Genomic DNA, 115343 nt, shown 5'->3' with positions numbered 1-115343 from the left:
ACCGCGCAGCAGGCGGTCGCCCACCTTGACGGTGTCGCCGTCGCGCAGGGACCGCTCGATCATGGCGTCCGGGTTGGACTCCATCGGGCGGCGCACCTGAGCAAGACCCTGGCGCTTGGACAGCTTCTCGTAGACCACATCGTCGGAGCCGTCCTCCGGGTGGATGGTCAACGTCCAGAAGTTGCCTTCATCCTCCAGCGAGATCTCGCCGGCGACAGACGCGATCGGGGCGCGGTTCTTCGGCACACGGGCCTCGAACAGCTCCTGGACACGCGGCAGACCACCGGTAATGTCACCGCCGACACCACCCTGGTGGAAGGTACGCATGGTCAGCTGGGTACCCGGCTCACCAATGGACTGCGCCGCGACAATACCGACAGCCTCGCCGATGTCCACCAGCTTGCCGGTGGCCATGGACTTGCCGTAGCACTTCGCGCAGACACCGGTCGGGGTCTGGCAAGTCAGCACGGAACGGACCTTGACGGTCTCCACGCCGGCCTCGACGAGGGCGTCGATACGCTCCTCGGACAGGTCGCTGCCTGCCTCGAGGATGACCTCGCCGTCAGCATCGGTCGCATCCGCGGCCAGAACACGGCCGGAGACTGAGGTCTCCACCAAGTCGTGGCGGTTGAAGCGGCCGGTCCCGGCAGCCTCTGCCACCGGAACCTTGACACCCTGGTGGGTGCCGCAGTCGTCCTCGCGAACGATGACATCCTGGGCGACGTCGACAAGGCGGCGAGTGAGGTAACCGGAGTCCGCGGTACGCAGAGCGGTATCCGCCAGACCCTTGCGGGAACCGTGGGAGTTGTTGAAGTACTCCATCACGGACAGGCCCTCGCGGAAGGACGTCTTGATCGGACGGGTGATGTACTCACCGCGGGAGTTCACGACCATGCCCTTCATGCCGGCCAGCGTCCAGATCTGGCGCATGTTACCGGCAGCACCGGACTTCACGATCATCGGAATCGGGTTGTCGTCCGGGTAGAGGTCCTCCACGGCCTGACCCACCTTGTTGGTGGCGTCCTGCCACAGCTCGACCAGACGGTCGTAGCGGTTCTCCTCGGTGAGAGCACCCTTCTCCCAGAACTTGCGCTCGATGGCCTCCGCTTCCTTCTCGTACTCGTCCAAGATCTCGATCTTGTTCGGGAGCACGAGCACGTCGGACATGGTGATGGTGATGCCCGAGCGGGTCGCCCAGTAGAAACCGGCGTCCTTGAGCTTGTCCATCGTCTGGGCGACGGTGATCATCGGGTACTTCTCCACCATGGAGGCGATGATGTCGCCGAGCAGCACCTTGCCGGCGCCGCCACCCTTACGCACCATTGCGCCTTCCTGGTACGGGAAGTTGAACGGAAGCATCTCGTTGAACATGATGCGGCCGAGGGTGGTGTCAGCCGTCCAGGACTGCCCCTTCTCCCAGCCGTCCGGGAACTGCTCAGCCTCGATCTCGCGCGTCGGACGCAGGTGGCTGATGCGCACCTTGATCGGAGCCTGCAGGCCAAGCACACCGCGGTCGTAGGCCATGATGGCCTCGCGGTAGTCAGAGTAGAAGCCGCGTGCCGGACCGTTCTCATCGGCCGGAGCGTACGCGCCCTCGCCGCCGATCTCGCCCTCGCTCTTCAGCATGGTCAGGAAGTACAGGCCGGTCACCATGTCCAGGCGCGGCATTGCCAGCGGCTTACCGGATGCCGGGGACAGGATGTTGTTGGAGGACAGCATCAGGATGCGGGCCTCGGCCTGCGCCTCTGCGGACAACGGCAGGTGAACAGCCATCTGGTCACCGTCGAAGTCGGCGTTGAACGCCTCACATGCCAGCGGGTGCAGCTGGATGGCCTTACCCTCGACCAGGACCGGCTCGAAGGCCTGGATACCAAGGCGGTGCAGCGTCGGTGCGCGGTTGAGCAGCACAGGGTGCTCCGCAATGGCCTCTTCCAGGACATCCCACACCTCGGGGCGCTGGCGCTCCACCATGCGCTTCGCGGACTTGATGTTCTGCGCGTAGTCGTTGTCTACCAGGCGCTTCATCACGAACGGCTTGAACAGCTCGAGAGCCATCAGCTTCGGCAGACCACACTCGTGCATCTTCAGCTGCGGACCGACGATAATCACAGAACGGCCGGAGTAGTCCACGCGCTTACCCAGCAGGTTCTGGCGGAAGCGGCCCTGCTTGCCCTTGAGCAGGTCGGACAGAGACTTCAGCGGGCGGTTGCCCGGACCGGTGACAGGACGGCCGCGGCGGCCGTTGTCGAACAGCGCGTCAACGGACTCCTGCAGCATGCGCTTCTCGTTGTTGACGATGATCTCGGGTGCACCGAGGTCGATCATGCGCTTGAGGCGGTTGTTGCGGTTGATCACGCGGCGGTACAGATCGTTCAGGTCGGAGGTGGCGAAGCGGCCACCGTCCAGCTGAACCATCGGACGCAGCTCCGGCGGGATGACCGGGATCGCGTCCAGGATCATGCCGGCCGGGTCGTTGCCGGAACGCTGGAATGCGGCGACGACCTTCAGGCGCTTCAGCGCGCGGACCTTCTTCTGGCCCTTGCCCTCAGCGATGATCGTGCGCAGCTCCTCGGACTCGGCGTCCAAGTCGAAGTTGCGGATCAGGGTCTGGATAGCCTCCGCACCCATGCCGCCGGTGAAGTAATCCTCGTAGCGGTCAACCAGTTCCTCGTAGAGGTTCTCGTCGATGATCATCTGCTTCGGAGCGAGCTTGATGAAGGTGTTCCAGATCTCGTCGAGGTGCTCGATCTCGCGCTCGCCCGCCTCGCGCATGTGCTGAATTTCCTTGTCGGCAGCATTCTGCACCTTCTTGCGGGCAGCAGCGGTAGCGCCTTCGGACTCGAGCTCGGCGAGGTCCTCCTCGAGCTTCTGGGCGCGGTCGGCGATCTCCGCCTCGGTGTCCTGCTCGACTTCCTTCTTTTCCAGGATCATTTCCGCCTCGAGGGTGGACATGTCGTTGTGACGTGCCTCCTCGTCGACGGACGTGATGATGTTGGCGGCGAAGTAAATGATGCGCTCGAGGTCCTTCGGCGCCAGGTCCAGCAGGTAGCCCAGACGGGACGGAACGCCCTTGAAGTACCAGATGTGGGTGACGGGCGCGGCCAGCTCGATGTGGCCCATGCGCTCACGGCGAACCTTGGACTTGGTCACCTCGACGCCGCAGCGCTCGCAGATGATGCCCTTGTAACGGACGCGCTTGTACTTGCCGCAGGAGCACTCCCAGTCGCGGGTGGGACCGAAAATGCGCTCGCAGAAGAGGCCGTCCTTCTCCGGCTTGAGGGTGCGGTAGTTAATCGTCTCCGGCTTCTTCACCTCGCCGTGCGACCAGCGGCGGATGTCGTCGGCGGTGGCCAGGCCGATGCGGAGCTCGTCGAAGAGGTTTACGTCAAACACGTAAATGCCCTTTCACCTCCCAGTGACCGGGGAGGATTGAAGTTGAATTAATTCTTCGTCTTAAGTCGTATTTGCTTGCCGACGCACGGCAGAAGCGCTTTTCGCGCTTATGCCGTGTCGGCTGCGGAACCCTCGTCGCGGGACAGGTTGATGCCCAGCGAGGATCCAGCCTGGTCGTATTCGTCGTCGTCGCCGGAAAGCTCCATCGGCGTGCCGTCGGTGGAGAGCACCTCTACGTTCAGGCAGAGTGACTGCAGCTCTTTGAGCAACACCTTGAAGGACTCCGGGATACCCGGGTCCGGAATGTTGTCGCCCTTGACAATCGCCTCGTACACCTTCACGCGGCCCACCACGTCATCGGACTTGATGGTGAGCAACTCCTGCAGGGTGTAGGCGGCGCCGTACGCCTGCATCGCCCACACCTCCATCTCGCCGAAGCGCTGGCCACCGAACTGCGCCTTACCACCCAGCGGCTGCTGGGTAATCATGGAGTACGGGCCGGTGGAACGAGCGTGAATCTTCTCGTCCACGAGGTGGTGCAGCTTGAGCATGTACATGTAACCGACGGAAATCGGGTACTTGAACGGTTCGCCGGAGCGGCCGTCGAAAAGCACTGTCTTGCCGTCGCCGTCGACCATGACGTCGCCGTCGCGGTTCGGCTTCGTGTTCGCCAGTAGGCCTGCGATCTCGTCGTTGGTCGCACCATCGAACACTGGGGTGGCGGTCAGGGACTCAGGCGGAACGTCGTACAGGTGCTCCGGAAGGGTCTCCAGCAGCTTCGCGTTCGCCGGGTCGTCCGGGTTGACCGTCCAGCCGGCCTTGGCCAGCCAGCCGAGGTGAACCTCAAGGACCTGGCCGATGTTCATACGGCGCGGCACACCGTGGGTGTTCAGGATGATGTCCACCGGGGTGCCGTCAGCCATGAACGGCATGTCCTCCTCGGGGAGGATCTTGCCCACGACACCCTTGTTGCCGTGGCGGCCGGCCATCTTGTCGCCGTCCTGGATCTTGCGCTTCTGAGCCACGTAGACGCGAATCATTTCATTGACGCCCGGGGACAGATCGTCGTCGTCCTCGCGGGAGAAGCGACGGACTGCGATGACCTTGCCGGTCTCACCGTGCGGCACCTTCAGGGAGGTGTCGCGGACCTCGCGGGCCTTCTCGCCGAAGATGGCGCGCAGCAAGCGCTCCTCCGGGGTCAGCTCGGTCTCGCCCTTCGGCGTGACCTTGCCCACGAGGATGTCGCCGTCACGGACGTCCGCACCGATGCGGATGATGCCGCGCTCGTCGAGGTCCTTGAGCACATCCTCGGAGACGTTCGGGATCTCGCGGGTGATCTCCTCGGCGCCCAGTTTGGTGTCGCGGGCGTCGATCTCGTGCTCCTCAATGTGCACGGACGTCAGGATGTCCTGCTCGACCACGCGCTGGTTGAGGATGATCGCGTCCTCATAGTTGTGGCCCTCCCACGGCATGAATGCGACGAGCAGGTTGGTGCCCAGCGCCATCTCGCCGTTCTTGGTGCCCGGGCCGTCGGCGATGACCTGGCCGGCCTCGACGCGGTCGCCGGCAGACACGATCGGTGTCTGGTTGTAGCAGGTGCCCTGGTTGGTGCGCTCGAACGTGCGCAGCAGGTAGGACTCGCGCTGGCCCTCGTCGTCCATGATGGTGATCACGTCGCCGGAGACATCCTCGACGACACCGGCGTTCTTGGAAATGACGATGTCGCCCGCGTCGTAAGCAGCACGCAGCTCGGTACCGGTGGCCACATACGCGGCCTCCGAACGCAGCAACGGCACTGCCTGCTTCTGCATGTTCGCACCCATGAGGGCACGGTTAGCATCGTCGTGCTCCAGGAACGGAATCATCGCGGTAGCGACGGAGACCATCTGGCGCGGGGAGATATCGACGTAGTCGACATCCTTGGCGCTCACAACACCGATATCGCCGTCCTTGAGGCGGACCTCGATGCGGTCTGCGGTGATGTTCATGTCCTTGTCGTGCGCGGTGGCCGCCTCGGCGATGGCGAAGCGGTCCTCCTCGTCGGCGGTGAGGTAATCGATCTCGTCGGTGATCTTGCCGTCGACCACCTTCTGGTACGGCGTCTCAATGAAACCGAACGGGTTGACGCGGGCGTAGGACGCCAACGCACCGATTAGACCAATGTTCGGGCCCTCCGGAGTCTCAATCGGGCACATGCGGCCGTAGTGCGACGGGTGCACGTCGCGGACCTCGATGCCGGCGCGCTCGCGGGAGAGACCGCCCGGACCAAGCGCGGACAAACGGCGCTTGTGCGTCAGACCCGACAGGGAGTTGTTCTGGTCCATGAACTGCGACAGCTGGGAGGTGCCGAAGAACTCGCGGATTGCAGCAGAGACCGGTCGCACGTTGATCAGAGACGTCGGCGTGATGGACTCGGCGTCCTGGGTGGTCATGCGCTCGCGCACAACGCGCTCCATACGGGACAGGCCGACGCGGACCTGGTTTTGCACCAGCTCGCCCACAGTACGCAGACGACGGTTGCCGAAGTGGTCGATGTCGTCCGTGTTGATCGGGATGACAACGCCCTCCGGGGAAGTCATTTCGCGCTCACCGGCGTGCAGGCGCACGAGGTACTCGAGCGTGGTGGCGATGTCCTCTTCTGTCAGGGTCATCTCACCGTCGTGGTCGCCGCCGAGGCCCAGCTTACGGTTGACCTTGTAGCGGCCCACTCGTGCAAGGTCGTAGCGCTTAGCGCGGAAGAATGCATTCTCAAGCAAGGACTGCGCGAGGTCGCGCGTCGGCTGCTCGCCCGGACGCTGCTTGCGGTAAATCTCCAGCAGTGCCTCATCGGTGTTGGCCACGCCGTCGTTTTCGAGAGTGGACATCATGATCTCGGAGAAGCCGAAACGGTCCTTAATCTGCTGCTCGGTCCAGCCCAGAGCCTTCAGCAGGACGGTCACCGGCTGACGGCGCTTGCGGTCAATGCGGACACCGACAGTGTCGCGCTTGTCCACATCGAATTCGAGCCAAGCACCGCGGGACGGGATGACCTTCACGGAGTGCAGTGGACGCTCCGTGGATTTGTCGATCGTCTCGTCGAAGTAGACGCCCGGGGAACGCACGAGCTGCGAGACGATGACACGCTCAGTGCCGTTGACGATGAACGTGCCCTTGTCCGTCATCAGCGGGAAGTCGCCGATGAAGACAGTCTGGGACTTGATCTCCTGGGTGTCGTTGTTGATGAACTCGGCCGTCACGTACAGCGGCGCGGAGTAGTTGATGTCCTTGTCTTTGCACTCGTCGATGGTGTACTTGACATCTTCAAAGCGCGGCTCGGACAGAGACAGGCTCATGTTGCCCGAGTAGTCCTGGATCGGGGAGATTTCCTCCAGTATGTCCTCGAGACCGGACGTGATGCGGGCATCGGCACCGCGCTCTTCGGCCTGGCGCTCACGCCATTCCGGCGTGCCGACGAGCCAAGCGAAGGATTCTAACTGAACATCGAGAAGCCCGGGCAGGGAAATCGGCTCGGCGATCTTCGCAAACGAATACCGTTCCGGAGCTCCGGGAATTGTGGCCACTGACTTGGTCTGGCGGGAGACTGCCAAGATGGGTCCTTCCAGCACCTCACGCGGGGCCCGTGCACGGCGCATATACACTGGTCACCCGCTGGATAATTAGCGTTTATTGTTAGCTGCGACAGCTGTGGAAGCCCCCGGATATCCAGAATGCACAAAATCACCTTGTCAAATCAACGTTTTTGCGTTGATCCAAGGTTTCCTCATACACACTGGCGACGGCTTCCAGCGCAAGGAGACAGCTTATACCCCCGTTGTCTCTTTGTAAAGCGTCGGCGCAGTCAAAACCTGCCGTCGAATCCTGCGGTCCGGCTCTACCGCCGACTGCTGCGTCCGTCATCGGATTCGCCGGGAACTCTACCACCTTGCGGCTCCGCGTTTGCAATCGACGCAGGCAACGTGCGCGGCCGAGGCTGCCGCTTTATCCGTTTCGCCGATGCCGGGGCGCGGCAGGCCGCATCGCCGCCGCTAACCCGGCTATAGCAGTCAACGCGCCGAGACCGATGACGGCGAGGGTGACGCTTCGCGACATCTTCTGCGTGACCGCTGGAAGTTGCTCGGTGAGGGCGCGGGTTTGGGCCTCATCCATGCGCCCCTCATAGGACACGATTGTGCGCACTCTCTTCCCAGCCCGGTCCGCGTAATAGTCGTCCACCCTCTCATTCATGCCGACGACAAGCCCCGTGATCTGGTCGACAATGAACTCGCGCTTGGCGGTGTGGTGCCGAAAGACTTGCTGCTGGCCGCCGTCCGGACCGGGCACCGGAACCGTCATCGTATTCTGGGCGTCGGCGTACAGGGAGGCGACATTCGTGGCGGGTATTTCCTGCTCGAAGGTGTAAAGCGTGCGGCCGTACGCTTCTATTTCCCCGGTGAAACTGGCGGGAGCCGCAGTCCGCAGCGCAGGATCGAAGACCTGGTACTCCTGCTGCGCGACATTCGAGGGGAACTTCAGCCAGACACCCTCGACAGGCACATCAGTCTCCGGGAAAGCCATCACCGTGCTCAATTTTGCGGGAGCGACAAACCCACCTGTCTTGCGGTCCATCTGCAGCGACCATGTCGAGGCAGCAACGAGGTTGTCAAAGTCCGAATCCTTGTCGCCCCGCAACAGCGAATCCCCGATACGCAAAGCAGCTACTTCATCATTCGCGGGGTTCTGCACCGTCATGTGCAGTTGGCGGGTCAACGGGACAACTGAATTGACGAACTGCCCGTCTTCTTTCTCCTCCCCCACTTTCCCGTCTGGATCATGGATAGTCCACGTCGTGTTCTCCAGCCCCAACGGGAAACGGGCATCGCCGTTGAGGAATTTCGGCGCCACGAGTCCCGCGACAACAAGCGCCAAACCCAGCCCGACCAACAGGGCTGCCACGATGCGGGACTTAGGAAGCATGCGAGCGATTTTACAAGCACACCCGACTACGGAGGAAAAGGGAATGGCCAAGAACCGGTCGTGACGGAGGGAGGCGGGGGCGGATTCTAGGGGTCGTTGCAACATTTCCTAGCTTTCAGCTAAACCTAACAGCTCCGCCATCCGCTCCGCAGGAGTAGCAAAACCCAACGTCTTACGCGGCCGACAATTCAACCGATGAGCAACAAGCTCCAACTCCTCCCGCCCATAAACACTCAAATCCGCACCTTTCGGAAAATACTGACGCAACAACCCATTAGTGTTCTCATTCGTCCCCCGCTGCCACGGCGACCCCGGATCACAGAAATACACCGGACAATCCGTCGCAATGCTAAACGACCTATGACCAGCCATCTCTGAACCCTGATCCCAGGTCAACGACCCCCGAAGATGCTGCGGCAACGTCATAATCGCCTCCACCAGCGCATCACGCACCGCCACCGCACCATGCCCATCCGGCAAATGCAGCAACATCACATACCGCGTCGTCCGCTCCACCAACGTCCCAATCGCAGACCTTCCACCTGCACCGATAATCAGATCACCCTCCCAATGCCCCGGCACAGCCCGATCCTCAACAACAGCAGGACGATCGGCAATCATGATCATCGGATCAATAAACCGACTCCTCGCAACACGCTGACCACGCGGTTTACGCCGCGTCCGCCCCGTACGAAGGGCATGGGCCACCACCTTCTTCAACTCGCCTCTGGCCTGGCAATACAGCTCTTGATAGATCGTTTCATGACTCACATGCATAGTCTCATCGCCAGGGAATTCCCTGCGCAACCGGCCAGCCACCTGCTCAGGGGAAAACTCCATCCGCAACCACTGCCACACCTGCTGTTTCAACCGCGGATTCGCCGCAATCTTCGACACCTTCGGCCGAAACCTCCGAAGCGTTGACTTCCGGTGCGCCTCATACGGGCGATAAATGCCATCATCACCACTATTGCGACTAATCTCGCGCGAAATCGTCCCCGGATCACGCCCAAGCTCACGCGCAATCGCCCGAACCGATAAATTCCGATTCACCCGATCCGCGATGCGCTCCCGCTCCACCAACGACAAGTACCGCCGGTCAATCACCTTCTCCACCGCAGCCTGCGGCAACACCTCCACCGGAACACTGACCCGGCCATCAACATACGCAAGAACCTGCATAAGCCGTTTATAGCGATAAACTGCCTGGCCATCAGGCACAAACGGCACACGCCGACCACGTGTTTTAATCACCCCCTTATCAACATCAAGCGCACCACGTAACCCCATCCCACACGCAGCTGCAGCAGAACGACGATCCAACCCACAGGCCCGAAGCTCCAAATACTCCACTCGCCGCGCCGTAGCCACAGCCCGCCGACCCTCAGGAGCAGGACGGGGCCGCGCACCAATCGATATCCCCACCCGGTATACCGACGAAGGATTCACACCCAACCGCCGCACAATATCCATTGGCGCGACATTCTGGGCAAACAACGCAACAATCTCGTCAACCACCTGTGACGACAACGTCTTATTCCGCAGTGGTAACCCATCACGATGCGCAATCCGATACGCCGTAGCTAACGACCATCCCAGATCCAGCCCAGCCGCACGCACCGACAAACCATCACCCACCACCAACTGGTGGAACCGAGTGATCTCCTCAACCGGTGGATCCCACCGTGACACCGTCATCACCAACACCAACCCTTCAGATCAGTGTTGCAACGACCACTAGAACTTAAGGGGAGTTCAGGAACGGCGAAAGCCCCCGTCGATAGGCGACGGGGGCTTAATGCGCGTGAAGCTACAAGGAGCTTACTTGAGGGTGACGGTAGCGCCAGCCTCTTCCAGCTTGGCCTTGGCAGCCTCAGCGTCGTCCTTGTTAGCGCCCTCGAGGATGGCCTTCGGTGCGCCCTCAACCATCTCCTTAGCGTCCTTCAGGCCCAGGCCGGAGACGATCTCGCGGACAGCCTTAATGACACCGATCTTCTTGTCGCCAGCGGCCTCGAGAACGACGTCGAACTCGTCCTTCTCCTCCTCAGCCGGAGCGTCGCCAGCAGCGCCCGGAGCAGCTGCAACAGCAGCAACCGGAGCGGCAGCGGTCACGTCGAAGACCTCCTCGAATTCCTTCAGGAACTCGGAGAGCTCGATAAGGGTCATTTCCTTGAACTGCTCAATGAGCTCGTCCTTGGAGAGCTTAGCCATGGTGGCTTCCTTTCTGTTTGCGGCCTCAGGCCGACTTTTTGGTGGGTGTAATTTGTTGTGGACGGGCCGGTTCTAGGCGGCCTCGCCCTGCTTGTCCTGCAGCGCGGCAACGAGTCGTGCCGTCTTGGATGCCGGAGCCTGGAACAGGCCGGCAGCCTTCGCCATAGAGCCCTGGAAAGCGCCAGCGAGCTTGGCCAGAGTGGTCTCGCGGTTGTCCAGCTCAGCGACGGCAGCCACCTGGGATGCGTCGAGAGCGTTACCGTCCATGTAGCCGCCTTTGACAATGAACTGGTCATTGTCCTTGGCAAACTTCTTCATGGTCTTCGCGGCATCCACGGTCGCGTCACCCTTGATGAATGCGACAGCGGTCGGGCCGGTCAGGTAATCGTCGAGACCCTCAATGCCGTGCTCGTTAGCAGCGATCTTGACGAGGGTGTTCTTGGCGACGTGCAGTTCAACATCAAATCCGAGCTCACCACGCAGCTGCTGCAGCTGACCCACGGTCAGGCCGCGGTACTCGGTGAGGAACACGGCGGAAGAGCCTTCGAACTTCTCCTTCAGTTCAGCCAGCTCTGCGACGTTCTTCGGGTTTGCCATGACACACGCCTCCTTCCAATTACTTCATGTCTTGTCCGCCCGGGGCAAAGAAAAATGCCCCGTGCAGAAGCACGAGGCAATATGCGCAATGCGCGTTAAAAGCCACGTTTCTCCTGCGTGGGCCACTCCGTGGATGGAGTCTTCGATCCCCGTTTTACTGGGGATGGCCGACGGTCTTCGGTGAAACTTGAGCGCGGGATCTCTCCCGTTCAAACTTCGGTTGATCACTTTAACGCTGCGCCTCAGCTTTCTCCAAATCGGCTTTTCCACACCCCGCCTACACGACGCGTCTGTCCCCCCCGCCCGCACAACCGCTTGCAACGTTTTCACTCTGAATGCAACTCGAAAGTTCTCCGCCTGTGGAAAACGTAGCCTTTTCCACAGGCAAACACATTCATCCTCGCCTTCTTGGGCAATAGCCATCATTCTGATTCCATGACTCATATCGGGGGCATCAGAAACAAGATCATCAACCTACGCGCGCTAAGCAACACCGACGCCGAAGGCCGTGCTATTCGTGCTGGCCTTATTGACGGCGGCCTCACGCTGCTCAGCCGCGATAAGGCGATTGAAACGAAATTTCTCAAGTCACTACCGGAACACGACAGAACATTGGCCCGGACACTGGCAGTCGGGATGGGAGCGCACTGCGCAGTGCTGACAGGTTTGTCGGCTGCCCGAGTGAGGGGAATGTGGGTAGCGGGCCATAACCGTGAGCCTGTCGAGCTTGCGTCGAAAAGCATTCCGCCACGCAGCCAGTGGAACCCGGGAACTGTTTACCGGTACATCAATCTCCCGCCTAGCGAAATAATTGAAACCCATGGTGTGCGCACACCCCGAATCTTTCGAATTCTGGCTGAGATCGGGCGCCATTACGGCTTCTCCGACGCCCTTGTTGCAGCTGATTGGGTGCGAGCCAAAGGGATCTCTAAATCCGAGTTGCAACATCAAACTACTCTGCTTGGGAAGTTCAAAGGTATTCAAGCTGTGCGGAGGGCTGTAGAGCACTCCGTCGACTGCTCGGACTCACCTTTTGAGCCGTATGCCCGCGCACTGTTCATCGAGGCCAAGCTACCTGTCCGCGCTCAAGTGCCCGTATGCAACGGCCTCTACCGCGTCGACCTTCTCATCGGCGACCGCATAGTGGTCGAGATCGATGGAGAAGTCAAATACTCCGGAGCCTACGGGCCGGCGGCAGAGGTGATACGGGCGGAAAAGATACGTGAGAACCGCATTCGCAACACAGGCCGAAGTTTGCTTCGATACTCCCCGTCTGACCTCATGAACAGGTCAGACCAGGTAGTCGAGGAAGTGACAGCCGACTATCAGATGCATTTGAGACGGCGCAGCGCTTAATACGCAAGGGATTGCGCTCGGCCGTTGGAGTGTGCCTTGGCTTGGAAGGGTCTGGAGAGCGAGGCTGTCAGGCCTTCTGCCGATACTGCATGAACTGATCACCATGAACTGTTCCGCATGAACCGAGTAGATTTCACGCCCAATCAAGACCAAGGCTCTAGCGTCTCGGTTGATGCAGGACGATTCATGAAGATCAGTCCATGAAGATCAGTACATGAAGATCAGTCCATGCAAGAAAGTCCAACTCCCAAACCCAAACACACTCCAGAACACGAAAAACCCCGGGCGGACGCTCCCACTCAAGGGAACGCCTGCTCGGGGCTTCGTAGTGAACCGCTGCGATTTGCTGGAGCTAGTCACGGGGCAGGAGCTAAGCGCACACCGAAAATTTATGCCTCGGTGTAGTTCTTCTGCACCGACGGGTCGACCGGGATGCCCGGGCCCTGGGTCGCGGAGACCGTGACCTTCTTCAGGTAAATGCCCTTAGCGGATGCCGGCTTGAGGCGGATAACCTCGTCCAGGAGAGCACCGTAGTTCTCGGCGAGCTGCTCCGGGGTGAAGGATGCCTTGCCGATCACAGCGTGCAGGTTAGAAGCCTTGTCCACGCGGAAGGCGATCTTGCCGCCCTTGGACTCGCCGACAGCCTTAGCCACGTCCGGGGTGACGGTGCCGGTCTTCGGATTCGGCATGAGACCACGCGGGCCGAGGACGCGAGCGACGCGGCCGACCTTTGCCATCTGGTCCGGGGTGGCGATGGCGACATCGAAGTCGATGTTGCCGGCGTTGATCTGCTCGATCAGCTCGTCGGAGCCGACGATGTCTGCGCCAGCTTCCTGCGCCTTGGTGGCGTTCTCGCCCTCGGCGAAGACGGCCACGCGGACGGTCTTACCGGTGCCGTTCGGCAGGTTGACCGTGCCGCGGACCAGCTGGTCAGCCTTGCGCGGGTCGACGGACAGACGCATCGCAACATCGATAGTTGCGTCGTACTTCTCGGATGCGGTTTCCTTGGCGAGCTTGACAGCTTCGAGCGGGGTGTACACGCTCTCGCGGTCAACCTTAGCCAGCTGCTCCGCATAAGCCTTGGAGTGCTTCTTGGCCATGTTGATTTCCTTACTTGCTAGTAGATGGAAGTGTGGTTCGGGTCAGACCAGACCCTCCCACCGGCGCGCCCGTGGGGTTCGCGCCGCAGTAGCGAAGTTTTTACTTCTCCACCGTGATGCCCATGGAGCGGGCGGTGCCGGCGATGATGGCGGCGCCTGCCTCGATGTCACGGGCGTTGAGGTCCTTCTTCTTGGTCTCAGCGATCTCCTTGCACTGCTCCCAGGTCACGGAACCGACCTTGTCAGTGTGGGGAACACCGGAGCCCTTCTGCAGGCCAGCGGCCTTGAGCAGCAGCTTCGCAGCCGGCGGGGACTTCAGGATGAAGTCGAAGGAGCGGTCTTCGTAGACCGTGATCTCCACCGGGACGATGTTGCCGCGCATGGACTCGGTTGCAGCGTTGTATGCCTTGGTGAACTCGACGATGTTGACACCGTGAGCACCGAGCGCCGGACCGACCGGCGGTGCCGGGTTAGCCATACCAGCCTCGATCTGCAGTTTGATCAGGCCGGTGACCTTCTTCTTTGCCATCGGATTACCTCTTTCCTAGGTACAGGCCGCAGCCACGATGAATAACTGGGCCTTCCGGATGCCGCATCGAAGCATTGGCGCTTATCGACGCAGCCACCGGGGATGTCTACGTTTCTACGCACTTCGGAGCAGCTAGTCGGGCCAGCTCTGCCAAAGCACAAGGAGTCAGTGTATCCGCCTAGCGCCACCAGCCCAAATCACAAAGACCCAGCAGAAGTGCCGGGTCTTTGTGGAAGCGGGGACGAGCCTCACCCCCCCCCCTGTTCTGGCGGCGGGCCCCCCGGTGTGTTTACATGATGCGCTCGATCTGGTCAGCGGTGAGCTCAACCGGGGTCTCACGGCCGAAGATGGACACGAGAGCCTGGATCTTGCCGGTCTCCGGGTCGATCTCGTTGATGGTGGCGGAGACGCTGGCCAGTGCGCCGGAGAGAATGGTGACGGCCTCGCCGACCTGGAAGTCGTGGGCGACCTTCGGCTTGGACTCTTCCTCCGGCATAGCGATGACGGTCTCACCTTCGGCGTTCGCGTCAGTCTTGGACAGGTCAGCGTCGACCTTCGGCTCCTTCGGCATGAGGAATTTGGCAACGTCGCGGTGCTTCACCGGGGTGGCGTTACCCTCGTTGCCCACGAAGGACGTCACGCCCGGGGTCTCGCGCACCACGGACCATGCCGCGTCGTTGATGTCCATGCGGACGAGTACGTAGCCCGGCAGAAGTTTACGCTTGACGATCTTCTTCTTGCCGTCCTTGAGCTCCACCACCTGCTCGATGGGAACGACAACGTCATAGATCGAGTCCTCCACCTCGAGCGTCTGGATACGCATGTCCAGGTTGGTCTTCACCTTGTTCTCGTAGCCCGAGTAGGACTGGATGATGTACCAGGAGCCCGGCAGCTTCTTCAGCTCGCGCGTGTACTCGCGCAGGCGGCGCTTGTATTCCGCGTCAGCGTTCTCCTCGGGCTCAGCGCCCAGCGCAGCTTCGGGGTCAGTCACACCTTCTGCGTCGGCCTCCTGGACCGGCTGCTCCGGGACATCGCCCTCTGCAACCATTTCCTCGCTCTGCAGGTCGGTGGTGTCCGCGGATTCATATTCGGTGCCAGCCTCGGACTCGGCAGAAGCACCGTCGGTGTCCGAGTCGGACTCACCTTCCGAGCTGTCGCCGTCCGTCGGTTCCGGATCGGTGGACTCTTGCACTGCGCCGCCCTCGCCGACCATTTCGGCTTCGTTGGCTTCCTTGCTGTACTGGTTATCGTCGGCCATGTCCGCTCCTTGCACTTCCTTGAACTTGGGCTTGAAAGGGTCTCGGGTCCGCGCCGCAGATGCCGGCGCGGTGAATCGTGGCGGTTTTCGGTTCTCGAGTGCCGCCCAGTTTACCCGTCGGGCGAAAAACTGATCCCGCCTTACCCAGTGGCTGGGAGGCGGGATGTTTTCTCTACTGCGGAGTATAGCTTAAGGGACCAGAACCTTTTCAACTACCCAAGCCGCACCTTGGTCAATGCCCCACACAAGAGCGGTGAGAACGATCAAGAAGCCGAAGACGATCAGGGTGTAGTTGACCATCTGCTGGCCCGTGGGCCAGACGACCTTGCGCATTTCATCGACGACTTCGCCCGGGAACGCTGCAACACCGTTGCCGGTCGTGCCGTGATCCTCTATAGCGGCCTTGTCAACGCGTTTTTCTTGGTCAGACTCGGAGGTGACGGTACTCGCACCACTGCGCTGGCGCTTGCCGGTCGGCTTTGCGGTGTTCCGTCCAGGCTGGTTATCAGTCACAGCTCTCCTCGACTTGGTCTATGTGGCAGGGGCGACAGGACTCGAACCTGCAACCTACGGTTTTGGAGACCGTTGCGCTACCAATTGCGCCACGCCCCTAGGTGCACTGTCATTTCCACAGATCCCTGATCGCTCAGGTAACCCGGGTAACAGTACGCCAACCCTACCACGGTTCCAGTTGGATCCCGGACAGGGTGAGCACATCTCTTCGGCCGAAACCGAAGTGATGAGTAGCGATGGAGAGAATTGAACTCTCGACACAGCGATTATGAGTCGCTTGCTCTACCACTGAGCTACACCGCCATGTGTTTGCCGTTGCCAGCAAACAACAGAGCCCCCTAACAGAATCGAACTGTTGACCTTCTCCTTACCATGGAGACGCTCTGCCGACTGAGCTAAGGGGGCTTAAGCCTCTTAAGCGTTTACCCGCTCGTTTGAAGCCTTTGAAAGATTAACCCGGCATATACCGCTGTTCCAAATCACCTGGCCAGAGCGTATTTCTGCGGGGCTTTAAGCGCTTCAATAGCACTTGTGCATAGCGTCCGCGGCGATGCCCCGGAGGCGGCCGCAGAAGGGCCGAGACATAGCGCCATCCGGCTAATCAGAGCATGAAAACGCGCCCCACGAACTTCATCGTGGGGCGCGTTCACGTTGTGCCAGGTAGAAGATTCGAACTTCTGAAGGCAATGCCGGCGGATTTACAGTCCGCTCCCTTTGGCCGCTCGGGCAACCTGGCGTGCTTGGACTACTTTACAGTAGCCGGCCTCAGAACTAGCAAACCTGCAGCTGAGAGAGGCTAAATCGGGCCTATTTAGCCGACCCGGTCAACTGTGTACCGTGCAATCTGGCGCATGGCAGCATTCGCCGAAATATCGGGCAGTTCGTCGAGACGGGAATCGACGATGGAGAGGTACCGGTAGACGTCGTCAAGCGCGCGCTTCCTGCCGTCCGTTTGCGCGATGAGCGTCAACGCGCGCCCCACGTCAGCGTCGTCGGTGAGCGGGCCCGTGAGAAGTCCGCGGAGCTCCTCCCCCGCTTCCCCTTCGTCCTGGAGGGCGTAGAGGACTGGAAGGGTGAACACGCCCTCGCGCAGGTCTGTTCCCGGAGTCTTCCCGGACTGGTTGGAGTCGGAGAAGATGTCGATGATGTCGTCGACGATCTGAAACACCATGCCGATCGCTTCGCCAAGCTCCTCGATGGTGCGCACGGTGGCCTCGTCCGCGCCCGCGTGGGTGGCGCCGAGGTACGCAGCCGAGGCGATGAGCACACCGGTCTTCTCGCGGATGACCTCGAGGTAGTGCTCCACTGCGTCGCCGCCGCGAGCGCCGACCGTCTCGCGCATCTGCCCCGTGACCAAATCGCTGAACGTCTCCGCGAAGTGGCGGACGGTCGCGGTGTCGATCTCGCTCATGAGACGCGATGCTTCCGCGAGGAGGAAATCCCCCGAGAGGATGGCCACGGTATTCGTCCACCGCGTGTTCGCGGATTCCACTCCGCGGCGCTTCACCGCCTCATCCATCACATCGTCGTGGTACAGCGTGGCCAGGTGAACGAGCTCCACGATCGCTGCGCCGCGGATCACGTTGTCCGACTGGGGCTCGGGGCCGAATTCACTGGCCAAGACAGCCATGAGAGGACGGAAACGCTTGCCGCCAGCCTTAGCCAGGTGCGTCACCTGTTCGCTCAGAAAATCCTCGCCTCCGGAGAGACGCTCGAACATGAGCTCCTCCACCCGGTTCAACCCTTCGTTAACGCGCCGCGCCAGAACCTCGTCGCCGAGGCTGAGCTGGCTGTCGACGGCGGGCGACGTGGGAGTGCCGTTGGTCATCTATCGTCCTTGCAGGGTCGTGCTGGGTGGGCGTCCCCTTTACCGTAGTCCACCCATAAGTCATCTGGCACAATATGTGCGGTGAAATCGTTTGAGTGCGTCGTTGTCGGCGCGGGGCCCGCGGGTTCCGCTGCCGCGATCGCCGCCCGCCGGGCCGGTCTTGAGGTGGCTGTCGTCGACGCCGCTGCCGCCGGACGCGACAAGACGTGCGGCGACGGCTTGACCCCTCGTGCGGTGCACGCCCTGCAGGAATTGCAACTGGACTCTGCGCTGCCCACTTACCGCAACAAAGGCTTGAAGCTGCATGGCTACGGAGGGGCCGTCACTGCCGCATGGCCGGAGGGGCACTACGGAACGGAAGGTTCCGCCTCGCCCCGCTCGCTTTTCGACGCCGCACTTGCCTCCCTCGCCGCATCTTCTGGAGCCGACGTCTTGTACGACTGTCCGGCGGCCGGAGTCGAGTTCGGCACGGACGGTCAGATCACCGGCGTGGTCACACCCCAGGGCACCCTCGGCGCGAAGTGGGTCATCGTCGCGGACGGGGTGCGCTCCCCGTTTGGCAAACAACTGGGCCGCACCTGGCACCGCGGCGAGGTTTACGGCATCGCGGCACGTTCGTATTGCTCCACCCCATTCTCAGCGGAGCCGTGGATGCACTCTCACGTAGAGTTGCGCGATGAAAACGGAGCGATCCAGCCCGGCTACGGCTGGATCTTCCCGCTCGGCGACGGCACCGTGAATCTCGGCTGCGGTGCCCTGTCCACCGATGCCCGCCCGGCGAAGGTGAACACGAAGAAGCTTCTGGGGCAGTACGCCGTCCACGTGCGGGACGAGTGGCAACTCGGTCAGACTAAGAAAGTCACCTCGGCCCTGCTGCCGATGGGAGGGGCAGTGTCGAATGTGGCCGGACCGAACTGGATGCTCATCGGGGATGCCGCCGCCTGCGTCAATCCGCTCAACGGCGAGGGCATCGACTATGGGTTGGAGACAGCCATCATGGCTGTCGATCTAATCACGGACAGTGCCGGCACACGCCCGGATTTCACCCTGATGTGGCCGCACGAGCTGCGCCGCCGGTACGGGGAGGCCTTTGTCCTCGCCCGCACGTTGGCGCGCACGCTGACCTACCCGCAGTTCCTGCCCGCCGCCGGGCCACTCGCCTTGCGCGGAATCGGCGGCCGCTATCTCATGCCCGCAGCTGCCCGTCTCATGGGCAACCTCGTCACAGACGATGACTGGGACCTCGTCGCACGGGTGTGGCGCGCGGCTGGGTCCGCGATCACCCGCGTACGAGCAGACACCCCCCTCTGGGATCCAGGGGTCTAGCGTTTCACCGCCCCATGCAGAGCAACGATGCCCAGCGCGAGGTTCTGCCAGCCGCAGTCCTGCCATCCGTTGGCGTTGATCGCGGCTGCGAGGTCCTCTTGGTCCGGCCAGGCACGGATTGATTCCGCTAGGTACTCGTAGGCTTCCGGGTTGGAGGAGAACGCCTTGCCCAAAAGAGGGATCACCCGGGGTAGGTACTCGCGGTACAGGGCGGAGAACCCGGGCACGACGGGGGTGGAGAACTCGTTGACCACCAGACGGCCACCAGGTTTTGTCACACGGGCCATTTCCTGCAGGCCCGCCTCGAAGTCGTGGACGTTACGCAGGCCGTAGGAGATCGTCACAGCATCGAAACTCTCGTCCGCGAAGGGCAGGTGCATTGCGTCCCCCACCACCTTGGGCACGTCGCGGTGATGACCGGCAGCCAGCATGCCTTGGGAGAAATCGCAGGCCACGCACCACGCACCCGATTTGGCCAGCTCTACCGTGGAAACGGCGGTGCCCGCAGCCAGGTCGAGAACTTTCTCCCCCGGTTTCAAGTCAAGCCGCTCACGGGTGCGCTTGCGCCAATAGCGGTCCAGGCCACCTGTCATGACGGTGTTGGTGATGTCGTAGTTCTTTCCTACTTCATCGAACATTCCCGCGACATCCAGCGGGTTCTTTTCCAGGTTCGCCTTGGCCATAGCAGTCGAGTTTAGGCCAACGAGACACGCCGGCCCTACTGGGCCAGCCCGGAGTCGGCCTTTCCCCTCGGTGCTCCTCCCGGTTAGCGGCTTAAGGGGCGGCGGCGTTTCTTCGGGTAGCCGTCGATCACTTCTGCGTAATACCCAAGCAGCTGGTCGCACAGCGCGGGCCACGTCTTGTCGGCGACAGAGGCTCGGGCATTACGGCTCATCTCCTCTAGCCTGCCAGGAACCAGGATGGCCGCTGCGGCAGCGGGCAGGTCGCGCTCGAACGTGTCCACGTCGAGCAAGTCGCCGTTGTATCCGGGTTGGATCAGATCGATCGGCCCGCCAGCACGCGGGCCGATGGTCGGGGTACCTGATGCTTGGGCTTCCTGGATGGTCTGCCCGAAGGTCTCAAACTCGCCGGTGTGCACGAAGAGGTCCAACGTGGCGTAGGCGGCGGCGAGCTTTTTGCCGGCGAGTTGACCGGTGAATACCGCGGTGGGCATTCGCTTGCCCAGATCGCGGCGCAGCGGGCCATCGCCCACGACGACCAATTGAATCCCGGGGTCCCCCTGCAGAGCCACGAGACGCTCGACCCCCTTCTCGGAAGCGAGGCGTCCAACAAAACCGACGATTTTCTTCTCTCCCGTCGGATCCCACTTCGTCCGCAGCTTCTTGGAACGACGGTCCGGGTGGAAAAGCTCCGAATCCACGCCGCGGCCCCAACGGCGAACATTCTCGATGCCGTGGGCTTCCAGCTCCCTAATGGTCACGGACGAAGGCGCAAGCGTCATTTGCGTCATGTTGTGCAGTTTCCGCGCCCACACCCACGCCGCCGATTCGAGGAAGCCGACGTGATAGCGCGCCGTGTACCCGGCGACATCGGTTTGGAACAGCGCGATCGTGGGAAGGTTGAGCCGCTTCGCGGCGATAGCGCCCGCACCCCCCAGCACGAACGGGCTGGCCAAATGCACCACATCCGGCTTGAATTGGCGCAGCGTGCGGGTGATCGTGCCGTTCGGGACACCGATGGGCAAAGAATCCACCAGCGGCACCATCACGGTAGGCACGCGAACGACAGGGAAACCCGCGTACTCGGAGACTTCTTCCTGATTGGCACGTGCACCGGGTGCGATCACGATGGCCTCGTGGCCGGTCCGCTGCAGATGCTCCAGGACGCGGAGGATCGAATTGGTCACTCCGTTGACATTGGGCAAAAAGGACTCGGCGACAATGGCTACACGCATGCGGGCATTATTCACCCGCAGCGCTAATTAGTTCTTGCTTACACGGGAACGCAAGGTGAATTTTCGCCCCTGTGTCCGGCGGGTCGCACCTAAGACATTCACTGCAAGCCAGGCGGCCTCCGCCACCACTGTGGCCACGGCGCCGACCGATAGCGCCGGCACCACCGCCAGGGTCCATCCACGGCCTTCGACTTTCACGATGTCGGGATCGCTTTTCGCGTACGTCACCCACACTTGTTGCCCCTCGCCGAGCCCGGACGGATACAGCAGGCCGCGTTGCGGGGAATGGAAGCGTCCTTCCTCGTCCTGGTATTCGACGGATGTGTGGGTGAATCCGACACCCGTCACGGTGGCAATGCCGCGGCCCGGGTCGCGGGAGATCGTGAAATCATTCAACGCCGGCCCAGCGACCATGGCGACGCTGCCCAGCATCGCGCACAGGTACAGCACGATTATGAGCTGGTGAAGACGCCGCCGCGCGATCGCGATTCCGGGCACGGCTACTTCTTCAGACGCCCGGCCAGCGCCCGGCGCGTTGCGCGGGTGGTCACGGCCTCAATCACAGTCACGGGAGCAGGCTTATCGACGCCGTCCAGCAGCGCCTCCGTCAACTCCGACACCGTCTCCGCCCTGCGGTAGGCCGCTCCGTATCCCTCGGCGAGCGCCTCGATGTCCGCCTCGTGCGGTGTACCGAAAGCCTGCTCGAAATTCCCGCGGAGCTCCGGCGCCCCGACTTCGAGGGACTCGAAAATTCCGCCACCGTTGTCGTTCGCCACGACGATGGTCAGGTTGCCGGGAGCCGGTTGGTCGGGGCCGATAAGCAGGCCGCCGGCATCATGGAGGAACGTCAGGTCCCCCACCAGCGCGACGGTGCGCGGCGCACGGATTTCTTCCGGGTGCAGCGCCTGCGTCGCCAGCGCCACACCGACCGCCTGGGACAGTGTTCCGTCGATACCTGCGGCGCCGCGGGCGGCGTACGTGCTCACACCGTCGAACGGCATACCCACCAAGCTCGCGTCGCGGACCGGATTAGAAGAACCGAGGATGAGCGTGTCCCCCACCGCCAGAGTGTCGCACACGGCGGCGGCCGCGTGCAGGCCGGTGAAACCGAATTCGGCGTCCTCCAAGGTGTCGCGCACCGTCTGCGCTCCGACATCTCCTGCGGCCTCACAAATCTTCAACCACGAGTCCGTCGGTTGACCGGTTGTTTTCACCCGGCTTCCCACACGGTCTGGATTGCCCGTCACTGTGGCGGTGCGGGTGATGCCGATCACCTCAATGGTGGAGTCAGCCATGAGCGCCAGCACATCGCGGTGGAGCGTCGGGTGGCCTACCACGATGACCTGATCTGGTTTCGTCGAAGCCGCGAAGTTCCCGCCGTCGTGGCTGATCGCCACCTCGTCCTGGGTGAAGAAACGGGCCGCCAGCGGATGTACCTGGTGGAACGGAGTCGGCGCGGTGGGTTCCGCGATAGTGGGAACGTGCTCGAGGCCGGGCACCTCCCACGCCTCGTCACCGGCAATAACCAGCGTGTTCTTTGTCAGGTCCACCTCGACTTCGCCGTAGTCGACGGATCCCGCCGGGCCGGTGACGGCGGCACCTCGGCCCTCCGACGGGCGCAAACGCCCAGGCCCCACCCGGCGCAGTGCACCCGTCGGCTCCGGTAGCCCTGACGGGACCAGCGGAGTGTCGAAGGCGACGTTGATGTGCACCTGGTCGGCATCGAAGGTGATCTCGTCCCCAGTGCGGGTCACCTGCTGAGTGTCGGCGTACCTGCCGAAGATGCCCTGCTGCCAGATGGTCTGGGACGCACCCGTGCCCACGAGCCGCTCCGGCCGGTCTGCGCTGACAATGGCCAGCGGGGTGTGCGACATATGCGCCTCAATCACAGCCGGGTAGGTGTTCGCCACTGCCGTACCGGAGGTCATAACGACCCCCACGTGTCGGTGCTGCACTCGGGCAAGACCGAGGGCGGTGAAGGCGGCCACACGTTCGTCGATACGCACGTGCACCGTGATGTCGCGGCGGGCGAGCAATGCGAATGCGAGCGGCGAATTGCGCGAACCTGGGCAGAGCACGACATCGGTGACGTGCTCCGCCAGCCTGTCCACTACATATGCGGCGAGCTCGGTCGCGTTGTTGTGCGTCGTCCGGAAGCTGCTATCCGGCATTGAGGTACCCGTCGAGCTGGTTCAGGAGATCCTCGGCGCCCTGCCGGTACTCCTCCGGAATGTCGTTCGGGAGCTCTGTGGGCAAATTCTCCGGCAATGCGGGAGCGGACTCCCCTGGGCTCGGCTGGCCGCCGTCGCGCTGGCGGTCCCGTTTGAACAGGTCGTCCAGGATGCCCGACGGAGTCGTGGTCACCGTTTCCGTCTGGGTGATGGTCACCGGTGCCGGCTCAGGCTTATTGGCCCGGGTCTCTGCACCGCGCCACATGAAGAACAGGACAATCGCGGCCAGCCCCAACAGAATAGCCAAAACGGACAACACCAGCGATGTGGACCCGCCGCTACCGTTACCGCTGCTGCCGGAGTTGGACGGTTCGGGGCGGTACGGCTCCTCATAAGGCTCGTACCCGCCCGAGCTGTACCCTCCGCCATATTGGGTTTCCGGGTAGCTTGCCTGGGACGCGTAGCGCGAATCCCCCTCCCCGGGCATGTACTGCCGCGGACCGGGCTGGCGGGAGCCCTGGGAGGAGGACTGGGACGGGGACAGGTAACGGGTACTCGCGTCAGAGACATCGTCACCGTGACGCCCAAACTGTCGGGTCTCATTATCCATGGGGGTCATTCTAGACCCAACATGGAACCACGACCGCTCACTGCTAAGGAAGCGTCAGGCCAAAGACCGGGACCGCAATGAGGTAAGTGGCGGCGGTAACCAGCACCAGCCCGACGATGTTGAGCCAGATTCCGCCCTTGATCATCTCGCCCATGGTGACGTAGCCGGAGCTGTAGGCGATCGCGTTCGGCGGAGTAGCCACCGGCAGCATGAACGCGCATGTGGCGGACAGCGCGACCGGGATGGTGAGCACCAGAACGTTGATGTCGCCGGCAGCAGTCAGGCCGATGCCGACTGCGACACCGCCCATGATCGGGAGGAAGGTCGCCGCGGTAGCCGTATTCGATGTCAGCTCCGTCAGCAGCAGGATGAGCAGGCCTACTGCCGCGATCAGGAGAATCACCGGAAGGCCGTCAAGGTTCTTCGCCGCCTCTCCGATCCACAGCGACAGACCAGACTGGGTGAACATCGCGGACAGGGACAGACCGCCGCCAAAGAGCAGCAGGACATCCCACGGAATATCCTTGGCCGTCTCCCAGTCCAGGAGGCGGGTGCCGTTGGACTTCGCCGGAATGGTGAACATGAGCAGACCGGCGATGATGCCTACAGCGGCGTCGTCATAGCCGATGTCCCACCCGAAGTAGTCCAAGCCCAACGGGACAAAAACCCAGCACAGGGCAGCGGCGACGAAGATGATCCCGGACAGAATCTGCCCAGTGGTCCACCCGCCGAGCTTGTCCAATTCTTCGCGGATGAGCTCCTTACCGCCTGGGATCTCATCCACCTCCGGCTTGAACACGTTGATGAGCACCAGCCAAGAGACCAGGGTGAACACGACAGCAATCGGAACACCGACGAGCATCCACTGGCCGAATCCGATCTCGATGCCGTGGGATTCCTTCATGTAACCGGCCAGCAGCGCGTTCGGCGGGGTGCCGATCAGGGTGCCCAGAGAGCCGATGGATGCAGAGTACGCGATAGCCAGCATGAGCGCGGTGGCGAATTTCTTCTGCTTGTCCATGCCCCCAACGTGATCAGCGGTCAGGGTGAGAACCGAGACACCGATGGGAAGCATGACCACCGCCGTAGCGGTGTTGGACACCCACATGGACAGAAAGCCGGTGGCCACCATGAATCCAAGAATGATGCGGCGCGGGCTAGTACCGATCACCATGACCACCCACAGCGCGAGGCGGCGGTGCAGGTTCCAGCGCTGAATGCCCAGCGCGAGGAGGAATCCGCCCATGAACAGGAAGATGGTCGACGATGCGTACGGGGCGCTGACCGCCTTGAATTCCGCGACATTAGCCAGCGGAAAGACGGCCAGCGGAATCAAGGCGGTGGCGGCGAGCGGAATCGCCTCGGTCATCCACCACACAGCCATCCAAACCGCTACAGCGGCGACGATACGCATGCTCTGGGCCGAATACTCCACATCGGCCTTCGCACCGGCGGATTCCCGAACCGTGTCGGTTGCACCCGAGGGGAAGATGAAATAGACGATGGCCGCGGCCACGATGCCGAGCACGAGGCCGATCAACTGCCGGCGCCATTCCCCCTTTTCAGGTGCAGTAGCAAGGTCGCCGTCGGAGAACTCAGTCGAGTCCTGCGTCACGGCGGTGGAATAGCTGTGGGTCATGATTGAGGCTCTCTCTTGTATGCGAGCTTTGAGTTTCCTACGCACAACTTAAGACACCACTACCCCCGAGGCGAAAAAATCACCCCCAAAGTCCCCCAGCACTGAGTTCGACATGCCCGTTTCAATCCCCCAAATATGTGCAACACCGTCGGAGCCGCTCAAACCACCAGTCTTTTCGCTCCCCCGGCGCTGCTAGCGCGGCGAGACGGTCCGGATCGGGAGTGATGTCGGCGATGCGCATGCGCCCATCGACGAACTCGAACGGCTCGGCGACATCCTCGACGAACAGCCGCTGGGTAGCCAAGCCCGCCGCTTGCGAGTCGGCTGCTTTCGCCGCGATCAGCCCTGTGTGGATCCCCACTGCCGTATCCAGCGCTGACGCGACCGTTACACGCAATCCCAAGTCGGAACTGATCTGCATCAACCGGCGCACCCCGCCGAGCGGAGCGACCTTGGCCACTGCGACATCGGCCGCCCCCAGCTCCGCAACGCGGTACGGGTCTGAGACTTTCCTGATCGACTCGTCCGCCGCGATCGGCGTGGACACGCGCCGGCGCACATCGGCTAATTCCTCGGCGGTGGCACAAGGCTGCTCGATGTACTCCAACTCCCCCAGCACCTCTGCCGCGCGGACTGCCGTATCGACGGTCCAGCCCCCGTTGGCGTCCACGCGCAGTGCGGCGTCGGGGCGGAGGGTGCGGACGGCGTTGACGCGCGCCGCGTCGTCGTCAAGCGTCTGCCCTTTTTCCGCGACCTTGATCTTGAATGTGCGCGCCGACGGGTACCGCTCGAGCACCTCTGGCACCTGCTCCGGCGACACCGCGGGCACTGTGCCGTTGACCTCCACCCAGCCGTCGCCGATATCCATATCGTCATACCCGGCATACGCCGCCTCGAGCGCAGCGGCGAGCCACGTTGCGGCCTCCGCATCGCCGTACTCGACAAACGGCGCGAATTCGCCCCAGCTCACGGGGCCGTCAATCAGCAACGCCTCACGCGTGGTAATCCCTCGAAACGGGACCACCATCGGCAGAGCGACAACGTGGGCGCGGTCGAGAATGTCGCTTATATCTACTCTGCTCAATCCCAGATCACTTCCAGTCCTTGCACGTCACTGAAGACAACATCGCGCGAGATGAGCCGGTGGCCTCCAATCAGCGACTGCGCGGCGAGCATTCGGTCGAACGGATCGCGGTGCCCCCAGTCCAAACTTCCTCCCAGCAATGCATGGGAGGTAGAAATCTCAAGGGGTTGAGCCCCTAATTCAGCTACGAATCCTTCGAAATTGCGCACGATGAAATCTGCCCCGGGCAGTTTCCCCAGCCTGAACTTCGCCGAAATCTCCCACGCCGAAGCTGCTGAAACCAAGAGACGGTTCTCCCGCGCGCTCATCACCTCACGAGCTGTCTCCCCCAGCCGCTGAGGTTCCGTCAGGCCCCACATGAACGCGTGGGTATCAAGGACATAGCTGTCCCCCTTTGTCATTCCCACGCCTCCAGTTCCTCCTGGGGAAGATCGTCGAAGAAAGTGTCCGGAAGTGTGTAGTCGACGAAGCCGAGCGGGCGAGCCACATCGACCTCAAGCGGAACCATCCGCGCCACAGGACTTCCGTTACGAGAGATCACCAGTTCCTCCCCAGCCTCCACGCGTCGGAGAAGCCGGGAGAAGTTCGTCTTCGCGTCATGAACGTTGATGTTTTCCATGTACCCCGCTCCTACCCTGTTCGCTTAGTCCACCGCTGTGGACTAACCATACCACCGCCACTTGACCACCCTCTTACGCAGAGAGGCACCGGAAGATCGTGAGCGCACCACCGTAAGATCACAGCCATGTCCTACTCCACCGCCCAGCCATTCGACGCCTCCCAGTGGCGCTCCATCGACACCCTCGAAGGTGAAAACCCCGACGGCTTCACCGACATCACCTACCACCGCCACGTGGGTAAGAGCCGCACCGACGGGATCGTGCGCATCGCCTTCGACCGCCCGGAGGTGCGCAACGCCTTCCGCCCGCACACCGTCGACGAGCTCTACCGCGCCCTCGACCACGCGCGCCGCGACCCATCCATCGGCGTCGTTCTGCTCACCGGCAACGGCCCGTCTCCGAAGGACGGCGGCTGGGCGTTCTGCTCCGGCGGCGACCAGCGCATCCGCGGCCGCTCCGGCTACCAGTACGCGACCAGCCACGACGACGACGTCGAAGCCGCCACCGCCGACCACGTCGACGAGGCCCGCGTGAAAGCCGAGGGCGGCCGCCTGCATATTCTTGAGGTCCAGCGCCTCATCCGCACCATGCCCAAAGTGGTCATCGCCGTAGTGGGCGGCTGGGCCGCCGGCGGCGGACATTCCCTCCACGTCGTCTGCGACATGACCATCGCCTCCCGCGAGGAAGCCCGCTTCAAGCAGACCGACGCTGACGTCGGCTCCTTCGACGGCGGATACGGCTCCGCCTACCTGGCCAAACAAGTCGGCCAGAAATTCGCCCGCGAGATCTTCTTCCTCGGCCGCGCCTACTCCGCCGAAGACATGCACCGCATGGGCGCCGTGAACATCGTCGCCGACCACGCAGAGCTCGAAAACGAGGCAATCGAAGTCGCCCGCGAAATCAACGGCAAGTCCCCCACCGCCCAGCGCATGCTCAAGTTCGCATTCAATTTGCTTGACGACGGCCTCATGGGCCAACAAGTCTTCGCCGGCGAAGCCACCCGACTGGCGTACATGACCGACGAAGCCGTGGAAGGCCGCGACTCCTTCCTGGAGAAACGACCCCCGAACTGGGATGAGTTCCCGTTCTACTACTAGGCCTCTTCCTAGGGAGCCCTAGTTACCTGACGGATACCCGCTCAACCGACGATGCGTTATAACAGCGCTACCAGCGAAGATAGCCGTGCCCACGATGGTCGCTATAGCGAACCGAACGAAGGTGGTTGCGGTCTCCGGCCATGCTGTCGGCGCAATGATCCACATCGGCCCGTCGGCGAGAACATCGCCACCGATGGTGACAGAAAAGATGGCAACAAACAGCGTCAGCGTGAGTGCCCAGCCAACGCCCCATCGAGCGGTGATCGTGAGCGAGATAAAGGTCATTGCGCCACCGGTGAGGAGGGCGAGGAGGAGGCGGCGGGCGACGTCGATAAGCGTGGCCCCGCTGGTGACTGCCGCGACAAGTGCAACGAGGGCGACGACGATCAGCAGCCATCCAAGCAATGCCGTGCGCACGCGCGGGTTCTCAATTTGCATGAGCGACCATGCCGAGCGCAGCTGCGGCCACACGAGCACTGGGAGAAGCCCCGCGCCAATGGGAAGAATGAGGTAGGTGAACAGTGCCGTGCGGACAGACGGGTCATAACGCAGGGCGAAGAGCATGACCAGCACGGACAAGATCACACACCCCATCACAGCCGGGTTCAATGCCGCCCGGTGAAGGCCGCGCAGTGCGGCAAATCTTGGTGCCTCCGATGGGCGGTTCACCGCTGGCCTGACGAAAGTGTGCGGTGCCGGAGTGGTGAGCTCATGGACCGTCGTGCGCCGGCGGTGCACCCGAGAAGTCCGCGGCGGGGTGAGAACCGCAACCGCCATCCCCACCACAGCCAGCAGCATGCATAGCGCGAAAGCAGGCCAGGGCGATTCGCCCAGCAGCGGCGAATCCGGTTCCAGCGGTGTCGCGTTGATGTGCAGGCCCATCGCTGGCACGACCAAACGCATTGGCCAGGCACCGGGGTTACTCCACCACCAGTCGCGTTCCGACAAAAAGCCCAGGGCAAACTGCCACACGAGAGCACCGGCGAGTGCTGCGAGCAGGCCCCATCGTCGGCTCACCGCGGCTGCCAGACCGGCCAGACCGAGGGAGCCAATCCAGGCGAAAACGGCGATCACAAGCACCCGCGACGTATTGACCAGCCCGAATAGCAATGCAAGTGCCCACGTGGCGCCAAAGTCAAAAAGGAAGAACAACCCGAGTGCCGCCCACACAACGGTCAGACGCGCCGCCCGAGTCGCCCGATCCGAGACCGGCCGCCACAAGGTCCCGCCGGAGCGCGTCTCCTTCTCACGCTTCTCCACCAGACCCGCGTAGAGAGCAGCCACCGGCGCGAGCATGCCGGTGACCAACAGCGCTTGCCAGTTGAGCATGTCGGTGGCGTCCTCAACCGCACCTGCCAAGGACATTACGGAAAGCACCAGTCCCAATAACGCGCCAGCGCCTGCGAGCCACCACAGGACGGAGCCCTTCGCGCGGATCCATTCAGCCCGAAATTCCCGCATCGGCTCACCGCACCTCCCCCAACGCGGCATTGCCGCGGGTGAGCTGGAAGAAAGATTCTTCCAGATTCGGCCCGAGCTCGCGCAACTCGCCAGCAAACCGCACAGAACCGTCGGCAATGACAGTGGCATCGTCAGCTAGGTGCAATACCTCGCCGAGCTGGTGTGAACTGACCAAAACCGTGCGCCCCGCGCGGGCATAGTCTTTGAGGTACTCGCGCAAATACGCAATACCTTCCGGGTCGAGGCCGTTCTGTGGTTCGTCGAGTACCAGCACCGGCGGCTCTCCAAGCAGCGCCTGCGCAAGCGCTAAGCGCCCTTTCATGCCGGTGGAGAAATTCGATGCTTTCTTTTTGCCTGCACTAGGCAGGCCGACGAGCTCAATCACCCGGTCAGCCTCTGAATCGGGCAGGCCAAGCAACGTCGTGTGCACCCGCAAATTATCGCGTGCGCTGAGGTGGCCGTAGAACGCTGGGTCGTTGATCGACGCTCCGACGAATCTCAGCTGGCGGCGGTCAAATCTTTCACCCATGAGCGTCACCACGCCTGCATCGGGCTCAATGAGCCCTAGGAGGACGGACATCAACGTCGACTTGCCGGCACCATTCGGACCGAGCAACGCGTGCACGCGCCCAGGCACAGTAGTCAGCGACACCCCCTTCAACGCTTCATGGCCGCCGAAGGTCACGGATATATCGGAGCAAGCAAGGTGTGATTCGTTCATGCCCTCAATTCTGATGCCCACGGGCTGCGGTGAGATCCCCCCACGGGAGGGTTTTTCATCTAACCAGCCCCGCGCGCTGGGCAACGAGCACCAGCGCTACTCGGTCGCGGGCGCCGAGCTTTGCCAGCAGGCTCTTCACGTGCGTTTTCACCGTCGTCTCCGCGATGAATAACCGCTGTGCAACCTCTGCATTATTCGCTCCTGCGCCGATTTCCGCGAGCACCTCCACCTCCCGGGGAGTGAGCAGCGACAGCGCTTGACGTTCGAATACACTCAAAGCATTCCCTCTGTCCACGCCGTCTCGCACCCACTCCAATACCCGTCCCGTCACCCCGCTGGCTAGGACGGACTCGCCGCGCGCAACGGTACGCACTGAGTCGGCAAGCACATCGGGCTCTGCGTCTTTAAGAAGGAATCCGTGGACGCCGGCCTCAATCGCTGCCTGCACCAGCTCATCGTCGTCGAAGGTGGTCAGCATGATTACCTTGGGTCCGAGCGGCAAGATATGGCGCGCGGCGGAGATTCCGTCGAGCACAGGCATCCGTATGTCCAGCACAGCAACATCAATGTTGACGGTTTTCACCTGTTCCACGGCCTCTTCACCGTTCGAGGCTATGGCAACCACCTGAATATCGGGCTGCGTGTTCAAGATGGTGGTCAAGGCCGACAGGAGCATTGGTTGATCGTCGGCAAGCAGGACGCGCATGTCACACTCCTAACGTCGCGGTTACTGTGACCGTGGTTTCTTCGCGTTGGTTCTCCTGCGTGATGTCTAGCTTGCCGCCCGTTGCACGAGCACGCTCCCGCATGCCGACGATTCCCGTTCCGGCGCCCGGGCGCGGTTCCGCGCGGCCTGTCGATGCGACGGCCACCACGACGTCCCCCGACTCCACTGCAGCCTTCACCGCCACCTTGGTCACGGGATTCACCTGGTGCTTGAGCGCGTTAGTGAGCGCCTCAGTCATGATCCGGTTCGCCGCTTGCGCCGTGACTGCTGGGATGTCGAGGTCTGTCGGCATATCGAGTGTGATGTCCATTCCCGCACCACGGAAACGCTCGATGATGCGGGGAATCTCTTCGACACCGCCTGCCGGTTCAACTCCCGGCCCCTTATCACGCAGACCGTTCACCAACAACCGGATGTCCCGCAGAGCATCGGAGGCTGCGTCGCGAATGAGCTCGAGCGACTCACGCTCAGTACCCGCAGCGAGCCCCGCATTCGCTTGCACCTTGATCAGCGTCAACGAATGCCCGAGTACATCGTGAATATCCCGGGCAGTGTTCAAGCGTTCCTCTTCACGCCCGGCGATGATCCGTTCTTCCCGCATCCGGGCCTCTCGCATATTCGATTCCGCTTCCGCCGCACTGTTCGCGCCCAGCAGGTACGCAACTGCGATGACTGACCAGTGCAAGCCGAGCATCATGGCGGCATCGAACGGCCCACGGTAGAACAAGACAAGACGCTCATCCCACGTCCACATGAACGGGGAGATGACGCACCACAATGAAGCTGTGAGAGCGATGATCACGGCCGGCGGTGAGGTGTGTTCTCCTTCGGCCGCGGAAATGGCATGACGCCTCACTGTGTACACCGACAGTGGCACCAGGACGATCCAGAACGTGTAGCCGATATTTGTCGGGGACGCCATCCACAGCACCGACCACGCCACATTCAACCCGACCATGAGCGCCGACGCGGTTATAGGGCGACGCTGCCAATGGGTCAACGCTGCAACGAAACTCCACGAAAGGAGCGTCTGCACCCAGTCAGCCACCTCGCGCTGACCCGTGAAGAGAAGCGCCGTGTGCATCAGCGCTAGTAAGGCCCCCAACAGGGACACCACGAGTTCACCGGTTCTCATTCGCACCTGCTCGAGCCTATCCGGCTCACTGTGCACGGTTCCTCCTCCCGTAGGAGGAGATTCACTCACGCTAGGATGACGCGCGTGCCCAACATTCTCGAACTGCTCCCCGTGGACCTCGCTGACCCGCTGGCGGTCATGCCGGATGTGGAGGCCGCGATCGCGGGGCAGTGCGCGGTGCTGCCGGTACCGAAGTCTGACCGGCACCGCGCGGAGACCCTGTGCACCACAATGCGGGCGGGCCACTCTATCGACGATTCCGTAGCGGCGGTGCTGGCGACGTCCGGGTCAACGGGCACGCCGAAAGGAGCAGAGCTCACTCCCGTGAATCTGGTGGCCAGCGCCGACGCCACCCACCAGTTTCTGGGCGGGCCGGGACAGTGGCTGCTGGCCATGCCGGCCCACCACATCGCGGGCTTTCAGGTGCTGGTGCGGAGCATGGTCGCGGGCGTGGAACCAGCGTTTGTGGACCTCACCAGTGGCTTTCACGTCAGTGAATTCGCCGCGCGGGCCGAGGACCTCGCCGCCACGGGCGAACGGATGTACACCGCGCTCACCCCGATGCAAATAGACAAGACGATGAGCACACTCGCCGGGATCGAGGCACTCCGCCTGTTCAGCGCCGTCCTCGTCGGCGGCGGAGCGATCGACCCCGGGATGCTCACCTCAGCCGCGAAACTGCGCATCAATGTCGTCACCACATACGGCTCCTCCGAGACTGCCGGCGGCTGCGTCTACAACGGCACTCCCCTCGCCGGGGCGAAGGTGCGTGTCACCGGCGGCCGAATCTATCTCGGTGGCCCCATGATCGCCCGCGGTTACCGGAACCTGCCCGACCATGAGGCTTTTGCAGAGCCCGGCTGGTACGCCACCTCGGATGCGGGCGAGTTGATCGGCGGCACCCTGCGCGTCACCGGCCGCCTGGACAACATCATCGAGACCGGCGGTCTGAAACTACAGCCGGAGGTCCTCGAGTTCTACATGCTCGGCATCGATGGAGTTACCGCCGCCTGCGTCGTGGGAGTTCCAGACCCGCGCTACGGCAACCGAATCTGCGCTGTTTACACCGGCACCGCCGCGGTCAGCGCCCTGATGGAGGCATTCGACGACCTTCCCCGCTGGCAGGTTCCGAAGGACCTGCGCCGCGTCGAGGAATTGCCGCAGACCGGACCGGGCAAAGTCGACCGAATCGCAGTGCGAGACCTGTTCTGACCAGCTGGCGAAATGATTGGTACGCACCAACGGGTGAATCTGTTTACATCCGCAGGGCGCCCCAACAGCCCCAAAATCCCACTACCTGGTCTAATAAGTACTTGAGCATACGGGGAATGTAAACAAATTCACCGGTTGGTGTGGACCCACTATTGGTCGGGTGAGGTCGGTCTCTGAAAAACGAGGGCGAACAAACCGATCTAATCCTCCGGGACAGCGGCTTGGAGCTTATCGACGTCCCCCTCCGTGTACGTCGCGGCGATCTGCGCATCGTTCCCGCCGCGCCAGCGGTTGTGGTGGACAAGTGCTTCGCGCTGGCTTGCCGGGATAACGGAGAATTCGCGGGGGTGGGGGTACACCTGCCGGACCAGGTGCTCGGAGCGGAGGGCGCAATGGTTGAGCCAGACGTCGTCGGCACGCGGTGCTTTGTCCTGGAAGTTCGTTCCTAGTTCCGCAACGTAATCGACCATGGACGCCGGATACGCGACACCGGAAACGCCGGTGGCGAAGTGGCGCGCCGACGGTTCGGTGGTACGGGTCGCCCGCCATTCCTTATAAGGACGCATGCCGTTCTCGTCGAGAGTGATTGTGTGGGCGCGGTACGCGACCACACATCTGGGGTCGGCGTCCGCCGCGTTGACCAGTTTCTCCGCGAACCAGCGCGGGTACATCATGTCGTCATCGACGGTGATCACTCGAGTGCCGGTGCCAGCGAATTCTTGGAATGTGCCGTAGTACTTCGTGTGCGGGCCGTACTTCCCGTCCGAGCAACGGATGGTCAACCCGCGTTCTTGGAGGTTGCGCAGGCCTCGTGGCCACTGGCCGTGATAGTCTTCCTCGTCCAGCCAGAGAATGACCGGAAGCCGGCGGGTGCCCACGAGCAGGGACGCGATGCAGTACACCGAGGTGGACAAGCGTTTGCCGTGCGTGGTCAGAGAAATGACCGTGTCATGCTCGTCTGCATCACCTGCCTGGCCGAGTTCAGGGAACGACAACCGCCGCGCACGGGTGGCCAAGAGCAGGCCAGGCTGGCGTGCAAGCGTCCCTGCGGTGTGCAGGATTTGGCGGACGGCATAGTCGATCCACATGAAGGGATACTTTAGTCCAGCTTCGCCCGGAATAAGTTTTGAGTGCATGATGGGTGTCATGAGCGCGAGCGATGACAGCACCCCCATTCCCGACGATCCGAACGGTAGCTCCGGCACCAACACGGCGAAGGAAGACACCCATTCCGCTCACGCCGCCCGCCGGGACTGGTGGGAGGCGGCCCGCCCGCACACTTGGTTCAACGCACTCGCTCCCGTGATCGTGGGCACGGGCGCTGCCGCGTTCGAGTTCTGGCTCAGCTTGCCACTGGCGCTGTTGGCGCTCATCGTGGCCATGGGCATGATCATCGGTGTCAATTACGCCAACGACTACTCCGACGGCATCCGCGGCACGGACGACGACCGCACCGGCCCGACACGGCTGACCGCCTCCGGCTTGGCGCGCCCCGAACAGGTGAAGCTCGCGGCTTTCATCTCCTTCGGCATCGCGGCGTTGGCGGGATTGATTCTTGCGGCGGTGAGTGCGCCGTGGCTCATTCTCGTGGGTGCAGCGTGCATCCTCGCCGCCTGGTTCTACACAGGCGGGAAAAACCCGTACGGTTACCGCGGTTTCGGTGAGCTCTCCGTCTTCGTCTTCTTCGGTCTCGTAGCGGTGCTAGGCACGCAATACACGCAGGTCGGAACGATTTCGTGGGTGGGTGTCGGCTGCGCCGTCGGTGTCGGCGCGATCTCCGCGGCGATAAATTTGGCCAACAACATCCGCGACATTCCCACCGACACGGAAGCAGGAAAGCGCACACTTGCAGTGATGCTTGGCGACGTCCGCGCCCGCCGCCTCTTTACCGTCCTGACCCTGACTCCATTCGTGATCACGGTGTTCATCGGTGCCGCTTACACCCCCACCCTGCTGGCGCTTGCCGCCTTGCCGCTCGCACTCGGCTCGGTGCTGAAGGTGCAGCGCGGCGCGTCCGGAGCCGAGCTCATCCCGGTATTGGGCGCCAATGGCCGGGCGATGCTGATCTGGGCCGTCATCATGGCTGGCGCTCTTATCGCCGGGTCTCCGTTCATGCAGCTGGGTCAGACGGTCCCCTACACCGACTTCGGCTGGACCATGGACGTCCCCGACTCGATGATGCAGAGCTAGGCCTGTGTTAGACGTCATCACCGGCTTCGCCATCATCTTCGTCGTCATCGGCGCGGGCTACGTCCTAGCCCAACGCGGTGTGATCGGCGACGGTGAGCAGCGCCTGATGTTCAACCGGGTCGCCTACTGGGTGGCGTCCCCGTCGCTGCTGTTCACCACGGTGGCCGCATCTGACACGTCGACGTTCCTCTCACCTGTTGTCGTGGTGGTGTTCCTGGCCACGGCAGTGACAATGGCGGTGTTCTGGATCATTTCGGCGATGTTCTTCACGGCGGATGTGCCGACGCGCATGGCGGGTGCGGCCTCGGCGAGCTATTTCAATTCGGTGAATATCGGGCTGCCCATCGCGGTCTACGTCATCGGCGACGCGACGTACGTCGCCCCGGTGCTGCTCATGCAGATGGTGATCGTCTCCCCCGTCGTCATCGCAGGATTGGACGTCAACCCGGAATCGAGTGGTTCGCGCGGGAAGAAAGTGCTCACAGCGGTGAAAACGGGCCTCACTGCCCCGGTGGTGCTCGCGCCGCTGGCGGGGCTGGCGGTCTCTGCCGCCGGTTGGACGGTGCCGGCGCCGGTGATGGAGCCGCTGGAGATTCTCGGCGGCGCGTCAATCCCGATGATCCTCATGAGCTTCGGTGCGAGCCTACGCGGCGGCAGCGTCCTGGCGCCAGGCCCGGACCGGCCCGCCACGATCACGGCATCGCTGCTCAAACTGGCATTCATGCCTGCCGCGGCCTGGGTGCTGGGCCTGCTCGCGGGACTCGACAGCACGGCGCTCTACGCGGCTGTGATCCTCTCGTCGTTGCCGACGGCGCAGAACGTGTTCAACTACACCGCCAATTACCGCGCGGGAGAGACCGTGGCCCGCGACACCGTCTTCATCACCACATTCGCTTCATTGCCCGCGATGATCGCCATCGCGCTGCTGTTCGGAAAAGGTTTCTAGGAAAAGGGGCTCGAGCGGGGATGAAACCTTAGCGGAGAAAACTCGTAGCGGAAACCGTGTTCTAGCGGTCCGCCAGCTCGTCACTCACCCACTGCTTGCGGGCGCGGCGTTGCTCGTTCCATGCGGCCATCGCCTCTGTGGCGGCAACACGCTGTTTGGGGAAGATCAGCATAGACAGTGGGAACGCCACGATCAGGGCGAGGAGGGCGGACATGACGAGGGGCACGGGGGCGTCGATAAGCAAGGCCGCCCCTTCAATGAGCACCGTGAGAACGAGAAAAAGAGCGAGACGCAGTCCGCCGTAAACGAGTGCCGCGCGGTTGGCGCGTTTGCGCACAGAAGCGTCCAAGGCGGGGGAGGTTGTGTCAACGCTGGTTTGGGGTGCTGCTGGCTCTGTCACGGTTGTAGAGCGTACCCGCCCCAAACGGGCGGAAGCGAACCAGTAACCTAAGGGTATGGGACGCGTCATTCTCATTCTTCTGGTCATCGTCGCGGCGTGGTTGCTGTGGCGCGCCTTCGGGCCCGGCAGTAACGAGCGTTACGGTTCAATCCGCCCGGCAAAGCAACAGCAGGAGCCCCCGGCGATCAAGGGGCCGGACGATGACGAAGAGTTCCTGTGGAATATTGAGAAGAATCGCTTCAAGGAGCGCCGCGCCAAGGAAGAAGCCGAGCGCAAGGCGCGGGAAGAAGAGGAGCGCCGGCTGCGGCGCGAACGTGGGAGCAGCCCGGAGAAGTCGGGTGATGATCACCGCGGCCAGGGCCCCGAAGAGCCGCGCCTGTAAGCCCGAGGCTTAGGACTTCGCGTCGCTCCCGGACGTGTCGGAAGCCCCGGAAGCCTCGGAGGTCTCGGAGGTCTCCACCCACTCGATGGACAGGCCGAGAGCCTCAGCGACGGCTGCTACTTTCTCCCAGCGGACACCGGCGCCGCCATGCTCGATCGTGTGCAGTGTCGACCGAGATACGCCCGCCGAGGAGGCTACCTCCTGCTGCAGGCGCCCGGTTTCCCGGCGCCGCTGCGCCAAAGCCTCACCAAGATTGATCAAGACAGGGATATCGCTTGCGGGCTTGCCGAGCTTCTTACGGGGTGAAGGCACCAACTGACTCTTTCTGGCCGAATGCGGACGAAGGAACAACAGTTACTTGTACACAAGCATGTGGCCGGGGACCCCCGAAAACCGTGGGGAAATGCTGGGAGTTAATTCAGGCCGGCGTAGGAGTGCAGACCCGAAGCGACCAGGTTAATGAAGAAGAGGTTGAACACGCCGGTGGCGAACGCGGCAACGTTGATCCAGGCGGCTTTCACGTTCTTCCAGCCGGCCGTGGCGCGCGCGTGCAGGTACGCCGCGTACAGGATCCAGGTGATCAGGGCGACGGTTTCCTTCGGGTCCCAGCCCCAGAAGCGGCCCCAGGCCACCTCGCCCCAGATAGCGCCGAGCATGATGCCGATACCGAAGACGGGGAGGGTGATGATCGCGGTCTTGTACGCGTACGAGTCGAGCTTCTTGGCACTCGGCAGCGGCTTGGCCACAGCACCGAAGAAGCCCTTTTCCTCACCGCGCGGCTGCCAGATGCGCAGCAGGTACAGCAGGGAGAAAACGCCGGAGATCAGGCCCAGCGAAGCACCAATGGACACGGTGGAGACGTGGAACGGGTACCAGAAGGAGCGCAACGCCGGCACCAGCGGAGCGGCCTCCGCGTACAGCACGGTCGCGTCCAGGAAGACCAGCACGATCACCGGGGCGAGAATCCACGGCCACATCGTGTGCCAACGCTTCTTCTGGATGATGGCGGCAGCCACGACCATGGCCACCGCCGTGAAGGTGAGCACGAACTCGTACATGTTGCCGAACGGGAAGCGGCTCACCGCCAGGCCTCGGGTCACCGTGGCCACCACGTGGAACGCAATCGCTACCCAGATCAGGCCCTGCGCCGCACCCGCCATTTTGCGGGAGCGTTCACGCGCAGCCTCAAGCTCACTGTCCTCAGCAGCAGGCTTATCGACGGCGACCGTTTCCGATCCCCCCTGCCCCACCGCGACCAGTTCACGGTCCGCGGCAGCTGCTTTCTGCTCGCGGCGCAGGTCGATGACCGCCTGCGAACGCATGTAGTGGATGCAGGCCAGGACCAGAGAAACGATGTAGAACGCGAAAGCGGTCCGCAAAGACAAGTCCGACACTTGAGCCAGCGAGGTGTTGACGTGCATGAAAATTAAGCTACTCCACGTCACCTGAAGGACCAAGGACCCCTCGGCCCAGCTGGCTCTATTGGGGGGTGAAAGCACCGGGTGCGGCTGCGTGGAGCCGGGAGCCGCCTAGTGCCACTCCTCCTCATCGTCATCGTCCGCGTACGCCTCGTCACCGCAGGCACCGCCTGTTCCTCGATCGTCGCCGGCGCCGCCGCTCAGCAGCTTCTCGACGACCTCGTCGAACTCGCTGCCCCACCCGGCGCGGTCGGTGCGGGCGAGACCGGCGACCTCGATGCGGATCTTCCCGGTGTTTCTGTTTTCGGTGTTCCCGTTTTCGGTGTTCCCGCCTTCGGCGCTTCCGCCTCCAGTAATTCCGTCGACGGGGCGGAAACGAACCCAGATGCGGCGACGCTTGATCAAAAGAGAGCCCACTAGCGAACCGAGCATGATCACGGTGACCACGAGCGCCCACCCCTGAGTCGGGTCGCGGGAGATCTGGTAATTCGCGTATTCGGCGGCGCCATCGAACCGGACTGTAACTACCTCCTCCTTCCCGTCGGGCGTCTTCTTTCCGGTTGGGATCTGCGCTTCTTCCCCGGCAGCGAGCTGCACACGATCGACACGCTGGAGCTGCCCGTTGGCGATCAACGTCTGGTCGAGTGTGAAGAGGTTCTGCGGCCGGCCGGTGTCCAAGCCGGCGTCGCCGGCGTACACGTCGAGGGTGACAGCCGGGTCATCCATGGACGGGAACGCGGACTGCAGCATGTCGCCGTTCGGGCCGGTCCACTGCGCCGTGGGCGCGAAGACGCCCTCGATGGCCAGTTGGTGCTGACGGCGCTCGGTCAGGTCCGGATACATGCCCGCAGGAGGATCAAAGCGCATCACGCCGTTGGACAGGAAGAACGTCAGGTCCGTGGGGCGGTACTGCACCATCTGCGTGCGGGTCTCGCCGTCCGGCCACGTCACCGTGATCTGCGGGGCAAACCCGTGCCCCTGCAGGTAGACGCGGTCGCCGCCGATGCGCAGCGGATGGTTCACCCGGAGCGTGTAGTCCTCCCACGTGGACGGGTCGGTGGTCATGTCGTCGCCGGCGGCGTAGGAGATGCGGGAACCGAAGGAATCCGCTTGGCCGTTCTGCAGGTACTCCGCGGTGAAGTCGTGGGAGATGAAGCAGAAGGGGGTGAGCCCTGTGCCGTCGAAAAGCGGGCCCGCGCGGAAAGTGTCGAAGTTGGCGGGGGACGTGTTGCAGAATTCGCGCGACTGCTCCACGGGCACCGCGTATTCGGACTCGGAGTTGGTCACCACAATGACCTGGCCTTCGTAGAAGACCATGCGGCCGTAGGCGAAGACGGCGATCAGCGCGACGATGGAAACGTGGAACAGCAGGTTCGCCAGCTCGCGGGCGTACCCGCGCTCCGCGGACAACGAGAGCTCCCCTGCCCGGTCCTGTTCGGGCTGGTAGCGCGCCACACGCCACTTGCGCAGGGTGCGCTCCGCGTGCGCGGCAGCCTCTTCCGCAGACATCTCCACCTCGCCGGCGGCGTGGTGCGGCATGCGGTGCAGGTACTTCGGCGCGCGGGTCGGCTGGGCAGTGTAAGCCTTGTAGTGGTCGATCGAGCGCGGAATGATGCAGCCGATCAGGGAGATGATCAGCAGCGTGAGCAGGGCGACGAAGACGGGGGACGAGAAGACGTCGAAAAGCATGAGCTTGTCGTAGACCTTGCCCATGACAGGGTTCGCTGCGAGGTACTCATTGACCTGGCTCTCGCTGATTTCCCGCTGCGGAAGCAGTGCACCCGGAACCGCGATGAGGGCGAGCAAGAACAAAAGGACCAGCGCCGTGCGCATGCTGGTCAGCCAGTGCCAGAGTTTCTTCGCCCACGTCGTCGCGGTGTTAAGCATGTCGTTTCCGAATCATTTTCACGTCCACTACCACTACAGCAAGGTGGTGCCGTAGCCGTCCACCCATTGGCGGGTCCAACCGATGAACACGTTCCAGGTTCCGGTGAGCAGCAGCACGCCTACCACGATCATGGCCAGTCCGCCGATGATCTGGATAGTACGCGAGTGCTTGCGCAGGAAACCGATGGCCTCCACCGCATGCGCGGAGCCGAGCGCCATGAGCAGAAATGGAACCCCCAGGCCGAGGCAGTACGCGACAACCAGGATGATGCCCCGCACCGCGGTGAAGCCGTCGGTGCCCACCGACACGGAGATCACCGCGCCCAGCGTGGGGCCCAAACACGGCGTCCAGCCGAGCGCGAAGACACCTCCGAGCAGTGGCGCACCGAGCCAGGTCGCCCACTTCTTCGGCTGCATGCGGGTGTCGCGCTGCAGCATGGGCACGGTGCCCATGAACACGAGCCCCATGAGGATGGTGATGACACCGCCGGCGCGCATGAGGGTCTCCTCGTTGAGCCTGATCAGGCTGATCGCCCCGAAGACGGTGACGGTAGCGAGCAGGAACACCACGGTGAAGCCGAGAATGAACAGACCCGCAGCGCCGACGACCGCCCACTTGCGTCTGCGGCCGACAGCCAGCTCGCCGCGCTCCACGGTCATCTCCCCGCCGACGATGCCGGTCAGATACGACATGTAGCCCGGCACCAGCGGGATAACGCACGGAGAGGCGAACGACACCAGCCCGGCGAGCGCCGCCGCGAAAACGCCGAGCACCAAAGGCCCGGAAGCAGCTAGATCGGCGAACGTCTGTCCCATCTACGCCTCAGCTGCCAAGCGGTCAGTCACGTCAATGACGTCCTGGGCTGAGATCTCCCGCAGGAACACCGCGGCCGGGCGGTGCTGCTTGTCCAGGACCACCGTTGTGGGGATGACGGAGGTGGGAATACCGCCGAGAGCACCTGCTGTGCGGAACGGCGGATCGTAGATCGACGGGTAGGTCACCCCGTTATCGCGAACGAAATCGCGGGCGATTTCAGGCTGCGGGTCGCGGACGTTGATGCCCAGCACCGTGCCTGCGGGCTGGCCGTTCTCCCCCGGCTGAGAGAGGTGCTGCTGCACCTCTTCCAAGTCATCCACTTCCGCGCGGCACGGCGCACACCACTGGCCCCACGCGTTGAGCACCACGATCTGCCCCTCAAAATCCGACAGGGAGATCTCCGTGCCCGGTTCCATCAGGGAGTCACCGGAGAAATCCTCCAGAGGGGCCCGTTCTTCCTCGTCGTAGAAAATCTCGACCTGGCCACCCGGCGAGTGGAACGAGAAAGTCTCGCCCGAGTTCGTCGGTGCGCATGCCGTCAACGCCGAGAAAGTCATGGCGGCGGCGCACGCTGCCGCCAGTGCCTTGGTTGTTCCTCCGAGCATTAGATATCCCTCGCCGGTTCGTCGTAGGTCCAGCTGGTGAGCGTGTCCCCGTCAAAAGTCAAGGAGGTGACACTGGCTAGCTCGCACTGCCGGGAAACGTGCGCCAACCGCTTTCCGGCGGCGTTGCGCTGCACCATCACGATAGGCAGCTGGTGGGACACCAGCACTGCCTCATGTCCTTCCGCATGCTTCCGGGCAGAATCGACGGCGCGCTCCATGCGCTGGAGAATCTCCGTGTACGGCTCGCCCCAGCTGGGTTCGAGAGGATTCGTCATGTGGCGCCACCGAATCGGATTCATCAACTGGGACGGGAACCCTTTTGTGCGCAGCCCTTCGAAGCGGTTACCGGACTCGATCAGGTCCGGGTCAGTGTGAATGCCCATTCCCACCACCTCGGCAATCGGTGCCGCTGTCTCCTGCGCGCGCTCGAGCGGCGAGGCCGCCAGATACGTCACGTCGTGGCCCTTGAAGCTGGTGGCTGTTCGGGCCGCCATGGAGCGCCCCCGGGAACTCAAGTGAAAATCCGGGAGCCGGCCGTACAGGATCTTGCCCGGGTTGAATACTTCCCCGTGGCGCACGAGGTGCACAACGGTTCTCGCCATATTGAGCTCCTCTCCGCCCGGCGTTCTACCTGGTCTCTTAGGCGTCCGGCATAGCCGCCGCCGCCGCGGCAGCTGCCGGTTGCAGCGCCTTCTCGATCTTGTCAAAGTCTGCATCGGTCAAGGCCGTGGACACAAACCACGTCTCAAAGGCGCTCGGGGCAGCGTAAACCCCAGCGTCGAGCAGCGCGTGGAAGAAAGGCGCGTAACGGAAGGTATCCGCCGCCTTCATGTCCGCGAAATTGCGGCCTTCGCCTTCCGCGAAGCGCACGGACAGCATGGTCGCCGCGCGCTGAATATTGTGCGCGACACCCGCACCGTCGAGCGCTTCATGCAGCAAGGTGGCCAGCCGGTCGGCGTTGGCGTTCAACTGCGGGTAGATCTCCTCTGAGGCAATGCTTAGCGACGCCTCACCTGCCGCCATCGCCACCGGATTACCCGACAGGGTGCCTGCCTGGTACACGGGTCCGGTCGGGGCAAGCTTCTCCATGATTTCCTTGCGGCCGCCGAAAGCCGCCGCGGGCAGGCCGCCGGAAACGACCTTGCCAAAAGTGGTCAGGTCCCCGGCGACCCCGTCGACGCCGAACCAGCCGCGGTAAGAAGTGCGGAAGCCGGTCATCACCTCGTCGATGATCAGCAGCGCACCGTCTGCGTGGGCAATGTCCTTCAACGCCTGGTTGAAGCCCTCGTCCGGCGCGACAGTGCCCATATTTCCTGCGGCAGCCTCGGTGATGATCGCGGCGATCTCACCGGGGTGCGCGGCGAATGCCTCCCGAACGGCCGCGAGGTCGTTGTAGGGCACCACAATCGTGTCCCCGGCCTGGGCACCGGTCACGCCCGGGGTGTCGGGCAGGGCGAAAGTGGCCACACCGGAGCCGGCGGATGCCAGCAATGCGTCCACGTGGCCGTGGTAGCAGCCCTCGAACTTCAAAATCTTCGGCCGCCCGGTGAATCCTCGGGCCAGACGCACAGCAGACATGGTGGCCTCCGTACCGGAATTGACCATGCGGACCTGCTCCACGCTGGTCCGCTCCACGATCTGCTCCGCAAGGACGACCTCGGCCTCAGTCGGGGCGCCGAAGGACAGGCCGTCCTTCAGGGCCTTCTCCACCGCTTCCACGATTTGAGGGTGAGTGTTTCCGTGGATCATCGGCCCCCAGGAACCGACTAGATCGACGTAGGAGTTCCCGTCGACGTCGATAAGCGTCGAGCCGTGCGCTTCCTTAATGAAGCGCGTTTGCCCGCCGACCGAACCGAAGCCTCGCACCGGCGAGTTCACGCCGCCGGGCGTGACCGTTTTCGCACGCTCGAACAGCTCGGCGGAGCGGGCGGTGTTCTGCGACGTCGGGGCGGTGGGCAGATCAGAAGCAGAAGAAGTCATGGTCCCGATTCTAGGGCAGAGCCTCCCCAAAGCTGCGAACCCCGGATCGACGATGCAACCCACCCAGAACCAGAAGCACAAAGGTCTTTGTGCCGGTGCCGTACATGTCGACCCACGTGCGCAGGTCCCCTCGTCAGAAGAGCTAGCGCGCCCCTATGTAGGACCAATGCATTGATGGATGGATGATCTAACCATCCTGAAATTTTCCACTGCATTCCCTTTCCCGATTTGATCCGTTAGTCCTGCTGTCTTTTCCTTCGCTGGTATTCCGCGTACGTCTTGGGTCCAGGTTGTTTCTTTAGCCATCGCCACTCTTGCTGAATCTCATCTCGTGTCATTTCACTGTTCGCCGGGTCAGCTCTCAGATCCGTAATGAAGTTATTCATCCGTGCAGAAGGAACCTGCGGCAGCCTTCCTTCCTGATGCATGAGTTTGCTCAAGTGATCGACCACGTCTTGATACGTAAAGACCCTTTGACGTTCCTGTTGTTTTCGCCTCCAGTCGTTGAGCCAGTACCACTGACCAGACTTCTTTTTGATGCCCGGTGAGGAACTGCGCACCGCATGGAGAAGAAACTCCTTAGTCTCCTTGTCATCCACATAATTTCGGACCTGTTCATCTAGAGCTAATCTGTCTCTTTCTTCTCCTTTGTTTCTTGGCAAGGTCGGTTGGCTAGTTGGAACAACACCGGTCTCAAGGAATGATCTGATCAGATCTTCAACCTCGAACTTCCTACGGTTTCCTACAGAAATGCCGATCTCTCGGGCAAACCGCTTCAACTCTGCAGCGTAAAAGTAGCCATCATCGAATTCCTTTACGCTCATGTCCCGTCGCAGCGCAGCGTCACCACGCTTCTTTGTTGGTTGCACACTCAAAGGTCTGCCCTTCCATGAAATATTTGGCCGCCTTGCGTCCGAATAAACCTTCGAAGGCATGGAGGTAGATTACTTTTCCCCGAACGCGCCGGTTTCGCCCCGGCCGCGGCGGACTGACCGACCTACACGCCCTACGCGTTTTTCGATTGCCGCCTGAACACGCCGACGAATACGACGACGAGCAGGCCGATGGCGATCCAGTTGGCCACTTTGGCGTACTGCTCGAGGACGAACACAACGGGTTCGCCGATCATCCACCCGAGCCAGAAGTAGAGCAGCGTCCACGCGGTCTTGGCCACGAAATCGAGCACAAGCATCTTCTTCACCGACATGCCGGTGGCACCCGTCATGACCAGCACCACGAACTTGATCGGCAGCGGGATGGGCACATAGGCGATGAAGATGGCCACCCACCCGAGTTTGTGAAACCAGCCCTCGACGCGGTCGATGTTCTTGGCCATCCGTTTGGAGTTTTCCGCCTGGACATCGAGAATGCCGCGGCCCCAGAGTTTGCCGGCCCACCAGTAGACCCAGTCGAATTTGATGGCCACCAGCGAGCCGATGAGGACGTACCAGATCCAGCCGGACGCCTCCCCCACCGCGGCGAGGGCGCCGGTTGACGCCGCACCGATTCGGGAGCCCGTCAGCGCCAGCAGAATCGGCGGATCGAGCCCCAGCAGCCACGCGCGCAGCGGAATGAGAGCCAAGCCGAAGAGCCCGACGAATCCGAACCACCCCAAGCACCAGTAGTCCTCTTTGGTGGGCTTGGAATTCCACGGCATGCCGGGCTCTTCCCACCATTCGCGCTCCGCTTCGTGGGCGGATGGTTTGTTTTCCGGTTCTGTCCGGTTTGGTTCCTGGCTGTCCTGCGGCATGGTTTCTTAACCTACCGCGTCGACGGTGCGCATCGTCAGCTAGACAGGCTCCGCGCAACCTCGCGGGCATGCGCAATCACAGCGGGCACGCCGACTCCGCCGGCCCACGCACCGGTGACGGAGATCCCGTCGACCTGCGCAAGCTGCTTTTCGACGTCCGCGACGGTCTCCACATGCTTCTCGTCGAAACGCGGGAGCCCGCCGAACCACCGCTGAACGTAGATTTCTTCCAGCCCTGCCTCGCGGCCGTCGAAACCGGTAATGGTCTGCAGGTCGTCGAGCGCCCAGTCCACGAGGTCGTCTTCGTCGGCGCGGATGGCGATGTCGTCGCCGAAACGGCCGAAGCTGGCGCGGACCAGCGCCCCGCCGCGCTCAGCGAGGTGCGGCCACTTGCGGGAGGAGAAGGTGAACGCCTTCGCCTGAACGTCCTGCGCACCGGTGGCCACCAACACGCCCGAGTTCTCCGGCAGGCCTGCGTCTGTGGCGAAGCGCATGCCCACCACCACTGAATTGGCCAGCTTCACGGTGGACAGCGTGCGAGACGCTTCAGGTGCGACCTGTTTCAGCAAAAGCGCGGCAGTCGGGGCGGGAACGGCCAGCACGACGTGGTCGTAGACGGTGTCTTCCCCTCCCTTCAGCCGGAAGCCCGATTCCACCCGCTCGATCCTGGAGATGAACGCGTCGATGTAGATGTCGGCGCCGGACTTCTCCGCGAGCTCCTCGTAGAACTCCTGGTACCCGTTGCGGAATGCGTTGAACACCGCTCCGTGGCCGGTGGGCAGCTCCTTGCGCTTGGCCGCTTGCCGCTCCTCCAGGTTGCGCACCGCCGTGGAAAGATGGATGGACCGCTCCGGCGACTCCGCGGCGAGGCGGTCGAATTCGGCCGCCAGCTGCGGAATGGTGGCGCGCACCCCGAGGTCGTCGGCGGTGCAGGAATAAACCCCGCCGAGAAGCGCGGACACCACATTATCCACCACGTCGTCGCCATAACGCTCGCGCACGAGCGCACCGACGTTCAGATCCCCGTCCTGAGGCCAGTAGAAGCCGGGACGGTCGGATTCGCCGTCGATACGCTGCGCTGTCTCCTCGGAAACCAGGTGCGCGACGCTTGTCGACGACCCCGGGATGCCCATGATGCCGCCTGTGGGGAGCTGGCGGGCTTCACCGTCGATCCACACCAGAGAGCGCAGCCCGGACGGTTCGACGAGCGAATCCTGCAACCCCAGTTCCGTGAAAAACTCGACGGCATCCCGGCGTCGCGCCATGAACGCCTCCGCCCCCATGTCCGTCGGCCCCGCCTCGAAGGCGACGGTGTGGAGCTTGCCGCCAATCCGGTCGGTGGCCTCATATACGTCGACCGTGGGCGTGCCACCGTCCGCACCGAGCTTGTGCAGTTCGTATGCGGTGGTCAGGCCAGCCAGTCCGGCGCCGATGATGGCGATCTTCTGTGGCATTATTCTCCTGCCTTACTGCCGTCATGAATGATCCGGACGGCTTCCGTGATGGCGTCGGGGTCGGTATCCGGCAGCACGCCGTGGCCAAGGTTGAAGATGTGGCCTGTTGCGGTGCCTGCCTCGAGTGCCCGTGCCGCCTCCCCTTTGATGCGGTGGATCTCTTCGCGGAATACATCGGCCCCTGCGAAGAGCATTGCCGGGTCGAGATTGCCCTGCAGGACACACGGGGAGGCGAAGCGCTCCGCCGCGCGGTCGAGCGGCACGCGCCAGTCCACACCCATCACCTCTGACCCGGCCTCCGACATGGCGCCGAGTAGCTCACCAGTAGTCACGCCGAAGTGGATACGAGGAATCTCACCCTTGACGGATTCCAGGATCTCCGTCGAGTACGGCAGGACGTGCCGGCGGTAATCCGCTTCGGTGAGGAAGCCGGCCCAGGAATCGAACAGCTGCATCGCATCGATGCCAGCCGTGACCTGCGTCCGCAGAAACGCTGTGATGGTGGGCACCAAGCGGCGCATGAGCTCGTGCCACGTCTCCGGGTCACCGTGCATCATGGCTTTGGTTTTCTCGTGATTCTTGCTCGGCCCACCTTCAACCAAATAGCTGGCCAGGGTGAACGGTGCGCCGACGAAACCAATGAGTGCCTGGGTGTCGTTCAATTCATCCAGAATGTGGCTGATGCCCTGGGCGACCTCGTCGACCTCGTGGTCGAGGACCGGCAGATTTGCCACGTCCTCCCTCGTCCGCACCGGCTGGGCCATCACGGGGCCGCGGCCAGGCACGATCTCCACATCCATGCCCGCAGCTTTGAGCGGCACAACGATGTCGGAGAACAGGATTGCGGCATCCACATCATGGCGGCGCACCGGCTGAAGCGTGATCTCCGCCAGCAGTTCCGGCATGAAGCACGAATCGAGCATGGCGATGCCTTCGCGCACAGCGCGATACTCCGGCAGAGAACGTCCGGCTTGCCGCATGAACCACACTGGGGTCCGGGATGGCGTGCGGCCGCACGCGGCCTCCACAATGGGGGCTTGGGTCAGCTCACGTCTGGTCATGCAGTCCATTGTGACCCATTGGGTCCCCGGGTGTCACAACCGGCTGACCCGCGGGAAGCGGCGGGCGCGCATAGACAGGACCTCGATGAGCAACGAGGCACCTAGCATGAGCACCGTCGCCACGATCGGCGGGATGGCGCCGGCTGCCGCGGCAACGAGCACCGCGATGTTGTAGCTCCACGCCAGGAACTGATTTCTGTCGATGAGCGCGCTCACGCGCCGCGCATGGACAATCAACTGCGGCACGGCCATGACATCCTCGCGCAGCACCACCGCCGACAACTTCCGGCGACGCTGTTGGCCGGTCTCGATGTCGTCGGCGGTGGCGTACATCAGGCTCACATTCGCCGCGCGCAAGGCCGCGGTGACAGTGTTGTCGCCGACAAGGGCCACTCGAGCTCCGCCGGCGCGCAGGTTGCGGATCGCCCCCGGTTTGCGGTCGTTGGTGATCCCGGCGAGAACTGTGGAGATACCCAGGTAATCAGCGAAACGGCGCGCTACTGGGTAGGTGTCGCGGGTGAGCATCACCGTTTCCAGGCCGCGGGATTCCAGTGCCATGACCGCCTTGTCCGCGTCGTCCTTGTACGGGTCGAACAAGGTGATCACACCGCGGTCTTTGCCTTTCCACCCCACCACAATCGGAGTCCCGCCGGAGGTAGCCGCGACAGCTAAGGCACCGTGCAGATTGGACATGTTCACTGGACGCCACAGACGTGCATCCACCTGTGCGACGGTCTCGTGCCCCTCCTCGTCCACATACGTGAGCGACACACGCCCGGTCATGTCCCCGCTCGGCTCCTCCTCCATGCTGACGAGCTCGTAGCGCATGGGCATATCCGGTTCGTGGTCTGACTGGGAACGCGCCTCGCGAGCCCCCTGCACCAGAGCGCGCGAATAGGGATACGCCGATTCCATAGACAAGGCACCCGCGATACGCAGCACCATCTCCTCGCTCTCGCCGTCGAGAACGGTGACGGATTCGACGAACATCTTCGATTCTGCGAGCGTGCCCACGCGGTTGAACACCACGGTGTCCACCGCGTCGAGGTTGCGCAGTGTCTCGCCCTCGCGCAGCAGCATTCCATGGCGGGCCGCCGACTCCACCCCAAGACGGAGCGCCAGAGCCGGCGACAGCGCAAGCGCGGGAGGAGCAACGCCGGACAACACGGCGAGGGCCGTGCGCAAAGCGGCGTTGTAGTCGCGGGCAATCAACCCCCACAGAATGAAACTGAGGAACGCGACTGTCATCGCAATTGGGAGAAGCAGCGCCGCGCCGCGGGCGTATTGCACCGACGCGTGGCGTTGGCGGCGCTCCACGTCGCTCAGCCAGTGCCGCACAGCGTGCCAGCGGGTGGCGTGGCCGGTGCGCTGCGCCCGGACCTTGATCTCTCCCTCGAGAATGACGGACCCGGCGTACACCACGGAGCCGACCTTGACGCTGGTCGGCTCGTGCACGTCGATGAGCCCGGGCCGGAGCTGTGCCCGCCCGCCCATGATCTTTCCGTCCACGGGGATGACGTCTCCGCGGCGCACCACAATGTCGTCGCCGCGGTTGATCTCCGACACAGGAATTTTTTCCTCGGCACAGTCGGCCGCGCCGCGTTTCTTACAAATTCGGGTGTACTCGGTTTCGAGGTCGAGGGTGGCATCCGCCAGTTCGTCGATAAGCAGCGTGCGCGCGCGGATCGAGTACCTCCTGCCGATGAGCAGCAACGCCGTGATCCCGCACGCGACGTCGAGGAACAGCTCAGGTCCACCAGCGGTGCCTTGTGTCGTGGCGAACCACGAGAATCCGGAATGCCAGCCCCGGTGCCCGGTGGGCGCTAACGCAATGACTGCAGCCGACCACACATAAGCAATGATCACGGCAATCGAACTCGCGCCGTCCAATGCGGCAATGCCGCGCCGGACGCCGCCGAGCATTGCCCGGTGGAAGGGAAAAGCACACCACGTGACTACCGGCGTAGCCAGGGCAAGCGAGACCCACTGCCAGCCGTCGAATTGCGCGGGCTCAACGTAGGCCAGAACCAGCACCGGGACCGTGAGCACGAGAGCGAGCCACATTCGGGCCGGAGTGACAAGATCACGGGCGGTGTACAGAACATCGTCGTGTTTCTCTTGCCGGCGGGGCTGCCCGTACCCGGCGCGGCGGGCTTGATCCAGCGAGCGTGCCGCCAAACGGCGCCGCCGGCGAATACGTGACGGCATGTCTTTGACAGGCTTGCGCCGTGTATGGTGCTCGGCAGTCTGCGCCCTGGCCGCGTAGCGCAGCAGGGACGTTTCCGACATCGTGGCGGCCACCCCGTACTCCGCGAACAGTTTCACAATGACGTCCGGGCTCATATCGTCCGGAGCTGTCACCCACGCCGTGGCAGTGGGGTGCACAATCCGGCACTGCACACCGTCGAGTTTCTCCACCGCCGCCTCAATCTTGTCCACATCCGGGACAGCAGGCAGGCCCTCCAACAAGAAGGAATAGGACACGTGGGGCCGATCCGGAAGATCGCCGAGCGCGGCCCATCCTGAGTGGTCCGTGCCGTGCGGTGCGCCGCCAATGGCAAAACCTGCCTTACGCGCCGCCTCGTGCGCGTCTTCAATGGAGCGGCCCAGCTCACCGGTTTCAGCGGTATCGCCCGGTTCCGCCGCATCGGCGACCTCGACGGTGCCGGCTGCTTCCTCCGCGCTTGCTGGGGAGGCGCCCTCAGTGAGGCCGCCTCCCGGTGCTCCGGAACGGCCCGCTTCTTCTACGTCGTCGGTGCCGCTGGAATTCAACGGTTCTTCGAAGTTGCCGTTGTCCGCTCCCTGTGCCACTGTTTCACCCCTTTCCAAGCAGTCGATGTGTCAGCCGGCGACGCCGTAGCCAATTCTTGGCGGCGCCACATTGCCCAGTTGCCGGAACTAGAATCGCGGGCTCATCTTATCCACGAAGGCATTTGAATCTTGCCGGAACGCAAAGAGCATAGCGAATGCCAGCAGGATGACAATGCCCATCGCCGACCAGGCTGTCATCACTTGCGCCCAAAATGCGGCGAGATTGAGAAACAGCGCCAAGCCCGTGAACCCAGCGGCCCACCGGCGGGCCTTCTTACTTCCCCGGCGGAAGAAAGCCGCGGCAGACACCAGCAGCACCGCCAGCACGATATTGCCGATGGCCGCCACCCGCATGTTGGTCATGTAATAGCCGCGCACCGCCTCATCGGCCCCTTCGGGGAGTCCTTGCCTCAATAGGAGCATTGCTGTGAGCAGCATGAGCACTGCCGCGGCACAAATGAGGTAGAAAGCGACCTGCAAATTACGCGGCCACTCGTCACCGACCTGACCGGAGTAACGGCGGTTCGCGTCATCCGGATGGCTGGCCATCGTGGGAAACATTCCGGGCATGGTGGTGTGGGACTCCCGATCAAGACAAGGTCATGTCAGTGCATGACAAAGTGTTGGTGTTGCTAGGCAACAGGACTGGAATCATTATGGTTGCCCCGCCCGCCTTTGGCATCTTGCTTAGCAGACCATTTCTTCGCCTCGTCCTGTGACGCGAAGATCAGCCCGCAGATCGCCGCCACGCCCGTGATGATCTGGATAACACCGTCAAGGGCCACCACAGCAGTCGGGATTTCGTTGGTACTGGCACCGACGACGAGGAAGACGGTGATCATGCGCAGCACGAAGAAAGCGGAAAACACCATGAGCAATCTCACCGCGTTATCTGCCCACTTCTTCTGCCGGGCCACGGCGTTGAGCGCAGCCGCCAGCAAGAGAACGAACGCCAGCATGAACAGCCCCATCAACGTTATCGAGGCGTAGACGATCAGCGAGATCTGATCGTTGGGAACCGCATCGCCGCCGACCGTCTTGTTGGCCTCCCGTGCGGACTCCATCAACGCCGAGGGATTCAGAAATGCCATGGCAATGCTGAACAGCTGGTGGATCAGCTCGCCGCCGAGCATGACCGCCCACGCGAAAAGCAGGTAGCGCACGGTCTCCGGTGGCTGATTCGGGTCAGTCGGATTCCGCCCCGCGCCTGTTCGTGCCTGAGCAGGCCCACCGCCCGGATTCGCGGGCAGCATGCCCGGATTAGGTACCGTCATCGCACGCTCACTTCCCCTGCGCGGAGCCGCCGGCCAGAATGCGGGCCGCATCAAGCGCAAAATAGGTGAAGATCTGATCCGCACCGGCGCGCTTGATAGCCATGAGGGACTCCATCATGGTGGCGTCGCGGTCGGTCCAGCCGTTGGCGCCGGACGCCTGGATCATCGCGTATTCGCCGGAGACCTGGTACGCCGCAACCGGAACCGGGGATGTCTCGGCGATCGCGGCCAGCACATCCAAGTACGGCATGGCCGGCTTGACCATCACGAAATCCGCACCTTCAGCGACGTCCAGCTCAACCTCCAACAAGGATTCACGGACATTGGCCGGATCCTGTTGATAGGTGCGGCGGTCCCCCGTCAATGACGAACCCACCGCGTCGCGGAACGGCCCGAAGAACGCGGAAGCATACTTCGCGGAATAAGCCATGATCGCCACATCCTGCCATCCCGCATCGTCGAGTGCGGCCCGGATAACCTCGATCTGGCCGTCCATCATGCCCGAGGGACTGACAATGTGGGCACCGGCCTCCGCCTGGGAGACCGCCATCTTCGCGTACAGGGGCAGCGTCGTGTCATTGTCCACCACGTGGTTGCCGTGGGCATCTGTGGTGAGCACACCGCAATGGCCGTGGTCGGTGAACTCGTCCAGACAGGTATCCGCCATGATGAGCAGATCGTCGCCGAATTCCTGCCGCAGACGGGCCACACCACGGTTGAGAATTCCGTCCTTAGCCCATGCCTGGGACCCCTGCGCATCCTTGTCCGCGTCGCGCGGCACACCGAAGAGGTCCACGCAGGGCACGCCGAGCTCTACGGCTTCCCGGCAGATTTCCACCAGGGAGTCCATGCTGTGCTGGTACACACCCGGCATCGAGGGAATCTCCCGCTTGCCGCCGCTTTCACCGAGATCGTCGGCGACGAAGAGCGGCAGAATGAAATCCGTTGGGTGCAGCCGGTTCTCGGCAACCATCGCCCGCATGACGGGGGAACGGCGCAACCGGCGGGGACGGCGCACTGGACCAGAATTGAGGGAATTTAGAGCTGAATCAGACACGGCCCCCATTTTAGGAAGTTCGTGGTCCGGGCGAAAATGATGCAGAAGCTAGAAGCGGCGGGCCCGGCGCTTCTTGCGCGGCGGCGGCAGCTGGCCGGAGGCCCGGAGGCCCGCGACGTGTTCGGCCAGAGCGTCGACGAGGGACGGAACGTCGGCTACCTCGGGCACCAGGTCGACCCGCAGGCCCTGCTCCTTCGCTTCGGCGGCCGCCATCGGTCCGATGCAAGCGATGATGGTGCGGGAGTGGGGTTTTCCGGCAATGCCCACGAGGTTCTTCACCGTCGAGGCGGAGGTGAAGCACACCGCGTCAAAACCGCCGGTCTTGATCATGTCGCGCACCTCCGGGGCGGGCGGGGCGGCGCGGACTGTGCGGTACGCGACAACGTCGTCGACTTCCCAGCCGCGCTCGACCAGGCCGTCCACGAGTACATCAGTGCCGATGTCCGCGCGCGGCAAGAGCACGCGCCCCACCGGATCGATTTCCTCGACGTATTCCGGGAAGACGTCGACGAGCCCCTGCGCGTTCTGCTTCGTGCGGTGCGGCAGCAGCTCGGGAGACATGCCGCGCGCACGGATCGCTTCAGCGGTCTTCGTTCCCACGGCGGCGAGGTGCACACCCGCGAACGAGCGTGCGTCCAAGCCGAGCTCCTCGACTTTGTCCCACACTGCGTTGACGCCGTTGACCGAGGTGAACACGATCCACTGGTAGCGGCCCTCGACGATGCCCTTGATCGCGCGGTCCATTTGCGCGGGATTTCGTGGTGCCTCCATTGAGATTGTCGGCACTGACTGGGGGATAGCGCCGTACGAGGTCAGGCGCGCATTCATTGGTCCGGCTTGCTCCTTCGCGCGCGGCACGAGTACGCGCCAGCCATACAGCGGCCGGTTCTCCCACCAGGAGTACTTCGAACGGTCGTCGACGACAGCGCCGATCGTGACTACGAGGGTGCCGTCCAGATCAGCATCCAGCTTGCCGACGGTCCCCAGCGTCGCATCGAACGTTCGCTGCAAACGCGTCGTGCCGTTGACCGTGACAGTCAACGGAGTCGACGGGCTATAGCCACGCGCGGTGAGCTCCTCAGAGATGACCGGGAGATGACGCGCTTCGCCCTGCAGCACCAGTGGTTGGGGAGCTGCAGCGAGCCCGTCCCAGTCGACGGGCTCATTGCCCAAGTCAGCCTCAGTGTAGGTGGAGCCCAGACCAATTCCGGCGAAGGACGGCACCGTCGACGGAAGCGACATTCCCGGCACCACCTGGAATTCCAGGCCGGCGGCAGCTACGGCGGAGATCTCCTCCATGATCGCGTTACGGGTCAGCGGGTTGCCCGCCACAAGACGGATCACGTCACCGTCGCCCGCTTCGCCACGGTCGATCGCGGAAGCCGCCTCATCCAGAGCCGTTTCGAGCGGCGCAACAATGCCCTCGCCTTGGGGTGCAGCCTCGGACAGCTCCGCAGCCGTGGGATCAGCCGGCTTCGGGGGTTTGCGGCGCGCGCCGGCCTCCTTGGCTTTCGCGCACATGTCCTCGTAGGCCTCCTGCGCGGCTTTCAGCTTTTCCTCCGGAACCGGAAGAGTAGAGCCGACGACGTCACGCACACCAGCGGACACATCCGGATCCACAACGGCGACGGCGTTGCGCTCGAGAACTTCGCGGGCGCGGATAGTGAGCAAATCAGGGTTGCCCGGACCCGCGCCGACGAAAACGACTTTCCCCTTCGGGGTCGGAGAAACCGAGGGGTCGGCGGAAGACGCGTTTTCACCCGCGGACAGTGGCATGGCGGCACTCGTCATTGACTCAAATCTTTTCTAGCCAGATCGCGACAAAAATTACTTACAAAGCTGCACATCGCGCCTGCTGACGACCCCCGGAAACACGCAAGGGGGACCACATGGGAAGCGGCGCTGACGGCGTATGGTAACTACACCTTAATTTAGTGCGCCGAATTCCAGAAATTCCCGCGGGAACTGGGGCTTAGAGGAAGCGGGCAGCGCCACCGCTGAAAAGCGCTTTCGCGACCTCGCGTCCAAGCTCCACCGGGTCTGCACCCGTGGCCTCCTCGATGAGCTGGGCGGACCCGTCGAGCGCGAACACGCCGCCCCGCAAGGTAATCTGCCCGCCGTCGATCGTCGCGGTCGACGCCACCGGTGCCGTGCAGCCCGCCTCGAGTTCAGCGAGCACCGTGCGCTCGGCGGTTGCGCACAGCGTGTCGTCGGGGCTAGCCAGCTTATCGACGGCACCGCGTGCGTACTCGTCGTCCACCCTGCACTCCACCGCTAAGGCCCCTTGTGCAGGAGCCGGCATGACCTCGTTCGGGTCGAAGACCTGCGTGGCGCGGTCGCCCAAACCCACGCGGCTCAAACCGGCGTAGGCCAGGACGACTGCGTCCAGCTCGCCGCTGGTGACCCGGCCCATGCGTGAGTCGATATTGCCGCGCAACGGCTGGATATCCAGATCCGGCCGGATCGCTTTGAGCTGGGAAATCCGCCGCGGCGCTGATGTGCCCACCCGCGCACCCTCGGGCAGCTCCGCCAGCGTCATACCGTCGCGGGCGATAAGCGCCTCCCGGCGATCCTCACGCACCGGAATGACCAGGTGCGTGCGCGGCTCATGCGCTGTGGGCAGGTCCTTGAGGGAGTGGACAGCCACATCCGCTTCCCCATCGAAGATGGCCTGGCGGATCGCTGTGGTGAACACGCCCACGCCGATGCGCTCCACGGGTGCCTGGCTCAGATCGCCCGCGGTCGTGACAATCGTGAGCTCGGAGGCGTAGCCGGCACTGATTAGCGCGTCGCGCATATGCCCGGCCTGGGTGCGGGCGAGCTGCGACCCCCGTGTGGCCACGCGCAACGAGCGCAATGTGGTCTCCGTCCCGCCGGTTGGAGCGGTGGGCGTGTCAGTCACTATCGTTTCCTTTCTCGCAGAACCCGGACAAGGAATTCTTCTCGTAACCACCGGCGGGTGCGATACCGGGGCCGGGGCTCGTGCCTCCGCCAGCCAAACCCGTGGTCGTGTCTTTGCCTCCGGTCAGGCCGAACAACTCCTCGATGGCGATTTCGTAGCTGACTTCGGAAGGCGAGGCCGCCAATTCCTTGATCTTCACCGTCGGCTGGTGGAGGAGCTTATCTACCACCCGTTTCACAGTCTTGGAGACCTCGTTGAAGGAAGCTTCGTCAAGCTCCGGCATACGCGCGCGCAGCTTCTCCAGCTCGAAGTTAGCGGTCTCGGCTGCGTTGACACGCAGCTGGGTCACAATCGGTGCGACATCACGGACGCGCTGCTCGCTGGTGAATTCCACCGTCTCCTGGGTGACAATCTCCTCGGCACGGCGACGGGCTGAACTGCCCTCTTCTGTCGAACCGGGGTTGACGTCGTCTTCCCCGAGCTTCGCGTGCAAGGCCTCGATATTGATCAATGAGACCCCGTCGAGTTCGCTCACAGCGTCGTCGATGTCGCGCGGCAGCGAAAGATCCACCAGCGTTGTCGGACCCGAGATGTCCTCGGCCGTCAGGGTGAAGCCGTCACTGGCGGTGGCAGACACGGCAATGTCGGCGCGCGACAAGGCCCCGGCGCGGGCTGAGAAGTCGACCACTTCGGCCGCGACCCCGGCTTCGCGGGCGTGCTCGGCGAGCCGCTCCGCACGCGAACGGGTGCGGTTGGCAATGATGAGCCGATCCACGCCGCGCTTGCCCAGATTGGTCGCCGCCAGCGACGACATCGCCCCGGCACCGAGGACGAGGGCGGTCCGCCCCGACAGCGAGTCGGACGGATCCATGCCCATGTTCTTCATCGCCTCATCGAGAGCGAAGGTGACCATGGAGGCTCCCTCTTCGTCGATCGCTGTCTCCGAATGAACGCGCTTTCCGGTGCGAAGCGCGGACTGGGCCAGCGCGTGGAGTGCCGGACCTACGGTGCCACGGTCCGAGGCGTCCTGGTAGGCGGCGCGAACCTGGCCGATGATCTGCTGCTCCCCCACCACCATGGAGTCCAAGCCGGAAGCGACGCGCATCAGATGCTCGACAGCGGCGTCGGCGTAGCGGACGTACAGATACCCGCGCAGCTCGGCGGCCTCCACCCCAGAGAATTTCTCTAGGACCCGCAGCACATCGTTGACACCAGTGTGGAATGCATTCGTGACTGCGTAGACTTCGAGCCGGTTGCAAGTGGAGATGATCATCGCCTCAGACAGGCTCGGTTGCTGGATGAGCGCGGACGCGGACTTGGTCTGCACGGATTCGTCCATGCTCAACCGCTCCAGCAGCGCCACAGGCGCCGACCGGTGGGACATGCCCACCACGAGAACGCTCACGAAATCTTCCTCCAGACCAACTCACTCGACTTACAGCACATTAGTTGCACCCCAAGTCAACCCAAAGACTACCCCCGCCTGACAGTGTTGCTGAAAACACCTGCCCGAGCCGGGGTCACCCGCGAGAGACCCCTAGCTCTGCGGCGAGTTCCTCATTGTCCACTTCCCAGCAGGCAAATTCCTCGTCGTCAACAAGGATCACCGGAACCCGGTCGCCGAACTCGTGAGCGAGCTCTTCACACGAGTCCACATCCACCGTTTCCAACCGCGCCCCAGCCGCAGCCACGACGGGGGTGATTTGCTCGACCACCCGCGAGCAGGATCCGCAAGTTTGCCGGACCATCACGTGCACGGTATGTGCCATCTAAAGGGGCTCCTTCTCGTCGATACGCGCCTGCAAAGGCATACGATGGTTACTTAGGTTTATTCAGGCTACCCGCCGACCATCTAGAGCACACGCGGAAAGGAGACCACACAGCCGTGAGCCCCGAAAACGGTTCCCTCCCCGGCCGCGAATATCTCGCCCAGTGGTCCATCTCCAGAGGAAACCTGCGCCGCTTCATCGAAGAGACTGCGCTTCCGCCTATCGACGACGACCATCAGCGCGCCGCCGGCGAAGCCGCCGCCGAAGCAGCGATCGAGGAGACCTTCGGCATCGGGATCGAGCAGTTCGCCACTGGTGTCGATTCTGTCTCCGGTGCTGCGGCGACCGCTGGCGGCATGCGCCTGACCCAGCCGGATCCTGACATCCCCCAGAACGCGAGCGCTGCCGCTTTCTTCGACGTGGACAACACGCTGATTCAAGGTTCCTCGCTCATCCTGCTCGGGATTGAGCTATTCCGACGCAAATTCCTCACTCTGAGGGAAATCTTCCCGTACTTTGTGGCGCAGATCCAATACCGCGTGTTCGGCTCGGAGCTGCCCGATGCCATCGGATCTGGACGCGAAATGGCCCTCAATTTTGTGAAGGGCCGAGAAGTCGAGTCGCTTAAAGAGATCTGCAGCGACATTGTCGACGGCAGCTTGATCGACCGCACCTACGCGGGAACCCGGGAGCTCGCAGCCATGCACCTGGCCGCCGGCGAGCAAGTCTGGTTGGTGTCAGCCACCCCGGTGCAAGTGGGACAATTCCTGGCCACGCGCCTGGGGTTCACGGGTGCCCTCGGCACCGTCGCCGAAGAGAAGGACGGGAAATTCACGGGACGCTTGGTCGGCGACATCCTTCATGGCCCGGGTAAAGCTCACGCTGTCGCTGCACTCGCTGCGATCCAAGGCCTTGAGCTCGCCGAATGCACCGCCTACTCGGATTCCGCCAACGATATTCCGATGCTGTCAATGGTGGGCACCCCCGTGGCGATCAACCCGGACAAAACACTCCGTAAGCATGCAGAGGAGCATGGCTGGCTCATCCGCGACTACCGTCCTGTGCGCCGTTTCGTCCTGAGCTGGCTGCTCCCCGCAGGCCTCGCCGCAGTCGCCGCCGGGGCATTCGTGGCCCTCCGGCGGCGCAAGCGGGGTTAGATTAAGCAGCCCTGTCTTAGTCCTCGATCCGCTCGGAGGCGCCCGCGGTCTCAGCCGGGCGAATCTCGCGGTCCTCGGCCTTCATGGCGTAGTCCGGGGAGTAAATGCAGTGCGTCTTACCAAAGACGGACGGCATGCAGTAGTTATTGTGGTCGCACAGCGTGCGGTACTGCGGCTTCTCCTGGATCTTCTGGATCATGTCCGGCTCGCGCAGCAGTGCGCGGCCGATTTCGAAGAACTCGAAGCCCTCGTTGTAGCCCTTCTCAAAGTGCTCGCGCTGGGTCAGGCCGCCAAGCAGAATGAGCTTGGAGTTGTGGACCTTGTCCAGGAACTGGCGCGCATCCTCATGCAAAGCACCCTCCCGCCTCGCGCGCCCCGAGTGGGGCGAACACGGCGAAAGGGTGCGTCTATGAAGGCCGTCAATGCGCGGCCTGCGGCGAAGCTCTACTTGCCGAGCTTACGACGCTGAACGCGCGTACGGCGCAGCATCTTGCGGTGCTTCTTCTTGGACATGCGCTTGCGGCGCTTCTTGATCACAGAACCCATCAGGTTTCCTCACTTTTCCTCTGTCGTACGTACAGTTCCCTACCGCATCCGCCACCTGGACCGGCGGCGCGTCCGGGGTGCACTCCCGGAACGAGGCTAGGCGGGCAGCCCAGCGTGCACGGCACGAATACTGCGCAAATTCTACCGTCCTGGCTGGGCAAAACCAAAAACAACCCCGGCGGATCCACGCCCGCCGCGGCTGGTCCTCGACACGACCGCGCCCGAAAACACGCCTTGAGACACACGTGCACACAACAGCGGCGGCCCGCGCCAGATGCCTTGAGAAAATCAACACCGTTTTCCCGAGCATGAACCCGGAAACAGCTGCGACCTACTGTTGCAGAAGAACCGGTCGCGGGGGTATGTCGATTTTTTCAGGTTGTCGGCGCGGACCGCCACTGTAAAAGGCCGGGCAGCCGGCTTATCCCACGTCGTAGACGGAGGATTCCAGGTACTCGCTGACAGCGGTCTCGTTCACGCGGAACGAGCGGCCAACGCGCACTGCCGGCAACTCACCGGAGTGGACGAGGCGGTACACCGTCATCTTGGAAACACGCATGATTTCCGCCACTTCGGCCACCGTCAGAAACTTGCCTTTATCTTCATTTGCCATGTGTTCAATCATCCTCCAGCACTGTGGCGCGCTGTAGGCTTCCCCTCCCACAGGACGTACACGCACGTGCCTAGAACAGCCTAGCGTGAAACCCGTGTCACATGCGACTCAATAGCCGGAAAACCTTAACTTTGTTCACAGTTCCCTCTCGGCTCTCTGGAATCGCTGACTCCACTGCCAGCTCAAACAGCGAGCCGATGAGCCGGCGAACCGGGGAAAGAATTTCTAGCGTTGTTTGCCCATCTCAGCCGCGCGTGCAGCCGCGGCTTCCGTCGCACGGTAGAACGCGCCGCGGACACCGGATTCCTCCAGTTCCCGGATTGCCTTCACCGTTGTACCGGCCGGGGAGCTCACCCCAACACGGAGCTCCACCGGGGTCTTGCCGGAGTGTGCGAGCATCGCCCCCGCCCCCTCCGCAGTAGCGGATGCCAGAACTGCGGCGGTGTCGCGGGGCACGCCGAGGCCGACAGCCGCATCGACGAGAGCCTCTGCCACAAGGAAGAAGTAGGCGGGGCCGGAGCCAGAGATGGCCGAGGCTGCGTCGATAAGCTTCTCGGGCACGACGACAACTTCGCCTGTCGCTCCCAGCAGGTCCGTGACCAACTCCCGTTGATCGTCTTCCACGAACCGGCCGAAGGAGACGACGCACACACCTTTGCCCACCTGCATCGGGGTATTCGGCATGACGCGCGCGAGCGGAGTTCCCGCACTGTGCACCGCGTCCGACATCGCTTCAAGCGTCACACCCGCCGCCATCGACACAAGAACCGTCGACGTGTCATTAGCCGCGATTGCCTCGGACAATTCCTCGATCATCTCGGCCACGGCGTACGGCTTCACACAGAGAAAACAGACCTCCGCATCCGTCACCGCCTCAATATTGTCGTCTGTGGTGATAACGCCGTAGCGCTGCGCTAGTTCTTCCCGGCGCGATTCCGTGCGGTTCGTCGCCGTGATGGTCTCCGGGTTGACGCCGGAAGAAACAAGGCCGGAAATCAGGGCTTCCCCGATATTTCCGGCACCAATGACTGCGATGGAGGTGCTCATGCACCCAAGAGTGCCACAGCAGCCCCGCAGGAGGCTACCGCGGCAACGCCGTTAAACAGCGGTGACGAGGGCGGGGCCGAACGTCATCGCGGCGCCGGCGAGCGCGGCGAGAGTCATCGTCAGCGCATCCCGCCCCGTCTTCATTGCGCGGACAAGCATCACAACACCGCCTGTCACAGCAAGCGCGAGAACTCCGGCGAGGAACGGGTTCAGCGAGGACCACAGGTACTGGAAGCCGAGGAACATCAGCACACCGACGACGAGGCCGGCGAACACGAGCAAGACCAGCATGATCGGGTTGACGCTGTTGTCCTCGACCTCGGCCGGTGCATCGTTGCGGTACACCGGCTCTTCTGGCAAGTGCTCGTCGCGCACCACCGGGCTTTCCTGCGTGACTTCCGAGTCAGCTTCAGGCTCACGGAAGGCAGGCTTAGCGACGTCGCCCCTCTCCTTGGTCAACGTCCCGCCCTGCTGTGACTGATCCGCTGCCGGACGGTCACCGAGAGAAACCACCCGACTGATCTGGCCGGTCTGTTCCGTCTTCGACGGCTGAGGCGCAACTGCCTTGAAGCTGTCACGGGATGCCGCCTCCGCCTTCGGTTGTGTCATGGGCTGGGCGGGTCTTTCCGGGACCGGTGACTTCACCGCCGGCTTTGCAGGCTTCTCGACCGGTTTCGGCTGGGCCGGTGCGGCCTTCTCAGCCTGCGTGGTCGTGGTCGTCTTGTTCTCCGGTGCGGCCTTTTCCGGCTTCACGTCGATCTTCTTGGACGCGGCTGGTTTCGGAGCGGATTGCGTGGACGGAGCGGATTGCGACGGCTGTGGGGGCTGTGCAGGCTGAGCGGGATCAGCTGGCTTGGCATCCGAGTCGATCGGGACAGAAGAGTGCTTGACCTCAGCGGGGCGGGCATCGACAGCTTTGAGGGATCCCGTCAACTCGGCGACGGACACGCCGCCCTCGTCGAGGCTGCGCCGACGACGGCGGCGCGGCTGGGCATCCGGGTTATCCTGCTGTGCCCGGGCCATCAACTCCGCAACGGTCAGTTGCTTATCAGCCATCTCGTCGTCTCCTTAGTTCTGACCTTTATCAATCTGCCGGAGAATCACGCCCTCGCGCAACGCCCACGGACAGATCTCTAACTTATCAAGATTAAGGGCACGCATCGTCGCTTCCGCCACGAGGGCCCCCGCAACGATCTGGTGGGAGCGGTCGGAGCTGACCCCTTCCAGTTCCGCACGGTCGGATGCCGTCATGCGGGTGATGAAAGCGATCAGTTGGCGCAAGCCAGGTGCGGTGAGCGTGCGCTTGACGTATGGCCCAGCCGAAGAAGGGGCGGAACCCGTCAAACGCGCAAGTGTCCGGAAAGTCTTGGAGGTGCCCACCGCGAGCCCGGCTTCACCCTGGTCGAGGAAGTCGTCCGCCACGGAGGACAGCTCAGCATCAATGTAATCCCGCAGAGTGTTGACCATCTTCTTTTCCGGCGGGTCGGTCTCGAACCATTCGTGGGTCAAACGCCCGGCCCCCAGATCCAGAGAGACCGCCACATCGGGCACCTCGTCGGTGCCGGTGGACATTTCCAGTGAGCCGCCGCCGATATCCAGGTTGGTGATGCGGCCAGCTGACCAGCCGTACCAGCGGCGCGCGGCTAAGAAGGTCAGGCGAGCTTCGTCCTCACCCGAGAGCACGCGCAGTCGAACACCGGTCTTCTTCTCCACGTGATCAAGCACGTCGTCGGAGTTCGTTGCGGATCGCACGGCCGATGTCGCGAAAGCGAGGAATTCCTCGCACTTCAGGTTACCTGCCAGATCGGCAGCTTCCTGCACAGCCTCCGTCAGCTTCTTGACACCCTTGTCATCGATGGCACCATTTTTGTCCAGCATCTCCACGAGCCGCAAAGGCTGCTTCCAGTCGCTCATGGGGGTCGGGCGTCCGCCACTGTGGGCATCTACCGCCACGAGATGGACAGTGTTGCTGCCCACGTCCAATACACCTAGTCGCACAGAATCAACACTAGACCGTCTACCGTGGTCCAGTGTGAACCAACCTGTATTTCTGGGTTTTCCGAAGGATTCTCCCGCGGGAAAATCGATCCGAGCCGGGCACGAACTGCCCCCGGATTTTCCCCGTGAATGGCTCGAATTCACCCACCCCGACGACCCGCACCACTATTTCAGTATTGACCTGACGTGGCTGGAATCCACCTGGTCATGCCGCTTCGGCACACCTGAATGCCGAGGTATTTCCAGCGAGCTGCCGGTTGTCGGGTGCTGCATTCATGGCGCATACCTGTCGGACGAACACGATCGGGATGACCTGTACAACGCCGTCGCCGAAATGCCCGCCAAGTACTGGCAGTTGCGCCCCAACGACGTGGACAGCTACATCGCCGCAGCCGACCCGGTGGAACTCGAACCATGGCTTGAATGGGACCTTGAATGGGACGATGACGAAGAAGAGCCCTCACTGAAAACACTCGTCGTGGACGGTGCCTGCATCTTCGCTAACCGCCACGGCCACCCCACCGGCCCCGGATGCGCCCTACACCAATGGGCCATGGCAGAGGGCCGCAACATCATCGGCTCAAAACCTGAGGTGTGCTGGCAGGTTCCGTTCTCCCGGGAAGACGAGTGGCAGGAGCGTAGCGACGGCCAGGAGATCCTCCGCACCACCATCGGCGAATACGACCGCCGGCAGTGGGGTGACGGCGGCGAAGACTTCGACTGGTGGTGCACCAACGACCCTGTCTGCCACTCCGGTAATTCCACGCCGGTGTGGCAGTCAATGCGGGACGAGCTCGTCCAGCTAATCGGCGAGAAGCCGTACGCGATCGTCGAAAAGCACTGCCGAGCGCGCGCGGGCCTGCCGGCGGGAGCGAAGTCAGTCCACCCGGCGACCGCGGCGAAAAACGACGCTTAGGCCTCGAATTTGTAGCCCAAGCCTCGGACAGTGATGAGCTGCTCCGGGCGCGACGGCTCTTTCTCAATTTTCGTGCGCAGACGTTTGACGTGCACATCGAGGGTCTTAGTGTCGCCCACGTAGTCGGACCCCCAGATCCGGTCTATGAGCTGGCCGCGGGTAAGAACGCGGCCGGTGTTACGCATCAAGTACTCAAGCAGGTCAAACTCCTTGAGCGGCATCGGAACCGGAGTGTCATCGACAAAAACAGTGTGGCGCTCCACATCAAGCCGGACACGCCCGCCCTCTAGCACATTGTCCGACGGGGCCTCGGCTTCCGGCTCAGCCACGTCGGAGCGGCGGCGCAGCACCGCCCGAATACGGGCGATGAGCTCGCGGGTCGAATAAGGCTTAGTCACGTAATCGTCCGCACCCAGCTCAAGCCCGACCACCTTATCGATCTCGGAATCGCGGGCAGTGACCATGATGATCGGAACGTCGGACGTGGCACGCAATTTCTTGCACACGTCGGTACCTGACATGCCCGGCAGCATGAGATCCAGCAGCACTAGGTCCACGTTGTTAGCGGCAAAGTCGGTGAGAGCAGTTTGGCCATCTGCAGCGACGAGGGCGTTGAAACCCTCCTTCTCCAGGAGATAAGCGAGCGGATCTGCCAGCGATTCCTCATCTTCGACGATCAGGATGGTCGTTGTCATGTGCGATTCCTTAACCTTCTCTAGCCTTCACTAGCCTGCGCTAGCCTTCATGGTCCTGCGGGTGCGCTGCTGTGCGGCTCACCCGGCGGGCCTTCTGCGTGCCCGGTTCGTCTCCGCTCACGGAGCCGTCCAAATCCGCAATCTCGGTCGGGACCACCGCTGATGCGAGCTTATCCGGGGCGAAGACCGGCAGTTCGATCGTGAACGTGGACCCTGTTCCAAGCCGCGACCACAACTTGATATTACCGCCATGATTTGCCACCACATGCTTAACGATGGCTAATCCCAGCCCCGTCCCGCCGGTTTGGCGCGAACGAGCCTTGTCCACCCGGAAGAACCGCTCGAACACCCGTTTTTGGTCCTCTGGTGCGATGCCGATGCCGCGGTCGGTCACACGGATAAGAACCACTGAATCCCGCACGACCTTCTGGGTCACGCTCACCGGGTGGCCTTTCGGCGAGTAATTGATCGCGTTGGAAATCAAATTGGACAAGGCAGTGACAAGCATCGACTTGTCACCCATCACGTGCGTGTCGCAACGCTCACCGCGGGTCAGCTCGATCTCGTGGCCTTCCGCTGAGAGCTGGTTACGCTCCACCGCCTCGTCGATAATGTCGTCCACGCGCACAGGCGCCATTTCCGGCAAAGCTTCTGCACCCTGCAGCTTCGACAGATTGATCAGGTCGGTGATCATCGCACCCATCCGGCGTGCCTCTCCCAGCAGCTTCTCGCCGAAATAAGTGACCAAGTCGGGGTCACTTGGGTCTTCCAGCAGCGCTTCAGCCAACAGAGACATGCCGCCGACAGGGGTTTTCAGCTCGTGCGACACGTTGGCCACGAAGTCGCGGCGCGCGGCTTCCATACGCACGTTCTCCGACTCGTCCATGGAATAAACGATGATGTAGTCGGATTCGGACAGCGTCAGCGGCTGGGCCACCGCGCTGACATTGTTCACGCGGCTCCCGGTGAACCGGTGCTTCAGATTCATGTCCAAAACGCGCGCTTCCTTGTCTTGGAAGACTTTCTTGCCCACGTTCCACACTTCCGGGTTCAAGGTGCGGTCGTGCACGATGGACATGTGGTGCGCTGCCGAGTTGGACAGGATCACTTCACCCTTGCGGTCGACAACGGTGATACCGGTCGGCGACCCTTGGATGACTAAATGCAGGATTTGGCTGACCGTGCGGACTTTCGTGTCGTCGACAGTCGCCTGCGCACGGTTTCGCCCCCGCCGCTGACGGAACCAGCCGGCTCCAGCTGCGGCGAGGGCAGATACCAACGCTCCCGCAAGAAAAGCGGTCACGGTGCTCACGAAGCGTTCTACTTATTCCCCTGGTTTGCCACTGCAGCTGCGCCTTCGGCCGCAGCTTCCGGGTCGAGGTAGGTGCCGCCCGGGTTGATCACGTTGCCGTCAGCGTCGAACTCGTAAACCAGCGGCATACCCGTCGGGATGTTCAAGCCGGCGATGTCCTCGTCGGAAATGTTGTCCAGGTACTTCACCAGAGCGCGCAGAGAGTTACCGTGCGCGGCGATCATGACGTTCTTTCCGGCGAGCACCTGCGGCAGAACAGAGTCGATGTAGTACGGAGTGAAACGCTCCACCACGTCCTTGAGGCACTCGGTGCGGGGCACCTCAGGCAGGAAGTAATAGCGCGGGTCATCGGTCTGCGCGTACTGGTTGTCTGGTTCGATCTCCGGGGGCGGAGTGTCGTAGGAACGGCGCCATTCCATGAACTGCTCTTCCCCGAATTCTTCGCGGATCTCAGCCTTGTTCAGGCCTTGCAGTTTGCCGTAGTGACGCTCATTGAGACGCCAGTTGCGCTCGACCGGGATCCAGTGCCGGTCAGCCTCGTTGAGGGCAATGTTGGCGGTACGGATAGCTCGGCGCAGCAGGGAAGTGAAAACGATGTCGGGGAGGATCCCCTTTTCCTTCATCAGCTTTCCTGCGTTGACAGCTTCAGCTTCGCCTTTTTCGGTCAGGTCGACATCGACCCATCCGGTGAACTGGTTGGATTCGTTCCACTTGCTTTGACCGTGGCGGACAAGGATCAACTTTCCATTGCTCATGGCCTCCAGCATGCCAGTTTCGCGCGCCTTCCGCTGCCAAAAATGAGTGTTCTGTGGCCTCAACTGGAACAACACGATTCACAGGATTGCCGTGCCACGGAAGTGACCGAAGTGTTCTACATTCACTTGTGTGATCGTGCGTCGAATCCTTTCTCCAGTTGCCCTCCTCAGTCTCGTACTGAGCACCATTCCAGTAGCTCAGGCGGCACCGGATCCCGGTACCAGTAGAGAGACCCCGGCAGGCGCCACCGCCGCTCCGGGAGCACCGATGCGCGTCCGCCCGTACGACCAGGAGCACCCATTCGGCCCGGATCAGCCGAGCGTCCTTGAATCGACCGGGGTGCGCACTCACCCGGAGACGTTCACCACGGTGTGTTCGCAAGGGCCGGTCGGCGATGTCACGTTAGAAAACGGCGGAACACAGCGGATCATGCTCACATCCGGGCACTGCCTGGCAGGCGTGTCGGATCAGGGCGTTGTTATGGGGCAAGATGTCTACGCCCCGGTCCGAGGCGGCTACCAGAAAGTGGGAACAGTCGGTCTCGTGCGCACGGTCAACGTTCCCGGCGGGTACGACGGCTTATCAGTGGCCACCCGCAAAGCCCGCAACTCCACGGACTGGGGAGTAGTCGTGTTGGATCCCTCGACACCGGTCGACGGTGCCGCGGCATCCCGGGACCGCTTCGGCGGCCAGCCGAGCAGACCAGTTCACTTGACCGGGGTCCGCGACTACCCCACTCTCGCTCCCGGCGAGTTCCGTCTGGACAACTTCGGCCAGCCGCTGTGCAAGGACGGTTCCGTGGGAAGCCGGAAGTGCGGCGTCCAACTGCTGTACACCTCCGAAACCGTGTGGAGCTGGGGGCTCGATTACGCCCCGGGCGATTCCGGCGGGGTGAATTTCGATCCGTCAAATGGCCAGATCGTGGGCATGACATCAATGGGTGTGGGCCCACTCGGTGCTGCCCAACGCGCCGACCGTGCGATCGAAAGCGGATACGACATTCCCGACGGCAAGGTCAACGAGAAGTTCACGCCGGCTGCTCCGGGGGATATTCGCGCCGACTTCGTCCCCGCCGCTGAAGAGAATGCCGAGATCGAGCAGTATCTGCTGGACAACAACCCCTCGTTCACCGCAGAACAGCTCACCCCGCCCACGCCGAAGCAGCAGTTCGATACTGCTGTCAACGCCGCGAAGCAGGACGCAGCCGCCATCGCCGGCGATACGCAGACCTTCGCTGTCTCCGCCGCTGTTGCCCTCGCTGCCGGCGAGGCCACTCCCGCAGAGGTCGGCGATGCGGCTCACAGCTTCAACAACGCCGTCGGGTCCTACGCATCCGCTCACGCCGACAACATCGCCGGCGCCGGCCTGAACTGGGCGCTCGACGAGCTCGGTTACAACTAAAAGCTACTAGTCGCCCGTGGCGCGCCGGCGCTCCGTCGCCGGCTGAAAGCCTGCGCGCGTCTGCTCATACACCTGCGCCAGGCTCGCAGCGGATTCGGACCAACTGAACCGTGCGGCGCGGGCGACTGCGGCTTCGGCCATGGCGAGGCGCCGGACGTCGTCGTCAAGCAGGCCCGCAATCGCGTCGGCCCACGCCTCTGCCTCGTGCCCGCTGACAAGCACACCCGTTTCCCCGTCCGCAACGGCGAGCGGCAACCCGCCTACCCGTGCAGCCACGACCGGAGTACCGGTGGCCTGCGCCTCGACCGCGACAAGGCCGAATGATTCGTTGTAGCTAGGCACCGCAAGCAGATCCGCAGCCCGGTAAATGTCCACCAATTCCTCCGGCGGGCGCGGGCCCAAAAACCGCACGGTGCGGCTTAAGCCCAGCTTGTGCGCGAGCGCACGGTAGCAATCCACGGACGAATCGCTTCCCGACGCCCCACCACACAGAATCACCCGCAAGTTGCGCTCCGGGTCCCGCTCCACGATTTCGGCGACCGCCCGCAAAAGCACTTGCGGCCCCTTGAACTCCTGCAAACGTCCGACGAACGCCACGACCTGGCTGTCCAGCGGAATACCCAGGTGACGCCGCGCCAACTCCGTGTTGCGGTTCGTTCCGGGGGTGAATAGGCGCGTGTCCGCGCCCGGAGTGACAACCCGGATGCGCGAGGGATCGGCATCGTAGTGGTGGCTCAACTGGTCGATCTCATCTTCGGTGTTGACCACCAGCACGTCCGCATTGTCCACCAACTGCTGCTCGCAGATCCTGCGCGCCTCTGTCTCGGGTGAATCGCCGCCCGCTTGTTTCTGCGCCGCATTCTTCACCGCCGCCCAAGTGTGCCCCGTGTGGATCAGGGGTACCCGCGCCAGATCACGCAGCAGCCACCCTATCTGACCGGAGAGCCAGTAGTGGGAGTGGATCAGGTCATAATCGCGGTTTTCCTGCCGGGCGAACTGCACGACACCGCCAGCGAAGGCTGCTAGCTGAGTATGAAGCTCCTCTTTTGCCAACCCTTCGTACGGGCCGGCCACGACATTGACCACCCGCAACCCGTCACAGACGCGGACCACCTCACCTTGGCTCGGCCGTGTGGCCCGGGTGAAGACATCCACCTCGATTCCAGTTGCGGCGAGTTCACGTGCGAGGTTGAGCACGTAGACATTCATTCCGCCCGCATCGCCGGAGCCCGGCTGCTCGAGCGGAGAGGTGTGCATTGAGATCATCGCGACGCGCATGAGCACAAGTCTAGAAAGCCCGAAGATCCGCCGTTGCTCGATTGCTCGTAACTACAGGATCACCTCGCGTGCTTGTGCCATTGCCCGAAATCGACGGCGATCGTCGCCGCCAAATTCCGGTACGCGCGCAGCGTGTTTGGCCGCAGCCGCTCGAGATCCACCACGGCCCCTTCTGCGAGATGCGGATCGTACGGCACAACTTGAACGGCGCGTGTGCGGGCGGCGAAGTGCGAGATCACACGATCCATGTTCACTGCTGCTTTCGGCGAGGACGGTGCAGTGACCACCACGACAGAGTTCGCTGCCAGACGGCCGTAACCATGCAGTTCCAGCCAGTCCAGGGTGGCCGAGGCCGACTGTGCCCCGTCCAACGCCGGTGAGGAAACGAGGACCAGCGTATTAGCCAAATCCAGAACGCCCGCCATTGCCGAATGCATCAACCCCGTGCCGCAGTCTGTCAGGATGAGGTTGTAATGGTGCTGGAGGATATCCACCGCGCGGCGGTAATCATCCTCACTGAAGGCCTCGGACACTGCAGGATCACGTTCACTGCCAATCACTTCCAGGCGAGACGCACCCTGTGTCGCGAATGCTTTGATCTGCGGGTACCTCGATGTGTCCTCTGCGCCGAGCAGATCTCGAATCGTCGCCGGGCCCGGTGCGGCCACTCGCTGAGCGAGTGTGCCGAAGTCCGGGTTTGCATCGATGGCGATCACTCGGTCCCCGCGCGTTTGAGCCAGCACTGACCCCAAGGCGACCGTGGTGGTGGTCTTTCCTACCCCGCCCTTGAGCGACATGACCGCAATCCGGTAATCCCCGCGCAGCGGCGTGCGGATCGCCTCGGTGACCCGCGCCCGCTGCTGCTCCCGCAGCGACTGGCCCGGGTTGACCTTGCCGCCCGTCGCCCCGTGCACAAGTTTCCGCCACCCCTGCCGCGGCGGTGCCTTCACCGGCCGCACAATGTCGATGCGGTCGAGCGTTCGTGACCCCTGTCCATGCGGTAATTCCGCTGCATCAACCGGTCCAGCTGTAGCGGCTGGGTCAGCCGGACGGGCGAAGACAACCGGGTCGGCGAAGCCGGACGGGCCGGCCGAGTCAACAGCGGCAATGGATTGGCCCGGGGCCGCTTGGCTATCGGGTGCGTGACTCAATCCTGCGCCGATCTCCGGCACCCACTCCCCCAATCCGGTGTTCGCGTACCTGCGGTACTGCATCTCGGTTTGCATGTCAGTCACGTGCTCTCCCCCAAGGCATTTGGCTGATGAGTGTTCTTCTACCGCGACACTACGTGGGGTGGATGCGCGCATGTGGGCGGGAATGTCTACTTCAGTGCGCAGCGAAGAGGCATCGAGATGTGAGTCCCTTTTGCCCCCTTTTCGTGACCAAGATCATAAATTATCTGACAAGCTACTGAAATCACTTATATACTTTGTCGAAGTAAATCAATCGGGAATTTACTGATCGCCGTACGACCAACCAACGAGACACCTACATGGAGGGCAGAACAATGTCGGCATTCGAAGAAAAAGCCTGGCTGTCGAGCTACGCAGAGTGGACCCCGCCGGAGGTCGACCTCGGCGACGACACCATTCTGGACCTCTATGAAGAGACGTTGTCCAAGCGGTCCTACAAGAACGCTATGTGGTTCTTCGGCCGCACCATCACGTACTCCGAGCTGGATAAGCAGGTCCGCAGCTGCGCCGCGGGCCTGAAGGCCTTCGGTGTCCGTCCCGGCGACCGCGTCGCCTTGGTCATGCCGAACTGCCCCCAGTTCGTCATTTCCTTCCTCGCGGTCCTGCGCCTCGGCGCATCCGTCGTCGCGCACAACCCGCTGTACACGGCACACGAACTGCGCGGCCAGTTCAACGACCACGGTGCCCGCGTAGCGGTCATGTGGGACAAGGCCGTGGAGAACCTGGCGGAACTGCGCAATGACACTCCGCTGGAGACCATCGTTTCCGTCGACATGACCAAGGCCATGCCGAAGTACATGGAGCTGGCACTCAAGTACGTGCCGCTGAAGAAGCTGCGCGAATCCCGCAAGAAGCTCTCCGGCCCGGCCCCAGACACCATCGCATTCGAGACCCTGCTGTCGGCAGCAATCGGCGGCGAAGGCCACAACCTGGAAAACCCGGACATCGACCAGGACACCACGGCCGTCATCCTGTACACGTCCGGCACCACCGGCGAGCCGAAGGGCGCCCAGATCACCCACGGGAACTTCAACCACCAGATGAAGGCTGGCCGAGCCTGGATGAAGGACCTGGGCAAGGAGGATGAAAAGGTCTTGGCGGTCCTGCCGCTGTTCCACGTCTACGGCCTCGCCCTCAACCTCGGCCTGGGCCTGCTGGTCGGCGCGGAAATCACCCTTCTGCCGTCTCCGGAACCGGACCTCATCCAGGACGCCCTGAAGCGCAACCCGCCGACCTTCGTCCCCGGCGTGCCCACCCTGTACCAGCGCATTGCTGCCTCGGCACAGGAGAAGGGTCAGAAGCTGACGTCCATCCGCAACTCCTTCTCCGGCGCATCCACCCTGCCGATCTCCACGGTCGAGGCATGGGAGAAGGTCACCGGCGGCAAGCTGGTTGAAGGTTACGGCCTCACCGAGACCGCCCCGATTGTCACTGCGAACCCGATGGACGGCAGCCGCCGCCCGGGCTACGTCGGCGTTCCGTTCCCGAACACGCTCGTGCGCATTGTCAACCCGGACAACCCGGCTGAGCTGATGCCGGACGGCGAGCCGGGCGAGCTCATTGTCAAAGGCCCCCAGGTGATGAAGGGGTACTTGAACAAGCCGGAGGCAAACGAGAAGGCTTTCGTCGACGGCTACTTCCGCACCGGCGACATGGGTGTCATGGAGGAAGACGGCTGGATCCGCCTGGTCTCCCGCATCAAGGAGATGATCATCACCGGCGGCTTCAACGTCTACCCGGATGAGGTGGAAAACGTGATGCGCGCGCACCGCGACATCGCCGACATCGCCGTTGTGGGCCGCCCGCGCGAGGACGGCTCCGAGGACGTCGTTGCCTGCGTCACCCTTGAGGAAGGTGCCGCGCTGGATCCGCAGGGTCTGCAGGATTACGCCCGCGAGCGCCTCACCCCGTACAAGGTGCCGCGCACCTTCTACCACTTCGAGGAACTCAACCGCGACATGACCGGCAAGATCCGCCGCCGCGAGGTGCAGCAGTCGCTCATCGACCGCCTCAACGCAGGCACGGCCGCCGACGGTGAGAACGCCGAGGGCACGCCCGAGGAGCCGTCGCCGGAAGAGGTGGAGAAGGGCGAAAAGGAGAACGGCTGGTCGTTGGAGAAATCTCGCGGCGACGCAACGCCGGAAGCTGACGCTGCCGAGGCAGGCACCGACGCCGACGACGCCGGCCGCCACCGCCTCGAAGAGGACAGCTAATAAAGCGACTGAGCAGCCAGCGAGAAAACTCGGTGGCTAGTCGAGCGTCAGCCCGATCCACACAGGTTCGGGCACGAGCCCGACACCGAAACGCTCGCGCACACCGTCACGCACAGTGCGCGCCAGCTTAACGACGTCGTCTGCCCCCGCCTTTCCCCTGTTCGTCAACGCCAGAGTGTGCTTGGTGGACAACCGGGCGGGGGCATCCTCGTCTGGGAACCCTTTGTGGAACCCGGCGCGCTCGATGAGCCACGCCGCGGACAGCTTGACCTGACCATCCGGCTGAGGGAAGCGGGGCATGGACACCCCCTCGCCCGGCCGCTCAGTCTCCACAGCGCGGGCGATCTCGTCGGCCAATTCCGGCGCCACGACCGGGTTGGTGAAAAACGACCCCGCCGACCATGTGTCGTGGTCCTGCGGGTCGAGGACCATACCTTTCGCGGCGCGAACGCGGAGGATTTCCTCGCGTGCTTGCGCTAATGGCAGTTGCTCCCCACCCAGGTGGCGAAGAGGAATGGACAATTCCGACGGCGCCAACTGCAGCTCAATCTCCAACACGACAGCGCGACCGGTGAATTTCAGGTTGGAATAGCGGTACGCCAGATCTAAGTCACTGGCCGGAACCCATTCAATCTCCCGCGTCTCGCGGTCGTACAGGCGCACCCGGGTGAGCACGTCCGAGACCTCGGCCCCGTAGGCACCGACGTTCTGCACCGGTGTCGCGCCCGCTGACCCCGGAATTCCCGACAACGTCTCAATGCCGGATAGGCCCGCCTCCACCGCAGCAGCGACGACGTCGTCCCACACTGCTCCAGCGCCGGCGCGCACCACACCGCCTTGCAGCACCTCGATCGAGTCGTTGCCCGCGACCACGACGGTCAGATCAAGGTCACCGTCAGCCACCACGAGATTCGATCCGCCTCCGAGAATGATCAGGGGATCGCCTGCGGCGTCGAGAAGCTCGACTGCGCGCGCGAACTGTTCCGCCGTACGTGCCCGCCACGCGGCACGTGGCGCCCCTCCCACGCGCAACGTGGTCAAATCCTTGAGGCGAACGCCGTCCAAAGGCTCCAAATCCAGATGAGTCGCAGATGTTTCAGCCACCACAACAACGGTAGTCTGTGACACATGGCTACTCATAGCGACAACACCGTTACCATCAACCAGCCTGCCGAGAAGGTCCGCAAGGCGTACTCCACCCGCGAATACTGGGATTACATCGCCGAGCACCTCTCCCCCGAGCCAGGCGAGGTCAACGAGTTCACCGATAACTCCGTCACCCTGTACGAAGTTCTTCCGCAAACTCTCCTCCCCGAAGCAGTGCGCGCGATGGTCTCCCAGGCACTGAAGGTCAAGCGCGTGATCAATATCGGTGCGCTCGAGGGCGACAACGCCGACATCTCGTTCACCGCCGACGTGAAGGGCACCCCCGTCGACTTCGGCGGCTCCATCAAGCTCGCCGGCGCAGGCGACACCACCACGTTGAACTACGAGACTGAAACGTCCGTGAACATCCCGTTCATGGGCCCGGCGATCGAGCCGAAGGTCGCAGAAGCCCTCGAGGACCTGTTCAACCAGGAGGGCGAACTCACCGAGAAGTGGATCACCGAGAACCTGTAAGCACGAGGTAGTTCCTCACCATGGCCGACCATGCCCACAACCTGCGCGCGCAGGGCGGGAATGGTCGGCCTTACGGCGTAATCACCCGGGGCACCACCGGCTACAACCGGCTGCGCCGCTCCGATCGGTGGACGCGCTATAACCCCGACGTGCAATCGCTATTGTCGGGCGTCGACGAACCGCTGGCCGTCGATGTGGGCTACGGCGCATCCCACACCACCACCGTCGAATGGGCCCGCTGGCTGCGAGAGATCAACCCCGCCACCCGCGTCGTCGGTTTGGAGATCCACCCCGACCGGGTCTTGCCGCCCCGGGATGGCGTGACCTTCGAGCTCGGTGGTTTTGAACTCGCCGGTTACCAGCCGCACCTCGTTCGCGCCTTCAACGTCTTGCGCCAATACGATGTTGATGAAGTGCCGAACGCGTGGGACACCGTCACTTCGCGGCTTGCGCCCGGCGGACTCTTTATCGAGGGCACGTGCGACGAGCTGGGTCGCCGCGCTGCATGGCTGCTTATCGATGCCGCGGGCCCCCGCTCTCTCACCCTCGCCTGGGACCCGGAAGATGTGGAACGTCCCAGCGATGTGGCCGAACGCCTCCCCAAAGTGCTCATCCACCGCAACGTTCCCGGTGAACCCGTACACGACTTACTCGCCGCAGCCGACGAGGCCTGGGAACGCTCCGCCGGATGGGCTCCCCACGGCCCACGCGTGAGGTGGCGGGAGGCCCACCGCCTCCTCCTCGCCGCCGGCTGGCCGGTCGAACCTGTGCGCCGCCGCATACGCGACAACACATTGACTGTGGATTGGTCCGCTGTGGCTCCGACCAGCTAAGTTGCGGCACCATGAGCTGGTCTCGCGGTTGTCAAAACCGAGTGATGTCGCGCACAATTGGCATCTATGACCCGCACTTCCTCAGGCCGGGGCTGGAAAATCGCTCTGGGCATCGTCGCAGGACTCGTCATCTTGCTGTTCATCGCGGAGATCGGAATCCGCGCTTTCATTGCGCAGCAGATCCGGTCCAGTGTCCGGGACTCTGCCCCGGAAACCGTAGACATGCGCGAAGAGACATCCGTGCATTTCGGGGCTTCCCCGGTTCTGCTGGGGATCGCGCGCGGGAAACTTCAGCACCTCGACATTGACGTGCCGTCGACCTTGGTGCCGGACAGCGACGAAATCGTGGGAAACCCGCCTGCCACCATCAACGCCACCGGCTTTGTCCTCGACCAGGACGACCCCAGCGCCGACGAATTAGTCCTCCACACTGAACTCCCCCAGGCCTTGGTGCGAGACATGCTCCAGCAAGAGTTGCAACACTCGCTCAACGAAGCTCAGGACGGGCGCTTCGCCGAGTATGACGAGATTCTCACTGTGTCCGATGTCCGCACCAACCCGGCCGATGGCACCTTCAACGTCACGTTCTCTAACGGGGCCTTCGGTGTGGAATTGCGCCCACAAGTCCAAGACGGCCAGATGTCCTTCATCGCTGAATCCACTCAGATCCTGGGCCGTAAATTGCCCGATTTCTTCTCCGAGGCTGTCAGTGACGCGCTTCAAAATGGCCTGAACCAAGATATTGTGGGGCCGTTGCAGGTACAGGATTTCCACGTTGTGGACAACGGGTTCAGCATCACAGTCTCTGGCGAGCAAGTACACCTGAGGCAGCTACCAGTCTAACCACGCACGGGAAACACTCGGTCAGCGCCTGCCAACAGGGCGTCCGCCACCGCATCCAGCGTATGCACGCGTCCGTGCACCGCCAGGCCGCATGGCACAGACGGTAGATCGAGAGCGCCTGGCTTATCGACGCCGACTGCCACCGCATCGACCCCCACCTTCCCCACCGCATCCGCGAGCTGATGGACAGCCCGTGCGCCGAGAGAAGCCGGAAAGGTGACCCCGAACCGCGTCGGCTCTTCCACCACTTGGCTCACAGCGATGACATCGGCGAGCACCGCGTTGATGGTGTCGGTGTCCACCAACCCTGGCACAGCAACGGCCACCCACACTTCATCAGCGCCTTCTTCAACAGCCAGACGCGCCTCCGCCGCCTTGATCAGGCTGTGGTGACGCCCGGTCGGCCACCCGATCAATGCGATGACATGAGTCGCGCCGCCAGCATCAGGCGTGGCTCGTTTCGCCTGTCTGATCTGGGTCGGTTCGCAGACGATACCGGCACCCGCGCCGTCAACGAGTTGCGCGAACTCACTCGCTTCCGGGCAGGCCACATCTGAGAACAAGTGGTAGTCCGCTCTGCCCACCCGACCAGAAAGCCAGGCGAGTTCGCCTCCATCCGTCATTTCCCGTTACGCGCCCGATTTACCAGCCGTAATTGCCGCGAAGGATGTTGTTCAGCTGCGGGCGCACATCGAAGAAGTACAGCCCGATGAAAATGCAGCCGATCAAGGCGAGGAATGGAATACCGCTCAGGCACGCGATACCGCTAAAAAGCAAGATGGCTACCCACGCCATCTTGGGCATACGGTCCCCCGCCTCGAAGGCATCAGGACGGGTGAGGCCGGCCAGCACTGCGCCGACGATCCCCGCGACGCCTACGATCGCTGCGAGAAACATGCGCAGCATTGCAGGTGCGAGCACGATCCAGCTCTCAAGGGAGAGTTCGGGCAACTGGGTCAGCGTCATCGGGTAATCGGTCCTGCCTTAAAAGGGGTAGGGGCTGCGGATGATCTGTCCGCAGCCGCGGGCGAATAGAGGGCAAATTATTTCGTACCGGTACCAGGCTCCGAGGAATTACCGGCGTCGAATCCGTGGTCCTCGACCACTTCGCCGTCGATGATATCGGAGGCTTCTTTGCGCTCTGCATCGGAGCCGTTGCCCGGCACGGGCGATTCGGACTCGCCGGAGGAGAAGACAGACCCGAAACGGTTGATCATGTTATCCAAACGCGTACGCATGTCGGCGATGATGTCCTCAGTGTCGTGCGCGGCCTTCGAAGCGTCTGAAGTGTCGGATGCGTTCGCGGTGTTCTCCGCATCCGCGGCCCCAGCGCCCTCGCCACCGCGATTGCGCACCTGGCTCACCGCGACGTTGAAAGACTCGCGCACCTCATCGGCGGCGTCACGGAACGCGGACTTCATCTTATCGGCTTCATCCGACTCGCGGGCAGTGTCGACGGCACGCGTGACGCTACCTGCGAAATCACGGAAGATGGACTCCGCATCGCCAGCCAGCGAGGCTGCTGCGGCGCGGAAATCGCGATCATTCTCCGCCCCCTCATACGCCTTGCGGGCATTCGCAATGGCGGCCTTGAACTGGTCGCCGAAACCAGCGTGGTCGTCGGTGAGATCCTCGGTGTCAGCAGCGTGAGCGCCACCGGAGATATCGGCATCGCGGTCGGCACGGAAATTGCGGCCGAATTCACCGGCCAAATCCCCCAGCCGGGACCACGCATTCAAGGATGCTTCACCAGCACCTTTGAGAGTGTTGAGAATGCTGTCCTCACCGTCGGCGTTGCCGTTAACGTTGGCGGAATTATTTGGGTTGGCGGTGTTGTCGGTCACCGTGGTCTCCTTTGGGGGCTCAGGTTGACTGAAGCGGAAAGCAGAATCGGAAAAGCTAGAACAGTATCTGCGTCACAGTGTAAATAACCAGGCCCGCAAGTGCACCGACAATCGTTCCGTTGACGCGGATGTACTGCAGGTCCTTGCCCACCATCAGCTCGATCTTGTCGGCGGCCTCTCGGCCGTCCCAGCGTTCAATGGTGTCGGAGATGATCGCCGTAATGTCAGAGGCGTAATTGTCGGCAACGAAGCGGGCAGCGCCTTCAATTCTCTGATCCAAAGATTCGCGCAGTTCCGGCTCTTCGACAATGCGTCCGCCCCATTCCTTCGCCAGCTCAGCTACGCGGCGGCGGAGCGGGGAAGCGGGGTCAAAGGAGGCGTCGATAAGCGACTGCGAAACGGTGGCCCACAGCTCCCCCGCGACGGACTTCGCGGCCGTGGAACCCATGATGTCGCCTTTGAGTTCCTCGACACGCGAGAGCATGTCCGGGTCGAACTGCAGATCGGCCGCGAACTGTGCAATGGTGCGGCGAATCGCCTGGCGTGCCGCGTGGTTCGGGTCGGTGTCGATCTCCCACATGAAGTCCGCCAGTTCACGGTAGACGCGTTCCCCCACGAGTTCTTTCGCGAACCTCGGAGCCCAGTTGGGCATCCGCTCGTCGATCATGGTCACGACGGATTCCTCCATCGTGCCTACCTTCGCACGGCCCCAGGAAATGATGTCTTCAACGATGGGTTCCACTTTGCCGTCGGAAATGAGCCCGTCCAGCATGCGTCCGAGCGGTGGCCCCCAGGCGGGCTCCGCGAGCCGGTCGAGCACCTGGTGGTTAATCAACGCCTCCGCGTCCTTTGGATCGATTGCCGCGATAGCATTGCCCGTGAAGCGGCCGACCTGCTCCGAGACCTTCTCCGCGTTCTCCTCCTGCGACAGCCACGCACCCGTACGATCCGCCAGATTCGCCTCGGAGACTTTCTCCGTGATCAGCTCCGCGTTGAGGAAGTTCTCTCCCACGAACTCGCTGAGCGCCCCGCCAATCTGGTCCTTTTTCTTCGGCACCAGCGCCGTGTGCGGAATCGGGATACCCATCGGGTACCGGAACAGCGCCGTCACCGCGAACCAATCCGCCAAACCCCCGACCATGCCGGCCTCAGCTGCCGCACGCACATACGGCGCCCAGCCCGCGACGCCACCACGGGTGATCCACCACTCGCACGCAATGTAGATCACAGCGGCCAGCACGAGCAGCCCCGTCACCCACGTCTTGTGGATCCGCAGCGAACGACGACGCTCCGCTTCCACCTCAGGCGAAGGCCCGGGAACAGCAAGCCGGCTTATCGACGTCCCCTGTTCCCCTTCTTGGTCCAATGCATGCTTAGCCATGCATCGATTAAAGCGCAAAAGAACCCCCGGCTCACGCACGCGCGCGAGCCGGGGGTTCTGCGGGCTCCCTTATAAGGGAAAGGACTTAGTTACGGCGGCCAGTGGCCTTGCGGTAGTCCCGGTAACCGGAGCGGCCGGCACGGATGGTGAGGAAGCCCCCGATGAGCGTCACTGCTGTGAGCACAGCGCCCACAATCAGCACAGTCTGGGAAATGTCGGTGCTGGCACCGTGGCCCCAGATGCTCGTTGCCGCACCGTAGATCAGGGTGCCGAATCCCGCCAGGGAAGCGAGGATCAGCGCCATGCCGACCCAGGTGATGTGCTTGACCAGCGAGGAGTGCGGCGCCGCCAGCGACACCGGTTCGTAGCCGTCGACGTAACCGTCCTGAATGCTCGTGCCGTACTCCGGGAAGCTTTCGGCCGAAATGTCCGCAACGGGTGCGGGTCCTCCGTGTCCACTCATGGAACTGTCTCTCTTTCCTTGTGCAGGTGTGCCCGTGATTCAAGCGCTGCTTCCGCAGCTATGCCTTTCAGTATAGGCGGGCTCGGCCGGTCGAAAGACCCTGCTGTCCGCCTACCGGGGCCATGTGGCCCCCGTTCTTAGTCGTCCTTGCCGCGGAAGGCCGCGCGTGCGCGCTCCTTGTTGATTGCGCCGACAGCCTCCAGCGGAATACCCGCCGGGCAGACATCCGCGCACTCGCCGTAGAGGGTGCAGTGGCCGAAGTTGGTCTCCAGCTCGTCGACCATCTGGCGTGCGCGCTTGCCGCGCTCCTCCTTGCCCATCGGCAGAAGCTTCAGGTGGCTGAGCTTCGCGCCGGTAAACAGGTGCGCAGCACCGTTCGGGCAGGCAGCCACGCACGCGCCACAACCGATGCAGGCAGCGAAGTCGAGCGCCTTCTCGGCGGTCTGGTGATTGACGTGCAGCGTATCCGCATCCGGGGCCGTGCCCGCCTGGAGCGAAACGTAGCCGCCCTGCTGCATCACGCGGTCCAGGGCCGAGCGGTCCACGGTGAGGTCCTTGATCACCGGGAACGCGGCAGAACGGAACGGCTCGATGCGGAGCGTGTCGCCATCCTTGTAGTTGAACAGGCGCTGCAGGCAGGCCGTGGTGTTCTGGCCGGCGCCGTGCGGGCGGCCGTTGACCGACACACCGCAGGTGCCGCAGATGCCCTCGCGGCAGTCGGAGGCGAAGGTGAACGGTTCCTCGCCTGCCTCGACGCGGGCGTTGTTGACGTGGTCCAGCAACTCCAGGATCGACATCTGCTCGACGGCGTCGTCGACCTGCACGGTCTCGAAGTTGCCCTCGGTGTCGGGTCCGGCCTGACGCCAGATCTCAAGTGTCAGTTTCATTACTTGTAGTTCCTTGTCATCAGCGGGATCGAATCGAAGTACAGGGGCTCAGCGTGGCGGATGAATTTACCGTCGCCTGCCGGCTCCCATGCGGAGACGAAGCACCAGTTCTCGTCGTCACGCTCTGCCTCGCCGTCCTCGGAGAGGTGGTCCTCACGGTAGTGGGCACCACAGGACTCGTCGCGGTCGAGAGCGTCGACGATCATGAGCTCGCCCAGGTTGATGTAGTCCGCGACGCGGATCGCGTTCTCCAGGGTCTGGTTCATGTCCATCGCATCGCCCGGGATGTTCACGTTGGCCCAGAAGTCCTCGCGGAGTTCGCGCACGCTCTTCAGACCCTTTTCCATGAGCTCCACGTTGCGGGACACACCGCAGGATTCGTAGAGAATCGCGCCGAGCTGCTCGTGGTAGTAGTCCGGACCGTGCGGCTGCTCACCGTTGACGTTCATCAAACGGTCGATGAGATCCTGGGAGCGGTTCACGGCCGCCGTGACCTCGTCCGCTTCCAAGCTCAGCACTTCCTCGTTGAGGTGGCCGGCCAAGAAGTTCGGGATGGTGAACGGAAGGGTGAACCAACCGTCCACGGACGCGGAGAGCAGCGAGTTCGCGCCGAGGCGGTTCGCGCCGTGGTAGGTCCAGGAGCACTCACCGGCGGCGAACAGGCCGTCGATGGAAGTCATTTCGTTGAAGTCGGTCCACAGGCCGCCCATGGTGAAGTGGACGGTCGGCGCGATGCGCATCGGCACCTCGTACGGGTCCTCACCGATAGAGTCCTCGTACATTTCGAAGAGGTTGGAGTACCGCTCCTTGATGGTGTCCTTGCCCAGGCGCTCGATAGCGTCCGCGAAGTCCAGGTAGGCGGCGTTGTTCAGCGGGCCGATACCGCGGCCGGCGTTGATCTCCTTGGAAATGGCGCGGGAAGCCACGTCGCGCGGGACGAGGTTGCCGAATGCCGGGTAGCGGCGCTCCAAGAAGTAGTCGCGCTCCTCCTCGGGAATGTCGGCTGGGTTACGGTCGTCACCCTGTTCCTTGGGCACCCACACGCGGCCGTCATTACGCAGGGACTCCGACATCAGCGTCGTCTTCGCCTGCCACTTCGCGTTGACCGGCAGACCCGTCGGGTGGAACTGCACGAACGCCGGGGAGGCCAGGTATGCGCCGTGCTCGTAGGCGCGCATGATGGCCGAGGCGTTGGAGTTCTTCGCCAGGGTGGTCTTGTGGTACACGTTGCCGTACCCGCCGGTGGCCAGAATCACAGCGTGGCCGGTGAACGGCACCAGCTCGCCGGTGATCAGGTTGCGGGTGACAATCCCCTCACACCGCTTCTTGCCGTCCTTCTCAGTGATGATGAAGTCGACCAGGTCATTGTGGGTGAAGATCTCCACGTTGCCCAGGTGAATCTGGCGCTGGAGTGCGGATGCCGTGGACAGCTGGAGCTGCTGGCCTGTTTGACCGCGGGTGTAGTAGGTGCGGGACACCTGCACACCGCCGAACGAACGGGTAGCCAGCGCACCGCCGTACTCGCGGGCGAACGGAGCGCCGATGGCGTTCATGTGGTCGATTACACGAACCGACTCCACGGCGAGGCGCCAGCAGTCGGACTCGCGGCAGCGGTAGTCGCCGCCCTTGACGGTGTCCTTGGTGTGACGGTACGCGCCGTCATTGTCCATCTTCTTGCCGCGGGCGGAGTTCACGCCACCCTGAGCAGCAATCGAGTGCGCACGGCGCGGAGCGTCGTGGTAGGTGAAGTTCTTCACGTTGTAGCCGAGCTCGCCGAGGGCGGCAGCCGCGGCACCGCCGGACAGGCCTGTGCCCACGACGATGACCGTGAACTTGCGGCGGTTCAGCGGGGAGACGAGCTCCATGTGGTCCTTCTGGTAAGTCCACATGTCGCGCATCGGGATACCCTTAGGCTCGTTGTTCTCCAGGATGTTGCCCGGAACGACACCGGCGGCCTTCGACTGCGGGTTAGTGAAGTCGTTCACATCGTTAGCGGGAGCCTTCTCCGGTTTCTCGTTGCCCGCGTTGTATGCAGTAGTCATTGACGTTCCTCCAGCCCTTCCTATGACACCATTCCGAATGCGATGGCCAAAGGCATCACAATGTTGCCGATAACCACGATGGCCGGGATCCAGTAGGCGAGCACGACCATGATGGCGTTGCCGCGCTTACCCAGCCAGCCCAGGTCGGAGACCGCCAGGTATACACCGTGAGTGAGGTGCATAAAGAGTGCGATCATCGCGATGACGTAGAAGAGCGTCACCGGCCAGCGTCCGGGTGCGAACGTGGCAATCAGGTTGTTCTTCACTGCGCCGTGAACGAACGCATCGGACGCGACAACTTCGCCGATGGTCAAGTCCAGCAGGTGGAAGATGATGAACAGCAGCAGAATGACGCCGGTGACGACCATCCAGCGAGCGGCCGTGGACTGCAGGCCGCCCATCAGGTTGGTGCGGCGGAACTTGCCGCGAGACTTGCTCGACCGTGCTTTCAGGGTGAACGCGCCCCAGATGTGCAGCACGAGGCAGGCGAGCAGGACGATGCGGATGATCCACAGCAGCGAGCTGCCGGGGAACAGGGGCTGGCCCATCTCACGCAGGAACGTGCCGTACTCATCGATGGCAGCGGTCCGGCCGTGGTCAGGCATGAAGATCTTGAGGTTACCGACCATGTGGCCGATGACGAACAAGAAGAAAATCAGGCCGGTGACGGCCATTGTGAGTTTGAGTGCCCATGTAGGCACTCCGGGCCGTTCGCGGAGCGGCTCCTCAGTGATTTTGCCGTGACGAATTGCGTCACGATCTGCATGTTGAACAGTCATGGCACCTCCAGTGTCGATTCAACTTTACGATTAACCGAAGGTTCCTCACTACTCGTGGCGACGGGCCACCCCCGCGCCTGCCCCGCACGCGGCGCATTCGCCTCGCGCGCTTGCCGATGCGTCGCCAACACCCCAGTTCACATCAGCAACAGCTTTTCGACGTTGGCGCAATGCGCGAAATGTGAAATAGCGCACCTCAGTGAGCCTTTCGCGCACTACCCCACAAGCATCACCCCGAAGGGTGTCGAACTTTGGTTTGTTAGTTCACCCTTATCCACCGGTGCTCGCGGTCCGCCACTCTTCGTTACAGTGGGGCACATGACCGATACGAATTCTGCAACCCGAGTAATCGACGCATCCGCCAACGACATTTTCGCGATCCTTTCTGATCCGTCCCGCCACGCAGAGACGGATAACTCCAGCATGGTCGTCTCCGCCGACACCGACGCGAAGCTGGAGAAGGTCGGCGACATCTTCGTCATGAACATGACCAAGGAAGACGGCGATTACCAGACCCGCAACGAGGTGTACGCCTTCCAGGAGAACAAAGTCATCGGCTGGAAGAACCTGAAGAACCTCACCGCCGACATCGAGGTCGGCGCGAAGTGGCTCTATGAGCTCTCCTCCGAGGGCGCGGACAGCACCTCCGTCACCCTGACCTACGACCGCAGCGAGATCGAGTCTGACGCGGTACGCAAGATGTCGGAGAACTTCGACGACTCCGCCATGGAAGAGTCCCTCGCAGCTCTCGCTGCCGCTGTCGACCGCACCGACAACCCGACCCAGAAGGGCTAACCCCGCCGCACGCCCGCCCGGCCCCGCTATCTCGAACGTGAGATAGCGGGGCCGGGTGTTGTATATCTGACTAGGCTCGCCGGCATGGAGCGTGACTACTACTGGGAACACCCAGATGGACCAGAGATCCAAAACCAGGCAGAGGTTTCGTTCGAGCCTGGTGGGCTGAGGGCTCACGGAATTCAGACGGGCACGGGGTATTCGGCCCGGTGGGTGCTCGAAGCGTTAGATGACTGGAAAACACAGGCCGTCCAGGTCCACGTGCACGGCGAAGGGTGGAACCGGCATCTTGAGCTGGAGCGGGACGCGGACGGTGTGTGGACGAGTAGGACTTCAGTAAGTGGCGCTCAGCCAACCGAGCTCGCTGGCCCGGAAATGGCGCCTGGCATCGTGCCCGGCGAGGACTTGAATGCCGCACTGGACTGCGACCTCGGTCTCTGCCCGGTAACCAACACCATGCCGATTAGACGCCTCGACCTTCTAACCCGGAACGTGCCGGAGACGAAACTGATTATGGCGTGGATCGACATGCCGTCGCTGAGGGTCATCGCGTCGGACCAGTACTACAGCTCGATCGACGAGCAGACGGTACGGTACCAAAGCGGCACGCGAGGGGTAGATGTGCAGCTCACGGTCGACGAAGACGGAGTAGTTTTTAACTACCCGGATATGGCAAAACGTTTGTAGCCAGAAACGCCGCCCCCGCTGGTGGGAACCAGCGGGGGCGGCCAAGAAGCGTCGATAAGCGAAAGCGCTACAGGTTGATCATGTGGCCCTCGACGCCGTGCGCGATCTCCTTGAGCACCTCGGACAACGTCGGGTGAATGTGCACGTTACGAGCGATCTCGCCGGCGGTGAGATCGAAACGCTGCGCCAGGTTGATCTCCGGCAGGAGCTCGGACACGTTCGCACCGACCAAGTGCGCACCGAGGATCTCGCCGTACTCGCCGTCGACGATCAGTTTGCCGAAGCCCTGGGACTCCGCGAGACCCAATGCCTTGCCGTTGGCCGAGAACGGGAACGTGGCGACCTTGATGTCCTTGTCCGCGAACTTCTCGCGAGCCTGCTCCTCGGTGTAACCCATGGATGCGACCTGCGGGTTGCAGAAGGTGGCGCGCGGCATCATCTGGTAGTCGCCGAGCTCCATGGTCTCAGCGTCAGCGATCATCTCAGCCGCGACAATGCCCTGAGCCTCAGCGACGTGGGCGAGCTGCAGCTTCGCGGTGACATCGCCGATGGCGTAGATGCCGTCGACGTTGGTGCGCATGCGCTCGTCCACCGCGATCGCGCCGCGGTCGGTGAGCTCCACGCCCGTGTTCTCCAGGCCGAAGCCCTCGGTGCGCGGCTGGAAGCCAACAGCCACCATCACGCGGTCCACGGTGATGGTCTCCGTGTTGTCCGAGCCCTTCTTCTGGATGTCCACCTCGACGGAATCACCGTTGTCGCGCACAGCCGTTGTCGCGTGACCCGTCAGGATCTTCACGCCGAGCTTCTTGTACGCCTTGGTGATCTCCTTGGACACATCCTTGTCCTCGTTCGGCAGAACGCGGTCCATGAACTCGACGACCGTGACGTCCACGCCGTAGTTGGACAGCACGTACGCGAACTCCATGCCGATCGCGCCGGCACCCACGATGACCATCTTCTCCGGGGCCTCCGGGTTGAGGATCTGCTCCTCGTAGGACACCACGTTGTCCGACAGCTCAATCCCCGGCAGCGTCTTCACCACGGAACCGGTCGCGATGATGCAATCGTCGAAGGAGACAGTCTTACCCTTGTCCTCGCCCTCGGTGATTTCCAGCGTGTTTGCGTCCTTGAAGGAACCGAGGCCGTTGATCTCGGTGATCTTGTTCTTCTTCATCAGGTAGTGAACGCCGCCGACGATCTTCTCCGATACCTTACGGGAACGCTTGTGCGCGTCCCCGTACTCGAAGGAAACATCGCCCTTGATGCCGAACGTCTTCGCCTCGTGGTTGAAGATGTGCGCCACTTCAGCGTTCTTAATTAGGGACTTCGACGGGATGCAGCCCACATTCAGGCACACACCGCCCCAATACTGCTTCTCTACGACCGCGACCTTTTTACCCAACTGGGCTGCGCGGATTGCTGCAACGTAGCCGCCAGGGCCAGCGCCAAGTACTACAACGTCAAAATGTTCATTAGCCACGCCCACTAGGATACGTGCGTGCGCAATAAAGCGCTGCGACGGACCATCGCCCCACATATTCGGCCAACCTTTGGCGTGATTAACGCAGCCTCTTCAAGAATCAGCGAAGGATCTGTGACAAGGCTATCTACATCTCTAATTATCCCGCTCGCGGCAACGCACGAGTTCGACGACATCATGGTGCTTCGCGCCAAGTCATTCCATTTACCCGCCTATAGGAAAATCCGCGAGCGCCCAGTTCAAAGATGGACCGCGCAAGACCAGCTTCGATACCGGCCGCAAACAGCCTGCTGATCGTTGCGGCTGACGACCCCCGGAATCACTAACTGGTGAGGCCAGACCGTTAAACGGTGTTCAAAACCGCCTCTATGCTGCTATTAGTTGATCGATTTGTTAGCATAATCGTTATGGTCCCACCGGTTTCCCAGAACAAGCCTGACACCCGAGATACCCAGAACTCCCTCTCTATCCTCGACATTGCTCGAGAGAAATGCCTCGAGAATGGTGAAGGGCTCAATCAGCAGGAGATCTATAAAGCCCTGATGATTGAAGACGATAGGTTGCAGGATCTGCTGGACCTCGCACACCAAGTGCGGATCCGTCACTGCGGTGTCGAGATTTCTCTCGAGGGCATCGTTTCCCTCAAAACGGGCGGCTGTCCGGAGGACTGCAAATTCTGCTCCCAGTCCGGCCTGTTCGAATCACCCGTGCGCTCAGTGACCCTCGACACCGCAGAACTCGTCGAGGCAGCGAAGCAGTCGAAGAAGATGGGCGCCGGAGAATTCTGCATAGTCGCGGCTGTAAAGCGCCCATCTGAATCTCTATTAGACCAGGTTGCACAGGCTGTCATCGCGATCGAAAACGAAGTGGACATCTCAATCTCCGCCTCACTGGGAACCCTCACTCGTGAAGACGCTCACAGGCTGGCACAGATGGGTGTAATGCGCTACAACCACAACTTGGAAACAGCGAAGTCGTTCTTTCCCAACGTGGTCACTACCCACACCTGGCAGGAGCGCAGGGACACTTTGGAGAATGTCCGAGCTGAAGGAATGGAGACGTGTTCCGGCGGTATCATTGGGCTCGGGGAGAGCGTCGAGCAGCGCGCAGAATTCGTGACGCAGCTCGCGGAGGTCGGCCCGCACGAGACCCCGATAAACTTCCTCGATCCTCGTCCCGGCACGCCGTTCGCCAACCGTCCTCTGGTTCCCCAAGGAGAAGCCCTCCGAATGGTTGCCGCGTTGCGTCTCGCCATGCCGTCGACGCAACTGCGTTTCGCTGGCGGCACAGAGCTTGCCCTCGGCGACGACGGCACGGAATCCGGCTTGCTCGGCGGCGCTAACGCCATCATCGGCGGGAATTACCTCACAACGTTCGGACGCCCGATGGAAAAGGACCGAGACGCGATCGACCACGCGATGGAGTCCAGACTAAACCTCTCCATTAAACCCGTTGACCAATCGCACCGCGCCGATCACGGTGTCCTATACAGCACGTTGAAGTCCCTCTAATGCGAATCCCAGACTCCACGGAGCTTGCCGACGCCGTCCTGAGCGGCGAGATCCACTTACCTCATGATCCGGCTCGCCCCTACGATGCGCCCCGCATCTGCCCCCTCTGTGACCGCCGAATGGTCGTGAAAATGAACCCGGTGTCGTGGGAGGCTATCTGTTCCCGACACGGTAATCTGCGTTCGGAGTGGCTTGAACCCTAACCGGCAACTGAAAAAGGCAAGAGAATAATCCCATCGAAAACCGGGCCCCGAAAGATCGGAAGCCCGGCCGGTTGAGTGTCCTCGCTTGGGCGTCGTCCTAGAACATGCCTAGGCCGAGAGCGATCGTGGAAGAGGTAGAAGACAGCTGGTGGGTGAGGCCACCCAAGAACTCGTTGATCATCAGCTGGATCTGCTCGATGGGGTTCAGCGGGGTGTTCTTCATGAAGAGTGTCCTTTTCTGTTGCCGTAGTCATTGTCGGGGCACCCACTAAGCCATCTCCTGAGTGCGGCTCCGAGCTATTTAAAATTTGAGTGGGTCGCCCGCGTTCGTTTCGTTGGGTGTTTCGCGCTGGATTGCGTCCTCGTTACGACATTGCCCGAAAAATTTTTGTCCGAGGCTACCGAACGACAACACACGCAGGTCGGATCGTAACACGTTTAACATCCGACACAACTGGAACGGAATTATCGGTTGTGCGTCAGCTGGCCCAAGGTTAGAGTCAAGGACACTCCAAGAATCTTAGGCGTGTATACGCGTAGCGGTAACGGAATGCGTTCGCGCAGCGAAATTCGGAGTGGAACCATATCGGCTGGGGTGTCATTGAAACAGCCCGTCAAAACAAATAAGGATTCTTAGACATGAAGCTCTTCCGCTCCGTCGCCGCGATCGCGGCCGCTACGGCGCTCACTTTCGGCGCAGCATCCGCGAATACGGTAAGCGCAGCTCCCGTCAGTGCTCAACAAGCGGCGGGCAACGCCGCAGTGGGAACGGTCAAGAATTGGAACGCGCACCCTGCCCCTCAAGCGGTCCTCACCGGTGAGACTGCAAAGTGGGTCAACAGCGTCGACCACAATAAGGTCTGGGCTTTCTGGGTCCACTCCCCATCTATGGGACGTGACATCCCAGTTGCAGTCATCCCGGCCCGCAACGCTCAGGGCGAGCTGGTGAAAAACGCTCCGACGATCTACCTGCTCAACGGTGCGGGCGGCGCGGAACAGAATTCTGACTGGCTGACCTACGCGGAGACGCAGAAGTTCTACGAAAAGAAGGGCGTCAACGTCGTCATCCCGATGGAGGGCGCGTTCTCCTACTACACCGACTGGTTGAACACCCCGAAGGCTGCCTACTTCAAGGGCCCCCAGAAATGGGAAACATTCTTGACCAAGGAACTGCCGGGGCCGATTGAGCAGCGCCTTGGTGCGGACAACCGTCGCGCGATCATCGGCTTCTCAATGTCCGGTACCTCTGCCCTTCTGCTCCCGGAAAAAGTCCCCGGTTTCTACGATGCGGCAGCAAGCTTCTCCGGATGCGCCGCTACATCTTCTCCGGCCGCGTACAACTTCGCCCGCCTGACTGTGAACCGTGGCGCTGGTTCGGCCGCGAATTTCCAGACGGTCACCCCGGAGCAGATGTGGGGGCCCATGGGTGGCCCGTACAACCGCGCTAACGACGCCCTCCTGAACGCGGACAAACTGCGTGGCACGGAGCTCTATGTTTCCACCGCCACAGGTCTCGCTGCGGAGCAGGACATGGTCGGCTACCTCGCTGCTCAGGGTGCCAGCCTAGGAGCAGCTTACAAAACATCCATGGTCCTCCAGGTCGAGGGAGGTGTGATCGAAGCTGCAATCAACAGCTGCAACCACGATCTCAAAGCCAAGCTGGACAGCCTGAACATTCCGGCGCACTACGAGTTCCGTAACGTGGGCACCCACTCTTGGCCGTTCTGGCGCATGGACATGGAAACCTCCTGGAACAAGACCATCAAGCCGGCATTCAAAATGTAACAATTAAGCACCACCCAAAGACTCCGGAATCTGCTCGTTCCGGAGTCTTTTTCTTTGCCCGATCGTTGTCATCACTGCATCGCTAGCTCGGCAAACGACGGCGAGGTCTTAGGGTGGCTGTATGGAAGATTCCACTCGCTCCCCCGTCCCCGATCTGACTATCGACCCCGCTGAGTTGCATGACATCACCGGGCGCGCAGCTCTTACCTGGGCAGAGGAGTGGTCGGGCCTCACAGAATCAGCGCTCGACACAGACGATTTGGCTCGGCGGATTCGCGGGGTTCTCGACACCGACGACAAGATCCCTTACGTCACCCGCCGTGGCGGCCATCTCTACAATTTCTGGCGCGATCATGCTCATCCCCGCGGCCTTTGGCGCCGGACAACTCTAGAACGCTTCCTCGCGGCAGACACCGAGTGGGAGCTTCTTCTCGACATCGATGAACTTTCCGCGTCCGAGGGTGAGGATTGGGTGTGGAAAGGTGCTTCCGTTCGCCCCATCGTCTGTGACCGCGCGCTTGTTCGGCTGTCACGCGGCGGGTCCGACGCTGTCGTGGTGCGCGAGTTCGATTTAGCCACACTCACGTTCAGCGGATTCGAGCTCCCGGAGGCGAAATCCGAGGCCAGCTGGATTGACCGCGATACCTTGCTCGTGGGCACGGACTTGGGCGGAGACTCTTTGACGACGTCCGGTTACCCGGTCGAGGTGCGTTTGTAGCACCGGGGCACAAATCTGGCCGACGCCGAAGTGCAATTCCGTGGCGAACGCTCCGATGTCGCGGTCGGCGCGTACCGCGATCACACCCCCGGATCCAAACGCACGATTTTCATGCGCGCGCTCGATTTCTACAACCAGCACACGTACATCGACGGCACGCTTATCGACGTCCCCTCCGACTGCACCCCCATCCCCCACCGCCAATGGCTTTTCTTGCTTCCCCGCACCGAATTCGCAGGCTTAGCCAGCGGCGAACTCGGTGTCATTGACCTCAACAGCTTCCTTGCCGGCGACCGAGACGTGCAGGTTCTGGTGGGCGGAACGACTGTGGAAGACATCTCGTTCACCGCTTCTACGGTTTTGGTGACCACCCTCGACGATGTCGTGACACGCATCAGCTCATTTGAGCTGGGCACGTGGGAGCGCACGGATTTGGATCTTCCGGAAGCTGCGACTGCGAACGTGGTCGGCACCAGTCCCCTCGACGGCGATGAGGTGTGGATCAACGCCTCCTCGTTCACTACCCCGCCGTCACTTTTGCGAAACGGGGAGGTAGTGTGCCGGGCACCCGACCTGTTCGACGCCACCGGCCTCGAGACCCGTCAACACTGGGCCACCTCCACGGACGGGACAGAGATTCCTTATTTCATCACCGGTGACTTCTCCCTCGGTGCACGCCCCACCCTTGTCGGAGGCTACGGCGGCTTCGAAGTGTCACTCACACCCGGGTACTCCGCCGTTCGCGGTGCCGCGTGGTTAGAGAAAGGATATTTCTTTGTTCAACCGAATCTGCGTGGTGGCGGAGAATTCGGGCCGGAATGGCACTCTCAAGTCGTGAAGATGAACCGCCACAAAGTATGGGAGGACCACCGAGCTGTGCTCGAGGACGTTGTCGCGCGCGGCTACAGCACCCCTGACCAGCTCGGGATTCGGGGCGGTTCGAACGGTGGACTTCTCACTTCAGGGGCACTGGTCCAGTACCCGGAGCTGTTCGGTGCCGCTGTCATCCAGGTTCCCCTGACTGACATGCTGCGCTACCACACGATGTCCGCCGGGGCCTCCTGGATGGCTGAGTACGGGGATCCGGACATCCCCGGTGAGCGCGCAGCGATCGAGACCTGGTCGCCGCTGCACAACATCTCCCCAGACGCGGAGTACCCGCCAGCACTCGTAACTACTTCCACCCGAGATGACCGCGTTCATCCAGCGCACGCGCGTACTTTCGCCCTCGCCCTCGCACAAGCCGGCCATCCGGTGGACTACTTCGAGAACACTGCAGGAGGCCACGCTGGCGCTGCCGACAACGAGCAGATCGCACGGGTGGAGGCGCTCGTCTACGGCTGGCTTGACGCTCGAATCGGTACCTAACCACATGGAGCCCGGAACTTTTCACGACCAACTTCCGACTACCCCTGAAAAACAGATTGTGTGCTTGGCCCCAGTTTCACGAAAGGATTCCCATGCGAAAGAAGATCACGGCCCTGACAACTCTGTTGTGCGCAGGCTCTGCAGCACTCGCCGGTTGCTCGAACGACGGCACAGACAACGCAGCAACTACAGAGGCCCCAGCCACCGCAAGCACCGCAGCTGCTTCCAGCCCAGCTGCCGGCAGCGAATCCGTCACTGCCGACGATGAGGCATCAGCAATAGAGCTCGCCGACGGCTATTGCCGCGCCAAAGAGCCTCAATCCGACATGACCGCCTGCTTCGGCACCCTCACCAATTCCTCGGGCACCGTCATCACAGTCGAATCCTTCACCGCCCCGGATCTCGCGGGTGCCTCGACCGAGCTGCACGAGGTCGTCGACGGGCAGATGCGCCAGAAGGAGGGCGGGTTCACGATTGCCGCGAACGGCTCCCATGAACTCGCTCCCGGCGGTGAGCACCTCATGGTGCTGAATTACCCGGATCCGATCCAGGCGGGCGACACCTTGACCTTCAACCTAATCATGGGCGACGGATCCGAGTTCACCACCGAATTCCCGGTGCGTGAGCAGCCGTCCGGCGAAGAGGATTATGCGGGTGGTGAGCACGGCGGTGACCACGCATCCCACCAAGCCCACTAACAGCACTATTGAAACTGACAACACTGCAACCCGCGCTGCGGAGCAGGCTCAACTCGCCGGGGTTCCCCGCCGCCAATTCTTACGTGGCGTCGGGGTAGCTAGCGCCGCCACCGCAGTAGCGGCCAGTGCGACCGCCTGCGGGGAGGAAGAGGAAGGGGGCGAACAGGGCGCCGATAAGCCTGCTGATGCGTGGCCCGGGCAAGGAACCGCGGACGACAATGCGACAGTGGCGTTCGATGGCGAACACCAAGCCGGGATTGCGACGCCGGAGCAATCCTTCTGCAAGCTGATCGCTTTCGACGTGAAGGACGACAAGCGCACGTCGGCAGACATGGTGAGGCTCATGCGCCTGTGGACCGACGATGCCCGCCGAATGTGCGGCGGCCGCGCGGGACTCGCCGACCTCGAGCCCGAGAACCTCCGTTCGACCGCGAATCTCACAATCACAGTGGGCTACGGCCGCAGCTTGCTAGACAGGCTGGGTCTTAGCGACCGCGCCCCCGATTGGCTCGGCGACCTGCCCGAATACAGCCGCGACGAGCTGCGCCCCGAATGGTCAGGCGGTGATATTTGCCTGCAGATCTGCGCGGACGACCGCTTCACCCTTGCGCATGCCGCACGTTTCATGGTCAAAGCCGCACGCAGTTACGCTGATGTCACGTGGATCCAAGACGGCTTTCTGCACTCGCGCGAATCTATCCAGCAGGGCGAAACGCCGCGCAATCTGTTCGGCCAGCTCGACGGTTCCGGTAACCCCCCAGTCGAGGAATTCGACGACGTCGTCTGGATCGACAATGGCCCCGCGTGGCTTCAGGGCGGCACAGCAATGGTGGTGCGTCGCATCGCCATGCATCTCGACGAATGGGACATTCTCGACCGCCCCTCCCGCGAGGTCGTCACCGGCCGACGCCTCGACAACGGCGCACCGCTGACCGGCACCGATGAATTCGACGATCCCGACTTCGATGCCCGCGACGAATACGGTCTTCCCGTCATCGACCCTAAATCGCACATGGCGCGCGCGAAATCGGCTGACCCCGCCGAACGAATCTTCCGCCGCCCCTACAACTACGAGATTCCGCCGGGCCCCGATTCCCGCGGAACGTCGAACGCGGGCCAGATGTTCATCTGCTACCAGAAGAACCCGCTTGCCCAGTTCAACGCCATCCAGGAACGCCTCGACAGCGCCGACCGCCTCAACGAGTGGATCACCCATATTGGCTCCGCCTTGTTCGCTGTTCCCCACGGCACATCGGATGGGCAGTATTGGGGCCAGAATCTCTTCGAAGCATGACAACGAGCTGGCTCAGGCGGACTCTCTCCAACCCCAATCACGCCTCGGGTCCGCGCTGTGCGCGGGTAGAGTTACCCTACGATGAAATCGCTGTCATTCGCGACCCTGTTCGCCGCACTCTCCGGCTTCGTGGTGCTGTGGGTCGCGTCGTGGACCCTCGACGCCGAGACGCAGATGCCACTGTTCCAGGCGTACTGGAGCCTCTTCTTCGCGTCGGCCGGATTCATCGACGGCATCACCCAAGAGACCACGCGCGCAGTCGCTGCGGCCCGTCAGGAGGGGGTTCGCGGTACCGCCAACCCGTGGCGTCTGGCGGGTGCCGGCGCAGCCGTGGTTGCCGTCCTCACAGCGGCGTTGGGGGCGCTGACCATGGCGCACTTCGTTCCCCCGACTCCGCAGCTCGCCACGAGCCTGCTGGTCTTCGGCCTCGCCAGCTATGTTTTCCAAGCGGTGTTATCGGGCATCTTGAGCGGCTCAGGGCTGTGGAACCAGTACGCTGGCCTGGTCGCCCTGGATTCAGGCATCCGTCTCATTGTGGCCGGTGTGGCGTGGTGGGCTGGGTGGGGTCTGCCTGCCTTCCTCGGCATCACTGTGATCGGTGCGGCGTCGTGGGTTGTGGTTCTAGGTGCGTCGGGCCAGGCCCGCAGTCGGATTCGGGTGGCTTTGGATGTCGACCGCGGGATGTTCCTGCGGCAGGTGCTGTCTGCCGTTGTGGCGACAGGGGCATCCGCTTTGCTCATCACCGGCTTCCCCGCGATGGCCACCGCGGCCTTCTCCTCCGGAGGGGCCGGGGCAGTCGCTGGGACCGGAGCCACCGTCGCTGCGGTCAACCAAGCGGTGCTGCTGACACGTGCCCCCGTGCTTGTTCCTCTCCAGCGTTTCCAATCCGCGCTAGTTGTCCGGTTCGTTCATCAGCGCGATCGCATCTACACGTCGCTCGCTGTGCCTATCGGTGCGATTCTCAGCGTTGGCGCTGTGGGTTTCGTCGCGGCGTGGCTGATTGGCCCATGGATCCTACGGGCGTTCTTCCCCGCCGAGCTCTTCGTGCCCGGGCTGCCACTCGGCTTGCTCACTTTCGCTTCCGCAATCATGGGGGCGCTCATTATCACCGGCACCGCAGTCCTCGCGATCGAGCAGCACTCCTGGTACGTCGCAGGCTGGGTCGCGGGTGCAGCGACTGCTTTCGGACTCTTGTTCGCTCTTCCCATCGCCCTAGGAACGGGTGTGACTGCGACAGTGATCGTAGCTCTCACCGCCGGCCCCCTCGTCGGTGCCGCGGTGCACCTTGCCGGTTTGGCGGGAGCTACTGGCAAGACGCGCAGCTCGAGCAACTCCTCGAGCAGATAGCATGGCCCACATGACTCACGAGCCCGCTCCGCACCAGTACCGTTCCACGATGCTCGTGACAGGGGGCGCGGGCTTCATCGGCTCGAATTTCGTGCGCATGGTCGCGCAGCGGCAACCCGAGACGAAGATCATTGTTCTGGACGCGTTGACGTACGCGGGCAACGCGCAGAATCTCGCAGGTCTCGACCACAACAGAGTCGAGCTGGTGAAGGGGCGCGTGGAGGATGCTGGGGTCGTCGATGAGCTGTGCGCGGAAGCGGACACGGTCGTGCATTTCGCTGCGGAATCGCACAACGACAACTCACTGCGGGATCCCTCCCCTTTTGTGCGGACAAACCTCGTGGGCACGTTCACGCTGCTAGAAGCTGTGCGCGCGCACGGTAACCGCTTCCACCACATTTCCACCGACGAAGTGTTCGGCGACCTCGCCTTGAACGACCCAGCGCGGTTCACTGAAGACACTCCGTACCGGCCGTCGTCTCCGTATTCTGCGACCAAGGCCGGCTCGGACCACCTCGTGCGTGCGTGGGTGCGCTCGTTCGGGATCAACGCGACGATCTCGAACTGCTCGAATAATTACGGCCCGTACCAGCATGTGGAGAAGTTCATTCCACGGCAGATCACGAATCTGCTAACGGGACGCCTTGCGAAACTGTACGGCACGGGCGAGCAGGTCCGCGATTGGATTCATGTGGACGACCACAATGACGCGGTGCTCACAATCCTGGAACGCGGCCGGAGAGGCGAGACATACAACATCGGTGCAAGCGGTGAGCGCTCGAACAAGGAGATTATCGAGCTCATCTGCGAATTGATGGGAGGCACGTACGAACACGTCGCGGACCGACCGGGACATGATCAGCGCTACGCGATGGACGCGTCGAAGCTCCGCGAAGAACTGTCCTGGACGCCCCAATATGGAGGCGACTTCCGAACTGGACTAGAGCAAACTATCCGCTGGTACGAGGAGAACGAGGCTTGGTGGCACAGCGCGAAAGATGCTGTGGAACACGGCTACGCGGCACGGGGGCAATGAGGGAGCTTCGCAAAAAATGACAAAACCCGATGAACGGCAGTATCCAGTCGCCGTTCTAGGCTCGGCGCGGTCCGGCTGGGAACTAGACTCGCAGGCATGCTGGAACGCTCGACAAACGTTTCCCCGATCCACGGTCTCACGGTCCACCACCTCACCGTCCACGGCGATAACCGCGGGTGGTTCAAGGAGAATTGGGCGGGCACACCGCCGCTGCGTGTAGAGCAGAACAACGTTAGCTTCAACGCCTCACGCGGTGCGACGCGGGGGATGCACGCGGAGCCGTGGGACAAATACGTCTCGGTGGCCACGGGACGGGTGTACGGCGCGTGGGTGGACATGCGCGAGGGCTCGGCAACGTACGGCGAGAAATTCGGGTGCGAGATCGGGCCGGACACGGCGGTCTTCGTGCCGCGCGGGGTGGCGAACGGTTTCCAGGCGCTCGAGGACGGCACCACGTACACCTATCTGTGCAACGCGCGCTGGTCGCCGGACGCGAATTACGCATTCTGCTCGTACAAGGAGATCGAATGGCCGCTCGAGCCCACGGAAGTCTCCGCCAAAGACGAGCAGCATCCGCCGCTTATCGACGCCACAGCTGTCCCTGACCGCCGCGCTCTCGTCACCGGGGCGGACGGTCAGTTGGGCCGCGCTTTGCGGAAGCTGCTGCCGGACGCGGATTTCTGCGGCCACGACGACTTCGACCTGACGTGGTCTGTGGAGCGGATGCTGCAGACGAGGGATTTTTCGCAGTACTCGACGATCATCAACGCGGCAGCGTTCAACGATGTCAACGGGGCCGAGAGCACGGAAGGCCGAGCGGCGGCGTGGAAGGTCAACGCGCTCGGCCCGGCGAAGCTGGCGCAAATAGCTAACCGCTACGACCTCACCCTGGTGAACGTGTCCACGGACTACGTGTTCGACGGAACGGTCGTAGAACACTCCGAGGAGGAGCCGCCGAGCCCGCTGGGGGTGTATGGGGCGTCGAAAAGCGCGGGCGAGGCTGCTGCTTCCGCGGCGGCGAAGCATTACGTTGTGCGCACGAGCTGGGTCTTCGGCGACGGCGGCAACTTCATGTCCACGATGGCGCGGCTGGCGCAAAAGGGCGCGGCGCCGAAGGTGGTCAACGACCAGCGAGGGCGGCCCACCTGGGCAGAGGACCTCGCCCGGGGAATCGTGCACCTGGTGGACACGGGCGCGGAGTACGGCATCTACAACATCACCTCCTCCGGCGATGCCGCCACCCGCGACGAGATCGCCATGGCTGTCTTCGTCGCCGCGGGCGCGGACCCCGCCGATGTCCACCCCGTCAGCTCCGCTGAGTACCAGGCGGAGTTCGGGCCCGAGGCGCCGCGGCCGGCCGAATCCACCCTGACTCTGGACAAGATCGAGGCCACCGGATTCTCCCCGACCAACTGGCGCGTGGCACTCGCCTTGTACATCGATTAGGCCGCGACCCCAGTTAGACTCCCAACCATGAAGGGCATCATTCTCGCCGGCGGATCGGGCACGCGGCTGTACCCGATCACCAAGGGTATTTCGAAGCAGCTCATGCCCATCTACGACAAACCGATGATCTACTACCCGCTGTCCACGCTGATCAGCGCGGGCATTCGGGAGATCCTGATCATCACCACGCCCGAGGACCAGGACGCATTCATGCGCCTACTTGGCGACGGCTCCTCCTGGGGCCTCATGATCGACTACGCCGTCCAGCCCTCCCCCGACGGACTCGCCCAAGCCTTTATCATCGGCGAGGACTTCATCGGCGACGACTCCGTGGCCCTCGTTCTCGGCGACAACATTTTCGACGGCGCCGAGCTCACCCGCCTCATGGGCGACGCCTTCGACCCCGCTGGCGGCGCCATCTTCGCCTACGAAGTCTCCGACCCCGAGCGCTACGGCGTGGTCAGCTTCGACGAGCACGGCACCGCCACCGCCATTGAGGAGAAACCGGAGCACCCGCAATCCAATTTCGCGGTGGTGGGACTGTATTTCTACGACAACGACGTGGTGGAGATAGCCAAGACAATCACCCCCTCTGAGCGCGGCGAGCTGGAAATCACCAGTGTCAACGAGACCTACCTTCAGCGCGGCGACCTTAAAGTTCACCGCCTGCACCGCGGCGACGTGTGGCTGGACACCGGCACCATCGACTCGATGAGCGAGGCCAGCTCGTACGTCGAAGTCATCCAGAAACGTACCGGCACCGTCATCGGCTCCCCCGAAGTCGCCGCATTCCGCCAGGGCTTCATCAATGCCGCAGCCCTTGAGCGCCTCGCCGAACCAATGCTGAAATCCGGCTACGGCCAGTACCTTCTCGACGCAGCCCGGGAGTGACCATGAACGCGCACCATTCCGCCAGTCCCAGCCTGACACCCGGAGCCGTCACCGTCCTCATGTCGGTGTACCGCAACACCACGGCAGACGAGCTCGAACACGCCTTGGACAGCATCACTGCCCAGACGCGCCCACCGGAGCGCGTGCTGGTGGTCAAGGATGGGCCGGTGCAGGGGGACGTCAATAAGCTGCTTGCTTCCGTGGACACCGTGACGTTGCCCAACAACCGCGGGCTCGGCATCGCGTTGCGCGAAGGCCTCGCGGAGGTGGACACGGAATTCGTCGCGCGGCTCGACTCCGACGACACGGCGTTCCCGGAGCGCCTGGAAAAACAACTGGCGTTTATGGCCGCGCACCCGGACATCGCCGTGCTCGGCACCGCGATGCAGGAATTCGACGGCGACGCCCTCGGCGGCATCCGGCGGCTGCCCGAAACCCACGACGCGCTCGCGCGGTACGCGAAAATCAACTCCCCGCTGAACCACCCCTCCGTGCTCATGCGGGTCGCCGATGTCCGCGAGGTCGGCGGCTACCGCCCCATGCACAACATGGAGGACTACGACCTGTGGGCGCGCCTGATCGCGGGCGGCAAGAAACTCCACAACCTCCCGGAACCCCTCACCTACTTCCGTGTCGACGACGCCCAGATGAAGCGCCGCGCCACCCCAGAAACACGGCGCGCGGAACGGGAAATGCAGCGGGCGCTCGTGAGCTACGGACTGGTCTCACGCCCGCGCGCCGTGCTGAATTTCGCCGTGCGCAACCTCTACCGCGCGCTCCCCTTAGGCGCCATGCGGCGCGTTTACTCCCGCCTCTTCCACCGCGCGGACTAAAGTCTCGTTCATGACCCAGCAGCGCCGCTTCGACGACACATGGCTCGTCGTTCCGTGCTACAACGAGGGTCCCGTCATCGGGGACGTGCTGCGGAACGCACTGAAGACATTCCCCAACATTGTCGCGGTCAATGACGGCTCCGTGGACAACTCCGCTGCTGATATTCACGCTGCCGGCGCCCACTTAGTCAACCACCCGGTGAATCTCGGACAAGGCGCAGCGATCCAGACCGGTGTCGAGTACGCGCGAGCGCAACCGGGCGCCACATACTTCGTCACTTTCGACGCCGACGGACAGCACCAAGTCCACGACGTCGTGCGCATGGTCGACCGACTCCGGACAGAACCGGTGGACATCATCGTAGGCACACGCTTCGCAGACGGAGCCAACACAGAAAACGTCCCCTGGATCAAACGCCTGGTGCTCAGGACCGTCGTGTTCCTCTCCCCACGCAGCCGTCGGCTCGGGCTCACCGACGCCCACAACGGGCTCCGCGCTTTCAACGCGAAGGTCGCCTCGGAGATGAATATCCGGATGAACGGGATGTCCCACGCATCCGAGATTGTCGCCATGATGGACACACACGGCTGGCGCGTCGCCGAAGAACCGGTGGACATCCTTTACACCGACTACTCCATGTCCAAGGGGCAATCGCTGGTCAACGGCGTGAATATTCTCGCCGACGGTCTCGTCGCCAGGAGGCTCCCATGATCCAAGTTCTGCTGCTCCTGGCGGCGTTTGCGCTTGTCCTGTACTTCTTCACCAACCGCAAGAAGGCTAACGCGAAAGCATGGGTCAAGCTCGGCTTCGTCTTCATGGTGTTCGCCGCTGTATGGGCTATCCTGCGGCCCGACGATGTCACCGTTGTGGCGAACTGGCTCGGCGTCGACCGTGGCACCGACCTCATGCTGTACGTGTTGATCATCGCGTTCTTCTTCACCACGTTGTCCACGTGGGTGCGTTTCCGCGAACAGGAGCTTCGCTACGCGCGCCTCGCCAGGGCGGTAGCCCTGCAAAACGCGGTGCCCCCGGAGGCAGGCCCTTATGCCACAGCCGAGAACAAGACCAAGAACAGCCAGTAGCACCCAATCCGGCTAAGCTAAGTCCCCATGAGCGCGAAGTCGACCGAGGACACGACAGGAAAACAGGGCAGTCGGGACACCAAAAAGGACCGTGGAGGGACGAGAATCCCACCATTGATGTGGGCTTTCACAGCTGTCCTGGCTTTGGGTATCGGCGTCGGAGGCTACATTCTCGGCGACAACCACGGCTATGACCGAGCTGTAGATGCGGCGGAAGCAGGTCAGCTGCAAGAGACGAACAGCTCCGCTCCCGTGACAGAGATTCCGGACGATGCGAAACCTGGCACCGATTTCACCGAGGCGAAGGCGAGCGAGGACGCCGCCCTGATTCAAGGCCCCGGCGCGCCGATCAACTCGCGTCAGGAGATCTCCAATTCGGCCCGGCGCGACCCGAATGACCCGTTCGCGATCGGAGCCGTCGACGCACCAGTCGTCATCGCAGAATTCACCGACTGGGATTGCCCGTTCTGCATCCGCCACGCTGTGGACACGGAACCGGAGCTGATCAAGGAGTACGTGGAGCCGGGCTACGTCCGCATCGAGTGGAATGACATGCCAATTAACGGCGAGGCAGCTCACGCTGCTGCCCGGGCAGGTCGCGCTGCCGCTGAACAGGGCAAGTTCGCGGAGTACAAAAAAGCGTATTTCGACGAGGCGCGCGGAACTGACGGGCATCCGGGCTTCGGGCTTGAAGACTTCGTTCGCTTCGCGGAGGCCGCCGGGGTACCGGACATGGATAAATTCCGAGAGGATGCTACCAGCGACAAGTACGACAAGGCGATCGAGGAGGCCCTCGATTACGCACAGGGCCTGGGTATCAGCGGAACACCCGGGTTCATCATCAACGACGAATTCATTGGCGGTGCACTGCCCATCGACGACTTCCGCAAGGTCATCAACGGCGAGCTGAACAAGACGTCAAAGAAATAGCTGTTCAAAGAAATAGCTGTTCCAAAATAGCCGTTGCACCGTCGCCCCCATCGTGACTGCGGCTGGCGGCGGCGCACGGGCCGGCTAGTATCCGCGCCGGATCCACTCCTCCAAGTGCGGAGCCTCCGCCCCGACGGTGGTGCTGTCGCCGTGGCCAGTGCGGACAACCGTCTCAGTCGGCAGGTCCAGCACCGACTTCTGCAGCGACTCGATGATGGTGTCGAAGGAGGAGAAGCTGCGTCCTGTCGCCCCCGGCCCGCCCTGGAAGAGGGTGTCGCCGGAGAAGAGCTCGCTCGCTTCCTCTGCGTAGAGCACCACGGATCCGGGCGAGTGCCCCGGCGTGGACAGCACCTTGAGCTCGGTGCCGGCGATGGTGAACACCTGACCATCGGAAAGCGGTTCGAAGGGCTCGGCCGGGTTGGCGTCGCCCCAGAGCATGTCGTCGCCGGGGTGGAGGTACACAGGGGCGTCGACAAGCTTGCTCAGCAGCGGCGCAGCGTCCACATGGTCGTTATGCCCGTGTGTGGCCACGATGCCCTTCACGGTGCGGTCACCGACGGCCTTGGCGATCGCTTCAGCATCGTGCGCGGCGTCGATGATCAAAACCTCGGAATCGTCGCCGACGATCCAGACATTGTTGTCCACCTCCCATTCGCCGCCGTCGAGCTTGAACAGGCCGGATGTGACTACGTTCTCGATCTTCAATCCTGGCATGAGGTTGTGCTCCTTAGATTTCGACAACAGAGCGCAAAACGTCGCCCTGCTTCATTTTGGTGAATGCTTCTTCGACATCGCCCAGTCCGATGCGCTCGGAAACGAATTCGCCGAGCGGGAACCGGCCGTCCAAGTGCAGGTCGACGTAGGTGGGGAAATCGCGTTCCGGGAGGCAGTCGCCGTACCAAGCCGGTTTGATGGAGCCGCCGCGTGCATAAAGGTCAATCGCAGGGATGTCCACGTGGTCGGTCTGATTGGGCACGCCGACCATGACCATGCGACCAGCGAGGTCGCGCGAGTAGAACGCCTGACGCCAAGTGGGCTGAATACCCACAGCGTCGATGGTCACGTCGGGCCCGTAGCCGCCGGTGAGCTCGCGGACCTTCTCGATGACTGCGTCTTCGCTTAGGTCCTTGCTGCAGATCGTGTGGGTTGCACCGAAGCGTTCGGTGGCGGCATCGCATTTCCGCTTATCGACGTCCACCGCAATCACCTTTGTCGCCCCTGCCAGAGCAGCTCCTGCGACGGCGGCGAGACCCACTCCTCCGAGGCCGAAAACGGCGACAGTCTCGCCACGCTGAACGTCCGCGGTGTTCACCGCGGCACCGAGACCCGCCATGATCCCGCAGCCGAGAAGACCTGCGGCGGCTGGGTCCTCGTCGGGGTTCACCTTGGTGCACTGCTTTTCGTGCACGAGGGTCTTCTCGGCGAACGAACCGATGCCGAGTGCCGCCGTGAGAGCCGTCCCGTCCTCAAGCGTCATCGGCTGGGACGCGTTGTGCGTGTTGAAGCAGTTCTTCGTGTCGCCCTTGCGGCAGGCGCGGCACTCGCCGCACACCGCGCGCCAGTTAAGCACCACGAAATCGCCCGGCGCGACGTGGGTGACATCCTCGCCGACGGTCTCAACGACACCAGCGGTCTCGTGGCCGAGGAGGAACGGGTAGGCATCCTCGATGTCGCCGTCCCGGTATGCGAGGTCCGTGTGGCATACGCCGGTGGCCTGCACTTTCACCACCACGTCGTGAGGGCCTGGGGCCGGGATCACAATGTCCGCGAGCTCCACCTCCGCCCCTTTTTCGCGGGCGATGACACCCTTGACCGTCTGCTGCGCAGTTTCTTGCTCGGGTGTTCGTTCGGGGGTTGTCGCGCTATTCGTCATGCCCCGAGGGTAGCGAAATAATCGCTAGGACGCTGCGAGAATCCGTCCCATGTGGGCGTGGCCGCGCTGTGTGGCGTGGATCGGCATGTTGCCGGGGCCGGCGTAAAAGTCGATGAGACCCGCGAATTCACGTTCGCCGTCGCGCGCGCACATGCCGTTGTTGCGGGTGTCCGGCTTGAAATCGACGAACTGAGTGCCAGTCGCGCGCGCCAAATCGACGTTCATCCACTGCGCGAGGTTTTCCCAGTAGCTCACTTCCGGCATCGGAGTCGCGTCGTACATATTCGGCCCGATGTGGAAGAGGCAGACGCGGTCGCCCCCTGTGATGGTGGGGTACCCCACGATTTGGATGCGCGCGTTCGGCGCTGCCCGGCGGATCTTGTCCACCTGTGGGCGCATGTAATTCACGTAGTCGCGGCGAATCTTGTTCGGGTCTTCACCACGGTGGTTGTAGGTGTCGTTGAAACCGACCTGCAGCACGACACGCTTCGTGGCACCGTCCAAGCCGCGTTCGCGCACTGCGCGGTCGATCTGAGCCGCGATATTCGGGCCGCGGGAAATGGTCACCGCACCGGGGCAAGAAAAATCGCGCGGCTGCAGACCGATGTGGCGGGCGGCTTGCATACCGAAGTTATTGGGGCTTGTCGGGCACCAGCGTGCCGGATCGGGCTTACCGTTCGGGTGCAGGCCGACCCGTGCTTCCAGATATTCCAATGACGGGGCATCGGCGACGACGGAGTCGCCGAAAATGACCATGTTCCCGTTGGCGGCGCTAGCCTGCTGGGCGGCCGAACCGGAAATCATGCCCACGCCGATCAGGGCGGCGGTGACGAAGGCGGTGACCCGACGGCGGGTGCGGGTGAACATCATCCATCAACTTTCTGTAGGTTGCTGTGCTGGTCTCGGTCGTTTTGCGCGCTATCCACTTTCAAAGCGGCGTAAACCGCCTCACATTTACGTGGTCGGCTTCTCCCAGAAGATCGTTACACCGGCAACGACCACACAGGAAACATTAACCACTTTGGCAACTCTCGTCACCTTTTCGGCTGTTTCATTTAACGAAGTACCGTCTCCAAAACGATGACCATGTGATGCCCCTTACAAGAATCAGATGACCATGTGATGCCCCTTACAAGAATCACCAGTACGGATAATCGGAACTAGAACAATCGGAACTATGTGAAGGATCTTCATGGCGAACTAGACCGGCTACTCCCCCCATTCAACGTGTCGGCGCCTTCGTCGAGCTCGCCTCATTGATCGCGCGTCGCAAGATCTTCAGCTTAGAAGGCGACCCTGGGGGTGTTCCTCCGCGGGTTCGGCGATCTTCCGCGCTGGGGCATCACCGCCGCGCTCAGTCGAGTAAGGATCCTGCTGCTGCCCCGAACGCACCGCCCTTATCGATGACTCCGGTCTCTCACCTACCGTCAAACCCGCGATGCCTCACGCACACTGGCCCGGCGTATAGTTTGAGAGGCTCGTGATCTGGCCCACAGATTCTTGCTCCGGCCCAAGGTCGCGCAGACAACGAACTATCCCGAGACACTTAACCGATTTATTTTAGGAGCAAGCAGTGGCTCACTTTTCGGCACGACAGCTCAAGTATTTCATGCAATTCTGGCCTCCACTGTTCGGAGCCGGTGTGAAGATCGAGGAATTCACCGACGACGGCACCCGCGTCGTGGTCAGCCACAAACCGAACATGCTGACCAAGAACGCCATGGGCGTCGCATTCGGCGGAACCATGTCCGCCATGACCGACCCGTTCTTCATGCTTGCCTCCATGCACCGCCTGGGCAAGGACTACAAGATTTGGGACACCGCCGGCGAAATCCAGTTCATCAAACCCGGCCGCGGAAAAATCACCGCCGACGTGCGCATCCCCGATGAGACCTACGAACTCATCAAAGAAAAAACTAAGAACGGCGACAAATACCTCCACTGGTTCGAGGTGGACATCACCGACGAGGAAGGCGACGTTGTCGCGCACGTGCGCCGCCAGGTGTACTACCGCCTGAACCAGAAGAAGTAGCGCACGACGAAACCCCAGCTAAAACAGTGTTTTAGCTGGGGTTTAGCGGAGCCGCCTGCGAGAATCGAACTCGCGACCTTCTCATTACGAGTGAGATGCTCTACCGACTGAGCTAAGGCGGCCGGATCTGCGCAAATGCGCGTCGTGTTCCGAGGGGATAGCTTAATCGACGAGTGCCCCCGCACAAAAATCGCAGGCGGAAGTATGCTTTCGGGCATCGATCAGGTGGCGCCGCAGGCCTGCCGGATGCGTCCGAGCATCCCGTTGAATGCAATCACGGGTAGCACGGACTGGTCGAGGCGCTCGCGGCATTGGGCGATCGCGTCGAGGCATTCGGCCAGCCCTGCCAGGTCGACACGCCCGGCAATGTCCCGCGACAGTCCTTCGTAGTCGGGGTGGATGAGCTCCAAGCCGCTGCCGGCGCCAATCACCATGGCATCGCGGTAGATACCGGCGAGGTCGACGAGGGTGAGATCGAGGACGTCGCGAAGCCTCCTTGTGCCGCGCGCTTTCTGCTTGGCTTCGAGTTCTTTCAGCGACCCGGACGTGCCCTTCAGCGCTCGCGCTGCGCCTTTGCCTTTCGCGCCCATGCCGAGGGCGTTCTCGAGTTTCTCGCGCTCGGCCTCGTCCGCTTCCGCATATGCATCTTTCGCCTCCGCATCGGCAGACTTGACCAGCGCAGCGACCGCCTGGAATGCCTGATCACCATGAAAGACCAGCTCAGCTAGGTTGATGGCGCTCGAACGCCGCCGCTGCGCCGCCTCGCTTTTCACCAGCCGCCGCGCGCGCCCGACATGGTGTAGCGACGTCGCCGCCGCCAGCCGCGCATCACCTTCCGAGGCCCCTTCCTCACTCACGAGCAACCGCACGATTTCGCTTGTCGACGGCGCCGGGATGTACACATGCCTGCACCTCGACCGCAGCGTGGTCGAGAAATCCTCCGGGTCTGTGGACGGAGCGCACATGATGATCACGGTGGATTCAGGCGGCTCCTCGACGGTCTTGAGGAACGCGTCGGCCGCCGCCGCGGAAAAGCGGTCTGCATCGTCAATAACCACGACCCGCCACTTCCCAACCGAAGGCAACCGCGCAGCCTGCTGGATGATTCCGCGCACAGTGTCCACTTTGATGCCCAATTCCTGCGGCACGACATGTACGACATCGGTGTGCGTCCCAGACAACGCGTCACGGCACGCCTGGCACCGCCCGCACCCGATCTCATTAGGATCGGTACACATGAGCGCAGCCGCGAACGCCAATGCCGTCGTCGAGCGCCCTGCGCCCGGCGGGCCTGTGAAGAGCCACGAGTGCGTCATTGCGTGCGGGTCCGCTCCCTCCACCCCGCGCGCGGCAGCAGCCGCGGCCATGATCACCGAACGCACCGTGGGAATGTCCGCGAGGCGTTCAGCCACGCTCCGAGCCGCAGCGTGTTGGCTGTAAGTCGGCGGGGTCGGCGCAGATGCCGAATCAGTCGGATCAGTCGGGGCGGTCACGCGCTACAGCCTACTGCGGAGCCCGGACCACCGGCCACGAACCGCACGCTTCCCCTAACACGTACCGGCAGCAGGATTGTCAGAACACCGGTACTCGGTCGACGGCGGTATTCAGACAGCACCGGTATTGAGACATCGCTGCCCGCGGGCCACGTAGAGTGATTGAGCGTGAACCGATTTTGGCACGGCCTCCGCTGGCTCATGGGAACCCCATGGCCCCTTTATGCCTCTGTGCTGCTGTTCACAAACGTCGCCAGCGCGATCGCCATCATGGCGTTCGTCCGCTACCTCATTCCGATGCCGGAAGCCCGGCAGCTCGGCAAGGTCGCGGCGGGCTTCGCCCCTGTCGGAATCGTCTATCTGATCTTCGCTGTCATCGTCGGCGGCCTCGTCTCATATGGGCTTTTCCGTTCGGTGCTGCGCTACCAGCGCAACCCCGACGACGTCGACCCGTATGTAGTGCGCAATCTGGTGTTGCGCATCCCAGTACTGCAGACGCTGGTGGTGGCCATCATCTGGTTCATCGGAATCATCATTGCCACTGCCGCAGCGTCGCGTGTCACCGGCAGCCTTGCCCTCGTGGTGGCGGTGTCCACGCTCATGGCCAGCCTGGTCACATGCGTGCTCACGTACGTCCAGGCGGAGCGCCTCGTCAGGCCGATCGCCGCCGACACACTTTCGCAGCGCTTTGCGGACACCACCTTGGAGCCGCCGATCAAACAGCGCCTATACATGACGTGGTTCATGACATCGGGTGTGCCGCTCATCGGCATCCTGCTTCTCTTGGCTGCGCAGAGCAACGGCTTCTTCGATAACACGCCGGGCGAGCTGATGCCGTCCGTCTCCGCACTTGCGTTGACCGCGATCATCACCGGGATGGCAGGCACCGCCTTCGCCACCATGAGCGTCGTCGACCCTATCAAGGAGCTGCAGCAAGCGATCAACCGCGTGCGCCGCGGTGAGACCGACACCCAAGTGGATATTTATGATGCCTCCGAGCTCGGTGTCCTTCAGGCTGGTTTCAACGAGATGATGCGCGGCCTGAATGAACGCCAGCGTGTCCGCGACATCTTCGGACAGTATGTGGGCAGCGAGGTCGCGGCGAAGGCGCTCGAGGAGCAGCCGGAGCTCGGCGGCGAAGACCGCAAGGTCGCGGTGGTGTTCGTCGATGTCATTGGATCGACCAACTTCGCTGTGAACCACAGCCCGGTAGAGGTTGTGGACGCGCTGAACGCGTTCTTCGAGATCGTCGTCGACGTCGTGCACCGCAACAAAGGTGTGATTAACAAGTTCGAGGGCGACGCGGCACTCGCCGTGTTCGGCGCGCCGCTCGCTCTCAACGACTCCACATCCCACGCCCTTCAAGCCGCTCGCGAGCTGCGACAGGATCTGCGCGGCCTCGAGCTCGACGCAGGAATCGGCATCGCGTCGGGCCACGTCGTCGCTGGGCACATCGGCGGCCAAGACCGCTTCGAGTACACCGTGATCGGCGACGCTGTGAACACGGCGGCACGTCTCACCGAGCTGGCCAAGGACTCCCCCGGACGCGTTCTGACCAACCTGTCCACCCTGAAGGGCGCCAACGAGGTGGAGAAGGCCCGCTGGACCGTCATGAAGTCCATTGAGCTGCGCGGCCGCAACAAGATGACGCAGCTGGCCCGCCCCGTGCGCGCCACCATGGCAGACAAGTACTAAGCCCGCCCCACACACGGCGCTGACGTTGCAGGCCGCGCTATTTCTCGCGCGAGCCCGCCTTGACCACGCGCTTCGTCGTCTGCGCCGGCTTCTTAGCAGCGCGTTTCGACGCCTTTTTCGCGGTCTTCTTAGTGGTCTTCTTCGCTCCGCCGGCACCCTCTTCGGCTTCGCGGGCACGGCGGGCGGACAGCAGCTCGTTGGCGCGCTGATCGGTCATTGTCTCCGGGGTGTCGCCGCGCTGGAGGGACGCGTTGGTCTCGCCGTCGGTGACGTACGGGCCGAAGCGGCCGTCCTTGACGGTCATGGGCTTGCCGGAGACGTCGTTGTCGCCGAGCATCTTCAGCGGCGGCTTGGCTGCGGCGCGGCCGCGGCGCTTGGGCTCGGCGTAGATGCGGCGCGCCTCGTCCAGGGTGATGGAGAAGATCTGGTCCTCGTTGGCCAGGGAGCGGGAGTCGCTGCCCTTCTTCAGGTACGGGCCGTAGCGGCCGTTCTGGGCCGTGATCATCTCGCCGTCGGCTGGGTCTTCACCGACCTCGCGTGGCAGTGAGAGAAGCTGAAGCGCCTCATCCAGGGTCACCGACGACGGCTCCATGGAGGTAAAGAGGGAGGCGGTGGCGGGTTTGAGCTGTTCGTCGATAAGCTGCTCGATCCGCTTTGCTTTCGCGGCGGTGGCGGTCTTGGTCTCCCAGTTCTTGGCGCGCTTGCCCTCTGCGGCGCGCTGGGCGTCCTCTTCGGCGCGCTCGGCGGCGATGATCTCCTCGGCGCGGGCCTTGGCGGTGGCGCGCTCGTCGTCGCGCACGAGCTCGGTGACGTACGGGCCGTAACGGCCTTCCTTGGCCACGACCGTGCGGCCGGAGGCAGGGTTCTCACCCAGCTCGCGGCCGGTCGGCGGGGTGGCGAAGAGCTTCTCGGCCATCTCGCGCGTGACCTCGTCCGGGGTCGTCGATTCCGGGAGGTTGGCACGCTGGTATTCCGGCTCCCCCTCGGCGGTGGTGCCCACCTGGCGCTCCAGGTAGGGGCCGTAGCGGCCGACGCGCACGTGGACGGGACGGTCCTCGTCGTCGCGGAAGAGCTCGAGCGAGTTCACGCGGCGGGCGTCGATGGATTCGAGGTTGTTCTCGATGATGGACTTCAACCCACCCCGGCGCGCGATCGCCTCGGCGGTGGACTCGTTGGCGTCGGCGTCGCCGAAGTAGAAGCCGGTGAGCCACTGGGTGCGGTTCTCGTTGCCTTGGGCGATCTCGTCGAGCTCGTCTTCCATCGACGAGGTGAACTCGTAATCCACCAGCGCGTCGAAATTCTGCTCCATGAGGCCGACCACAGAAAACGCCACCCACGTGGGCACGAGGGCGTTGCCGCGCGGCGCGACGTAGCCACGGTCCTGGATGGTCTTGATGATCGACGCGTACGTCGACGGGCGGCCGATGCCCAGCTCCTCCATTTTCTTCACCAGGCTGGCCTCGGTGTAACGGGCCGGCGGGTTGGTGGAGTGGCCGTCGGCGGTGACCTCGCGGGCAACAAGGGCGTCGCCTTCCGCGAGCTGCGGCAGGTGCTTTTCCTTATTGTCCTGCGTGTCAGAGTAGGCGCGCAGCCAACCGGGGAATGTGACGGTGCGGCCGGAGGCGGACAGTTCGACGTTCTCGCCGCTGGTCGCCTGACCTGCAATGGTCGCGGTGACCGAGGTGTCGCGCGCGTCTTCCATCTGGGAGGCGACGGTGCGCTGCCAGATCAGTTCGTAGAGCTTGAATTCCTCGGCGTCCAGCGACCGTGCGAGCTCGCCGGGGGTGGCGAAGCGCTCGCCGGCAGGGCGGATCGCCTCGTGCGCCTCCTGGGAGTTCTTCACCTTGCGGTCGTACCGGCGCGGGGCGTCGGTGACGTAGTTCGCGCCGTACAGCTCGCGGGCGGCATTGCGGGCGGCGTCGAGTCCCTGCTTGGACAGGGAGGTCGAGTCCGTACGCATGTAAGTGATGTGGCCGTTCTCGTACAGGCGCTGCGCGATGCGCATGGTGCGGGCTGACGTGAAGTGGAGCTTCGCGCCGGCGGCCTGCTGCAGCGTCGATGTCATGAAAGGCGGGTACGGCCGGCGGGTGTAGGGCTTGGACACCACATTGGTGACCGTCATGTCTTGACCGGTCAGAGCCTCCGCGAGGGCGCGGGCGTCCTGCTCGTCGACCACCACGAGCTCATCGTTTTTGAGTTTTCCGCGGTCGTCGAAGTCTTTGCCCTGGGCGATGCGGGAGCCGTCGATAAGCGTGAGCTTGGCGTCGAACGTCTCGGAATCGCGGGCCAGCGAGGCGGTGAGGTCCCAGTACTCGGCGGAAATGAACGCCATCCGCTCGCGTTCGCGCTCGACAATGACGCGGGTGGCCACGGACTGGACGCGGCCCGCAGACAGACGCGGCATGACCTTCTTCCACAGCACGGGGCTGACCTCGTAACCGTAGAGGCGGTCGAGGATGCGGCGCGTTTCCTGCGCGTCGACGAGGTCCATGTCCAGCTCGCGCGTGTTTTCCGCGGCCTCTTTGATGGCGGACTCGGTGATCTCGTTGAACACCATGCGCTCGACCGGTACCTTCGGCTTGAGCACCTCGAGCAGGTGCCACGCGATCGCTTCACCCTCGCGGTCTGGGTCTGTGGCGAGCAGCAGCTTGTCGCTCTTTTTCAGCTTGTCCTTGAGGTCGGCGACCTTTTTCTTCTTGTCGGTGCTGACCACGTAAATCGGCTGGAATTCAGCCTCCGGGTTCACGCCGAGCTTCGCCCACGGCTCTTTCTTGTACTTCGCGGGAATGTCCGCGGCGCGGCCGGGAAGATCGCGGATGTGGCCCACAGACGCCTCGACGAAGTAGTCGTCGCCCAGGTATTTCTGGATCTTCTTCGCCTTCGTCTGCGACTCCACAATGACCAGGGTCTTGCCCTGTCCGTTCTGCTCAGCCACGCCGGGTGACTCCTTAAATATTCGCGTCAACGATTCTCTCAAAGACAACTACCACTATTTTCTCGGCAGCGTAAACGAGGGGTAGCGCTTTTTCGCTTATCGACGTTAACACTGCCCTCCCCCACCACCGCCCGCCCCACTACACTTTCCGCAAGAGGTCGAGTCCCGCACGCGCCGGGCTTGACGCCGCAAACACGGAAGGACAGCAGCTGTGACAGAAGTAGTGGACTCGCTGGTCGGGTTCTTGGAGCAGCTCATGACCACACCGGTGTTCTACCCCCTGTTGAGCCTGCTCATCACCATCGATGCGCTGTGCCCTCTCGTGCCGTCAGAGACTGTTCTGAACCTCGCCGGCGCGTTCTCCGGCTCCCAGGGAGTGCCCGATGTCCGGTGGATTATGGCGGCGGCCGCGATCGGCGCGATCATCGGCGACAACCTGTGTTTCATGCTCGGCGGCCGCCTCATCCGGGTGGTCAACCAGCTCGACCCGGACTCCCGCGCCGGAAAGACCATCGAGTGGGTGCGGTCGAATATGAATAAACGCGCAGGGGTGACCATTATTGTGGCCCGGTTCTTGCCGTGGGCTAGGTGGGTGGCCACCATCGTGCTCGGCTCCGTGCGCTACAACTGGTTCCTGTTCTTCCTCTACGACACCATCGGTGTGATGATGTGGGTCACCATCGGTGTCGGCGTGGGATACGTCGGCGGGGCGATCATGTCCGATTACCCCCTGCTAGCCATGGTGGTCGGCGTGATCCTCGGCTCTTTGGTCGGTTTGGCCATTCAAAAGCTGCAGACGAACATGGCGGAGTGGAACGATGTCAGGCGCGGTGTGTCCGTCATCTGACGGTGCTCCGGCAACGCGTTGGATGTGGGCACTGTGTGCGATGTGGGCACTGTGGGCACGGTGCGCAAAACCCCGGCTCCTCCACGCCGCTTAAACGGCGCCGGAAAAGCCGGGGTTTGTGCTAGTGCGAAAGTACGCGGGGTATTTAGAGTGCGCGGACTTGCTGCGCTTGCGGGCCCTTGCTGCCCTCACCGATCTCGAATTCCACCTGCTGGTTTTCCTCGAGGGTGCGGAAGCCGCTGCCCTGAATCTCGGAGTAGTGGACGAAAACGTCGGCGGAGCCGTCGTCGGGAGCGATGAAGCCGAAGCCCTTCTCAGCGTTGAACCACTTCACTGTTCCAGTAGCCATTGCGATTAAAACCTTTCCTATTTTCCGGCTTCTGCCGGTATTTCTCGGTCGTGCTGGCAAAACTCGCGAGCACCCCGTGAAAGGCGCACACAAAATCTGCGACCACTGATTATCTTGCCATGATTTATCCTTTTACGTCGGACGTGGAATCCGCAGGAAGGGAGATCGTATGGCTCACGCAGGGTCGAATGGCTTCGCTAGCGAGCTTATCGACGGCCTCACCCGCGCCCTCCCCTCCGGCACCCTCACCCACGTGCGGACGGTGCCGGCTTCCCCCTCGCGGACAGCTCCGTGGCCGGAGTGGGTGGACACCGGTCTCCGGGAACGGCTCGTGGACTCAGGCATCCAGAACCTATTCATCCACCAGCGCGAATGCGCCGACCTAGCCTGGTCGGGGCGCGATGTCGTGGTGGCTACGGGCACCTCATCCGGCAAATCCCTCGGTTACCAGCTGCCGGTGTTGAGTGCCATGGCCGCCGACCCCACCGCCTGCGCCCTCTACATCACCCCGACGAAAGCGTTGGGATCGGACCAGCTGTTGGCGGTCGGCGACCTGATCAAAGGGCACCCGGCGCTGTCGGGGCCGAAGGGCATCAACCCCGCGCCCTACGACGGCGACACCCCGACCGAGGCCCGGGCAACCATCCGGGAAACGACCCGCTTCACGTTCACCAACCCGGACATGCTGCACGCGGGGATCCTGTCTTCGCATGTGCGGTGGGCCCGGTTCCTGCGGCACCTGAAATACGTTGTGGTGGACGAGTGCCACACGTACCGCGGTGTCTTTGGTGCGAATGTGGCGCTGGTGCTCCGGCGCCTCGACCGAATTGCTCGGGCTTACGGCGCGCACCCCACATTCATCTTCGCGTCAGCCACGGCCGCGGACCCGGCGGCGCACGCCCGCCGCCTGTGCGGCCGCGATGTCGCCGCAGTCACCGATGACGGCGCCCCGACAGGCGAACGCACCTACGCACTGTGGGAACCCGGCTTCATCGAAGGCGCCGAGGGCGTAAACGGCGCCCCCGTCCGCCGCGCCGCCACTACTGAGGCGGGAACCATGATGGCGGACCTCGTCGCGGCGGGTGCCCGCACACTCACTTTCGTGCGGTCGCGCCGGGCCAGCGAGACAGTAGCCATGCGCGCCGCAGAAGACCTCGTCGCTGCCGGCCGCGCCGACTTCGCACGCCGCATCGCCTCCTACCGCGCCGGGTACCTGGCTGAGGACCGCCGGGCGCTCGAGCACGCCTTGGACAACGGCGACCTGCTCGGCATGGCCACCACGAACGCCCTCGAACTGGGCATTGACGTCGGAGGGCTCGACGCCGTGGTCATGGCGGGCTTCCCTGGCACCGTCGCGTCGTTCCGGCAGCAGGCGGGCCGTGCAGGACGCCGCGGGCAGTCGTCGCTGGTGGTTATGGTCGCACGCGACGATCCCATGGACACCTATCTCGTGCACCATCCCGAAGCCCTGCTGGATAAACCGGTGGAAAACAGCGTGTTCAACCCGTCGAACCCGTTCATTCTCCGCGGCCACGCCTACTGCGCCGCCGTGGAGAAGCCCCTCACCGACAGAGAGGTTGAGGAGCTGGAGGCGCAGGATGTTGTCGTCGAGCTCGAGGCGGCAGGGCTGCTGCGTAAGCGGGCGCGCGGCTGGTTCGCAGTCCCCCAGATCGACAGCGACATCTCCCCAGAGACAGCCCACGGCTCCGTCACGCTGCGCGGCGGGACCGGCGAGCAGGTAATGATCGTCGACGCGACTGACGGGCGACTGCTCGGAACAATCGATTCCGTGCGTGCCGCAGCGCAGGTCCACGACGGTGCCGTGTACATCCACCAGGGCGAATACTTCATTATCGACGAACTCGACCTGGACAGCTACATCGCACTCGCTCACCCGGAAGTGCCGGACTACAGCACGATGGCGCGCTCCACGACCGACATCGCCGTCATCGGTGAAGCGCATGAACGCAGCAACCCCTCCCCAGGACTATGGGTCGCGCGCGTCGACGTCGAGGTCACCGACCGTGTCACGGGCTAC

Annotated in this window: 105 protein-coding genes, 5 tRNA genes and 1 pseudogene (2 of these 111 cut by a window edge); 33 read left to right on the top strand and 78 right to left on the bottom strand. The window is 62.8% G+C overall.

From position 1 onward, the window contains the following. The 6 genes from QYQ98_RS07280 to rplJ all read right to left on the bottom strand — a co-directional run. Positions 1–3393, bottom strand: the 5' portion of a protein-coding gene (locus QYQ98_RS07280) for a DNA-directed RNA polymerase subunit beta' (RefSeq protein WP_302006210.1). 609 nt of this gene lie to the left of the window's left edge; 3393 of the gene's 4002 nt are visible here — the first part of the coding sequence; it begins with the start codon at positions 3391–3393; its stop codon lies off the left edge, out of view. Positions 3394–3500: 107 nt separating this feature from the next. Next, positions 3501–6998, bottom strand: a complete 3498-nt coding sequence (locus QYQ98_RS07275; protein ID WP_302007725.1) for a DNA-directed RNA polymerase subunit beta — start codon at positions 6996–6998, stop codon at positions 3501–3503. Between the two features lie 373 nt (positions 6999–7371). Next, on the bottom strand, positions 7372–8346 hold the full coding sequence (locus QYQ98_RS07270; protein WP_302006209.1) for a DUF3068 domain-containing protein: 975 nt from the start codon (positions 8344–8346) through the stop codon (positions 7372–7374). A 108-nt stretch (positions 8347–8454) separates the two neighbouring features. Then, a complete protein-coding gene (locus QYQ98_RS07265; RefSeq protein ID WP_302007689.1) occupies positions 8455–9669 on the bottom strand; it encodes an IS30 family transposase in 1215 nt (404 codons plus the stop codon). Between the two features lie 498 nt (positions 9670–10167). Then, positions 10168–10557 (bottom strand): 50S ribosomal protein L7/L12, encoded by a 390-nt coding sequence (gene rplL / locus QYQ98_RS07260; RefSeq protein ID WP_076598042.1) that lies wholly within the window; start codon positions 10555–10557, stop codon positions 10168–10170. 72 nt (positions 10558–10629) lie between these two features. Beyond that, positions 10630–11154 (bottom strand): 50S ribosomal protein L10, encoded by a 525-nt coding sequence (rplJ, locus tag QYQ98_RS07255; protein WP_302006208.1) that lies wholly within the window; start codon positions 11152–11154, stop codon positions 10630–10632. A 435-nt stretch (positions 11155–11589) separates the two neighbouring features. On the opposite strand from rplJ, the gene QYQ98_RS07250 reads away from it, so the two are divergent. After that, positions 11590–12510 (top strand): hypothetical protein, encoded by a 921-nt coding sequence (locus tag QYQ98_RS07250; RefSeq protein WP_302006207.1) that lies wholly within the window; start codon positions 11590–11592, stop codon positions 12508–12510. 389 nt (positions 12511–12899) lie between these two features. On the opposite strand, the gene rplA is transcribed toward QYQ98_RS07250, so the two are convergent. The 9 genes from rplA to QYQ98_RS07205 form a co-directional block, all read right to left on the bottom strand. Next, complete coding sequence (rplA, locus tag QYQ98_RS07245) at positions 12900–13610, bottom strand: 50S ribosomal protein L1 (protein ID WP_302006206.1); 711 nt, start codon at positions 13608–13610, stop codon at positions 12900–12902. A 100-nt stretch (positions 13611–13710) separates the two neighbouring features. Further along, a complete protein-coding gene (gene rplK / locus QYQ98_RS07240) occupies positions 13711–14139 on the bottom strand; it encodes a 50S ribosomal protein L11 (protein WP_302006205.1) in 429 nt (142 codons plus the stop codon). 289 nt (positions 14140–14428) lie between these two features. Then, a complete protein-coding gene (gene nusG / locus QYQ98_RS07235; RefSeq protein WP_302006204.1) occupies positions 14429–15397 on the bottom strand; it encodes a transcription termination/antitermination protein NusG in 969 nt (322 codons plus the stop codon). 189 nt (positions 15398–15586) lie between these two features. Further along, on the bottom strand, positions 15587–15910 hold the full coding sequence (secE, locus tag QYQ98_RS07230) for a preprotein translocase subunit SecE (protein WP_302006203.1): 324 nt from the start codon (positions 15908–15910) through the stop codon (positions 15587–15589). A gap of 23 nt (positions 15911–15933) precedes the next feature. Next, a tRNA-Trp gene (locus tag QYQ98_RS07225) sits at positions 15934–16009 on the bottom strand. Positions 16010–16141: 132 nt separating this feature from the next. Next, a tRNA-Met gene (locus QYQ98_RS07220) sits at positions 16142–16213 on the bottom strand. Positions 16214–16242: 29 nt separating this feature from the next. After that, positions 16243–16315, bottom strand: a tRNA-Thr gene (locus QYQ98_RS07215). A gap of 249 nt (positions 16316–16564) precedes the next feature. Further along, positions 16565–16646: transfer RNA gene (locus QYQ98_RS07210), tRNA-Tyr, on the bottom strand. Positions 16647–16721: 75 nt separating this feature from the next. Beyond that, entirely contained in the window at positions 16722–17738 is a 1017-nt protein-coding gene (locus tag QYQ98_RS07205) for a polyprenyl synthetase family protein (protein ID WP_302006202.1), read from the bottom strand. A gap of 81 nt (positions 17739–17819) precedes the next feature. Here QYQ98_RS07205 and QYQ98_RS07200 point away from each other — a divergent pair, with 81 nt between their 5' ends. Next, the gene (locus QYQ98_RS07200; RefSeq protein WP_302006201.1) at positions 17820–19064 is read left to right on the top strand and encodes a geranylgeranyl reductase family protein; all 1245 of its coding nucleotides are present in this window, start codon (positions 17820–17822) and stop codon (positions 19062–19064) included. Here QYQ98_RS07200 and QYQ98_RS07195 read toward each other — a convergent pair. The 9 genes from QYQ98_RS07195 to QYQ98_RS07155 all read right to left on the bottom strand — a co-directional run bounded on the left by QYQ98_RS07195 (position 19061) and on the right by QYQ98_RS07155 (position 27102). Continuing rightward, on the bottom strand, positions 19061–19747 hold the full coding sequence (locus QYQ98_RS07195) for a demethylmenaquinone methyltransferase (RefSeq protein ID WP_302006200.1): 687 nt from the start codon (positions 19745–19747) through the stop codon (positions 19061–19063). The two genes, QYQ98_RS07200 and QYQ98_RS07195, sit on opposite strands and share 4 nt — an antisense overlap. Positions 19748–19830: 83 nt before the next feature. Then, a complete protein-coding gene (locus QYQ98_RS07190; protein WP_302006199.1) occupies positions 19831–20979 on the bottom strand; it encodes a glycosyltransferase family 1 protein in 1149 nt (382 codons plus the stop codon). 27 nt (positions 20980–21006) lie between these two features. Next, the gene (locus QYQ98_RS07185) at positions 21007–21462 is read right to left on the bottom strand and encodes a DUF3592 domain-containing protein (protein ID WP_367881643.1); all 456 of its coding nucleotides are present in this window, start codon (positions 21460–21462) and stop codon (positions 21007–21009) included. A gap of 17 nt (positions 21463–21479) precedes the next feature. Then, positions 21480–23150 carry a 2-succinyl-5-enolpyruvyl-6-hydroxy-3-cyclohexene-1-carboxylic-acid synthase gene (gene menD / locus QYQ98_RS07180; protein ID WP_302006198.1) on the bottom strand — a complete coding sequence of 557 codons (1671 nt, stop codon included), beginning with the start codon at positions 23148–23150 and terminating at the stop codon, positions 21480–21482. Beyond that, positions 23140–23760: a hypothetical protein gene (locus QYQ98_RS07175; protein ID WP_302006197.1), complete on the bottom strand. Its 621-nt coding sequence runs from the start codon at positions 23758–23760 to the stop codon at positions 23140–23142. Before QYQ98_RS07175 ends, menD begins: the two co-directional genes overlap by 11 nt. A gap of 43 nt (positions 23761–23803) precedes the next feature. Further along, entirely contained in the window at positions 23804–25399 is a 1596-nt protein-coding gene (locus tag QYQ98_RS07170) for a DASS family sodium-coupled anion symporter (protein ID WP_302006196.1), read from the bottom strand. A 121-nt stretch (positions 25400–25520) separates the two neighbouring features. Further along, positions 25521–26483, bottom strand: a complete 963-nt coding sequence (locus QYQ98_RS07165; RefSeq protein ID WP_302006195.1) for an o-succinylbenzoate synthase — start codon at positions 26481–26483, stop codon at positions 25521–25523. Further along, entirely contained in the window at positions 26480–26884 is a 405-nt protein-coding gene (locus tag QYQ98_RS07160; RefSeq protein ID WP_302007722.1) for a type II toxin-antitoxin system VapC family toxin, read from the bottom strand. Before QYQ98_RS07160 ends, QYQ98_RS07165 begins: the two co-directional genes overlap by 4 nt. Beyond that, positions 26881–27102: a type II toxin-antitoxin system Phd/YefM family antitoxin gene (locus QYQ98_RS07155; protein WP_302006194.1), complete on the bottom strand. Its 222-nt coding sequence runs from the start codon at positions 27100–27102 to the stop codon at positions 26881–26883. Before QYQ98_RS07155 ends, QYQ98_RS07160 begins: the two co-directional genes overlap by 4 nt. Positions 27103–27228: 126 nt before the next feature. Here QYQ98_RS07155 and QYQ98_RS07150 point away from each other — a divergent pair, with 126 nt between their 5' ends. Then, on the top strand, positions 27229–28200 hold the full coding sequence (locus QYQ98_RS07150) for a 1,4-dihydroxy-2-naphthoyl-CoA synthase (RefSeq protein ID WP_302006193.1): 972 nt from the start codon (positions 27229–27231) through the stop codon (positions 28198–28200). 18 nt (positions 28201–28218) lie between these two features. On the opposite strand, the gene QYQ98_RS07145 is transcribed toward QYQ98_RS07150, so the two are convergent. From QYQ98_RS07145 to QYQ98_RS07130, 4 genes are read right to left on the bottom strand one after another with little or no spacing between them, the layout of a single operon-like run. Continuing rightward, a complete protein-coding gene (locus tag QYQ98_RS07145; protein WP_302006192.1) occupies positions 28219–29661 on the bottom strand; it encodes a hypothetical protein in 1443 nt (480 codons plus the stop codon). A 4-nt stretch (positions 29662–29665) separates the two neighbouring features. Further along, positions 29666–30382 carry an ATP-binding cassette domain-containing protein gene (locus QYQ98_RS07140; RefSeq protein WP_302006191.1) on the bottom strand — a complete coding sequence of 239 codons (717 nt, stop codon included), beginning with the start codon at positions 30380–30382 and terminating at the stop codon, positions 29666–29668. A gap of 55 nt (positions 30383–30437) precedes the next feature. Continuing rightward, a complete protein-coding gene (locus QYQ98_RS07135; RefSeq protein WP_302006190.1) occupies positions 30438–31088 on the bottom strand; it encodes a response regulator transcription factor in 651 nt (216 codons plus the stop codon). 1 nt (position 31089) lies between these two features. After that, positions 31090–32244, bottom strand: a complete 1155-nt coding sequence (locus QYQ98_RS07130) for a sensor histidine kinase (RefSeq protein ID WP_302006189.1) — start codon at positions 32242–32244, stop codon at positions 31090–31092. Positions 32245–32319: 75 nt separating this feature from the next. Between QYQ98_RS07130 and menE the strand changes: the two genes are divergently transcribed. Beyond that, complete coding sequence (menE, locus tag QYQ98_RS07125) at positions 32320–33456, top strand: o-succinylbenzoate--CoA ligase (RefSeq protein ID WP_302006188.1); 1137 nt, start codon at positions 32320–32322, stop codon at positions 33454–33456. A 200-nt stretch (positions 33457–33656) separates the two neighbouring features. Here menE and QYQ98_RS07120 read toward each other — a convergent pair whose 3' ends face one another. Next, the gene (locus QYQ98_RS07120) at positions 33657–34544 is read right to left on the bottom strand and encodes a glycosyltransferase (protein WP_302006187.1); all 888 of its coding nucleotides are present in this window, start codon (positions 34542–34544) and stop codon (positions 33657–33659) included. A 58-nt stretch (positions 34545–34602) separates the two neighbouring features. Here QYQ98_RS07120 and QYQ98_RS07115 point away from each other — a divergent pair, with 58 nt between their 5' ends. Both QYQ98_RS07115 and QYQ98_RS07110 read left to right on the top strand, forming a co-directional pair. Next, positions 34603–35646: a 1,4-dihydroxy-2-naphthoate polyprenyltransferase gene (locus QYQ98_RS07115; RefSeq protein ID WP_302006186.1), complete on the top strand. Its 1044-nt coding sequence runs from the start codon at positions 34603–34605 to the stop codon at positions 35644–35646. 4 nt (positions 35647–35650) lie between these two features. Then, entirely contained in the window at positions 35651–36592 is a 942-nt protein-coding gene (locus QYQ98_RS07110) for an AEC family transporter (RefSeq protein WP_302006185.1), read from the top strand. A 61-nt stretch (positions 36593–36653) separates the two neighbouring features. Here the strand turns inward: QYQ98_RS07110 and QYQ98_RS07105 are convergent, their stop codons facing one another. Continuing rightward, positions 36654–36992 (bottom strand): DUF4229 domain-containing protein, encoded by a 339-nt coding sequence (locus QYQ98_RS07105; RefSeq protein WP_302006184.1) that lies wholly within the window; start codon positions 36990–36992, stop codon positions 36654–36656. A 55-nt stretch (positions 36993–37047) separates the two neighbouring features. On the opposite strand from QYQ98_RS07105, the gene QYQ98_RS07100 reads away from it, so the two are divergent. Continuing rightward, the gene (locus QYQ98_RS07100; RefSeq protein ID WP_302006183.1) at positions 37048–37374 is read left to right on the top strand and encodes a hypothetical protein; all 327 of its coding nucleotides are present in this window, start codon (positions 37048–37050) and stop codon (positions 37372–37374) included. Between the two features lie 9 nt (positions 37375–37383). Here QYQ98_RS07100 and QYQ98_RS07095 read toward each other — a convergent pair whose 3' ends face one another. The 19 genes from QYQ98_RS07095 to QYQ98_RS07005 all read right to left on the bottom strand — a co-directional run bounded on the left by QYQ98_RS07095 (position 37384) and on the right by QYQ98_RS07005 (position 58159). Then, complete coding sequence (locus QYQ98_RS07095; RefSeq protein WP_302006182.1) at positions 37384–37686, bottom strand: helix-turn-helix transcriptional regulator; 303 nt, start codon at positions 37684–37686, stop codon at positions 37384–37386. Between the two features lie 101 nt (positions 37687–37787). After that, entirely contained in the window at positions 37788–38795 is a 1008-nt protein-coding gene (ccsB, locus tag QYQ98_RS07090; protein ID WP_302006180.1) for a c-type cytochrome biogenesis protein CcsB, read from the bottom strand. A gap of 108 nt (positions 38796–38903) precedes the next feature. Beyond that, entirely contained in the window at positions 38904–40679 is a 1776-nt protein-coding gene (locus tag QYQ98_RS07085) for a cytochrome c biogenesis protein ResB (RefSeq protein ID WP_302006179.1), read from the bottom strand. Between the two features lie 33 nt (positions 40680–40712). Beyond that, a complete protein-coding gene (locus tag QYQ98_RS07080; protein ID WP_302006178.1) occupies positions 40713–41495 on the bottom strand; it encodes a cytochrome c biogenesis CcdA family protein in 783 nt (260 codons plus the stop codon). Further along, positions 41496–42101, bottom strand: a complete 606-nt coding sequence (locus QYQ98_RS07075; RefSeq protein ID WP_302006177.1) for a TlpA disulfide reductase family protein — start codon at positions 42099–42101, stop codon at positions 41496–41498. Continuing rightward, on the bottom strand, positions 42101–42703 hold the full coding sequence (locus QYQ98_RS07070; protein ID WP_302006176.1) for a histidine phosphatase family protein: 603 nt from the start codon (positions 42701–42703) through the stop codon (positions 42101–42103). The genes QYQ98_RS07075 and QYQ98_RS07070 overlap by 1 nt, the downstream gene beginning before the upstream one ends. Positions 42704–42740: 37 nt before the next feature. After that, the gene (gene hemL / locus QYQ98_RS07065) at positions 42741–44081 is read right to left on the bottom strand and encodes a glutamate-1-semialdehyde 2,1-aminomutase (protein WP_302006175.1); all 1341 of its coding nucleotides are present in this window, start codon (positions 44079–44081) and stop codon (positions 42741–42743) included. A 236-nt stretch (positions 44082–44317) separates the two neighbouring features. Next, positions 44318–45016 (bottom strand): hypothetical protein, encoded by a 699-nt coding sequence (locus tag QYQ98_RS07060; protein WP_302006174.1) that lies wholly within the window; start codon positions 45014–45016, stop codon positions 44318–44320. Between the two features lie 71 nt (positions 45017–45087). Next, positions 45088–45831: a DedA family protein gene (locus QYQ98_RS07055; protein WP_302006173.1), complete on the bottom strand. Its 744-nt coding sequence runs from the start codon at positions 45829–45831 to the stop codon at positions 45088–45090. A gap of 35 nt (positions 45832–45866) precedes the next feature. Beyond that, entirely contained in the window at positions 45867–47285 is a 1419-nt protein-coding gene (locus QYQ98_RS07050) for a protoporphyrinogen oxidase (protein ID WP_302006172.1), read from the bottom strand. Next, positions 47285–48346, bottom strand: a complete 1062-nt coding sequence (hemE, locus tag QYQ98_RS07045) for a uroporphyrinogen decarboxylase (protein WP_302006171.1) — start codon at positions 48344–48346, stop codon at positions 47285–47287. The genes QYQ98_RS07050 and hemE overlap by 1 nt, the downstream gene beginning before the upstream one ends. Positions 48347–48379: 33 nt before the next feature. Beyond that, positions 48380–51157: a cation-translocating P-type ATPase gene (locus tag QYQ98_RS07040; protein WP_302006170.1), complete on the bottom strand. Its 2778-nt coding sequence runs from the start codon at positions 51155–51157 to the stop codon at positions 48380–48382. An 87-nt stretch (positions 51158–51244) separates the two neighbouring features. After that, complete coding sequence (locus QYQ98_RS07035) at positions 51245–51706, bottom strand: hypothetical protein (RefSeq protein WP_302006169.1); 462 nt, start codon at positions 51704–51706, stop codon at positions 51245–51247. 83 nt (positions 51707–51789) lie between these two features. Continuing rightward, on the bottom strand, positions 51790–52431 hold the full coding sequence (locus QYQ98_RS07030) for a hypothetical protein (RefSeq protein WP_302006168.1): 642 nt from the start codon (positions 52429–52431) through the stop codon (positions 51790–51792). A gap of 7 nt (positions 52432–52438) precedes the next feature. Continuing rightward, positions 52439–53497 (bottom strand): porphobilinogen synthase, encoded by a 1059-nt coding sequence (hemB, locus tag QYQ98_RS07025; protein ID WP_302006167.1) that lies wholly within the window; start codon positions 53495–53497, stop codon positions 52439–52441. A 39-nt stretch (positions 53498–53536) separates the two neighbouring features. Next, complete coding sequence (locus QYQ98_RS07020) at positions 53537–55279, bottom strand: uroporphyrinogen-III synthase (protein ID WP_302006166.1); 1743 nt, start codon at positions 55277–55279, stop codon at positions 53537–53539. 181 nt (positions 55280–55460) lie between these two features. Then, positions 55461–56345, bottom strand: coding sequence for a hydroxymethylbilane synthase (gene hemC / locus QYQ98_RS07015; protein ID WP_302007720.1), 885 nt, complete (start codon positions 56343–56345; stop codon positions 55461–55463). Positions 56346–56382: 37 nt separating this feature from the next. Next, complete coding sequence (locus QYQ98_RS07010) at positions 56383–57795, bottom strand: glutamyl-tRNA reductase (protein ID WP_302006165.1); 1413 nt, start codon at positions 57793–57795, stop codon at positions 56383–56385. A gap of 115 nt (positions 57796–57910) precedes the next feature. Then, positions 57911–58159, bottom strand: coding sequence for a glutaredoxin family protein (locus QYQ98_RS07005; protein WP_302006164.1), 249 nt, complete (start codon positions 58157–58159; stop codon positions 57911–57913). Between the two features lie 116 nt (positions 58160–58275). Between QYQ98_RS07005 and QYQ98_RS07000 the strand changes: the two genes are divergently transcribed. Beyond that, positions 58276–59316 carry an HAD family phosphatase gene (locus tag QYQ98_RS07000; RefSeq protein ID WP_302006162.1) on the top strand — a complete coding sequence of 347 codons (1041 nt, stop codon included), beginning with the start codon at positions 58276–58278 and terminating at the stop codon, positions 59314–59316. A 16-nt stretch (positions 59317–59332) separates the two neighbouring features. On the opposite strand, the gene QYQ98_RS06995 is transcribed toward QYQ98_RS07000, so the two are convergent. The 6 genes from QYQ98_RS06995 to QYQ98_RS06970 all read right to left on the bottom strand — a co-directional run bounded on the left by QYQ98_RS06995 (position 59333) and on the right by QYQ98_RS06970 (position 63520). Continuing rightward, positions 59333–59668 (bottom strand): hypothetical protein, encoded by a 336-nt coding sequence (locus QYQ98_RS06995; protein WP_302006161.1) that lies wholly within the window; start codon positions 59666–59668, stop codon positions 59333–59335. Between the two features lie 92 nt (positions 59669–59760). Next, the gene (locus QYQ98_RS06990; protein WP_003855542.1) at positions 59761–59862 is read right to left on the bottom strand and encodes an AURKAIP1/COX24 domain-containing protein; all 102 of its coding nucleotides are present in this window, start codon (positions 59860–59862) and stop codon (positions 59761–59763) included. 421 nt (positions 59863–60283) lie between these two features. Next, a complete protein-coding gene (locus QYQ98_RS06985; protein ID WP_076598083.1) occupies positions 60284–60475 on the bottom strand; it encodes a helix-turn-helix domain-containing protein in 192 nt (63 codons plus the stop codon). 225 nt (positions 60476–60700) lie between these two features. Continuing rightward, complete coding sequence (gene proC / locus QYQ98_RS06980; protein ID WP_302006160.1) at positions 60701–61522, bottom strand: pyrroline-5-carboxylate reductase; 822 nt, start codon at positions 61520–61522, stop codon at positions 60701–60703. Between the two features lie 51 nt (positions 61523–61573). Continuing rightward, positions 61574–62578 carry a hypothetical protein gene (locus QYQ98_RS06975; protein WP_302006159.1) on the bottom strand — a complete coding sequence of 335 codons (1005 nt, stop codon included), beginning with the start codon at positions 62576–62578 and terminating at the stop codon, positions 61574–61576. A gap of 12 nt (positions 62579–62590) precedes the next feature. Then, a complete protein-coding gene (locus QYQ98_RS06970) occupies positions 62591–63520 on the bottom strand; it encodes a Ppx/GppA phosphatase family protein (RefSeq protein ID WP_302006158.1) in 930 nt (309 codons plus the stop codon). A 34-nt stretch (positions 63521–63554) separates the two neighbouring features. Between QYQ98_RS06970 and QYQ98_RS06965 the strand changes: the two genes are divergently transcribed. Further along, positions 63555–64436: a hypothetical protein gene (locus QYQ98_RS06965; RefSeq protein WP_302006157.1), complete on the top strand. Its 882-nt coding sequence runs from the start codon at positions 63555–63557 to the stop codon at positions 64434–64436. On the opposite strand, the gene QYQ98_RS06960 is transcribed toward QYQ98_RS06965, so the two are convergent. From QYQ98_RS06960 to QYQ98_RS06950, 3 genes are read right to left on the bottom strand one after another with little or no spacing between them, the layout of a single operon-like run. Further along, on the bottom strand, positions 64433–65131 hold the full coding sequence (locus QYQ98_RS06960) for a response regulator (RefSeq protein WP_302006156.1): 699 nt from the start codon (positions 65129–65131) through the stop codon (positions 64433–64435). The two genes, QYQ98_RS06965 and QYQ98_RS06960, sit on opposite strands and share 4 nt — an antisense overlap. Before the next feature lie 40 nt (positions 65132–65171). Continuing rightward, a complete protein-coding gene (locus QYQ98_RS06955; RefSeq protein WP_302006155.1) occupies positions 65172–66443 on the bottom strand; it encodes a cell wall metabolism sensor histidine kinase WalK in 1272 nt (423 codons plus the stop codon). 8 nt (positions 66444–66451) lie between these two features. Further along, positions 66452–67198 carry a phosphoglyceromutase gene (locus QYQ98_RS06950; protein WP_302006154.1) on the bottom strand — a complete coding sequence of 249 codons (747 nt, stop codon included), beginning with the start codon at positions 67196–67198 and terminating at the stop codon, positions 66452–66454. Positions 67199–67328: 130 nt separating this feature from the next. Here QYQ98_RS06950 and QYQ98_RS06945 point away from each other — a divergent pair, with 130 nt between their 5' ends. Then, positions 67329–68600 carry a hypothetical protein gene (locus tag QYQ98_RS06945; protein ID WP_302006153.1) on the top strand — a complete coding sequence of 424 codons (1272 nt, stop codon included), beginning with the start codon at positions 67329–67331 and terminating at the stop codon, positions 68598–68600. A gap of 6 nt (positions 68601–68606) precedes the next feature. On the opposite strand, the gene mshA is transcribed toward QYQ98_RS06945, so the two are convergent. After that, the gene (gene mshA, locus QYQ98_RS06940; protein ID WP_302006152.1) at positions 68607–69878 is read right to left on the bottom strand and encodes a D-inositol-3-phosphate glycosyltransferase; all 1272 of its coding nucleotides are present in this window, start codon (positions 69876–69878) and stop codon (positions 68607–68609) included. Between the two features lie 59 nt (positions 69879–69937). Beyond that, positions 69938–71113, bottom strand: coding sequence for a MinD/ParA family protein (locus QYQ98_RS06935; protein WP_302006151.1), 1176 nt, complete (start codon positions 71111–71113; stop codon positions 69938–69940). 272 nt (positions 71114–71385) lie between these two features. On the opposite strand from QYQ98_RS06935, the gene QYQ98_RS06930 reads away from it, so the two are divergent. Beyond that, positions 71386–73284 carry a long-chain-fatty-acid--CoA ligase gene (locus QYQ98_RS06930; protein WP_302007719.1) on the top strand — a complete coding sequence of 633 codons (1899 nt, stop codon included), beginning with the start codon at positions 71386–71388 and terminating at the stop codon, positions 73282–73284. Between the two features lie 36 nt (positions 73285–73320). On the opposite strand, the gene QYQ98_RS06925 is transcribed toward QYQ98_RS06930, so the two are convergent. Next, the gene (locus QYQ98_RS06925) at positions 73321–74424 is read right to left on the bottom strand and encodes a UDP-N-acetylmuramate dehydrogenase (protein ID WP_302006150.1); all 1104 of its coding nucleotides are present in this window, start codon (positions 74422–74424) and stop codon (positions 73321–73323) included. Here QYQ98_RS06925 and QYQ98_RS06920 point away from each other — a divergent pair. The 3 genes from QYQ98_RS06920 to QYQ98_RS06910 all read left to right on the top strand — a co-directional run bounded on the left by QYQ98_RS06920 (position 74413) and on the right by QYQ98_RS06910 (position 76580). Then, the gene (locus QYQ98_RS06920; protein ID WP_302006149.1) at positions 74413–74904 is read left to right on the top strand and encodes a DUF2505 domain-containing protein; all 492 of its coding nucleotides are present in this window, start codon (positions 74413–74415) and stop codon (positions 74902–74904) included. The two genes, QYQ98_RS06925 and QYQ98_RS06920, sit on opposite strands and share 12 nt — an antisense overlap. 20 nt (positions 74905–74924) lie before the next feature. Continuing rightward, a complete protein-coding gene (locus QYQ98_RS06915; RefSeq protein WP_302006148.1) occupies positions 74925–75737 on the top strand; it encodes a class I SAM-dependent methyltransferase in 813 nt (270 codons plus the stop codon). Between the two features lie 66 nt (positions 75738–75803). Beyond that, positions 75804–76580 carry an LmeA family phospholipid-binding protein gene (locus tag QYQ98_RS06910; RefSeq protein WP_302006147.1) on the top strand — a complete coding sequence of 259 codons (777 nt, stop codon included), beginning with the start codon at positions 75804–75806 and terminating at the stop codon, positions 76578–76580. On the opposite strand, the gene QYQ98_RS06905 is transcribed toward QYQ98_RS06910, so the two are convergent. The 8 genes from QYQ98_RS06905 to QYQ98_RS06870 all read right to left on the bottom strand — a co-directional run bounded on the left by QYQ98_RS06905 (position 76577) and on the right by QYQ98_RS06870 (position 83976). Further along, on the bottom strand, positions 76577–77203 hold the full coding sequence (locus QYQ98_RS06905) for a hypothetical protein (protein ID WP_302006146.1): 627 nt from the start codon (positions 77201–77203) through the stop codon (positions 76577–76579). The two genes, QYQ98_RS06910 and QYQ98_RS06905, sit on opposite strands and share 4 nt — an antisense overlap. A gap of 19 nt (positions 77204–77222) precedes the next feature. Continuing rightward, positions 77223–77486, bottom strand: a complete 264-nt coding sequence (locus QYQ98_RS06900; RefSeq protein ID WP_302007718.1) for a DUF2516 family protein — start codon at positions 77484–77486, stop codon at positions 77223–77225. A 137-nt stretch (positions 77487–77623) separates the two neighbouring features. Then, entirely contained in the window at positions 77624–78424 is an 801-nt protein-coding gene (locus QYQ98_RS06895) for a CGLAU_01105 family protein (protein ID WP_302006145.1), read from the bottom strand. A gap of 55 nt (positions 78425–78479) precedes the next feature. Beyond that, positions 78480–79805 (bottom strand): DUF445 domain-containing protein, encoded by a 1326-nt coding sequence (locus QYQ98_RS06890; RefSeq protein WP_302006144.1) that lies wholly within the window; start codon positions 79803–79805, stop codon positions 78480–78482. An 85-nt stretch (positions 79806–79890) separates the two neighbouring features. Next, positions 79891–80268, bottom strand: coding sequence for a hypothetical protein (locus QYQ98_RS06885; protein WP_302006143.1), 378 nt, complete (start codon positions 80266–80268; stop codon positions 79891–79893). 137 nt (positions 80269–80405) lie between these two features. Beyond that, positions 80406–81155: a succinate dehydrogenase/fumarate reductase iron-sulfur subunit gene (locus QYQ98_RS06880; RefSeq protein WP_302006142.1), complete on the bottom strand. Its 750-nt coding sequence runs from the start codon at positions 81153–81155 to the stop codon at positions 80406–80408. After that, positions 81155–83197, bottom strand: a complete 2043-nt coding sequence (locus tag QYQ98_RS06875; RefSeq protein ID WP_302006141.1) for a fumarate reductase/succinate dehydrogenase flavoprotein subunit — start codon at positions 83195–83197, stop codon at positions 81155–81157. Before QYQ98_RS06875 ends, QYQ98_RS06880 begins: the two co-directional genes overlap by 1 nt. Positions 83198–83217: 20 nt before the next feature. Next, on the bottom strand, positions 83218–83976 hold the full coding sequence (locus QYQ98_RS06870) for a succinate dehydrogenase cytochrome b subunit (RefSeq protein ID WP_302006140.1): 759 nt from the start codon (positions 83974–83976) through the stop codon (positions 83218–83220). A gap of 318 nt (positions 83977–84294) precedes the next feature. Here QYQ98_RS06870 and QYQ98_RS06865 point away from each other — a divergent pair, with 318 nt between their 5' ends. Together QYQ98_RS06865 and QYQ98_RS06860 are read left to right on the top strand one after the other, a co-directional pair. Next, on the top strand, positions 84295–84771 hold the full coding sequence (locus QYQ98_RS06865) for an SRPBCC domain-containing protein (RefSeq protein ID WP_302006139.1): 477 nt from the start codon (positions 84295–84297) through the stop codon (positions 84769–84771). A gap of 84 nt (positions 84772–84855) precedes the next feature. After that, on the top strand, positions 84856–85458 hold the full coding sequence (locus tag QYQ98_RS06860) for a putative glycolipid-binding domain-containing protein (protein WP_302006138.1): 603 nt from the start codon (positions 84856–84858) through the stop codon (positions 85456–85458). 67 nt (positions 85459–85525) lie between these two features. Here the strand turns inward: QYQ98_RS06860 and lpdA are convergent, their stop codons facing one another. Beyond that, positions 85526–86938 (bottom strand): dihydrolipoyl dehydrogenase, encoded by a 1413-nt coding sequence (gene lpdA / locus QYQ98_RS06855; RefSeq protein ID WP_302006137.1) that lies wholly within the window; start codon positions 86936–86938, stop codon positions 85526–85528. A 407-nt stretch (positions 86939–87345) separates the two neighbouring features. Here lpdA and bioB point away from each other — a divergent pair, with 407 nt between their 5' ends. Continuing rightward, positions 87346–88449 (top strand): biotin synthase BioB, encoded by a 1104-nt coding sequence (bioB, locus tag QYQ98_RS06850; RefSeq protein WP_302006136.1) that lies wholly within the window; start codon positions 87346–87348, stop codon positions 88447–88449. Between the two features lie 300 nt (positions 88450–88749). Here the strand turns inward: bioB and QYQ98_RS06845 are convergent, their stop codons facing one another. Next, positions 88750–88875 carry a hypothetical protein gene (locus QYQ98_RS06845; protein WP_302006135.1) on the bottom strand — a complete coding sequence of 42 codons (126 nt, stop codon included), beginning with the start codon at positions 88873–88875 and terminating at the stop codon, positions 88750–88752. A 416-nt stretch (positions 88876–89291) separates the two neighbouring features. On the opposite strand from QYQ98_RS06845, the gene QYQ98_RS06840 reads away from it, so the two are divergent. From QYQ98_RS06840 to QYQ98_RS06785, 12 genes and pseudogenes are all read left to right on the top strand, one after another. Next, positions 89292–90437, top strand: coding sequence for an alpha/beta hydrolase family protein (locus tag QYQ98_RS06840; protein WP_302006134.1), 1146 nt, complete (start codon positions 89292–89294; stop codon positions 90435–90437). Between the two features lie 121 nt (positions 90438–90558). Further along, a pseudogene (locus QYQ98_RS06835) lies at positions 90559–92523 on the top strand (prolyl oligopeptidase family protein). Between the two features lie 92 nt (positions 92524–92615). After that, positions 92616–93221, top strand: coding sequence for a copper chaperone PCu(A)C (locus QYQ98_RS06830; RefSeq protein ID WP_302006133.1), 606 nt, complete (start codon positions 92616–92618; stop codon positions 93219–93221). A gap of 7 nt (positions 93222–93228) precedes the next feature. Beyond that, positions 93229–94515 (top strand): Dyp-type peroxidase, encoded by a 1287-nt coding sequence (locus QYQ98_RS06825; protein ID WP_302007717.1) that lies wholly within the window; start codon positions 93229–93231, stop codon positions 94513–94515. Between the two features lie 81 nt (positions 94516–94596). After that, entirely contained in the window at positions 94597–95862 is a 1266-nt protein-coding gene (locus tag QYQ98_RS06820) for a hypothetical protein (RefSeq protein ID WP_302006132.1), read from the top strand. Positions 95863–95872: 10 nt separating this feature from the next. Further along, complete coding sequence (gene rfbB / locus QYQ98_RS06815) at positions 95873–96898, top strand: dTDP-glucose 4,6-dehydratase (RefSeq protein ID WP_302006131.1); 1026 nt, start codon at positions 95873–95875, stop codon at positions 96896–96898. A gap of 96 nt (positions 96899–96994) precedes the next feature. Continuing rightward, complete coding sequence (locus QYQ98_RS06810; protein WP_302006130.1) at positions 96995–98344, top strand: sugar nucleotide-binding protein; 1350 nt, start codon at positions 96995–96997, stop codon at positions 98342–98344. A gap of 27 nt (positions 98345–98371) precedes the next feature. Further along, positions 98372–99235, top strand: coding sequence for a glucose-1-phosphate thymidylyltransferase RfbA (gene rfbA, locus QYQ98_RS06805; protein WP_302006129.1), 864 nt, complete (start codon positions 98372–98374; stop codon positions 99233–99235). A 2-nt stretch (positions 99236–99237) separates the two neighbouring features. Further along, positions 99238–100068: a glycosyltransferase gene (locus tag QYQ98_RS06800; RefSeq protein WP_302006128.1), complete on the top strand. Its 831-nt coding sequence runs from the start codon at positions 99238–99240 to the stop codon at positions 100066–100068. Positions 100069–100078: 10 nt separating this feature from the next. Next, the gene (locus tag QYQ98_RS06795) at positions 100079–100780 is read left to right on the top strand and encodes a glycosyltransferase family 2 protein (RefSeq protein ID WP_302006127.1); all 702 of its coding nucleotides are present in this window, start codon (positions 100079–100081) and stop codon (positions 100778–100780) included. Next, positions 100777–101151: a DUF2304 domain-containing protein gene (locus QYQ98_RS06790; RefSeq protein ID WP_302006126.1), complete on the top strand. Its 375-nt coding sequence runs from the start codon at positions 100777–100779 to the stop codon at positions 101149–101151. Before QYQ98_RS06795 ends, QYQ98_RS06790 begins: the two co-directional genes overlap by 4 nt. Before the next feature lie 27 nt (positions 101152–101178). Then, complete coding sequence (locus QYQ98_RS06785; protein WP_302006125.1) at positions 101179–102081, top strand: thioredoxin domain-containing protein; 903 nt, start codon at positions 101179–101181, stop codon at positions 102079–102081. Between the two features lie 84 nt (positions 102082–102165). Here QYQ98_RS06785 and QYQ98_RS06780 read toward each other — a convergent pair whose 3' ends face one another. Genes QYQ98_RS06780 through QYQ98_RS06770 form a run of 3 tightly spaced genes read right to left on the bottom strand, consistent with a single transcriptional unit; the run spans position 102166 to position 104821 of the window. Next, positions 102166–102795 carry an MBL fold metallo-hydrolase gene (locus tag QYQ98_RS06780; protein ID WP_302006124.1) on the bottom strand — a complete coding sequence of 210 codons (630 nt, stop codon included), beginning with the start codon at positions 102793–102795 and terminating at the stop codon, positions 102166–102168. A gap of 13 nt (positions 102796–102808) precedes the next feature. Continuing rightward, positions 102809–103954: an S-(hydroxymethyl)mycothiol dehydrogenase gene (locus QYQ98_RS06775; RefSeq protein ID WP_302006123.1), complete on the bottom strand. Its 1146-nt coding sequence runs from the start codon at positions 103952–103954 to the stop codon at positions 102809–102811. 24 nt (positions 103955–103978) lie between these two features. Beyond that, complete coding sequence (locus QYQ98_RS06770) at positions 103979–104821, bottom strand: GDSL-type esterase/lipase family protein (protein WP_302007716.1); 843 nt, start codon at positions 104819–104821, stop codon at positions 103979–103981. 706 nt (positions 104822–105527) lie between these two features. Between QYQ98_RS06770 and QYQ98_RS06765 the strand changes: the two genes are divergently transcribed. Continuing rightward, complete coding sequence (locus QYQ98_RS06765) at positions 105528–105986, top strand: PaaI family thioesterase (RefSeq protein WP_302006122.1); 459 nt, start codon at positions 105528–105530, stop codon at positions 105984–105986. A gap of 49 nt (positions 105987–106035) precedes the next feature. On the opposite strand, the gene QYQ98_RS06760 is transcribed toward QYQ98_RS06765, so the two are convergent. Then, positions 106036–106108: transfer RNA gene (locus tag QYQ98_RS06760), tRNA-Thr, on the bottom strand. Positions 106109–106207: 99 nt separating this feature from the next. Then, on the bottom strand, positions 106208–107353 hold the full coding sequence (locus QYQ98_RS06755; RefSeq protein WP_302007715.1) for a DNA polymerase III subunit delta': 1146 nt from the start codon (positions 107351–107353) through the stop codon (positions 106208–106210). Between the two features lie 294 nt (positions 107354–107647). Here QYQ98_RS06755 and QYQ98_RS06750 point away from each other — a divergent pair, with 294 nt between their 5' ends. Continuing rightward, entirely contained in the window at positions 107648–109174 is a 1527-nt protein-coding gene (locus tag QYQ98_RS06750; RefSeq protein ID WP_302006121.1) for an adenylate/guanylate cyclase domain-containing protein, read from the top strand. 37 nt (positions 109175–109211) lie between these two features. Here QYQ98_RS06750 and topA read toward each other — a convergent pair whose 3' ends face one another. Continuing rightward, the gene (gene topA, locus QYQ98_RS06745) at positions 109212–112109 is read right to left on the bottom strand and encodes a type I DNA topoisomerase (RefSeq protein WP_302006120.1); all 2898 of its coding nucleotides are present in this window, start codon (positions 112107–112109) and stop codon (positions 109212–109214) included. A 211-nt stretch (positions 112110–112320) separates the two neighbouring features. Here topA and QYQ98_RS06740 point away from each other — a divergent pair, with 211 nt between their 5' ends. After that, positions 112321–112956: a DedA family protein gene (locus QYQ98_RS06740; RefSeq protein WP_302006119.1), complete on the top strand. Its 636-nt coding sequence runs from the start codon at positions 112321–112323 to the stop codon at positions 112954–112956. 145 nt (positions 112957–113101) lie between these two features. Here QYQ98_RS06740 and QYQ98_RS06735 read toward each other — a convergent pair whose 3' ends face one another. Beyond that, positions 113102–113305: a cold-shock protein gene (locus QYQ98_RS06735; protein ID WP_076598122.1), complete on the bottom strand. Its 204-nt coding sequence runs from the start codon at positions 113303–113305 to the stop codon at positions 113102–113104. Between the two features lie 169 nt (positions 113306–113474). Between QYQ98_RS06735 and QYQ98_RS06730 the strand changes: the two genes are divergently transcribed. After that, a protein-coding gene (locus tag QYQ98_RS06730) for a DEAD/DEAH box helicase (protein ID WP_302006118.1) crosses the window boundary here: on the top strand, positions 113475–115343 show its 5' portion. The gene runs 510 nt beyond the window's last position; only the first 1869 of its 2379 coding nucleotides appear in the window; its start codon is at positions 113475–113477; the stop codon falls past the right edge of the window.

It is taken from the genome of Corynebacterium sp. P3-F1, assembly GCF_030503635.1.
Lineage (GTDB): Bacteria > Actinomycetota > Actinomycetes > Mycobacteriales > Mycobacteriaceae > Corynebacterium.
The sequence above is the reverse complement of the archived record's forward strand: the minus strand, read 5'-3'. Positions and strand labels throughout refer to the sequence as shown.

Bases quoted from the DNA above. Each gene is read 5' to 3' on its own strand.
- QYQ98_RS06840 (WP_302006134.1), top strand. From the start codon at position 89,292: ATGAAGCTCTTCCGCTCCGTCGCCGCGATCGCGGCCGCTACGGCGCTC.
- QYQ98_RS07020 (WP_302006166.1), bottom strand. From the start codon at position 55,279: ATGACGAGTGCCGCCATGCCACTGTCCGCGGGTGAAAACGCGTCTTCC.
- QYQ98_RS07115 (WP_302006186.1), top strand. From the start codon at position 34,603: ATGAGCGCGAGCGATGACAGCACCCCCATTCCCGACGATCCGAACGGT.
- rplJ (WP_302006208.1), bottom strand. From the start codon at position 11,154: ATGGCAAACCCGAAGAACGTCGCAGAGCTGGCTGAACTGAAGGAGAAG.
- QYQ98_RS06845 (WP_302006135.1), bottom strand. From the start codon at position 88,875: ATGAAGAACACCCCGCTGAACCCCATCGAGCAGATCCAGCTGATGATC.
- hemE (WP_302006171.1), bottom strand. From the start codon at position 48,346: ATGACCAGACGTGAGCTGACCCAAGCCCCCATTGTGGAGGCCGCGTGC.
- QYQ98_RS06810 (WP_302006130.1), top strand. From the start codon at position 96,995: ATGCTGGAACGCTCGACAAACGTTTCCCCGATCCACGGTCTCACGGTC.
- bioB (WP_302006136.1), top strand. From the start codon at position 87,346: ATGGTCCCACCGGTTTCCCAGAACAAGCCTGACACCCGAGATACCCAG.
- QYQ98_RS07135 (WP_302006190.1), bottom strand. From the start codon at position 31,088: ATGCGCGTCCTGCTTGCCGACGATCAACCAATGCTCCTGTCGGCCTTG.
- QYQ98_RS07035 (WP_302006169.1), bottom strand. From the start codon at position 51,706: ATGGCCAGCCATCCGGATGACGCGAACCGCCGTTACTCCGGTCAGGTC.
- menD (WP_302006198.1), bottom strand. From the start codon at position 23,150: ATGCCGGATAGCAGCTTCCGGACGACGCACAACAACGCGACCGAGCTC.
- QYQ98_RS06880 (WP_302006142.1), bottom strand. From the start codon at position 81,155: ATGAAACTGACACTTGAGATCTGGCGTCAGGCCGGACCCGACACCGAG.
- QYQ98_RS06785 (WP_302006125.1), top strand. From the start codon at position 101,179: ATGAGCGCGAAGTCGACCGAGGACACGACAGGAAAACAGGGCAGTCGG.
- QYQ98_RS06860 (WP_302006138.1), top strand. From the start codon at position 84,856: ATGGAGCGTGACTACTACTGGGAACACCCAGATGGACCAGAGATCCAA.
- QYQ98_RS07060 (WP_302006174.1), bottom strand. From the start codon at position 45,016: ATGCCTTCGAAGGTTTATTCGGACGCAAGGCGGCCAAATATTTCATGG.
- QYQ98_RS06885 (WP_302006143.1), bottom strand. From the start codon at position 80,268: ATGAGTGGACACGGAGGACCCGCACCCGTTGCGGACATTTCGGCCGAA.
- QYQ98_RS07195 (WP_302006200.1), bottom strand. From the start codon at position 19,747: ATGGCCAAGGCGAACCTGGAAAAGAACCCGCTGGATGTCGCGGGAATG.
- QYQ98_RS07075 (WP_302006177.1), bottom strand. From the start codon at position 42,101: ATGCTCGGAGGAACAACCAAGGCACTGGCGGCAGCGTGCGCCGCCGCC.
- QYQ98_RS07145 (WP_302006192.1), bottom strand. From the start codon at position 29,661: ATGCGGGAATTTCGGGCTGAATGGATCCGCGCGAAGGGCTCCGTCCTG.
- QYQ98_RS07120 (WP_302006187.1), bottom strand. From the start codon at position 34,544: ATGTGGATCGACTATGCCGTCCGCCAAATCCTGCACACCGCAGGGACG.
- rfbA (WP_302006129.1), top strand. From the start codon at position 98,372: ATGAAGGGCATCATTCTCGCCGGCGGATCGGGCACGCGGCTGTACCCG.
- QYQ98_RS07030 (WP_302006168.1), bottom strand. From the start codon at position 52,431: ATGACGGTACCTAATCCGGGCATGCTGCCCGCGAATCCGGGCGGTGGG.
- QYQ98_RS06975 (WP_302006159.1), bottom strand. From the start codon at position 62,578: ATGGCTGATAAGCAACTGACCGTTGCGGAGTTGATGGCCCGGGCACAG.
- menE (WP_302006188.1), top strand. From the start codon at position 32,320: ATGACGCGCGTGCCCAACATTCTCGAACTGCTCCCCGTGGACCTCGCT.
- hemB (WP_302006167.1), bottom strand. From the start codon at position 53,497: ATGGGGGCCGTGTCTGATTCAGCTCTAAATTCCCTCAATTCTGGTCCA.
- proC (WP_302006160.1), bottom strand. From the start codon at position 61,522: ATGAGCACCTCCATCGCAGTCATTGGTGCCGGAAATATCGGGGAAGCC.
- QYQ98_RS07150 (WP_302006193.1), top strand. From the start codon at position 27,229: ATGTCCTACTCCACCGCCCAGCCATTCGACGCCTCCCAGTGGCGCTCC.
- ccsB (WP_302006180.1), bottom strand. From the start codon at position 38,795: ATGCACGTCAACACCTCGCTGGCTCAAGTGTCGGACTTGTCTTTGCGG.
- QYQ98_RS07175 (WP_302006197.1), bottom strand. From the start codon at position 23,760: ATGGATAATGAGACCCGACAGTTTGGGCGTCACGGTGACGATGTCTCT.
- QYQ98_RS06875 (WP_302006141.1), bottom strand. From the start codon at position 83,197: ATGACTACTGCATACAACGCGGGCAACGAGAAACCGGAGAAGGCTCCC.
- QYQ98_RS06865 (WP_302006139.1), top strand. From the start codon at position 84,295: ATGACCGATACGAATTCTGCAACCCGAGTAATCGACGCATCCGCCAAC.
- rplK (WP_302006205.1), bottom strand. From the start codon at position 14,139: ATGGCAAAGAAGAAGGTCACCGGCCTGATCAAACTGCAGATCGAGGCT.
- QYQ98_RS06915 (WP_302006148.1), top strand. From the start codon at position 74,925: ATGGCCGACCATGCCCACAACCTGCGCGCGCAGGGCGGGAATGGTCGG.
- QYQ98_RS06985 (WP_076598083.1), bottom strand. From the start codon at position 60,475: ATGGCAAATGAAGATAAAGGCAAGTTTCTGACGGTGGCCGAAGTGGCG.
- QYQ98_RS06820 (WP_302006132.1), top strand. From the start codon at position 94,597: ATGAAATCGCTGTCATTCGCGACCCTGTTCGCCGCACTCTCCGGCTTC.
- hemL (WP_302006175.1), bottom strand. From the start codon at position 44,081: ATGACTTCTTCTGCTTCTGATCTGCCCACCGCCCCGACGTCGCAGAAC.
- QYQ98_RS07050 (WP_302006172.1), bottom strand. From the start codon at position 47,285: ATGCCACAGAAGATCGCCATCATCGGCGCCGGACTGGCTGGCCTGACC.
- QYQ98_RS06790 (WP_302006126.1), top strand. From the start codon at position 100,777: ATGATCCAAGTTCTGCTGCTCCTGGCGGCGTTTGCGCTTGTCCTGTAC.
- QYQ98_RS07170 (WP_302006196.1), bottom strand. From the start codon at position 25,399: ATGACCCACAGCTATTCCACCGCCGTGACGCAGGACTCGACTGAGTTC.
- QYQ98_RS07270 (WP_302006209.1), bottom strand. From the start codon at position 8,346: ATGCTTCCTAAGTCCCGCATCGTGGCAGCCCTGTTGGTCGGGCTGGGT.
- QYQ98_RS07070 (WP_302006176.1), bottom strand. From the start codon at position 42,703: ATGGCGAGAACCGTTGTGCACCTCGTGCGCCACGGGGAAGTATTCAAC.
- rplL (WP_076598042.1), bottom strand. From the start codon at position 10,557: ATGGCTAAGCTCTCCAAGGACGAGCTCATTGAGCAGTTCAAGGAAATG.
- QYQ98_RS06795 (WP_302006127.1), top strand. From the start codon at position 100,079: ATGACCCAGCAGCGCCGCTTCGACGACACATGGCTCGTCGTTCCGTGC.
- QYQ98_RS07205 (WP_302006202.1), bottom strand. From the start codon at position 17,738: ATGACCAACGGCACTCCCACGTCGCCCGCCGTCGACAGCCAGCTCAGC.
- QYQ98_RS06925 (WP_302006150.1), bottom strand. From the start codon at position 74,424: ATGAGTAGCCATGTGTCACAGACTACCGTTGTTGTGGTGGCTGAAACA.
- QYQ98_RS07080 (WP_302006178.1), bottom strand. From the start codon at position 41,495: ATGGGACAGACGTTCGCCGATCTAGCTGCTTCCGGGCCTTTGGTGCTC.
- QYQ98_RS07155 (WP_302006194.1), bottom strand. From the start codon at position 27,102: ATGGAAAACATCAACGTTCATGACGCGAAGACGAACTTCTCCCGGCTT.
- QYQ98_RS06735 (WP_076598122.1), bottom strand. From the start codon at position 113,305: ATGGCTACTGGAACAGTGAAGTGGTTCAACGCTGAGAAGGGCTTCGGC.
- QYQ98_RS06900 (WP_302007718.1), bottom strand. From the start codon at position 77,486: ATGCTGCGCATGTTTCTCGCAGCGATCGTAGGCGTCGCGGGGATCGTC.
- QYQ98_RS06910 (WP_302006147.1), top strand. From the start codon at position 75,804: ATGACCCGCACTTCCTCAGGCCGGGGCTGGAAAATCGCTCTGGGCATC.
- QYQ98_RS06800 (WP_302006128.1), top strand. From the start codon at position 99,238: ATGAACGCGCACCATTCCGCCAGTCCCAGCCTGACACCCGGAGCCGTC.
- QYQ98_RS06990 (WP_003855542.1), bottom strand. From the start codon at position 59,862: ATGGGTTCTGTGATCAAGAAGCGCCGCAAGCGCATGTCCAAGAAGAAG.
- QYQ98_RS06890 (WP_302006144.1), bottom strand. From the start codon at position 79,805: ATGGCTAAGCATGCATTGGACCAAGAAGGGGAACAGGGGACGTCGATA.
- QYQ98_RS06770 (WP_302007716.1), bottom strand. From the start codon at position 104,821: ATGTTCACCCGCACCCGCCGTCGGGTCACCGCCTTCGTCACCGCCGCC.
- QYQ98_RS07085 (WP_302006179.1), bottom strand. From the start codon at position 40,679: ATGCTTAACACCGCGACGACGTGGGCGAAGAAACTCTGGCACTGGCTG.
- QYQ98_RS06950 (WP_302006154.1), bottom strand. From the start codon at position 67,198: ATGAGCAATGGAAAGTTGATCCTTGTCCGCCACGGTCAAAGCAAGTGG.
- QYQ98_RS07100 (WP_302006183.1), top strand. From the start codon at position 37,048: ATGGGACGCGTCATTCTCATTCTTCTGGTCATCGTCGCGGCGTGGTTG.
- mshA (WP_302006152.1), bottom strand. From the start codon at position 69,878: ATGCGCGTCGCGATGATCTCAATGCACACCTCTCCGCTCGAGCAGCCG.
- QYQ98_RS06830 (WP_302006133.1), top strand. From the start codon at position 92,616: ATGCGAAAGAAGATCACGGCCCTGACAACTCTGTTGTGCGCAGGCTCT.
- QYQ98_RS06920 (WP_302006149.1), top strand. From the start codon at position 74,413: ATGGCTACTCATAGCGACAACACCGTTACCATCAACCAGCCTGCCGAG.
- QYQ98_RS06775 (WP_302006123.1), bottom strand. From the start codon at position 103,954: ATGACGAATAGCGCGACAACCCCCGAACGAACACCCGAGCAAGAAACT.
- rfbB (WP_302006131.1), top strand. From the start codon at position 95,873: ATGACTCACGAGCCCGCTCCGCACCAGTACCGTTCCACGATGCTCGTG.
- nusG (WP_302006204.1), bottom strand. From the start codon at position 15,397: ATGGCCGACGATAACCAGTACAGCAAGGAAGCCAACGAAGCCGAAATG.
- QYQ98_RS06930 (WP_302007719.1), top strand. From the start codon at position 71,386: ATGTCGGCATTCGAAGAAAAAGCCTGGCTGTCGAGCTACGCAGAGTGG.
- QYQ98_RS07130 (WP_302006189.1), bottom strand. From the start codon at position 32,244: ATGAGAACCGGTGAACTCGTGGTGTCCCTGTTGGGGGCCTTACTAGCG.
- QYQ98_RS07160 (WP_302007722.1), bottom strand. From the start codon at position 26,884: ATGACAAAGGGGGACAGCTATGTCCTTGATACCCACGCGTTCATGTGG.
- QYQ98_RS06905 (WP_302006146.1), bottom strand. From the start codon at position 77,203: ATGACGGATGGAGGCGAACTCGCCTGGCTTTCTGGTCGGGTGGGCAGA.
- QYQ98_RS06960 (WP_302006156.1), bottom strand. From the start codon at position 65,131: ATGACAACGACCATCCTGATCGTCGAAGATGAGGAATCGCTGGCAGAT.
- rplA (WP_302006206.1), bottom strand. From the start codon at position 13,610: ATGGCCAAGAAGCACTCCAAGGCTTATGCGGAGCAGCTGGCTAAGGTT.
- QYQ98_RS06755 (WP_302007715.1), bottom strand. From the start codon at position 107,353: ATGGCCGCGGCTGCTGCCGCGCGCGGGGTGGAGGGAGCGGACCCGCAC.
- QYQ98_RS07005 (WP_302006164.1), bottom strand. From the start codon at position 58,159: ATGGCACATACCGTGCACGTGATGGTCCGGCAAACTTGCGGATCCTGC.
- QYQ98_RS07250 (WP_302006207.1), top strand. From the start codon at position 11,590: ATGACTCATATCGGGGGCATCAGAAACAAGATCATCAACCTACGCGCG.
- QYQ98_RS06870 (WP_302006140.1), bottom strand. From the start codon at position 83,976: ATGACTGTTCAACATGCAGATCGTGACGCAATTCGTCACGGCAAAATC.
- QYQ98_RS07055 (WP_302006173.1), bottom strand. From the start codon at position 45,831: ATGCCGCAGGACAGCCAGGAACCAAACCGGACAGAACCGGAAAACAAA.
- QYQ98_RS06780 (WP_302006124.1), bottom strand. From the start codon at position 102,795: ATGCCAGGATTGAAGATCGAGAACGTAGTCACATCCGGCCTGTTCAAG.
- QYQ98_RS07190 (WP_302006199.1), bottom strand. From the start codon at position 20,979: ATGCGTGTAGCCATTGTCGCCGAGTCCTTTTTGCCCAATGTCAACGGA.
- QYQ98_RS07140 (WP_302006191.1), bottom strand. From the start codon at position 30,382: ATGAACGAATCACACCTTGCTTGCTCCGATATATCCGTGACCTTCGGC.